The 96,248-nt window shown below is 59.9% G+C and carries 78 protein-coding genes, 4 tRNA genes and 1 pseudogene; 61 read left to right on the top strand and 22 right to left on the bottom strand.

Annotation, left to right across the window (positions count from 1 at the left end; all coding sequences use genetic code 11):
• Positions 1 to 273 precede the first annotated feature (273 nt).
• The 3 genes from bcsG to bcsE are packed head-to-tail and all read right to left on the bottom strand — an operon-like array spanning position 274 to position 3,667.
• Positions 274 to 1,941 (bottom strand): cellulose biosynthesis protein BcsG, encoded by a 1,668-nt coding sequence (gene bcsG, locus ACR6A7_RS18350; RefSeq protein WP_434126641.1) that lies wholly within the window; start codon positions 1,939 to 1,941, stop codon positions 274 to 276.
• Positions 1,941 to 2,129 (bottom strand): cellulose biosynthesis protein BcsF, encoded by a 189-nt coding sequence (gene bcsF / locus ACR6A7_RS18345; RefSeq protein ID WP_434126639.1) that lies wholly within the window; start codon positions 2,127 to 2,129, stop codon positions 1,941 to 1,943. The genes bcsG and bcsF overlap by 1 nt, the downstream gene beginning before the upstream one ends.
• Entirely contained in the window at positions 2,129 to 3,667 is a 1,539-nt protein-coding gene (gene bcsE / locus ACR6A7_RS18340; protein ID WP_434126637.1) for a cellulose biosynthesis protein BcsE, read from the bottom strand. The genes bcsF and bcsE overlap by 1 nt, the downstream gene beginning before the upstream one ends.
• A 197-nt stretch (positions 3,668 to 3,864) precedes the next feature.
• On the opposite strand from bcsE, the gene bcsR reads away from it, so the two are divergent.
• The 8 genes from bcsR to ACR6A7_RS18300 all read left to right on the top strand — a co-directional run bounded on the left by bcsR (position 3,865) and on the right by ACR6A7_RS18300 (position 18,586).
• Complete coding sequence (bcsR, locus tag ACR6A7_RS18335) at positions 3,865 to 4,062, top strand: cellulose biosynthesis protein BcsR (RefSeq protein WP_434126635.1); 198 nt, start codon at positions 3,865 to 3,867, stop codon at positions 4,060 to 4,062.
• Entirely contained in the window at positions 4,062 to 4,793 is a 732-nt protein-coding gene (gene bcsQ / locus ACR6A7_RS18330) for a cellulose biosynthesis protein BcsQ (RefSeq protein ID WP_434126633.1), read from the top strand. Before bcsR ends, bcsQ begins: the two co-directional genes overlap by 1 nt.
• Entirely contained in the window at positions 4,790 to 7,402 is a 2,613-nt protein-coding gene (bcsA, locus tag ACR6A7_RS18325) for a UDP-forming cellulose synthase catalytic subunit (RefSeq protein ID WP_434126632.1), read from the top strand. Before bcsQ ends, bcsA begins: the two co-directional genes overlap by 4 nt.
• A gap of 4 nt (positions 7,403 to 7,406) precedes the next feature.
• The gene (gene bcsB / locus ACR6A7_RS18320; protein ID WP_434126630.1) at positions 7,407 to 9,698 is read left to right on the top strand and encodes a cellulose biosynthesis cyclic di-GMP-binding regulatory protein BcsB; all 2,292 of its coding nucleotides are present in this window, start codon (positions 7,407 to 7,409) and stop codon (positions 9,696 to 9,698) included.
• Positions 9,691 to 13,161 (top strand): cellulose synthase complex outer membrane protein BcsC, encoded by a 3,471-nt coding sequence (gene bcsC / locus ACR6A7_RS18315; RefSeq protein ID WP_434126628.1) that lies wholly within the window; start codon positions 9,691 to 9,693, stop codon positions 13,159 to 13,161. Before bcsB ends, bcsC begins: the two co-directional genes overlap by 8 nt.
• A 115-nt stretch (positions 13,162 to 13,276) precedes the next feature.
• On the top strand, positions 13,277 to 15,304 hold the full coding sequence (gene hmsP, locus ACR6A7_RS18310) for a biofilm formation regulator HmsP (protein WP_434126627.1): 2,028 nt from the start codon (positions 13,277 to 13,279) through the stop codon (positions 15,302 to 15,304).
• 269 nt (positions 15,305 to 15,573) lie between these two features.
• Complete coding sequence (locus ACR6A7_RS18305) at positions 15,574 to 16,860, top strand: dicarboxylate/amino acid:cation symporter (RefSeq protein ID WP_434126625.1); 1,287 nt, start codon at positions 15,574 to 15,576, stop codon at positions 16,858 to 16,860.
• A gap of 241 nt (positions 16,861 to 17,101) precedes the next feature.
• On the top strand, positions 17,102 to 18,586 hold the full coding sequence (locus tag ACR6A7_RS18300; protein ID WP_434126624.1) for a M16 family metallopeptidase: 1,485 nt from the start codon (positions 17,102 to 17,104) through the stop codon (positions 18,584 to 18,586).
• 4 nt (positions 18,587 to 18,590) lie between these two features.
• Here ACR6A7_RS18300 and ACR6A7_RS18295 read toward each other — a convergent pair whose 3' ends face one another.
• Together ACR6A7_RS18295 and kdgK are read right to left on the bottom strand one after the other, a co-directional pair.
• Positions 18,591 to 19,463, bottom strand: a complete 873-nt coding sequence (locus tag ACR6A7_RS18295; protein ID WP_434126622.1) for an alpha/beta hydrolase — start codon at positions 19,461 to 19,463, stop codon at positions 18,591 to 18,593.
• Positions 19,464 to 19,797: 334 nt separating this feature from the next.
• The gene (gene kdgK / locus ACR6A7_RS18290; protein WP_434126620.1) at positions 19,798 to 20,730 is read right to left on the bottom strand and encodes a 2-dehydro-3-deoxygluconokinase; all 933 of its coding nucleotides are present in this window, start codon (positions 20,728 to 20,730) and stop codon (positions 19,798 to 19,800) included.
• 279 nt (positions 20,731 to 21,009) lie between these two features.
• On the opposite strand from kdgK, the gene pdeH reads away from it, so the two are divergent.
• Together pdeH and ACR6A7_RS18280 are read left to right on the top strand one after the other, a co-directional pair.
• Entirely contained in the window at positions 21,010 to 21,783 is a 774-nt protein-coding gene (gene pdeH / locus ACR6A7_RS18285) for a cyclic-guanylate-specific phosphodiesterase (protein WP_434126619.1), read from the top strand.
• A gap of 63 nt (positions 21,784 to 21,846) precedes the next feature.
• Positions 21,847 to 23,907 (top strand): AsmA family protein, encoded by a 2,061-nt coding sequence (locus tag ACR6A7_RS18280; protein WP_434126617.1) that lies wholly within the window; start codon positions 21,847 to 21,849, stop codon positions 23,905 to 23,907.
• Here ACR6A7_RS18280 and ppiC read toward each other — a convergent pair whose 3' ends face one another.
• A complete protein-coding gene (ppiC, locus tag ACR6A7_RS18275; RefSeq protein WP_434126615.1) occupies positions 23,908 to 24,189 on the bottom strand; it encodes a peptidylprolyl isomerase PpiC in 282 nt (93 codons plus the stop codon).
• 74 nt (positions 24,190 to 24,263) lie between these two features.
• On the opposite strand from ppiC, the gene rep reads away from it, so the two are divergent.
• Positions 24,264 to 26,285: a DNA helicase Rep gene (rep, locus tag ACR6A7_RS18270; RefSeq protein ID WP_434126613.1), complete on the top strand. Its 2,022-nt coding sequence runs from the start codon at positions 24,264 to 24,266 to the stop codon at positions 26,283 to 26,285.
• 195 nt (positions 26,286 to 26,480) lie between these two features.
• Here the strand turns inward: rep and gppA are convergent, their stop codons facing one another.
• Together gppA and rhlB are read right to left on the bottom strand one after the other, a co-directional pair.
• Positions 26,481 to 27,965 carry a guanosine-5'-triphosphate,3'-diphosphate diphosphatase gene (gppA, locus tag ACR6A7_RS18265; RefSeq protein WP_434126611.1) on the bottom strand — a complete coding sequence of 495 codons (1,485 nt, stop codon included), beginning with the start codon at positions 27,963 to 27,965 and terminating at the stop codon, positions 26,481 to 26,483.
• 8 nt (positions 27,966 to 27,973) lie between these two features.
• Positions 27,974 to 29,266 (bottom strand): ATP-dependent RNA helicase RhlB, encoded by a 1,293-nt coding sequence (gene rhlB, locus ACR6A7_RS18260; protein ID WP_434126609.1) that lies wholly within the window; start codon positions 29,264 to 29,266, stop codon positions 27,974 to 27,976.
• 117 nt (positions 29,267 to 29,383) lie between these two features.
• Between rhlB and trxA the strand changes: the two genes are divergently transcribed.
• The 18 genes from trxA (at position 29,384) to ACR6A7_RS18170 (ending at position 44,960) form a co-directional block, all read left to right on the top strand.
• A complete protein-coding gene (gene trxA / locus ACR6A7_RS18255; RefSeq protein WP_033754540.1) occupies positions 29,384 to 29,716 on the top strand; it encodes a thioredoxin TrxA in 333 nt (110 codons plus the stop codon).
• A 344-nt stretch (positions 29,717 to 30,060) separates the two neighbouring features.
• Entirely contained in the window at positions 30,061 to 31,320 is a 1,260-nt protein-coding gene (rho, locus tag ACR6A7_RS18250) for a transcription termination factor Rho (protein ID WP_033754542.1), read from the top strand.
• 280 nt (positions 31,321 to 31,600) lie between these two features.
• On the top strand, positions 31,601 to 32,686 hold the full coding sequence (gene wecA / locus ACR6A7_RS18245; protein WP_434126607.1) for a UDP-N-acetylglucosamine--undecaprenyl-phosphate N-acetylglucosaminephosphotransferase: 1,086 nt from the start codon (positions 31,601 to 31,603) through the stop codon (positions 32,684 to 32,686).
• A gap of 16 nt (positions 32,687 to 32,702) precedes the next feature.
• Positions 32,703 to 33,755, top strand: a complete 1,053-nt coding sequence (gene wzzE / locus ACR6A7_RS18240) for an ECA polysaccharide chain length modulation protein (protein WP_434126645.1) — start codon at positions 32,703 to 32,705, stop codon at positions 33,753 to 33,755.
• Positions 33,752 to 34,882, top strand: coding sequence for a non-hydrolyzing UDP-N-acetylglucosamine 2-epimerase (gene wecB, locus ACR6A7_RS18235; protein WP_434126605.1), 1,131 nt, complete (start codon positions 33,752 to 33,754; stop codon positions 34,880 to 34,882). The genes wzzE and wecB overlap by 4 nt, the downstream gene beginning before the upstream one ends.
• A complete protein-coding gene (wecC, locus tag ACR6A7_RS18230) occupies positions 34,879 to 36,138 on the top strand; it encodes a UDP-N-acetyl-D-mannosamine dehydrogenase (RefSeq protein ID WP_434126603.1) in 1,260 nt (419 codons plus the stop codon). Before wecB ends, wecC begins: the two co-directional genes overlap by 4 nt.
• A complete protein-coding gene (gene rfbB / locus ACR6A7_RS18225; RefSeq protein WP_434126601.1) occupies positions 36,135 to 37,214 on the top strand; it encodes a dTDP-glucose 4,6-dehydratase in 1,080 nt (359 codons plus the stop codon). Before wecC ends, rfbB begins: the two co-directional genes overlap by 4 nt.
• Positions 37,215 to 37,236: 22 nt before the next feature.
• Positions 37,237 to 38,118, top strand: coding sequence for a glucose-1-phosphate thymidylyltransferase RfbA (gene rfbA / locus ACR6A7_RS18220; protein WP_434126599.1), 882 nt, complete (start codon positions 37,237 to 37,239; stop codon positions 38,116 to 38,118).
• Entirely contained in the window at positions 38,096 to 38,803 is a 708-nt protein-coding gene (gene rffC / locus ACR6A7_RS18215; protein ID WP_434126598.1) for a dTDP-4-amino-4,6-dideoxy-D-galactose acyltransferase, read from the top strand. The genes rfbA and rffC overlap by 23 nt, the downstream gene beginning before the upstream one ends.
• Positions 38,790 to 39,920, top strand: a complete 1,131-nt coding sequence (gene rffA / locus ACR6A7_RS18210; protein WP_434126596.1) for a dTDP-4-amino-4,6-dideoxygalactose transaminase — start codon at positions 38,790 to 38,792, stop codon at positions 39,918 to 39,920. The genes rffC and rffA overlap by 14 nt, the downstream gene beginning before the upstream one ends.
• Positions 39,920 to 41,170 carry a lipid III flippase WzxE gene (wzxE, locus tag ACR6A7_RS18205; protein ID WP_434126594.1) on the top strand — a complete coding sequence of 417 codons (1,251 nt, stop codon included), beginning with the start codon at positions 39,920 to 39,922 and terminating at the stop codon, positions 41,168 to 41,170. The genes rffA and wzxE overlap by 1 nt, the downstream gene beginning before the upstream one ends.
• Complete coding sequence (gene wecF, locus ACR6A7_RS18200; protein WP_434126593.1) at positions 41,167 to 42,234, top strand: TDP-N-acetylfucosamine:lipid II N-acetylfucosaminyltransferase; 1,068 nt, start codon at positions 41,167 to 41,169, stop codon at positions 42,232 to 42,234. The genes wzxE and wecF overlap by 4 nt, the downstream gene beginning before the upstream one ends.
• Positions 42,231 to 43,574, top strand: a complete 1,344-nt coding sequence (gene wzyE, locus ACR6A7_RS18195; protein ID WP_434126591.1) for an ECA oligosaccharide polymerase — start codon at positions 42,231 to 42,233, stop codon at positions 43,572 to 43,574. The genes wecF and wzyE overlap by 4 nt, the downstream gene beginning before the upstream one ends.
• Before the next feature lie 34 nt (positions 43,575 to 43,608).
• A complete protein-coding gene (gene wecG / locus ACR6A7_RS18190) occupies positions 43,609 to 44,349 on the top strand; it encodes a lipopolysaccharide N-acetylmannosaminouronosyltransferase (protein ID WP_434126589.1) in 741 nt (246 codons plus the stop codon).
• A gap of 159 nt (positions 44,350 to 44,508) precedes the next feature.
• Positions 44,509 to 44,585: transfer RNA gene (locus tag ACR6A7_RS18185), tRNA-Arg, on the top strand.
• 94 nt (positions 44,586 to 44,679) lie between these two features.
• Positions 44,680 to 44,755: transfer RNA gene (locus ACR6A7_RS18180), tRNA-His, on the top strand.
• Positions 44,756 to 44,771: 16 nt separating this feature from the next.
• Positions 44,772 to 44,858, top strand: a tRNA-Leu gene (locus ACR6A7_RS18175).
• A 25-nt stretch (positions 44,859 to 44,883) separates the two neighbouring features.
• Positions 44,884 to 44,960, top strand: a tRNA-Pro gene (locus ACR6A7_RS18170).
• Positions 44,961 to 45,756: 796 nt separating this feature from the next.
• On the opposite strand, the gene hemY is transcribed toward ACR6A7_RS18170, so the two are convergent.
• Genes hemY through hemC form a run of 4 tightly spaced genes read right to left on the bottom strand, consistent with a single transcriptional unit; the run spans position 45,757 to position 49,794 of the window.
• Complete coding sequence (hemY, locus tag ACR6A7_RS18165; protein WP_434126587.1) at positions 45,757 to 46,953, bottom strand: protoheme IX biogenesis protein HemY; 1,197 nt, start codon at positions 46,951 to 46,953, stop codon at positions 45,757 to 45,759.
• A 4-nt stretch (positions 46,954 to 46,957) separates the two neighbouring features.
• Entirely contained in the window at positions 46,958 to 48,091 is a 1,134-nt protein-coding gene (gene hemX, locus ACR6A7_RS18160; RefSeq protein WP_434126585.1) for a uroporphyrinogen-III C-methyltransferase, read from the bottom strand.
• Positions 48,092 to 48,115: 24 nt separating this feature from the next.
• Positions 48,116 to 48,856, bottom strand: coding sequence for a uroporphyrinogen-III synthase (hemD, locus tag ACR6A7_RS18155; protein ID WP_434126584.1), 741 nt, complete (start codon positions 48,854 to 48,856; stop codon positions 48,116 to 48,118).
• Positions 48,853 to 49,794, bottom strand: coding sequence for a hydroxymethylbilane synthase (gene hemC / locus ACR6A7_RS18150; protein ID WP_434126582.1), 942 nt, complete (start codon positions 49,792 to 49,794; stop codon positions 48,853 to 48,855). The genes hemD and hemC overlap by 4 nt, the downstream gene beginning before the upstream one ends.
• A gap of 318 nt (positions 49,795 to 50,112) precedes the next feature.
• Between hemC and ACR6A7_RS18145 the strand changes: the two genes are divergently transcribed.
• The 8 genes from ACR6A7_RS18145 to corA all read left to right on the top strand — a co-directional run bounded on the left by ACR6A7_RS18145 (position 50,113) and on the right by corA (position 59,700).
• The gene (locus ACR6A7_RS18145; protein ID WP_434126580.1) at positions 50,113 to 52,671 is read left to right on the top strand and encodes a class I adenylate cyclase; all 2,559 of its coding nucleotides are present in this window, start codon (positions 50,113 to 50,115) and stop codon (positions 52,669 to 52,671) included.
• 131 nt (positions 52,672 to 52,802) lie between these two features.
• On the top strand, positions 52,803 to 53,021 hold the full coding sequence (gene lptM, locus ACR6A7_RS18140; RefSeq protein ID WP_434126643.1) for an LPS translocon maturation chaperone LptM: 219 nt from the start codon (positions 52,803 to 52,805) through the stop codon (positions 53,019 to 53,021).
• Between the two features lie 29 nt (positions 53,022 to 53,050).
• Complete coding sequence (gene dapF / locus ACR6A7_RS18135; RefSeq protein WP_434126578.1) at positions 53,051 to 53,875, top strand: diaminopimelate epimerase; 825 nt, start codon at positions 53,051 to 53,053, stop codon at positions 53,873 to 53,875.
• Entirely contained in the window at positions 53,872 to 54,576 is a 705-nt protein-coding gene (locus ACR6A7_RS18130; RefSeq protein ID WP_434126576.1) for a DUF484 domain-containing protein, read from the top strand. The genes dapF and ACR6A7_RS18130 overlap by 4 nt, the downstream gene beginning before the upstream one ends.
• Positions 54,573 to 55,475: a tyrosine recombinase XerC gene (gene xerC / locus ACR6A7_RS18125; RefSeq protein WP_434126575.1), complete on the top strand. Its 903-nt coding sequence runs from the start codon at positions 54,573 to 54,575 to the stop codon at positions 55,473 to 55,475. The genes ACR6A7_RS18130 and xerC overlap by 4 nt, the downstream gene beginning before the upstream one ends.
• Positions 55,472 to 56,188, top strand: coding sequence for a 5-amino-6-(5-phospho-D-ribitylamino)uracil phosphatase YigB (gene yigB, locus ACR6A7_RS18120; protein WP_434126574.1), 717 nt, complete (start codon positions 55,472 to 55,474; stop codon positions 56,186 to 56,188). The genes xerC and yigB overlap by 4 nt, the downstream gene beginning before the upstream one ends.
• A gap of 98 nt (positions 56,189 to 56,286) precedes the next feature.
• Complete coding sequence (uvrD, locus tag ACR6A7_RS18115) at positions 56,287 to 58,449, top strand: DNA helicase II (protein WP_434126572.1); 2,163 nt, start codon at positions 56,287 to 56,289, stop codon at positions 58,447 to 58,449.
• Between the two features lie 297 nt (positions 58,450 to 58,746).
• A complete protein-coding gene (gene corA, locus ACR6A7_RS18110) occupies positions 58,747 to 59,700 on the top strand; it encodes a magnesium/cobalt transporter CorA (protein WP_033754593.1) in 954 nt (317 codons plus the stop codon).
• A 174-nt stretch (positions 59,701 to 59,874) separates the two neighbouring features.
• Here corA and rarD read toward each other — a convergent pair whose 3' ends face one another.
• Positions 59,875 to 60,783 carry an EamA family transporter RarD gene (rarD, locus tag ACR6A7_RS18105; protein ID WP_434126571.1) on the bottom strand — a complete coding sequence of 303 codons (909 nt, stop codon included), beginning with the start codon at positions 60,781 to 60,783 and terminating at the stop codon, positions 59,875 to 59,877.
• 47 nt (positions 60,784 to 60,830) lie between these two features.
• The gene (locus ACR6A7_RS18100) at positions 60,831 to 61,301 is read right to left on the bottom strand and encodes a thioesterase family protein (protein WP_434126569.1); all 471 of its coding nucleotides are present in this window, start codon (positions 61,299 to 61,301) and stop codon (positions 60,831 to 60,833) included.
• A 186-nt stretch (positions 61,302 to 61,487) separates the two neighbouring features.
• On the opposite strand from ACR6A7_RS18100, the gene pldA reads away from it, so the two are divergent.
• From pldA to rhtC, 3 genes are read left to right on the top strand one after another with little or no spacing between them, the layout of a single operon-like run.
• Positions 61,488 to 62,360 (top strand): phospholipase A, encoded by an 873-nt coding sequence (gene pldA, locus ACR6A7_RS18095; RefSeq protein WP_434126567.1) that lies wholly within the window; start codon positions 61,488 to 61,490, stop codon positions 62,358 to 62,360.
• Positions 62,361 to 62,385: 25 nt separating this feature from the next.
• The gene (gene recQ / locus ACR6A7_RS18090) at positions 62,386 to 64,215 is read left to right on the top strand and encodes an ATP-dependent DNA helicase RecQ (protein WP_434126565.1); all 1,830 of its coding nucleotides are present in this window, start codon (positions 62,386 to 62,388) and stop codon (positions 64,213 to 64,215) included.
• Between the two features lie 12 nt (positions 64,216 to 64,227).
• Complete coding sequence (gene rhtC / locus ACR6A7_RS18085; protein WP_434126563.1) at positions 64,228 to 64,851, top strand: threonine export protein RhtC; 624 nt, start codon at positions 64,228 to 64,230, stop codon at positions 64,849 to 64,851.
• A gap of 136 nt (positions 64,852 to 64,987) precedes the next feature.
• On the opposite strand, the gene rhtB is transcribed toward rhtC, so the two are convergent.
• Positions 64,988 to 65,611 (bottom strand): homoserine/homoserine lactone efflux protein, encoded by a 624-nt coding sequence (rhtB, locus tag ACR6A7_RS18080; RefSeq protein WP_033754609.1) that lies wholly within the window; start codon positions 65,609 to 65,611, stop codon positions 64,988 to 64,990.
• Positions 65,612 to 65,726: 115 nt separating this feature from the next.
• Here rhtB and pldB point away from each other — a divergent pair, with 115 nt between their 5' ends.
• Positions 65,727 to 66,710: a lysophospholipase L2 gene (gene pldB, locus ACR6A7_RS18075; RefSeq protein WP_434126560.1), complete on the top strand. Its 984-nt coding sequence runs from the start codon at positions 65,727 to 65,729 to the stop codon at positions 66,708 to 66,710.
• 51 nt (positions 66,711 to 66,761) lie between these two features.
• Positions 66,762 to 67,562 (top strand): sugar/pyridoxal phosphate phosphatase YigL, encoded by an 801-nt coding sequence (gene yigL, locus ACR6A7_RS18070; RefSeq protein WP_434126558.1) that lies wholly within the window; start codon positions 66,762 to 66,764, stop codon positions 67,560 to 67,562.
• A 33-nt stretch (positions 67,563 to 67,595) separates the two neighbouring features.
• Here yigL and glpT read toward each other — a convergent pair whose 3' ends face one another.
• Entirely contained in the window at positions 67,596 to 68,939 is a 1,344-nt protein-coding gene (glpT, locus tag ACR6A7_RS18065) for a glycerol-3-phosphate transporter (RefSeq protein ID WP_434126556.1), read from the bottom strand.
• A 316-nt stretch (positions 68,940 to 69,255) separates the two neighbouring features.
• Between glpT and ACR6A7_RS18060 the strand changes: the two genes are divergently transcribed.
• Complete coding sequence (locus tag ACR6A7_RS18060; RefSeq protein ID WP_434126554.1) at positions 69,256 to 70,110, top strand: carboxylate/amino acid/amine transporter; 855 nt, start codon at positions 69,256 to 69,258, stop codon at positions 70,108 to 70,110.
• A 210-nt stretch (positions 70,111 to 70,320) separates the two neighbouring features.
• On the opposite strand, the pseudogene ACR6A7_RS18055 reads toward ACR6A7_RS18060, so the two are convergent.
• Positions 70,321 to 70,779, bottom strand: a pseudogene (locus tag ACR6A7_RS18055) (YehS family protein); the annotation flags it as partial.
• A gap of 56 nt (positions 70,780 to 70,835) precedes the next feature.
• Complete coding sequence (gene metR, locus ACR6A7_RS18050; RefSeq protein ID WP_434126552.1) at positions 70,836 to 71,762, bottom strand: HTH-type transcriptional regulator MetR; 927 nt, start codon at positions 71,760 to 71,762, stop codon at positions 70,836 to 70,838.
• Positions 71,763 to 71,904: 142 nt separating this feature from the next.
• On the opposite strand from metR, the gene metE reads away from it, so the two are divergent.
• Positions 71,905 to 74,181: a 5-methyltetrahydropteroyltriglutamate--homocysteine S-methyltransferase gene (gene metE, locus ACR6A7_RS18045; RefSeq protein ID WP_434126550.1), complete on the top strand. Its 2,277-nt coding sequence runs from the start codon at positions 71,905 to 71,907 to the stop codon at positions 74,179 to 74,181.
• 55 nt (positions 74,182 to 74,236) lie between these two features.
• Here metE and ACR6A7_RS18040 read toward each other — a convergent pair whose 3' ends face one another.
• The gene (locus ACR6A7_RS18040; RefSeq protein WP_434126548.1) at positions 74,237 to 75,064 is read right to left on the bottom strand and encodes a dienelactone hydrolase family protein; all 828 of its coding nucleotides are present in this window, start codon (positions 75,062 to 75,064) and stop codon (positions 74,237 to 74,239) included.
• A gap of 302 nt (positions 75,065 to 75,366) precedes the next feature.
• On the opposite strand from ACR6A7_RS18040, the gene udp reads away from it, so the two are divergent.
• The 10 genes from udp to tatD all read left to right on the top strand — a co-directional run bounded on the left by udp (position 75,367) and on the right by tatD (position 84,695).
• Positions 75,367 to 76,122, top strand: a complete 756-nt coding sequence (gene udp / locus ACR6A7_RS18035) for a uridine phosphorylase (protein ID WP_434126546.1) — start codon at positions 75,367 to 75,369, stop codon at positions 76,120 to 76,122.
• 63 nt (positions 76,123 to 76,185) lie between these two features.
• On the top strand, positions 76,186 to 77,454 hold the full coding sequence (locus tag ACR6A7_RS18030; protein WP_434126544.1) for a tetratricopeptide repeat protein: 1,269 nt from the start codon (positions 76,186 to 76,188) through the stop codon (positions 77,452 to 77,454).
• Between the two features lie 96 nt (positions 77,455 to 77,550).
• Positions 77,551 to 79,050, top strand: a complete 1,500-nt coding sequence (gene rmuC, locus ACR6A7_RS18025; protein ID WP_434126542.1) for a DNA recombination protein RmuC — start codon at positions 77,551 to 77,553, stop codon at positions 79,048 to 79,050.
• A 75-nt stretch (positions 79,051 to 79,125) separates the two neighbouring features.
• Positions 79,126 to 79,884 carry a bifunctional demethylmenaquinone methyltransferase/2-methoxy-6-polyprenyl-1,4-benzoquinol methylase UbiE gene (ubiE, locus tag ACR6A7_RS18020; RefSeq protein ID WP_103797471.1) on the top strand — a complete coding sequence of 253 codons (759 nt, stop codon included), beginning with the start codon at positions 79,126 to 79,128 and terminating at the stop codon, positions 79,882 to 79,884.
• A gap of 12 nt (positions 79,885 to 79,896) precedes the next feature.
• On the top strand, positions 79,897 to 80,502 hold the full coding sequence (gene ubiJ / locus ACR6A7_RS18015; RefSeq protein ID WP_434126539.1) for a ubiquinone biosynthesis protein UbiJ: 606 nt from the start codon (positions 79,897 to 79,899) through the stop codon (positions 80,500 to 80,502).
• Entirely contained in the window at positions 80,499 to 82,136 is a 1,638-nt protein-coding gene (gene ubiB, locus ACR6A7_RS18010; RefSeq protein ID WP_434126537.1) for a ubiquinone biosynthesis regulatory protein kinase UbiB, read from the top strand. The genes ubiJ and ubiB overlap by 4 nt, the downstream gene beginning before the upstream one ends.
• Before the next feature lie 113 nt (positions 82,137 to 82,249).
• Positions 82,250 to 82,504, top strand: coding sequence for a Sec-independent protein translocase subunit TatA (tatA, locus tag ACR6A7_RS18005; RefSeq protein ID WP_033754649.1), 255 nt, complete (start codon positions 82,250 to 82,252; stop codon positions 82,502 to 82,504).
• A gap of 3 nt (positions 82,505 to 82,507) precedes the next feature.
• Complete coding sequence (gene tatB, locus ACR6A7_RS18000) at positions 82,508 to 83,050, top strand: Sec-independent protein translocase protein TatB (RefSeq protein WP_434126535.1); 543 nt, start codon at positions 82,508 to 82,510, stop codon at positions 83,048 to 83,050.
• A gap of 2 nt (positions 83,051 to 83,052) precedes the next feature.
• The gene (gene tatC, locus ACR6A7_RS17995) at positions 83,053 to 83,817 is read left to right on the top strand and encodes a Sec-independent protein translocase subunit TatC (protein WP_434126533.1); all 765 of its coding nucleotides are present in this window, start codon (positions 83,053 to 83,055) and stop codon (positions 83,815 to 83,817) included.
• A 95-nt stretch (positions 83,818 to 83,912) separates the two neighbouring features.
• A complete protein-coding gene (gene tatD / locus ACR6A7_RS17990; RefSeq protein ID WP_434126531.1) occupies positions 83,913 to 84,695 on the top strand; it encodes a 3'-5' ssDNA/RNA exonuclease TatD in 783 nt (260 codons plus the stop codon).
• On the opposite strand, the gene rfaH is transcribed toward tatD, so the two are convergent.
• Positions 84,692 to 85,180 carry a transcription/translation regulatory transformer protein RfaH gene (gene rfaH / locus ACR6A7_RS17985; protein WP_033754660.1) on the bottom strand — a complete coding sequence of 163 codons (489 nt, stop codon included), beginning with the start codon at positions 85,178 to 85,180 and terminating at the stop codon, positions 84,692 to 84,694. The two genes, tatD and rfaH, sit on opposite strands and share 4 nt — an antisense overlap.
• 197 nt (positions 85,181 to 85,377) lie before the next feature.
• Between rfaH and pepE the strand changes: the two genes are divergently transcribed.
• From pepE to fre, 3 genes are all read left to right on the top strand, one after another.
• Positions 85,378 to 86,103: a dipeptidase PepE gene (gene pepE, locus ACR6A7_RS17980; RefSeq protein ID WP_434126529.1), complete on the top strand. Its 726-nt coding sequence runs from the start codon at positions 85,378 to 85,380 to the stop codon at positions 86,101 to 86,103.
• A gap of 79 nt (positions 86,104 to 86,182) precedes the next feature.
• The gene (gene ubiD / locus ACR6A7_RS17975; RefSeq protein ID WP_434126527.1) at positions 86,183 to 87,667 is read left to right on the top strand and encodes a 4-hydroxy-3-polyprenylbenzoate decarboxylase; all 1,485 of its coding nucleotides are present in this window, start codon (positions 86,183 to 86,185) and stop codon (positions 87,665 to 87,667) included.
• A gap of 41 nt (positions 87,668 to 87,708) precedes the next feature.
• The gene (gene fre / locus ACR6A7_RS17970; RefSeq protein WP_434126525.1) at positions 87,709 to 88,410 is read left to right on the top strand and encodes an NAD(P)H-flavin reductase; all 702 of its coding nucleotides are present in this window, start codon (positions 87,709 to 87,711) and stop codon (positions 88,408 to 88,410) included.
• Positions 88,411 to 88,473: 63 nt separating this feature from the next.
• Here the strand turns inward: fre and fadA are convergent, their stop codons facing one another.
• Positions 88,474 to 89,637 (bottom strand): acetyl-CoA C-acyltransferase FadA, encoded by a 1,164-nt coding sequence (gene fadA / locus ACR6A7_RS17965; protein WP_434126523.1) that lies wholly within the window; start codon positions 89,635 to 89,637, stop codon positions 88,474 to 88,476.
• 9 nt (positions 89,638 to 89,646) lie between these two features.
• The gene (gene fadB / locus ACR6A7_RS17960) at positions 89,647 to 91,830 is read right to left on the bottom strand and encodes a fatty acid oxidation complex subunit alpha FadB (RefSeq protein WP_434126521.1); all 2,184 of its coding nucleotides are present in this window, start codon (positions 91,828 to 91,830) and stop codon (positions 89,647 to 89,649) included.
• A 184-nt stretch (positions 91,831 to 92,014) separates the two neighbouring features.
• Between fadB and pepQ the strand changes: the two genes are divergently transcribed.
• The 4 genes from pepQ to hemG are packed head-to-tail and all read left to right on the top strand — an operon-like array spanning position 92,015 to position 95,995.
• Positions 92,015 to 93,346, top strand: a complete 1,332-nt coding sequence (gene pepQ, locus ACR6A7_RS17955; protein ID WP_434126519.1) for a Xaa-Pro dipeptidase — start codon at positions 92,015 to 92,017, stop codon at positions 93,344 to 93,346.
• On the top strand, positions 93,346 to 93,963 hold the full coding sequence (locus tag ACR6A7_RS17950; protein WP_434126517.1) for an IMPACT family protein: 618 nt from the start codon (positions 93,346 to 93,348) through the stop codon (positions 93,961 to 93,963). Before pepQ ends, ACR6A7_RS17950 begins: the two co-directional genes overlap by 1 nt.
• Positions 93,964 to 93,988: 25 nt before the next feature.
• On the top strand, positions 93,989 to 95,440 hold the full coding sequence (gene trkH / locus ACR6A7_RS17945; protein ID WP_434126515.1) for a Trk system potassium transporter TrkH: 1,452 nt from the start codon (positions 93,989 to 93,991) through the stop codon (positions 95,438 to 95,440).
• Between the two features lie 18 nt (positions 95,441 to 95,458).
• Complete coding sequence (gene hemG, locus ACR6A7_RS17940) at positions 95,459 to 95,995, top strand: menaquinone-dependent protoporphyrinogen IX dehydrogenase (protein ID WP_434126513.1); 537 nt, start codon at positions 95,459 to 95,461, stop codon at positions 95,993 to 95,995.
• The last annotated feature ends 253 nt before the right edge of the window (positions 95,996 to 96,248 follow it).

Genomic DNA, 96,248 nt, shown 5'->3' with positions numbered 1-96,248 from the left:
GGAAGCGGGGATTGTTAAGGGGCTGGCGAGCCCCTTAACACGCACGCCAGCAGCGGAGCGGCTGAAACTCCCTGCCGCCTGGCGGGCGGAACCCGCTCAGTGCCGCCTGCGCAGCAGGCTAACCCGTCTGGCGGGCGGAACGCGCTCAGAGCACGTTCGCGCAGCGAACCTGAGCCGTCGGGCGGAACCCGCTCAGAGCACGTTCGCGCAGCGAACCTGAGCCGTCTGGCGGGCGGAACCCCGCTCAGCGCCTGCCTGCGCAGCAGGCAAAACCTACTGCGGATAAGCAACCCAGTCGCCGCCGTTCAGCCGGATCCACGGCTTGCCCTGATACATCATCACCACCGCATTATCATTCTCCGACACCACCGGCGTCTGTGGCAGCTTGTCCGCCAGCACCGACATATTGACGTTCGGCGCGTTAAACACCTGCCCATCCACTACGCGAGAAACCAGCTCGGAAATCGCCAGCAGGCTGGTCGGCGTGTCAATGGCCAGCGGCTGGCCCTGATGCGGCGCTTTCATGCCGACAAACTTAATGCCGACTGGCACATGCGTAATGCTCGGGCTGGGAATATCGCGCAGGCCGGACATCTGCATCTTGTCGCCCTGCAGCGCCGCGCCATGTTCCGGCACCACCAGCACCATTACGCGCCGACCCGACTTCTCCAGATTGGTCAGGAAGGTATCGAGCTGGTCGAACAGCAGCTGCGCGCGCGGCTTCCACGGCGCGGTTTTGGTGCTGCCGAGATCGCGCGTGCCGTCGTGCAGCGGGATCAGGTTATAGAACGTGGCGCTGCGTGCGTCGCTGCTCTTGCTGCGGTCATCCAGCCAGCGCTGCATCAGCTGCGCATCGTTAAATACCGGCGAGCCGTCAAACGAGGTCAGCTCCGGCGCAATGCCCGCCTGCGACATCAGCGGCGCCTGGATATTGCCGTCGTCGCGCAGCTCCTTGAGATAGTTACCAAACACGCCGGTATGGTCCATCATCAGCTGCTCTTTAAAGCCCAGCTTCGCCAGATTCTGAAACAGATAGCAGCTTGCGTCGGTTGGCTTATAGAGATCGCTGTGCGACGTCTGGCCGCAGCTGGCGCGGAGCAGACGGATCCCCGCCGGGCCGCTGTAGCCGGTAGCGGAGTTGTAGTTATTCAGCACAATATCAAAGTGGCGCCACAGCGGATGGCTGCGCAGCTGGGAGACGTCGATGTCCGACCAGGCGAGCGAGCAGATATTTACCACCAGAATATCGAAAGGCTGCGAATCCGCAGGCAGGCTGTCGGGAAAATGGGTCACGCGCTTGCGTTCGCTGTCGTAAAAACGGTTGAGCCAGGCGGTCAGGTTAGCGCTGGTGGGCGGTGCCGACTGATCGAGGCCGTCGGGCGCATCGGCGGCCGGGCGCTGTCCGGCGGCTGGCGTCTGGTTAAGCACCACTTGCGGCGTAGCGGCTTTGGTCGGCAGCAGCGACAGCGCGGGACCGGCGATGGTCAGCACGTTAAGCCAGATCAGCATCAGCGACACCAGCACCGTTACGCGGATCCACTGCGAAATAAACAGATAGAGCACCAACAGCACAAAGGCGGCGCCGACCATCTGCCAGTTGATAAAGCGGTTAACCAGGTCGAGCAGATAGGCGCCGGAGAAACCCGCCACCTGGTCGCCCTGGCTAAGAATGCTTTCCAGGCCCGGCAGCCAGGTATCGTGCCAGAAGAGGCCGATACCGATGGGGATCGATATCCAGCTGCGCAGGCGGTGCAGACGCGGTGAGGGCAGCGGGAACAGCAGCCAGGCCAGAAACACCAGATTGCTCAGGGCGTGGAAATTGAGATAGCCGTACCACAACAGGCCGAACTTGAGCAGAAAGTAGAAATTCCAGCCGCCCAGCCCGCGCCAGTAAGACCACCAGCGGGGAGAAGAAGCGGAAGTCGGTTGATCGTTATTCATTAATGATTTGCATCCTTTTTCGAGGATTTACGCTGCCAGTAGCCTTCAGACTTTAGCGCACGCGCAGGCAGCAGGCGAGTCAACATTCCGTTCCAGCGGCGCGGCAGCCATTGCCGGTATAAAGGCTTTAAAAACAGTAAGATGACCAGCACCAGCAGCGCAATCTGCACCCAGTCCATCAGGTTCATCAGCTTTTCATCTCCGGCAGTAAAGTAATCGGCTGGGGCGTGCTGCGTTCGCGCGTTTCCGCCGGTTCGTCAGCGCGCTGCGTCAGCGGGATTGGTAGCGTCATATCCTGCAGCGCATTCGGCGTCAGGTTTTTTATGTTGTTGATTTCGGCAAGAATTTGGTTGTCCTCAAACCAGACCATTCGGTTGGCGAAAAGCTCGTCGTGCGGCAGCGAAAAGATAAATTTCAGCGCCTTATCAAGATCGTTATAGCGGCAGGAAGAGAGAAACAGGATGACGCGATCGTCCAGCACCGTCACCAGATCGCCGAAGCGGCGCGGCTTGCACAGCGTCAGGATCTGCTGCGGTGTGAGCTGCGGCACCGGGCGCAGCGCGACCAGCAGGCCTTTGTCGTTATCCGGCAGCAGGGTGTTGCCGATCAGCTGCCCCACCGCCTGACAGAAGGCGTCGAGGGGCAGGTAGCCTTTCTCCTGCAGCGGCTGTAGCGCGGCGGTCAGTGCGTCCAGGTTAGCCGGCACGTGGCGGTTGAAAACCTGACCCTGCAGGCCCTCCAGCGTGGTCAAAAAGCGTGACAGGGCGGCGCTGGCGGAGACGATGGCGCTGACGCCGCACGCCATCAGCAGGCGTTCGTCGCTGTAGCGCAGGCTGGTGCCCATCTCGCGCACCACAATTTTCAAGCCGTTGCCGCGCGCGCGGCGCAGGCTGTGCACCATTTTCGCCAGCTCGCCGATCAGGTCGCTGCGGCTCAGGCTGAAAATCACCGTCGCGGCGCTCGCCTGCTGAGCGCGCAAAAATACCTGTTCATTATCATCAAACAGCTGCCACTGACGCGAAAGAGGCGGCGCGCCCTCCAGCACTATTTTATCGGCAAGATAGTGCTGCTCGTCGTTTAAGCTAAGCGGCTCCTGCTTTTCATTTTCATTTACGGCGTAAAAGCGATCGTCTTTGCAGTCAAGATGAATAGCGCGGTCGGCGAGCAACCGATCGCCGGCATACCACCAGTTAATTCGATATTGCCAGCTATCCTGTTGAAAGGCTAAATGCGCCAGGCCATCAAGCTGGCGAAAATAACGCTGAAGATTATTACGCAGGTTAATTATTGTTGCGCCAGAGGTGACCATTAAAAGCGTCATCTGCTTTTTAATCAGCACCCGGCGCATGCGCTTTATCCACGAGGTTAACTCCACGTCGTCGAGTTTATCCCACTGCGCCGCGCTGCTGTTAAAAATGACCAGCCCATTTTTACTGCCGAGCTTGCGGGAAAAGTCGCTCTCCAGACGCAGCAGGCTGCTTTTGTTTTTAGGAAGAGAAAACAAGGGGATACGGTCAGGTCCGCCCAGTGGGTCAGGCGTCAGCAGATCGCGCGGCTTTTCGTCTGCGCTGATAAGAGTGACGGATTGCTGCGCCAGGACCGCCTGACGAATAAAAGCGCGCGCATCTTCCTGACGCGCGCAGGTTACCCAATAACAGCCGGGCGTTTGCAATACCGTTAATTCAGGCTGAACCTGCAACAGCCCCAGCGCAAAGGAATTTTTCATATTGAATTCGCGATTTGTTCAGTCCAGGCTAGCTTATTATAGACAGGGCAGGATGCAACCTGAGAAATTTAAAAATACGTTATGACAGACGGGTTCGCATTGATCTATCATCGCGCCGATTCAGGCTGCGTCGATTTAACGCCTGCGTGAATATAAACACCTTTTACCCGACGTTGTTTTATCCGTGGCGAAAAGTAATGAAAAATGAAACTGCTTATACTCTGGTCGCTTCTGACGGCCAACGTCAGGATGATATTAGCGCCTTGCGCGACGCTTTTTCCCTGCAGGCTTTTCGCTATATCGATATTGCCCGGGAAGAGCGGCTGGCGAACATTGTCACCCGCTGGCCGCTGCTAGCCGAAACCTCGGCGAAACAGCCGGGACGGTCGCGCTAATGCCGCTGATCGCGCTGCAGGGCGTACGCGGCGGGACGGGCGCGACTTCGATCGTCGCGGCGCTCGGCTGGGCGCTGACGGCGCTGGGCGAGAGCGTGCTGTTGATTGACGGCTCTCCGTCGAGCCAGCTTGGCGCCCACTTTAACCTGCCCGCGCTGCCGCAAAAAGGGTGGATGCAGGCGCTGCTCGGCGGCGACGCCTGGCAGAGCGCTGCGCTGCGCTACCCCGATGGCCCTGATCTGCTGCCTCATGGCGCGCTGACTCATCAGAAAGATTTTACATTGCTGCGTCAGGAGGCCGCGGTCGCTGCGCCGCTGCTCGACGCGCTGACGGATCTGCAGCGTCGCTATCGCTGGATAATTTTTGATCTGCCTGCGGATTCGTTGCCCTGGCATGAGGCTCTCTATCCGCGGCTCGACGGCGTGGTGCGCGTGCTGACGCCTGACGCCAACTGTCATCTCCGCCTGTATCAGCAGGCTTTTACGCCGCATACGCGCTTTCTGATCAATCAGTTCAACGCCAACAGCCGCCTGCAGCAGGATCTGCATCAGCTGTGGGTCGCGTCGCTGAATAACCTGATCCCGCTGCTTATCCACCGCGACGAAGCGCTGGCGGAAGCGCTGATGATGAAGCAGCCGGTAGGGGAGTACCGTCCCCATGCGCTGGTCAGCGAAGAGATCACCACGCTGGCCAACTGGCTGCTGCTCCATCTGAACGGAGAGCAGCCGTGAATCCGCTGCGCTGGCTGCTGATCGCGCCGGTCTGGCAGGCGCTGCGTTCGCGCCACGTTGCGGCGCGCGAGCGCGGCGCGTCCCGCTTCGCCAGCGGCCTGAATCTGTTCTGGTGCGCGCTGGGCTGGGCGCTGCTGCGTTTTGAGACGCCGGGCTGGCAGCGCATTATTCAGGATCGCCGCCGTCTCTATCCGCATATCTCGCCGGAGCGCCCGCGCCCGTTAGATATTCTGCGCTATCTGGTGCAGACGCTGTGGCTGATGGTTATCCTGCCGCAGGACAGCAGCGGCCGCAGCGAGCGTCAGCGTTTTAAAGGCTTCCTGCCGCTGTTTCGCTGGCGGCAGCGCGGCTATCAGTGGCTCGATACGCTCTCCGCGCGCGTTCAGAATGGCAACGTCGACGCGCGTCTCGAACAGCGGCTGCAGCGGCTCTCGCCGCTGGCGCGCCGCCTCGTTTTTATCGGCGCGGCGCTGTTCGCTTCGCTGCTGGCGCTGCTCTGCATCAGCCAGCCGTTCGGGCTAATGACGCAGTTTATTTTCGTGGTGCTGCTCTGGAGCCTGGCGATGCTGGTACGGCGCGTGCCGGGCCGCTTCCCGACCATGATGCTGATCGTGCTGTCGCTGACCGTCTCCTGTCGCTATCTGTGGTGGCGCTATACCTCGACGCTCAACTGGGACGATCCGCTTAGCCTGATATTCGGGCTGCTGCTGATCGCCGCGGAAACCTACGCCTGGGTGGTGCTGGTGCTGGGCTATTTTCAGACGCTGTGGCCGCTTAACCGTCAGCCGGTCTCGATGCCAGCCACGCTCGATCGGTGGCCGAGCGTCGATCTGCTGGTGCCGACCTACAACGAGCCGCTCAGCGTGGTGAAGCCGACGATTTACGCGGCAATGGGCATCGACTGGCCGAAAGACCGGCTCAATATCTATCTGCTCGACGACGGCGACCGCGAAGAGTTTCGCGCGTTCGCCGCCAGCGTCGGCGTGAACTACGTGGTGCGTCCGACGCACGAGCACGCCAAGGCGGGCAATATCAACCATGCGCTAAAAACGCGCTGCCGCAGCGAGTTTGTCTCGATTTTCGACTGCGACCACGTGCCGACGCGCGCCTTCCTGCAGATGACCATCGGCTGGTTTATCAAAGATCCGAAGCTGGCAATGCTGCAGACGCCGCATCACTTCTTCTCGCCCGATCCCTTTGAGCGCAATCTGGGCCGCTTCCGTCGCACGCCGAACGAAGGCTCGCTGTTTTACGGCCTGGTGCAGGACGGCAACGATACCTGGGACGCCACCTTCTTTTGCGGCTCCTGCGCCGTGCTGCGCCGCAGCGCGCTGGATGAGATCGGCGGCATCGCGGTGGAAACCGTGACCGAAGATGCGCACACTTCGCTGCGCCTGCATCGTCTCGGCTACGCCTCGGCCTATATCCGTATTCCGCAGGCGGCGGGGCTGGCGACCGAGAGCCTGTCGGCGCATATCGGCCAGCGTATCCGCTGGGCGCGCGGCATGGTGCAGATTTTCCGTCTCGATAACCCCCTGTTTGGCAAGGGCCTGAAGTGGGTACAGCGGCTCTGCTACGCCAACGCCATGCTGCATTTCCTCTCTGGCATTCCGCGCCTGATCTTCCTGCTGGCGCCGCTGGCGTTTCTGCTCTGCCACGCCTACATCATCTACGCGCCCGCGCTGGCCATCGCGATCTACGTGCTGCCGCATATGCTGCATACCAGCCTCACTAACTCCCGCATTCAGGGGCGCTGGCGTCACTCTTTCTGGAGCGAGGTGTATGAAACCGTGCTGGCCTGGTATATCGCCCGGCCGACCACCGTGGCGCTGTTCAACCCGCACAAAGGCAAGTTCAACGTGACGGCGAAAGGCGGCCTGGTGGAAGAGCACCATCTCGACTGGGTGATCACCAAACCCTATATGTTCCTGGTGCTGCTCAACCTGGCGGGCGTGGCGATGGCGTTCTGGCGCATGCACTACGGGCCGGCTAACGAGGTGCTGACGGTCTGGGTAAGCCTGGTGTGGGTCATCTACAACATGGTGATCCTCGGCGGCGCGGTCGCGGTTTCCGTCGAGGCGCGGCAGATCCGCGAGGCGCACCGCGTGGAGATCGCCATGCCCGCCGCCATCGCGCGCGAAGATGGCCATATGCTGCCCTGTACGCTGCGCGACTACTCCGACGGCGGCGTCGGCGTCGAACTGCGCGAGGCGAATGCGCTGAAGGAAGATGAGAAAGTCTGGCTGCTGCTGCGCCGCGGCCAGCAGGAGTTCAGCTTTCCGTGCCGCGTGCAGCGCGTCTTCGGCCTGCGCGCCGGTATTCGTCTGCATCAGCTGACAACCCAGCAGCATATCGAATTTATCCAGTGCACCTTCGCCCGCGCCGATACCTGGGCGCTGTGGCAGGACGGTTTCCCGGAGGATAAACCGGTGCAGAGCCTTGCCGATATCATGATCCTCGGTTTTAAAGGCTATCTGCGCCTGGCGGAATATGGTCCGCCGCAGTTACGTCGGCTGTTTAATCTGCTTACCACTGGGGTGGGCTGGCTGGCCTCGCTGCTGCCGCAGGGCACTGGACGGGCGCCGGCTTCAAAAAACGTATTGAGTTGATGATATGACGATGACGAGAGTAAACGGTTGGTTTACCGCCCTGCTGCTGGGCACCGCAACGCTAAGCTGTGCCGCTGCGCAGGACGCCGCCTCGGCGAATCCTGCCGAGGCGGTGCCGGTTCAGGCCGCGCCCCAGAATCCCGGCGCGCCGCTGCGCGACAGCCGGCTCGACTTTACCCAGCTGGCGCCGCCGCCGGGCAGCATGACGCTGCGCGGCTCGCAGCCGAGCGGCCAGATTGAGTTCGGCGTGCGCAGCGACGAGGTGGTGACGCGCGCGCTGCTTAATCTCAGCTATCGTCCCTCGCCCGCGCTGCTGCCGACGCTGTCACAGCTCAAGGTCTACCTCAATGATGAGCTGATCGGCCTGATCACCGTTACGCCGGAGCAGCTCGGCAAAGCGATCCAGACCCAGCTGGCGATCGATCCCCGCTTTATCAGCGACTTCAACCGCGTGCGCTTTGAGCTGGTGGGCCACTACGCCAACGTGTGCGAAAACCCGGCTAACAGCACCATCTGGCTCGATATTGGCAAAGAGAGCGGCCTCGACTTAACGCTGCAGAAGCTGCCGCTGAAAAACGATCTGTCGCACTTTCCTGAGCCCTTCTTCGACGCGCGCGACACCCGCCCGCTGACGCTGCCGGTGGTCTTCGCCGCGCAGCCGGACGTGGCACAGCAGCGCGCAGCCGCGATGCTCGCCTCCTGGTTCGGCAGCAAAGCGGCGTGGCGCGGCCAGAACTTCCCGGTGCTCTACAACCAGCTGCCGCCGCAGCAGCATGCGGTGGTGTTCGCCACCAACGACGCGCGTCCGGACTTTCTGAAAGATCTGCCGCCGGTGAACAAACCCACGGTGGAAATCGTCAGCCAGCCCGACAATCCTTATGAAAAAATGCTGCTGATTCTGGGACGCAACGATGAGGATCTGCTGACGGCGGTGCAGGGCATCGCCCAGGGCGAGCTGCTGCTGCGCGGCGATACCTCTACCATCGACAGCGTCAATCTGCAGGCGCCGCGTAAAGCCTACGACGCGCCGAACTGGGTGCGAACCGACCGGCGCACCACATTCGCCGAGCTGACGCAGTATGAGAATCAGCTGCAGTCCGACGGCATGCAGCTCAACCCCATCAGCCTGACGCTCAACCTGCCGCCCGATCTCTTCATGGTGCGCGCGCGCGGCATCGATATGGATCTGAGCTATCGCTACACCGCCCCGTTCCAGGCGGACGGCTCGCGGCTGGCGGTCCATCTGAACAACCAGTTTATTCAGGATTATCCGCTGCCGCCGAAAAACACCGCCGGTCAGCAGCTGCTGCATATTCCGCTCATTCAGGGGCTGCAGGACAATAACCGCCAGCTGACCATTCCAGCGCTGCGCCTCGGCGTGGTCAACCAGCTGCGTTTCGACTTCGACTACGCCAGCACCACGATCGGCGGCACGGCCGACGGGCGCTGCGAAACCGTGACGCCGGTCAGCCATCACGCAGTGGTGGACGGCAGCTCCAGCGTCGATTTCTCCGGCTACCGTCACTATATCGAAATGCCTTCGCTGCGCGCGTTCGCGGGCGCGGGGTTCCCCTTCACGCGCTACGCCGATCTGGCGCAAACGCTGGTGCTGGTGCAGCCGAAGCCTGACGCGCAGCAGGTCGGCACGCTGCTCAACGCGCTGGGCAATATTGGCGCGCAGACCGGCTATCCGGCGCTGCGGGTGCAGTTCAGCGACGACTGGAGCAAGGCGAAGTCGCAGGACGCCGATCTGCTGATGATCGGCGACATCCCGAAAGATCTGCAGGATGACCGCCGGATCGCGGCGCTGGTCGACGCCGCGGGCAGCTGGATAAAAACCCCAGCGCGTCAGGCGGCCATGGATGCCGGCAGCGTCAGCGACGCCGATCGCACGGCAGAAAGCACCACCGCTATCGGCTCACGCGGCCCGCTGGCGACGGTGATCGGCTTCCAGTCGCCGTTCAACGATCAGCGCAGCGTGGTGGCGCTTCTGGCCGACGGCAGCCCACGCAGCTGGCAGCTGCTGAACGATGCGCTGACCGACAGCGGCAAGCGCGCCGCGATCTTCGGCTCCGCCGCTATTATTCGCGAGTCGGGCGTTAACAGCCTGCGCGTCGGCGACAACTATTTCGTCGGCCATCTTCCCTGGTGGGAACGCCTGTGGTCGATGCTGGCGACCCATCCGTTCTGGCTGGCGCTCTGCGCGGTGATTGTCGTGGTGCTGTTTGCGCTGATGACCTGGCGCCTGATGCGCATCATTACGCGCCGCCGTCTGCTTGACGATGAAGATGAATAAATCGAGCGCGCTGCGGGCGAGCCTGTTGCTGAGCGGCGTGCTGGGCGCGCTGCCGGGTCTGGCCGCGCCCGGCGCCGGGCCGGAAGTCTCGCCGGTGGCGTGGCTGCTGTCGCAGGTGCGCACTGGCGAATCGACCAACAAATACGATCTGGTGCAGCAGGCGCTCTACCGGCTGGAGAAGATCGATCCCGATAATCCGCAGGTGCTGGCGGCGCGTCTGCGTCTGGCGCTGCATCAGGGCGATGTTGCCGCCGCGCAGACGCTGCTGGCGCAGTTGAAAAAGGTCGCGCCTGACTCGGCGGCGACGCGCGAGTCCGCCGTCGGCCTGGCGCTCATCTCCTCTGATGGGCGCCAGAAGCTGCAGGAGGCGCGCCTGTTCGCCACGTCCGGTCGCCTCGCGGAAGCGAAAAGCGCCTACGACGCGCTGTTCAACGGCGTCTTTCCCGACGCGAATATTGCGCTGGAGTACTGGCGACTGCTGGCGCGTATACCAGGCCAGGAGGGTGTGGCGTATCAGCAACTCCAGGCGCTGGAACAGCGCTATCCCGGTAATGTCGGCGTTGAGCTGCAGCTTGCCCGCATGGCGTTCGACCGCCAGCAGTCGGCCCAGGCGGTCGAGCAGCTGAAGCAGCTGGCGAAAAGCAGCGCCGGACGCGACGCCGCAGCAGATCTCTGGCTACAGCAGATCAACAATCAGCCGGTGAGCGACAGCAGCGTGGCGCAGCTGAAAGCCTATCTTGAGGTCTTCACCGACGGCGACGCGCAGAAGCAGGGCCAGGAGGCGCTGGCGAAGCAGCAGGCGCTGCTCGCCGATCCCGCCTACCGCGAGCGTATGCGCGGCCTGGCGCTGGTGGACGCGGGCGGCGGCGCTGAGGCTATCGCCGCCCTGAACGCTGCGCTCAAGGCGAACCCCAACGATGCCGACCTGATGGGCGCGATGGGCCAGGCGCAGGCGCGCGCGAATAACCGTGCCGCCGCCGTTCTGTGGCTGGAGCGTGCGATTCAGGCGGGTCAGCAGAGCACGCAGGTGGGCAAGTGGCAGTCGCTGCTGCAGACCAACCGCTACTGGCAGGCGATCGACGAGGGCGACAAGGCGCTGGCGCAGCACGACCTCGACGGCGCGGAGCAACACTATCGCGAGGCGCAGGCGCTCGACAGCCGCGACAGCTACGCCCTGATTGGCCTTGGCGATGTGGCGCTGGCGCGCAGCAATGCGCAGAGCGCCGAGCAGCTCTGGCAGCGCGCGCTGCGGCTCGACGCCAGCAACACCACCGCGGTTCGGCGCCTGGCAGGGCTTTATCAGACCCAGTCACCGGCGCGCGCTATGGCCTTTATTAACGGTCTGCCCGCCGCGCAGCAGCGCGCGCTGGCCGACACGCTGCGATCTTTACGCAGCGACAGCCTGCGCGCCGAAGCTGACGCGCTGGCGCAGCAGAGCCGCTGGCAAGAGGCGGCGGAGAAATATCGCCAGGCACAGGCGCTGTCGCCGGACGACGTCTGGCTCAGCTACCGTCTGGCTGGTGCGCTGCGCAACGGCGGCGCAGCGCAGCAGGCGGACGCGGTTATGGCGGCGCTGCAGCAGCAGCATCCGCAGGACGCGACCGCGCTCTACGCGTCGGCGCTCTATCTCTCCGGCAATGATAACGACGAGGCGGCGCTGGCCACCCTGCGCCGCCTGCCGCAGGCGCAGTGGAGCAGCAATATGCGCGAGCTGGCGGATCGCCTGACGCAGAACAGGCTGTTCGCACGCGCCGAGGCGCTACGCGCGGCAGGGCAGGAGAGCGACGCCATCACGCTGCTGCGTCAGCAACCCGCCTCCAGCCGCCGCGATTTGACGCTGGCCGACTGGGCGCTGGCGCGCGGCGACGCGCAGCAGGCGCTTGAGGCCTATCAGCAGGTGCTGGAGCGGGACGCCAACAACGGCGACGCGTCGCTCGGGCGTATCGACGCGCTGGTGGCGCTGAAGCGCAACCGCGAGGCGCGCACGGCGCTGAAGGCGCTGCCGCCCGCGCAGGCGAGCCTGAACGGCGATCGCCGCGTGGCGCTGGCGTGGCAGGCGGTCGGCGATGTCACCCAGGCCGCGGCGCTGTTCGCGGGCCTGAAGCCGCGCGCTGCGGCGCAGCCGCCTTCGCAGGAGAAAGCGCTGGTGTTTCGCGATGCGGCGCGGCTGGAACGCATGCAGCGGCAGCCTGACGCCGCGCTGGCCGATTATCAGCAGGCGATGGTCGCCAGCGGCATCGGCGACAGCAAAAATGTCAGCCGCTTAACGCGCAATAACCCGCAGGATGACTGGCTGAAGCGCAGCATCCGCAGCGACACTGCCGATCTCTATCGCCAGCAGGAGACCACGCTGATGCTGGAGCAGGATTATTCGCGCAACAAGGGCACCGCCGGCGTCTCCGATTTTACCGCCCATACCACTATGCTGCAGGCGGAAACACCGCTTGCCGACGGGCGTGGCTTCTTCCGGCTCGATCGCGTTCAGCTCTCGGCGGGCACCTTCTCTACCAATAACGGCGCCTTTGACCAAACCTTCGGCAGCTGCGACGACGCCAACTCAGGCGGCTGTAGCCGCTACGCCAGTCAGCGCGACGAAGGCACCGCGCTGGGCGTCGGCTGGGGCAATGACGTCTGGTCGGCGGACCTCGGCACCACGCCGCTCGGCTTTGAGGTCACCAACTGGGTCGGCGGCCTCAGCTGGAAAACCGACGTCAACGCGCTCGGGGTGACGCTCACCGCCTCGCGGCGGCCCATTTCCAGCTCGCTGCTCGCCTGGGCGGGCGCGCGCGATCCGGCGGCCAACGGCGGCAAAACCTGGGGCGGCGTGGTGGCGACCGGCGGCAGCGTCGGGCTGAGCTACGATCGCGGCGGCGCGCACGGCGTCTGGGCCGATATCAGCGCGCATCAGATCACCGGCGAGAACGTGGCGGACAACAGCCGCGAGCGGCTGATGGCGGGCTATTACTACAAGGTAATCAATAGCGATAATCGCCGCGCCACGGTGGGTCTCAACACCATGCTCTGGCATTATCAGAAGGATCTCAGCGACTACACTTTCGGTCAGGGCGGCTACTACAGCCCGCAGTCGTATCTCTCGCTTTCCGTGCCCGTGACCTGGCGGCAGCGCACCGAGAACTGGTCGTTCAATCTGGGCGGCTCGGTCTCCTGGTCGCACTCGAAAACCGACGCGCAGCAGCGCTATCCGGTTAATCCCGGCTTCACGCTGGCGAGCAATCCGACCTCGGCGAGCAGCAGCGGAGGCGGCGTCGGCTATACGTTACAGGCTGTGGTCGAGCGCCGCGTAACGCCGCACTGGTTTATCGGCGCAGGCGTCGATATTCAGCAGGCGAAGGACTATACGCCAAGCCATGGGCTGCTCTATGTGCGTTACTCCGCCGCCGGCTGGGATGGCGATCTCGATATGCCGCCGGAGCCGTTAATTCCTTACGCCGATTTCAAATAATCGTCGTCCCGCGCAAAACTCGGACTCTGACCGACAGTAAAAAAAGCGAGTTTCAGGATATACTTGCTGCGCATTTTCCTGTCTGATAGCTGTGCTTTTTAGCCTGGAGAAGATTTTGCGCGTCAGCCGTTCACTTACGATAAAGCAAATGGCGACGGTATCCGCGGTGGCGCTGATTACCGTTTCTATCTTTATCGTCATTCAACTGTTTCATTTTGTGCAGCAGCGCAGGATTGACTATGCCCAGCAGATGGAGAATATCGCCCATACGGTGCGCCAGCCGCTCTCCGAAGCGGTCTTAAAAGCGGACATCGCGCAGGCCGAGCGGATTCTGCAAACCCTGAAGCCTGCGGGCGTCCTGTCGCGTGCTGACGTGGTGCTGCCCAACGCCTTTCAGGCGCTGCACGCCAGTTTCGAAAACGAAAAGCCCATCCCGCTGTTTATCGCCCGCCTGTTCGAACTGCCGGTGCAGATTACCCTGCCGCTCTATTCGGTGGAGAGCAGCGGCTCGCCCAAGCCGCTCGCCTATCTGGTGCTGCAGGCGAATTCAACGCGCGTTTACCAGTTTATCCTCAGTACCGTCTCCACCATGGTCACCACCTATCTGCTGCTGGCGCTGATCCTGTCGGTGGCGATCAGCTGGTGTATCAACCGGCTGGTGGTGCATCCGCTGCGCCGCATCTCGCGCGAGCTGCAGGAGCTGCCGCCGCAGGCGATCCTGACCCACAAGCTGGCGCTGCCCGCCAGCCATCGCGACGATGAGATTGGCATGCTGATCCGCAGCTATAACCGCAACCAGCAGGTGCTGGAGTCGGTACATGATGAGATGAGCCGGCTGACCACCCATTATGCCGTTACCGATCTGCCCAATCGCGCGCTCTTTCTGGCGCTGCTCGACCAGCATATCCGCAGCCACAGCAAAGGGTTCGGGCTGATGGTGATCCGCATCGAAACGCTGCAGGAAGCCAACGGTGTGCTGAGCGACGAGCAGCGCGATACCCTGATGCTGACGCTGGTCGAGAAGATCCGCAGCACCGTCGATGACCATACGCTGCTGGCGCAGACCGGGCCGAGCGACTTCGCGCTGCTGATGAAGCGCGCCGGTACGCCGTTTCGCGCCATGCGCCTGGCGCGCAATCTGATGATCCGTCTGAACCAGCCGGTGACGCTGCACCAGCTGCAGCTTCGTCCCAACGCCAGCATCGGCCTGGCGCTTTCTGACGAAGAGCCGCTCACCGCCAACGAGCAGCTCGACCGCGCCACTTCGGCAATGATGTCGGCGCGCCATCTGGGCAAGAACCAGGTCCTCTTTTTTGACGCGGCGCTGACCGAGCGCGCGCAGAAGCGCCTGACGCAGGAGCATGACATTCTGCAGGGGCTGCAGGACGAGCAGTTCAGGCTATTTTTACAGCCGCAAATCAACATGCAGACCGGGGAGCTGGCCGGCGCCGAGGCGCTGCTGCGCATGCGTATGCCGGACGGCAGCTACGGCCTGACGGAAGAGTTTATCGCCAGCGCCGAGGAGATCGGCGTTATCAGCGCCATCGGACGCTGGGTGTTCGAAGAGGCGTGCCGCATTCTCGCCGGCTGGCAGAAGCGCGGTGTAGTTATCCCGCTCAGCGTTAACATCTCTGCCGTGCAGCTGCGCGACGTCAGCATGGTGCATCATCTGCAAAGCCTGCTGCAGCGCCATCAGATCGCGCCAGGCAGCTTTGTGCTGGAGATTACCGAAACCGCGCAGATGGGCGATGCTGAAATGGCGATGGCGCTGCTGCGTTCGCTACAAACGGTGGGCGTCGCGGTGGCGCTGGACGATTTCGGTATGGGCTACTCCAATCTCAACTATCTGCATCAGTTCAAATCGCTGCCGGTCAGCAAGTTAAAGATGGATCGCAGCTTTGTCGCCGCGCTGCCAGATGATGACACCATGGTGCGCATCGTCGCGGCCATCGCCGAAATTATCGATCTCGACGTGATTGCCGAAGGGGTGGAGACCGCCGAGCAGCGCGACTGGCTGCTGGCGCGCGGCATTCATATCGGTCAGGGCTATCTTTACGCCGAGGCGCTGCCGCTGGAACGCTTTACCGAGACCTGGCTACCGGCGTCTGTCGACAGCGAAGATACCTCTGCCGCTGAGGAGTAGGCGATCGGTCGATCGCTTCCTGACTCTTTTCTCGCGGACGCCAGTCGTCGCCTGATTCGTTGATTTTTCGCATTTTTTAGTTACAAAAGGTCCGGCTGAAGCGTTTCAGTTCATAGTTGCGTTTCCAGAAATCCCCCCGCCTTTGTAAGCCTGTATTAATCCCGTTAACAGGGTGTTATTTTTTGCCAACCGCCAGCGCCGGGGCGCGCGCTGCCTGCGGGGGACAATAAAACGACAACCTCACAACCCTGTTGTAGTGGACACCTGCTATGAAAACCTCACTGTTTAAAAGCCTCTATTTTCAGGTGCTGTTAGCCATCGGCATCGGCGTTCTGTTAGGCCATTTCTATCCGGAGTTAGGCGCGCAAATGAAGCCGCTTGGCGATGGCTTCGTCAAGCTGATCAAGATGATCATCGCGCCCGTGATTTTCTGTACGGTCGTGACCGGGATTGCCGGCATGGAGAGCATGAAAGCGGTGGGGCGTACCGGTGCGGTCGCGCTGCTCTATTTTGAAATCGTCAGCACCATCGCCCTGATTATCGGTCTGGTGGTAGTCAACGTCCTGCAGCCAGGCGTCGGCATGAACGTCGATCCGGCGACGCTGGATGCGAAAGCGGTCGCGGTCTATGCCCAGCAGGCGGAACAGCAGGGCGTCATCGCCTTCCTGCTGGACGTCATTCCAGGCAGCGTTATTGGCGCCTTCGCCAGCGGCAATATCCTGCAGGTGCTGCTGTTTGCGATTCTGTTCGGCTTCGCGCTGCATCGCCTCGGCAGCGCCGGCACGGTGATCTTTAACGTGATTGAGAGCTTTTCGAAGGTCATCTTCGGCATCATCAATATGATTATGCGCCTCGCCCCTATCGGCGCATTCGGCGCCATGGCTTTCACCATTGGTAAATATGGCGTCGGATCACTGGTGCAGCTCGGTCAGCTTATCATCTGCTTCTATATCACCTGCGTGCTGTTCGTGGTGGTAGTACTGGGGCTTATCGCACGCGTCGCCGGTTTCAATATTTTCCGCTTCGTTGCCTATATCAAAGAAGAGCTGCTGATCGTGCTCGGCACCTCCTCCTCTGAGTCGGCGCTGCCGCGCATGCTGGATAAGATGGAGAAGCTGGGCTGTAAGAAATCGGTGGTGGGGCTGGTGATCCCGACCGGCTACTCATTTAATCTCGACGGCACCTCGATTTATCTGACCATGGCGGCGGTGTTTATTGCCCAGGCGACCAACGCACACATGGACATCTTCCATCAGATTACCCTGCTGGTGGTGCTGCTGCTCTCGTCGAAGGGCGCGGCGGGCGTGACCGGCAGCGGCTTTATCGTGCTGGCGGCGACGCTGTCGGCGGTGGGCCATCTGCCGGTGGCGGGCCTGGCGCTAATCCTCGGCATCGACCGCTTTATGTCCGAAGCGCGCGCGCTGACTAACCTGGTCGGCAACGGCGTGGCGACGGTGGTCGTGGCGAAGTGGGTGGGCCAGCTGGATGAAAGCCAGCTGAAAGCAACGCTTGCCCGCAAGGCGAACGCGAAAAACGTACCGGAAACCTCTGCTTAAGTACGGCTTTACAGCAAAATCCCTCTAAATGCCCGCTGTCGCTTGCCCTGACAGCGGGCATTTGCATAATAATGCCCACCTGTTTTTTTTATGATTTTTCACTTCGTTGCGCGACTTCCTGGCCTTCACGTGGTCAAAGACTCTGTTGTCGAAAAACGACGCGGCTAAAACGAGAAAAACTCACCGCGTATTACAACGGCGAAACGTGCCAGTGATAACGACTTTTAGATTAGAGGTTCACATGCAGGGCACCAGAATTCGGCTTTTGGTTGGGGGGATAGCGTGGGTGGCCGCCAGTTTTGGCGCCTGTGCCGAAACGCTGCAGCCCGATCCAGCCTGGCAAGAAGGGAAACTGGATAACGGATTAAGCTGGCAGCTGCTGACAACGCCGCAGCGTCCCAGCGATCGCATTGAGCTGCGTATGGTAGTCAATACCGGCTCGCTGGTAGAGACCACCCAGCAGACCGGCTTTAGCCACCTGCTGCCGCGCCTGGCGATGGTGCACAACGCCGCGCTCGACACTAACCAGCAGCGCGCACTGTGGCAGCAGGCGATGGACCCGCAGCATCCGCTGCCCCCGGCCATCGTCTCCTACGACTTCACTCAGTACAACCTTAGCCTGCCCAACAACCGCCCGGAGCTGCTGAAAGAGGCGCTTAACTGGCTGGCGGCGACGGCGGGCAAAATGTCGATTAACGAGCAGGTGGTCAGCACCGCGCTGAGCGCTTCCGATCCTGCTGCAACCTGGCCTGCTAATACCCAGGATGTGCTGTGGCGCTATCGCCTGAAGGGGTCGACGCTGCTGGCGCACGATCCGGCCGAACAGCCGCGCGCCCCGATCGACCCTAACGCGCTGAACGCCTTTTATCAGCAGTGGTATACGCCGGACGCCATGACGCTTTATGTGGTGGGCAACGTGGAGAGCCGTAGTCTGGCGGAGCAGATCAATAAAGCCTTCTCTTCGCTGACCGGCAAGCGCAGCAACCCCGCGCCGTTGCCGACGCTGTCGCCGCTGCCGCATCAGCCGATTAATCTGGTCAACGGCGCGATGAGTCAGGATCGCCTGGCGCTGATTTGGGATACGCCCTGGCAGCCAATTCGCGATTCGCAGAACCTGCAGCGTTACTGGCAGAGCGATCTGGCGCGCGAGGCGCTGTTCTGGCATCTGCAGCGCACGCTGGGCGACAGCAAAGCGCAGAACCTGCAGATTGGTTTCGACTGCCGCGTGCTTTACCAGCGCGCCCAGTGCTCGGTGAATCTTGACGCGCGCAACGACGCGCTGGAATCGGGCCTGAACCTGGTGTCGCGCGAGCTGGCAGTGGTGCGCGACAAAGGACTGCCGCAGGAGGAGTTCGACGCGCTGATGGCGCAGAAGCTGCTGGAGCTGAACAAACTGTTTGCCACCTATGCGCGCACCGATACCGACGTGCTGATGAGCCAGCGCCTGCGTTCGCAGCAGAATGCGGTGGTGGATATCGCGCCTGAGCAATATCAGAAGCTGCGTCAGGCGTTTCTGAGTGAACTGACGCGCGATCGGCTGAATCAGGAGCTGCGTCAGCAACTGTCGCAGGAGGTTACGCTGGTGTTGATGCAGCCGGAAGGCGAAGCGGAGACCAACGCGAAAAGCCTGCAGGCGATCTGGGATAAAGTGATGGCGCCGCCAGCGGCCGCCGACGCCGCTCCGCAGGAGAACAGCGCCAGCGACAGCGCGCCGCCATCTTCCTGATCCGTCAGGTTTTCGCCCTGAGCCACTCGGTCACCAGCATCGGCCAGCTGGCAAGGGGCAGATCCGCCACGCCGCGGATGCCAAATCCGTGGCCGCCTTTCTGATAAAAATGCAGCTCTGCGGGCACTTTGTGTTCGCGGAGCGCGCTGAAAAACGCCATGCTGTGGTTTACCGAGACCGTTTCATCATCCGCCGCGTGAATAAGCAGCGTCGGTGGCGTCTGCGCGTGCACGCGCGTCTCCAGCGAATAGGCTTCGATGGTTTTCGCGTCGGGCCAGGCGCCGAGCAGGCGCGTGCGTGAGCCCTCATGCGCCACGCCGTCGCGCATGCTGATCACCGGATAGACCAGCACCATCGCATCGGGACGCGGCGAGAAGCTGTCCGCGGCGTCCTGCACCGGATAGATTTTTTCGGCGAAGCGCGTCCCCAGGCTGGCGGCAACGTGCCCACCCGCCGAGAAGCCCGTCATCACAATATATTTGCCGTTCAGGCCGCGCTGGGCGCGATCGCGCAGCACGCGTACCGCACGCTGTGCGTCGGCCAGCGGCGCGTCGGCGCCTTCGTGATGGCCGTCGTAGGGCAGGCGATAGGTCATCACCGCCAGGGTGTAACCCATCGCGGTGAAGAAGGTTGCCAGCGCGCTGCCTTCGCGGTCGATCAAAACGCGCTGGTAGCCACCGCCCGGCGCCACCAGCAGCGTGATGCCGTTGGACTCTTCGGGATGCCAGATAGCGATCTCCGGGCAGCGCACGCCGGTCGCCGCGCGATCGTAGGGCTCATACTCTTTCGCCAGATCGACGATTTGCGGCTGCGCGCGCGAATCGCTGGCGCCTGGCGCGTCGCCATTGGGCCAGATGTTGATAATTTCTGTGTGCATAAAACGGTCCTGGTGCGAGGAGTGTTGTGATTTTTTTATCGCGGCCGACGAAACAGCGTCCTGCTGTTGTTGAGGAAAAGATGGTCTTTTTTGCGGCGGTCGTCCATCCGAAAACGACCTTGAGCGGCGGATTCAGACTATGCCTGGAGTCAGGAGCAAGCGGGGTTTCAGGCGTAAAAAGCGGCCTGTCGCGCGGGTGGAAATCAGTGCCAGAATTAATTTTTATCTTAACGGCAACAGGCCGTCAGCTCTCTGTCGCTAAGGCAAATTTAAGGCGGTTTCATCCGGGCATTCGCCGGGCAGGGATCGCTCGCCCCGCAAAGCGGGGCGGACGTTATGCCGGCATCGCCGCCAGCGGAATAATCGCGCCGCGATGCTGGATCACCGTGCTGGCGGTCAGGTGGCCGCGCTCGGCGGCGGCCTGCGGCGAGCCGCCCGTCAGGCGCTGCGACAGATAGCCCGCGCTGAAAGAGTCGCCTGCCGCAGTGGTGTCGATGATGCGCGACGCATCAAGACGCACTGCTGGCACGTCAATCAGCGCGTCGTCGCCGATCGCCACCAGACAGGAGTCTGCGCCGCGTTTAATCACGATTTCGCTGGCGCCTGCGGCGCGCGTGCGCTCAATCACTGCGCTTAGGGGATGCTCGCCCCACAGCAGATCTTCGTCATCCAGCGTTAAAAAAGCGATATCGGTACGCTGCAGCATGGCGCTATAGGCCTGCTGCGCGCTCGCTTTGTCCGCCCACAGGCGCGGACGATAATTATTGTCGAAAATCACCTGGCCGCCGTTGGCGCGGCAGCGATCCAGCAGCGCCATCAGCTTTTCGCGACTGTTGTCCGACAGGATCGCCAGCGAAATGCCGCTCAGGTAGAGGTAGTCGTAATGCGTCAGCTCGTCGACGATAGCGGCGGATTGTGGAGCGTCAAGCCAGTAACGCGCGGCGGCGTCGCTGCGCCAGTACCAGAAGGTGCGCTCGCCTTTGTCGTCGGTTTCGATGACATACAGGCCGGGCATTTTATTCTCCAGGCGCTGGATCAGACGGGTTTCGACCTTCTCCTGCTGCCAGGCGGCGATCATCTGATCGCTGAAGGAGTCAATGCCGAGCGCCGTCACATAGTCGACGCTGAGCTGCGCTTGATCGACCTGGCGCGCCAGATAGACTGCCGTGTTCAGCGTATCGCCGCCGAAGCCGCGTTTAATGCTCTCACCCTTCTCGGACAGCTCAATCATGCACTCACCGATAATGGCTATTTTTTTATGCGTCATGGTCTTTGGCCTGTAGTGAAATAGTGCCTTAGTCTCGCGTCTGGTATGGCAGACGTCAATGGTTTTTAAAACGGCGTTTTAATTCCACTTAAGGTAAGAAAAGCCTGTCTTCGCGGCGATTTAACGGCCAAAGTCAGGCTTTTTTTCACGATTGCGTCCGACTGGGGTTGGTACACTCTTTAGTCTTATGTGGCCAGCAGGCAGACAGATAAAGGCGGGCACAGCTGAGACTCGCCGCCGCGCTGGCACATGGCACTTGCCACCAACCAGGAAAAAACCATGGTGATGAAGAATATTAGTCATCGGCTACCTTCTTCAACTGACATCAACCCACGACAGGAAGCGCGTCTCTTCTGGCAGCAATGCCAACGATTCTACACTTTCCAGCCGATATACCAGGTATCGGGCCGGTTGCTGGCAATTGAAATCCTGACCGCGGTCACGCACCCGACCGCGCCGGAAAAGAGGCTCTCGCCGGAGGCCTACTTTGAAGCACTGGCGATTAATCAGCGTCTGCACGTTGTTCATGAGCAGCTGACGCTGCTGAAAGAGTGGCAGCCTTTTTTTTGCGACAACCAGATCGTGGCGTCGGTGAATATCGACGGGCCGACGCTGATGGCGATTCAGCAGCATCCGCCGATCCGACGCCTGATTACCAGACTGCCGTGGGTGCGCTTCGAACTCACCGAACATCACGCGCTGCCGCAGGAAGAGATGATTGCGCAGATGCCGGAGCTGGGCCCGCTGTGGCTGGACGATTTCGGTTCCGGCATGGCCAACTTCTCTGCCCTGACGGAGCTGAAGTATGACTATATCAAGCTGTCGCGCGAGCTCTTTATCCTGCTGCGCCGCACTGAAGAGGGGCGGGCGCTCTTTTCAATGTTGCTGGCGTTGATTAACCGTTACTGCAATGGCGTGATCGTTGAAGGCGTTGAGACCGAAGAGGAGTGGCGTCAGGTCTGCTGCTCGCCCGCAATGGCGGCGCAGGGCTACTTTTTTTCAAGGCCGGTCCCTTTTTCGCAACTTAATCATCTGCCGCTTCAGCTTGCCTGATGCCGTTCCACAACCTCTCGACTATCTTTAACGGAGACTGTGGACAGGCAAGGAGGAAGCGAGATGTCGCGCACGGGAAAAGTTGTTAGCTGGATAGTCGGGATTTTTTTGTTGCTGATCGTGGCAGTGGTCATCATTATCGCAACCTTTGACTGGAATCGTCTCAAGCCCACCATCAACCAGAAAGTCTCGACGGAACTCAATCGCCAGTTCGCCATTCGCGGCGATCTGGGCGTTGCCTGGGAACGCAACCGCGATGAGCCGGGCTGGCGAAGCTGGATACCCTGGCCACATGTGCATGCGCAGGACATCATATTAGGCAATCCGCCGGAGATGGCGGAAGTGACGATGGTGCATCTGGCGCGTGTCGACGCTACCCTGTCGCCGCTGGCGCTGCTGCATAAAGAAGTTTATCTGCCGTGGATCAAGCTGCAGCAGCCCGATGCGCGGCTGATTCAGACCGCCGACAAGAAGAACAACTGGACCTTCAATCTCGCCGACAGCAAAAATCCTGATGCCAGTGCGGCGCCATCCGCCTGGTCATTTCGCCTCGACAATATTCTGTTCGACCAGGGCCAGCTACGCTACCGCGATGCGGTCAACAAAGCTGACGTGACGGTAAAAATCAATCCGCTCGGCAAGCCGGTGCCTTATGGGCAGATTGCCGGCGGCAGCGACGCGCAGAAAGGCGCAGGCGACTTTGTTTTCGGCTGGGAGGCGCGCGGCACCTATAACAATGAGCAGCTGGAAGGGGAAGGCAAAACCGGCGGCATGCTCTCGCTGCGCAGCAAAAACACGCCGTTCCCGATTCAGGCCGATATACGCAACGGCTCAACGCGCGTGCAGGTTACAGGCGGCATTCAGGATCCGATGAATCCTGGTGGTGTGAACGTGCGGCTACGTTTCTCCGGCGATACCCTTGCCAACCTTTATGGCCTGACCGGCGTGCTCTTGCCCGATACGCCGCCTTATGAAACCGACGGCCATTTGACCGCCCGCTTCACCGGCAAAAAAGGGCCGGAGTACCATTACGAAAACTTCAACGGTCATATCGGCGACAGCGATATTCACGGCACGCTCACCTACACCCAGGGCAAACCCAGACCGGCGCTGGTGGGCGAGCTGAGCTCGAAACAGCTGCGTATGGCGGATCTGGGTCCGCTTATCGGCGTCGATTCCGGCAAGGGCAGTGCGAAAACCGCGCAGGCGAAGGCGAAGCGCGGCGAGAAAACGACACAGCCTGCCGATCGCGTTCTGCCGCATGACACCTTCGACACCAGGAGCTGGGATGTTATGGACGCCGACGTGAAGTTTACCGGCAAGCGCATCGAACATGGCAATTCGCTGCCGCTAAGCGATCTCTACACGCATCTGCAGCTGAAAGGTGGCGATCTGCTGCTCGATCCCCTGCGCTTCGGTATGGCAGGCGGTACGCTGAACAGCACGATTCGCCTCGAAGGAGATAAGTCGCCGATGCGCGGCCGCGCCGACATTCACGCGCGTCGTCTGCATCTGCGCCAGCTCTTTCCTGACGTCGAAGCGATGCAGCGCAGCCTGGGCCAGTTAAACGGCGATGCCAGCTTTACCGGCAGCGGCAACTCGGTGGCGGATCTGCTCGCGACCAGTAATGGCCAGCTGAAGCTGTTAATGAACAATGGCTTAATCAGCCGCAGCCTGATGGAGATCGCTGGGCTGAACGTGGGTAACTATGTGGTCGGCAAGCTGTTTGGCGACGATGAGGTGCGTATCAACTGCGCCGCGACGGATGTGAAGCTGCAAAATGGCGTCGCAACGCCTAACCTGTTCGTGTTTGACACTGAAAATGCGGTCATCAACGTCACCGGCAACGCCAACTTCGCCAGCGAGCGCCTGGATCTCTCGATCAATCCAGAAAGCAAAGGCATCCGTATCGTGACGCTGCGTTCGCCGCTTTACGTTCGCGGCACCTTCAAAAATCCTGACGCTGGCGTTAAAGCCGGGCCGCTGCTGGCGCGCGGCGCAGCTGCCGTGGCACTTGGCACCGTGGTCGGCCCTGCCGCCGCGCTGCTGGCGTTGATCAGCCCAAGCGACAACGAGGATAACCAGTGCAGCAATGTGCTGCAGCAGATGAAAAGCAAAAAGTGATCAGCTGCGATAGAGCACTTTGATGATGTGATAGCCAAATGCGGTTTTCACCGGCCCGTACGGTTTTATCAGCGGGCAGGTGAAGACCGCTTTATCGAAGGCCGGCACCATCTGACCCTGTCGAAACTCGCCTAAATCGCCGCCATTGCGTCCGGAAGGGCAGGTAGAGTGTTTCTTTGCCAGCTGCTGAAAACTGGCGCCCTTTTCCAGCTTCGCCAGCAGCGCGTTAGCCAGCGCTTCCTCTTTCACCAGGATGTGTAAAGCCGCCGCGGTTTTCGCCATGATAGTCCTCTGATTGTGTATACTGGCCGCCCATTATTTCATCCTCCTCTCTTTTTACTGAGCGATTTTTTACTATGCGTTTAAACCCCAGCCAACAACGCGCCGTCGAGTTTGTTACCGGCCCCTGTCTGGTGCTGGCGGGAGCGGGATCGGGCAAAACCCGCGTCATCACCAATAAGATTGCCCATCTGATCCGCGAGTGCGGCTATCAGGCGCGCCATATCGCGGCGGTTACCTTTACCAATAAAGCCTCGCGCGAGATGAAAGAGCGCGTCGCCCAGACGCTGGGGAAAAAAGAGGCGCGCGGTCTGATGATCTCCACTTTCCATACGCTGGGGCTGGAGATCATCAAGCGCGAATACGCCGCGCTGGGCATGAAGTCCAATTTCTCGCTGTTCGATGATACCGACCAGCTGGCGCTGCTGAAAGATTTGACGCAGCCGTGGCTGGAAGAGGACAAGACGCTGCTGCAGCAGCTGATCTCCACCATTTCCAACTGCAAGAACGATTTGATCGATCCGCCGCGCGCCGCCGCGCTGGCGCGCAGCGAGCGCGATAATATCTTCGCCCACTGCTACAGCCTCTACGATCAGCATCTGAAATCGTGCAACGTGCTCGACTTCGACGATTTGATCCTGCTGCCGACGCTGCTGCTGCAGCGCAATCAGGAGGTGCGGGAACGCTGGCAGCAGCGCATTCGCTATCTGCTGGTGGATGAGTACCAGGATACTAACACCAGCCAGTATGAGCTGGTGAAGCTGCTGGTGGGCGCGCGGGCGCGCTTTACCGTGGTCGGCGACGACGACCAGTCGATCTACTCCTGGCGCGGCGCGCGGCCGCAGAATCTGGTGCTGCTGAAAGAGGATTTTCCAGCGCTGGAAGTGATCAAGCTGGAGCAGAATTACCGCTCGTCGCAGCGCATCCTGAAAGCAGCGAATATCCTGATCGCCAATAACCCGCACGTGTTCGAGAAGCGGCTTTTCTCCGAGCTCGGTCTCGGCAGCGAACTCAAAGTGCTGACCGCGAACCATGAGGATCATGAAGCGGAGCGCGTAACGGGCGAGCTGATTGCACACCATTTCATCAATAAAACGCAGTATAAAGATTACGCGATTCTCTATCGCGGCAATCATCAGTCGCGCGTGTTTGAAAAGATGCTGATGCAGAACCGCATTCCCTATCGCATCTCTGGCGGCACCTCATTCTTTTCGCGGCCGGAGATTAAGGATCTCCTTGCCTATCTGCGCGTGCTGACCAATCCGGACGACGACAGCGCCTTTTTGCGCATCGTCAACACGCCACGTCGCGAGATTGGCCCGGCCACGCTGCAAAAGCTGGGCGAGTGGGCGAACCTGCGCAACAAAAGCCTGTTCAACGCCAGCTTCGACGTCGGCCTCGGGCAGACGCTAAGCGGGCGCGGCCTGGAACATCTGCAGCGCTTTACCCACTGGCTGCAGGAGATTGTACAGATGACCGAACGCGAGCCGGTCAATGCGGTGCGCGATCTGATCCGCGGCATCGACTATGAAAGCTGGCTGTTCGAAACCTCGGGCAGTCCGAAAGCGGCCGAAATGCGCATGAAGAACGTCAATACGCTGTTTCAGTGGATGACGGAGATGCTTGAGGGCAGCGATATCGATGAGCCGATGACGCTGACGCAGGTGGTCACGCGCTTTACGCTGCGCGACATGATGGAGCGCGGCGAGAGCGATGAAGAGCTCGATCAGGTGCAGCTAATGACGCTGCACGCCTCGAAAGGGCTGGAATTCCCCTACGTTTTCCTGGTCGGCATGGAAGAGGGGCTGCTGCCGCATCAGAGCAGCATCGATGAGAACAACATCGAAGAGGAGCGCCGCCTGGCCTACGTAGGCATTACTCGCGCGCAGAAAGAGCTCACCTTTACGCTCTGCCGCGAGCGTCGCCAGTACGGCGAGCTGGTGCGCCCGGAGCCGAGCCGTTTTCTGCTTGAGCTGCCGCAGGATGATGTCGTCTGGGAAACCGAGCGCAAGGTCGTCAGCGCCGAAGAGCGGATGAAAACCGGGCAAACGCGGGTCGCTGGACTGCGGGCGATGCTGGAGAAGGCGAAAAAGGGCTAAAGGCCCTTTTTCTTTGCGCTGATGCCGATCGGCTTATCAATACTGATGAGGTTGATTTTACCGCGTGCCAGGCGAATAGCTAACGGGCTGGTTGCCTGCGGTAAACGCAATCGCTGCCCTACGAGAGATACGCGCAAAGATTGCGTAGCGACTCGAAAGCAGAGATGGAGAGAAGGCGTTAACGTCCGTTTGCTGTCAGGCGATAGTCAGCAGCCAGTGCACATAGGACTGGTAATGGCTCTCCTGCTCCAGCAGCTCGGCGCGCAGCGGATGCGCTTCCAGCCAGCCTGCTGGCAGCGTGAGATGCAGCGTATCGTCGTCGGCCTGTAAGCGCACCGCAGGCAGCGTATCGTCGCGACGACGGCTGGAAAAGATGATCGCCAGCCGCAGCAGGCGGCACAGACGTTCGGCAAGACGCGGCGGAAGGGCGTTTTGCTGGGTCAACAGCGCTAAGTCGATGCTGCCGCTCTGGTTCTGCAGCAGGCAGGCCAGCAGTTTTTTCTGTGCGGGCGTAAAGCCGGGGAGATCGAGATGGCGCACCAGATAGGCGGCATGCTGCGGTGCCTGGCGGAAATCGACACTAAGGCCAATTTCATGTATCGCGCTGGCGCTGAGCAGCAGCTCGCGGCAGCGCTGATCCAGTTTCCATACCGCGCTCACCTGGCGGAAAAAGACGTCGGCCAGCTGACGCACTCGCGCCGCCTGTTCCACATCGATAGAGAAACGACGCTGGACGTTCTGCAGCGTGCGGCTGCGGATATCGCGATCGACCGGCAGATGCAGCATGCCGTAAACCAGCCCCTCGCGCAGTGCGCCGCCCGCCAGCGTCATGCTCTCAATGCCGAGCTCCTGGAATACCGCAATCAGAATGGAAAGACCGCTGGGGAAAACCAGCGCGCGCTCCAGCGTTAAGCCTTCAATCTCCAGCTCTTCCAGCTTGCCGCACTGAATGGCGCGCTGTTTGAGCTGCTGCAGCTTACTCAGGGTGATGCGCTCATCCATGCCCTGCGCCACCATAATCTCCTGCAGCGCCTGTACGGTGCCGGAGGCGCCGACACAGGCTTTCCAGCCGTGAGCGCGCAGCGGCGAGGCGATAGGACGGATCATGTCGATAGCGGCCTGCTCGGCAGCGTCGAAATTTTCTTTCGCCAGATGACGGTCGCTAAAGAAGCGTTCAAGCCAGGTTACGCAGCCCATAGGCAGGCTATACAGCAGGGAGGCATGCGAGCCGTCGCCGGTGGCCAGCTCGGTGCTGCCGCCGCCGATATCGACCACCAGCCGCTTGTCCGAGCCGCCGGTGGTGTGTGCGACGCCCTGATAAATCAGGCGCGCTTCCTCTTCGCCGCTGATCACGTTAATCGTACAGCCCAGGAGTTGCTGTGCGGTAAACAGGAATTCGCTGGCGTTGGCCGCCAGGCGCAGCGTGGCGGTTGCAACCACGCGGATCTGCTCGGAAGGAATATCCTGCAGCTGTTCGGAGAAGAGCTTCAGACACTCCCAGCCGCGCGTCATCGCCTCGACGGAAAGATGGTTATTTTTGTCCAGGCCAGCAGCCAGACGCACCTTGCGCTTAATGCGCGCAACGGTCTGAATGCTTCCAGAAACTTCGCGCACCACCAGCATATGAAAGCTGTTGGATCCCAGATCAATCGCAGCATAAAGTGACGATGCGCTTAGCATAGTGTGGATTAACCTGAACGTTTACGGTTGTTATTACGCGGCGCTCCACGACGATTCGCGTTATTGCCGCTGCGGCGCGGACCATTGCCCGTGCGAGCGCGTGCCAGGCGCTTCGGCGGCGGCAGGTTATCCATCAGCGCGTCGCTGTTGTACTTGCTCACCGGAATGCTGTGGCCGATGTACTCTTCAATCGCTGGCAGATTCAGCGCGTACTCTTCACAGGCCAGGCTGATAGAGTGTCCGCTGGCACCGGCGCGGCCGGTACGGCCGATGCGGTGAACATAATCTTCGCGATCGTCAGGCAGGTCGTAGTTAAAGACGTGCGTGACCGCAGGAATATGCAGGCCGCGTGCCGCAACGTCGGTTGCCACCAGAATATCAACGTCGCCTTTGGTGAAGTCGTCCAGAATGCGCAGGCGTTTCTTCTGCGGCACGTCGCCGGTCAGCAGGCCGACGCGATGGCCGTCCGCCGCCAGATGGCCCCAGATATCTTCGCAGCGATGCTTGGTGTTGGCGAAGACGATAGCGCGATCCGGCCACTCTTCTTCCAGCAGCGTCTGCAGCAGGCGCATTTTTTCTTCGTTCGACGGATAGAAAAGCTCTTCTTTAATACGGTGACCCGTTTTCTGCTCTGGCTCGACCTCAACGTACTCAGCGTTGTTCATGTGTTCGAAAGCCAGTTCGCGCACGCGCCAGGAGAGCGTGGCGGAGAACAGCATGCTCAGGCGCTGCGGCGCAGGCGGCATGCGGCGGAACAGCCAGCGAATATCTTTAATAAAGCCGAGATCGAACATGCGGTCGGCTTCGTCCAGCACCAGTACCTGAATCGCGCCAAGGTTAATGTGGTTCTGCTTCGCGTAATCGATCAGACGGCCGGTGGTGCCAACCAGGATGTCAACGCCGTCGGCCAGCACTTTCAGCTGCTTGTCGTAACCGTCGCCGCCGTAAGCCAAACCCAGCTTCAGCCCGGTGGCCTGCGCCAGCGGTTCGGCGTCGGCATGGATCTGCACCGCCAGTTCGCGCGTCGGCGCCATAATCAACGCGCGCGGCTGATTGATCTGACGGCCTTCCTGGGCAGGGTGAGTGAGAAGATGATGAAACGTTGACGTCAGAAACGCCATCGTTTTGCCGGTACCGGTTTGCGCCTGGCCTGCGACATCACGTCCTGAGAGCGTAAAGGGCAGAGCTAACGCCTGAATAGGCGTGCAGTTATGAAAGCCTTTCTTTTCAAGGGCTTCCACGACCAGAGGGTGCAGGGCGAAGTCGGAAAACTTCTGTTCTGTTAAGTGTGTTTTGCTCATAGTGTGGTAGAATATCAGCTTACTATCGCTTTACGAAAGCGTATCCGATGAAATAAAGTCAACCTTCGTTGGTAAACTTTACGCCAATTCGCCAGGCATAATCTTGTGGAGTAATACATGAGCAGCGATAAAATCGTTCACCTCACCGATGACAGTTTCGATGCAGACGTGCTGAAAGCAGAAGGTGTCACACTGGTAGATTTCTGGGCTGAATGGTGTGGTCCTTGCAAAATGATCGCCCCGATTCTCGATGAAGTTGCCGAAGAGTACGACGGTAAGCTCACCATCGCCAAGCTGAACATTGACGATAACCCGGGCACCGCGCCGAAGTACGGCATCCGCGGCATCCCGACGCTGCTGCTGTTCAAAAACGGTGAAGTCGCCGCGACCAAAGTCGGCGCGCTGTCTAAAAGCCAGCTGAAAGAGTTCCTGAACGCCAACCTGGCATAAGGACGAGAACGTTCGGCGGTGGCGAATTTTCTTCCACTGCTGGACGTTCGCATTTTAGCGTGCTAAGTTACTTTCACTGCATTACGCACTTACCTTGTAGTTTGCATCTTAAAGATTTCCTTTGTTAAACCCTGAAGCACGTTCCGTATACAGCGGTTTAGCAATTCTGACGGTTAGCACCAACTTTGGCATTGCATTTCAACCGTCTCTCTCGCTTCCAGTCGCCATCCCTGACGATGATCGTCGAGAAGAGTTGAAAGCGCCATTAACAGGCATGGAATATTAAGCCATACCATTCACGACCAACATTTCGAGAATTACCCCGAGTTTAAGAACCCATCACTATGAATCTTACCGAATTAAAGAACACGCCGGTTTCTGAGCTGATAACCCTCGGCGAAAATATGGGGCTGGAAAACCTGGCGCGCATGCGCAAACAGGATATTATTTTCGCCATCCTCAAACAGCACGCGAAAAGCGGCGAGGACATCTTCGGTGATGGTGTGCTGGAGATATTGCAGGACGGATTCGGTTTCCTCCGCTCCGCAGACAGCTCTTACCTCGCCGGCCCCGACGACATCTACGTTTCTCCCAGCCAAATTCGCCGTTTCAACCTTCGCACTGGTGACACCATCTCCGGCAAAATCCGTCCGCCGAAAGAGGGCGAGCGCTACTTTGCGCTGCTGAAGGTTAACGAGGTTAACTACGATAAGCCTGAAAACGCGCGTAATAAGATTCTGTTCGAAAACCTGACGCCCCTGCACGCCAACAGCCGTCTGCGCATGGAGCGCGGCAATGGTTCAACGGAAGACCTTACCGCACGCGTGCTGGATCTGGCTTCGCCGATCGGCCGTGGCCAGCGTGGTCTGATCGTTGCGCCGCCGAAAGCGGGTAAAACCATGCTGCTGCAGAATATTGCGCAGAGCATCGCCTACAACCATCCAGACTGCGTGCTGATGGTGCTGCTGATCGACGAACGCCCGGAAGAAGTGACCGAGATGCAGCGTCTGGTCAAAGGCGAAGTTATCGCCTCTACCTTCGACGAACCGGCTTCACGCCACGTTCAGGTGGCTGAAATGGTGATCGAGAAGGCGAAGCGTTTGGTTGAACACAAGAAAGACGTGATCATTCTGCTCGACTCCATCACCCGTCTGGCGCGCGCCTATAACACCGTGGTGCCGGCATCAGGTAAAGTGCTGACCGGTGGTGTTGACGCCAACGCCCTGCATCGTCCGAAGCGCTTCTTTGGCGCCGCGCGTAACGTGGAGGAGGGCGGCAGCCTGACCATCATCGCGACCGCGCTGGTTGATACCGGCTCGAAGATGGATGAAGTGATTTACGAAGAGTTTAAAGGCACCGGTAACATGGAGCTGCACCTCGCACGTAAAATCGCTGAAAAACGTGTCTTCCCGGCGATTGACTACAACCGCTCCGGTACGCGTAAAGAAGAGCTGCTCACTTCTCAGGAAGAGCTGCAGAAGATGTGGATCCTGCGCAAGATTATTCACCCGATGGGCGAAATCGACGCGATGGAATTCCTTATCAACAAGCTGGCGATGACCAAAACCAACGACGAATTCTTCGATATGATGAAGCGCTCGTAATCCCGCGCGGGCTAATCGAGAGGGCTATACCGACTTTTTTAGCCTAAATGCGCAGGAAATCGCCCTGACGCCACGTCTTAACGTGGCGTTTTTTATTTGTGCGCATTAGGATTACCGCTGGCAGGAGCATTTATAATGACTGCGGCGGCAGTGCGCAAAAAATAACCATGCGCGCGTGGTCGGAAGCAGAATTCGGACTCGGGATGAAAGGCAAAAACATGCAGTTTGTTTATCCTGTCCCTGATTTTAGCTGAGAGCGTTAAACGTGAATTTACTCACTATGAGTACTGAGCTGGGCCTTACTTTTCTATTTTCTTTAGTCTTTATCTTTTTTGCGCGCAAAGCGGCTAAAAAAATAGGTCTGGTTGACACGCCTAATTCCCGTAAACGTCATCACGGTGCCATTCCACTGGTCGGCGGCATTTCCGTTTACGCCGGCATCTGCTTTATGTTTCTCATTACTCACTTCTATCTGCCGCACGCCACGCTTTATCTTATTTGCGCTGGCCTGCTGGTGCTGGTCGGCGCACTCGACGATCGTTTCGATATCAGCGTAAAAATCCGCGCCGTAGTGCAGGCCGCAGTAGCGGTGGCGATGATGGTAGGGGCCAAGCTCTATCTGCTCAGCCTCGGCTTTATTATTGGTCCGGTAGAGCTGGTTGTGGGGCCGTTTGGCTACGTGCTGACGCTGTTCGCCGTCTGGGCGGCAATTAACGCCTTTAATATGGTGGACGGCATCGACGGCCTGCTGGGTGGCCTTTCATCGGTCACCTTTGCCGCAATGGGCATTATTCTCTGCTTCGATGGCCAGTACAGTCTGGCCGTCTGGTGCTTCGCCATGATTGCCGCCACCCTGCCTTATATCTTGTTGAATCTTGGTTTTCTCGGCCGCCGCTATAAAGTTTTTATGGGTGATGCCGGCAGCACCATGATTGGCTTCACTATTATCTGGATCCTGCTGGAAACCACGCAGGGATTGAGTCATCCCATTACGCCCGTGACCGCGCTCTGGCTTATCGCCATTCCGCTGATGGATATGGTGGCGATTATGTATCGTCGCCTGCGCAAAGGCATGAGTCCTTTTTCCGCCGACCGGCAGCATATTCACCATTTGATCATGCGCGCCGGCTTCACCTCGCGCCAGGCATTTGTCTTGATCACCGTGGCGGCCGCGATTCTCGCCGGCATCGGCGTGCTTGGCGAGTACCTCGCCTTTATCCCCGAGTGGGTGATGCTGGTGCTGTTTATGATGGCGTTTATGTTTTACGGCTACTGCCTGAAACACGCCTGGCGCGTGGCGCGCCTGATCCGTCGTATAAAGCGTCGTCTGAACGCTCACCGCGACGCTAAGAAAAAATTACCCTGATAAGGATTGCCTTGTGATGACCTCTGAGGTTGCAGATAACGAACTGGATATTCGCGGCTTGGGCTGCGCGTTATGGCGCGGCAAGCGCTGGATTATCGGGCTGGCGCTGCTTTTCGCGCTGGTCGCCTGGCTGGCTTCACTGCTGATGAAGCAGGCGTGGAGCACCACGGCGATCACCGATCGTCCTACGGTGAATATGCTCGGCGATTACTACGCGCAGGAGCAGTTTCTGAATAACCTCGACGTGCGCAACAATACGCTCAGTCTGGCGGCGCCTTCGCCGACCATCATGGATGAGGTCTATCAGGAATTTATTATGCAGCTGGGCGCCTGGGATACGCGCCGCGACTTCTGGCAGCAGACGGAATATTACAAGAGCCGCCGCTCAGGCAACGCCCATAACGACGCCGCGCTGCTTGACGATATGGTCGCCAATATCCAGTTTCTGCCCGCCGACGCGGCGCGCAATACGCGCGACAGCGTTAAGCTTATCGCGGAAACCGCAGGGGACGCCAACAACCTGCTGCGTCAGTATATCGCCTTCGCCAGCGAGCGCGCGGCGCGCCACCTTAACGGCGAGCTGAAGGGGGCCTGGCAGGCGCGCAGCGAGCAGCTGCAGGCGCAGGTAAAGCGTCAGGAAGATGTAGCGAACGCCGTTTTCCAGCGCCAGCAGCATCGCCTGCAGCAGGCGTTAAAGGTCGCCAGCCAGCAGGGCATTCATGAAAACCGCTCGCGCGACGCGCGCGAACCCATCGCCGACAGCGACCTCTTCCTGCTGGGCGAGCCGCAGCTGCAGGCGCAGCTGGAAACCCTGCAGGCGACCGGACCGAGTTACGATATCAGCTATGATCAAAACAGGGCGATGCTCACCACGCTGAGCGCCGGCCCGACGTTGAACCGCACCTTCCAGACCTATCGCTATCTGCGTACCCCGGAAGAGCCGGTTTCGCGCGACAGCCCGCGTCGCCTCTTTATGATGATTATGTGGGGCGCGTTGGGCGCATTGACGGGCGCAGGCGTGGCGCTGGCGCGTCGTTCCACCGTCAGAGCTGCGAGAGAAACCGCGTGAAAGTGCTAACAGTATTCGGGACTCGCCCAGAGGCGATAAAAATGGCGCCGCTGGTGCAGGCGCTGGCGCACGACCCTGCGTTTGACGCTCGCCTGTGCGTTACCGCGCAGCACCGCGAAATGCTCGACCAGGTGCTGCGCCTCTTTGCGCTGCAGCCAGATTATGACCTGAACGTAATGCGTCCTGAGCAGGGATTAACGGAGATTACCTGCCGCATTTTGCAGGGCATGAAAACCGTGCTGCTCGACTTCAAACCCGACGTGGTGCTGGTGCATGGCGACACGACCACTACGCTCGCCGCCAGCCTGGCGGCATTTTATCAGCAGATCCCGGTCGGACACGTCGAGGCGGGACTGCGCACCGGCGATTTGACGTCGCCATGGCCGGAAGAGGGCAACCGCAAGCTGACCGGCCATCTTGCCCGGTTGCACTTTACCCCGACCGAACGCTCGCGCCAGAATCTGCTGGCGGAGAATTTGCCCGACGCGCGCATCTTTGTCACTGGCAATACGGTGATCGACGCGCTGCTCTGGGTGCGCGATCGCGTTATCGCCGATCCTGGCCTTAACGCGCAGCTCGCCGGCTGTTATCCCTTTCTCGACAGCGAGAAGAAGCTGGTACTGGTCACCGGCCATCGTCGCGAAAGCTTCGGCGAAGGCTTTGAGCGTATCTGCAGCGCGCTGGCGCGTATTGCCCGTCAGCACCCCGACGCGCAAATCGTCTATCCGGTGCACCTTAACCCCAACGTCAGCGAGCCGGTTAACCGCATCCTCAGCGGCATCGACAATATCGTGCTGATCGAGCCGCAGGAGTATCTGCCTTTCGTCTGGCTGATGAACCGGGCCTGGCTTATCCTCACCGACTCCGGCGGCATTCAGGAAGAAGCGCCTTCGCTGGGCAAACCGGTGCTGGTGATGCGCGATGCGACGGAACGGCCTGAAGCGGTCGACGCTGGCACCGTGAAGCTGGTTGGCACCGACGTAGAGAAAATCGTGGCCGAAGTCGGCCTGCTGTTGACCGACGAATCGGCCTGGCAAACCATGAGCCGCGCGCACAACCCTTATGGCGACGGCAACGCCTGTCAGCGCATTCTGCAAGCCTTAAAAGATATCCGAGTTGACCTATGAGTTTTGACACCATTTCCGTGATTGGACTGGGCTACATTGGGCTGCCGACCGCAGCCGTTTTCGCATCGCAAAAGAAAAAGGTCGTGGGGGTCGATATCAACGCCCACGCGGTAGAGACCATCAATCGCGGGGCGATCCATATCGTCGAGCCTGCGCTGGACAAAGTGGTCCACGACGCCGTGACCCAGGGCTTTCTGCGCGCCACCACGCAGCCCGAAGCGGCCGACGCCTTCCTGATCGCCGTGCCAACGCCCTTTATGGCGGATCATCAGCCCGATTTGCGCTTTGTAAAGGCGGCGGCGGAATCGATCGCGCCGGTATTGAAAAAGGGCGACCTGGTGATCCTGGAATCCACCTCGCCGGTCGGCACCACGGAGCAGATGGCGGAGTGGCTGGCGGTGACGCGCCCGGATCTGCGTTTCCCGCAGCACGGCGGCACGCCCGATATCTTTATTGCCTACTGTCCGGAGCGGGTATTGCCGGGCAAAATCATGCAGGAGCTGATTCACAACGACCGCGTGATTGGCGGCATGACGCCCGCCTGCTCGGCGCAGGCCAGCGCGCTCTACCGGATTTTTCTGCAGGGCGAATGCGTGGAGACCAACGCGCGCACGGCAGAGCTCTGCAAGCTGACGGAAAACAGCTTCCGCGACGTTAATATCGCTTTCGCCAATGAGCTGTCGCTGATTTGCGCCGATCAGGGGATTAACGTCTGGGAACTGATTGCGCTGGCGAACCGCCATCCGCGCGTCAATATTTTACAGCCGGGGCCTGGCGTCGGCGGGCACTGCATTGCGGTCGATCCCTGGTTTATCGTGGCGCAAAATCCGTCGCTGGCGCGGCTGATCCGCACCGCGCGCGAAGTAAACGACAGCAAGCCGCACTGGGTGCTGAACCAGGTCAAGGCGGCGCTGGCGGACTGTCTGACCCAGAGCGGCAGGCGCGCCGATGAGCTTGTCATCGCCTGCTTCGGGCTGGCGTTTAAGCCCAACATTGACGATCTGCGCGAAAGCCCGGCGATGCAGGTGGCGCAGATGATCGCCGAATGGCATCGCGGCCAGAGCTGGGTGGTAGAGCCGCATATCGCTGCGCTGCCCGCCGCGCTCGCCGACAAGGCTACGCTGGTTTCACGCGAGCAGGCGCTGGCAGAGGCCGACGTGCTGGTGATGCTGGTGGATCACGATCACTTCCGCGCCGTTGAGGCGTCGCAGGTCACGCAAAGCTGGATTGTGGATACGCGGGGAGTCTGGCGGTGAAACAGTTCTTAATCACCGGCGGCGCAGGTTTTATCGGCTCGGCGCTGGTACGTTTTCTTATCGAAGAGACGGATCACCGCATCGTTGTGGTCGACAAGCTCAGCTATGCAGGCAATCTCGCCTCGCTGGCGAGCGTGATGCAGGATGCGCGCTTCGCCTTCGAACAGGTGGATATTTGCGATCGCCCGGCGCTGGACGCCGTTTTTGCGCGCTATCAGCCCGACTGCGTTATGCACCTGGCGGCCGAAAGCCACGTTGACCGCTCTATCGACGGCCCGATAGCCTTCGTCGAAACCAATATTGTCGGCACCTATCAACTGCTGGAGGCGGCGCGCAGCTACTGGAGCAAACTTGAAGCAGCGCGGCGCGAAGCGTTTATCTTCCACCATATCTCCACCGACGAAGTGTTTGGCGATCTGCAGGATCCGCAGGCGTTTTTTACCGAAACCACGCCCTATGCGCCGAGCAGCCCTTATTCAGCGACCAAGGCCAGCAGCGATCATCTGGTGCGCGCCTGGCTGCGTACCTACGGCCTGCCTGTTATCGTCACCAATTGCTCGAACAATTATGGCCCCTGCCATTTCCCGGAAAAGCTTATCCCGCTCACCATCATCAATGCGCTGGCGGGCAAGCCGCTGCCGGTTTACGGCAATGGCGAGCAGATCCGCGACTGGCTCTATGTCGAGGATCATGCGCGCGCGCTCTATCGCGTGGTGAGCAGCGGTAAGGTCGGCGAAACCTACAATATCGGCGGGCATAATGAGCAGCGCAATATTGAGGTGGTCAACACCATCTGCGATTTGCTGGAGCAAATGGCGCCGGAGCGTAAGGCCGCTGGCCTGGCGCACTACCGCGATTTGATTACGTTTGTGGCGGATCGTCCCGGCCACGATCAGCGCTATGCTATCGACGCCAGCAAAATTGCGCGCGAGCTGGGCTGGACGCCACAGGAAACGTTCGACAGCGGCATGCGCAAAACCGTGCGCTGGTATCTGGAAAATCAGGCATGGTGGCAGGCTATTCTGGATGGCCGCTATCGCGGCGAGCGGCTAGGCCTGGCTGCGTCGCGTTCATGACGGCGTCAGAGGAGCGGAAGCGATGAAAGGTATTATTCTGGCAGGCGGCTCAGGCACGCGTCTTCATCCCATTACGCGGGCGATTTCTAAACAGCTGCTGCCCGTGTACGACAAGCCGATGATCTACTATCCGCTATCGGTGCTGATGCTGGCGGGCATTCGCGATATTCTGCTCATCACCACGCCCGAGGATCGCGATCATTTTGTGCGCCTGCTGGGCGACGGCAGCGAATTCGGCATCCATCTCAGCTATGCGGTGCAGCCAAGCCCGGACGGTCTGGCTCAGGCGTTTATTATCGGCGAACGCTTTATCGACGGCGATCGCTGCTGTCTGGTATTGGGTGATAATCTCTATTTCGGTCAGGGCTTTAGCCCGAAGCTAAAAAAAGTCGCCGCCCGCGATCAGGGCGCGACGGTATTTGGCTATCAGGTGATGGATCCTGAACGTTTTGGCGTCGTGGAGTTCGACGATGCCTTTAACGCGCTCTCTATCGAAGAGAAACCCAGCGCGCCAAAATCGCGCTGGGCAGTAACGGGCCTCTATTTCTACGATAATCAGGTGGTCGAATTTGCAAAGCAGGTGAAACCTTCCGCGCGCGGCGAGCTGGAAATTACCGCCATCAATCAGATGTATCTGGCGCGCGGCCAGCTCTCCGTCGAGCTGCTAGGCCGCGGGTTCGCCTGGCTCGACACCGGCACGCACGACAGCCTGATCGAGGCCAGCACCTTTGTGCAGACGGTGGAAAAACGACAGGGTTTCAAAGTCGCCTGTCTGGAGGAGATCGCCTGGCGCAACGGCTGGCTGAGCGACGAGCAGCTGCGCGCCGCTGGCGAGGCGCTGGCGAAAACCGGCTACGGCCAGTATCTGCTGGATCTACTCTATGCCCGTCCGCGTCAGTATTAATCCGCTGGCGTGGGAAAGCGCCTTTTTCGGCTGTGCGACGGCGCGGCTCGATCTGGACGGTGACCTGCCGCTGGCCGAGGCGCTGCGCCATCCGGCCGATCTATGGCAGGTTAAAGTGCCCGCCGACCGGCTTGAGGCGATAGACGCTCTCTGTCAGCAGGGGTTTCAGCTGGCGGAAGGCGAAGCCGATCTGGCCATCAACATTAAACGCACCGAACGGCAGAGCGGCATCCGCATCGCCCGCGAGTCGCAAATCAGCGCGCTGCGCGCCGCCGCTGCGCAGATCTTCGTGCAGAGCCGCTTCCGGGCACCCTGGTTCGAGGCGGACGCCAGCGCGCGTTTTTACGCCCAGTGGATTGAAAACGCGGTGCGCGGCACCTTTGATCATCAGTGTCTGATCGCCAGCGATGAGGCGGGCGCGCTGCTCGGCTTTATCTCGCTGCGCGAGACGGAAGGCGAGGTGCGCGTTGGACTGCTGGGCGTACTGCCGCATGCGCAGGGCAATGGTGTCGGGCAGCGGCTGCTGCTGGCAGGCGCCGACTGGGGACGCGTCCGCCAGCTCGGCCGTCTGCGCGTCGCGACGCAGCTCAGCAACCTGTCGGCGATGCGACTCTATTTACGCAGCGGTGCCCGGCTGGAAAGCACCGCTTACTGGTTCTACAGGAAAGGTCATGATCCCATTTAACGCGCCGCCGGTTGTCGGCAGCGAACTTGAATATATGCAGTCGGCGATGGCCAGCGGCAAGCTGTGCGGCGACGGCGGCTTTACCCGACGCTGTCAGCAGTGGATGGAGCAGCGCTTCGGCAGCAAGAAAGTGCTGCTGACGCCGTCGTGCACCGCTTCGCTGGAGATGGCAGCGCTGCTGATTGATCTGCAGCCGGGTGATGAAGTGATTATGCCAAGCTATACCTTCGTCTCCACCGCCAACGCCTTCGTGCTGCGCGGCGCAACGATCGTCTTCGTGGATATTCGTCCGGATACGCTTAACATTGACGAAAGCAAAATCGAAGCGGCGATCACCGAGAAAACGCGCGCCATCGTGCCGGTACACTATGCGGGCGTGGCCTGCGAAATGGACGCCATTATGGCGCTGGCGGCGAAACATCAGCTCTGGGTCATTGAGGATGCGGCGCAGGGCGTGATGTCGCGCTACAAGGGGCGCGCGCTGGGCACTATCGGCCATGTCGGCTGCTTCAGCTTTCATGAAACCAAGAACTACACGGCGGGCGGTGAAGGCGGCGCGACCCTGATAAACGATGCGGCGCTGGTGGAGCGTGCCGAAATCATCCGCGAGAAGGGCACCAACCGCAGCCAGTTTTTCCGCGGCCAGGTGGATAAGTACACCTGGCGCGATATCGGCTCGAGCTATCTGATGGCGGATCTGCAGGCGGCCTATTTGTGGGCGCAGCTTGAAGCGGCCGACCGCATCAATCAGCAGCGTTTGCGCCTGTGGCAGCGCTATTACGACGCGCTGCAGCCGCTGGCGGCGCAAGGGCGTATTCAGCTGCCATCGCTGCCCACCGACTGCGAGCACAATGCGCATATGTTCTATATCAAACTGCGCGACAGCAGCGACCGTCAGGCGCTGATTAGCTGGATGAAAGAGGCGGAGATCCTGACGGTTTTCCACTATATCCCGCTGCACAGCTCGCCCGCCGGCCAACAGTTTGGCCGCTTTCACGGCGAAGAGCGTTTCACCACCGCCGAGAGTGAGCGTCTGCTGCGCCTGCCGCTGTTTTATAACCTGACGGACAATAACCAGAATACGGTTATCAGTTCCCTGCTGAGCTTCTTCGCCTGATGTCGCTGGCAAAAGCGTCGGTGTGGACGGCATCGTCCACGCTGGTGAAAATCGCTGCTGGCCTGCTGGTGGTGAAGCTGCTGGCGGTAAGTTTTGGCCCGGAAGGGGTAGGGCAGGCGGGCAACTTTCGCCAGCTGATCACCGTGCTCGGCGTGCTGGCGGGCGCAGGCATTTTTAATGGCGTTACCACCTACGTTGCGAAGTATCAGCATCAGCCGGAGCCGCTGCGCGCGCTGCTGGGCACCGCATCGGCGATGGTGCTGGGCTTTTCTACGCTGCTGGCGCTGGTTTTCCTGCTGGCGGCCGGGCCCATCAGCCAGGCGCTGTTTGGCCATACGCGCTTTGCGAATGTGGTGCGCATCGTCGCTTTCCTGCAGTTCGGCATCGCCTGGGCCAACCTGGCGCTGGCGCTGCTGAAAGGCTATCGCGACGCGCGCGGCAACGCGCTGGCGCTAATCGTCGGCAGCCTTATCGGCGTCGCGGCCTATGTGCTCTGCTGGTGGACAGGCGGCTATGCGGGCGCGCTGGCGGGCTTTGCGCTGGTGCCTGCGCTGGTGGCTGTTCCGGCCTTCATTTTGCTGAAGACGCGCGTGCCAGCGCCGCTCGGGTGGCTGAAGCCGCAGTGGCAGCCAGCACTGGCGCGCAGCCTGGCGAAATTCACCCTGATGGCGCTGATTACCTCGGTGACGCTGCCGGTCGCGTGGATAATGATGCGCAATCTGCTGGCGCAGCAGGACGGCTGGGCGCAGGTCGGCCTGTGGCAGGGCGTCACCAGCATCTCCGACGCCTGGCTGCAGTTTATCACCGCCACCTTCAGCGTCTGGCTGCTGCCGACGCTGGCGCGGCTGGAGCAGAAGCGCGATATCGCGCGTGAAATAGTGCGTGCGCTGCGCTTTGTCTTACCTGCCGTGGCGGCGATCGGCTTTTGCGTCTGGCTACTGCGCGACGTCGCGATCTGGCTGCTCTTTTCACCCGCGTTTCACGCCATGCGCGATCTCTTCGTCTGGCAACTGTGCGGCGACGTGTTCAAGGTCGGCGCTTATGTTTTCGGTTATCTGGTGATTGCTAAGGCGTCGCTGCGCTTCTATATTCTGGCCGAAATGAGCCAGTTCGCGCTGCTGACGCTCTTTTCACGCTGGCTTATTCCGCTGTCGGGCGTAACCGGCGCGGCGCAGGCCTATATGGCGACCTATCTCGTTTATTTCGCGCTCTGCTGCGGCGCTTTTATGATTTATTACCGAAGAAAATGACGTTAATCCACGTTCTGGGATCGGACATCCCCCATCACAATCAGACGGTGCTGCGCTTTTTCAACGAGGTGTTGAGCGTTGAGCTGCCTGCCGATCGGCCGCGCCGTTTTATGGTGGTGACGCAGCAGCCTGCCGCGCTCGCCGCTTTCCGCCATCTCGACATTGAAACCTTCGCGTCGAAAAAGGCGCTGGCGCAGGCGCTGACGGCGCGGGCGAAAACGCGCGAGCAGCGTTTTTTCTGCCACGGGCAGTTTAATCCTGGCATCTGGCTGGCGCTGCTGAGCGGTAAGATCCGCCCCAGCCAGATCTACTGGCACGTCTGGGGCGCCGATCTTTACGAAGCGTCGCGCAGCCTGAAGTTCCGTCTGTTCTATCTGCTGCGGCGCATCGCGCAGGGTCGCGTCGCCGGGGTGTTCGCCACCCGCGGCGATTTACACTACTATCAGCAGCGCCACCCGCGCGTACCGTCCCGGCTGCTCTATTTTCCGACGAAGATGCCTGCCGTCGCGCCGCAAAGCGCGCCGGATGCGCGCTTTACCGTGCTGCTGGGCAACTCCGGCGATGCCAGCAATCGCCATATCGACGGCCTCAAAGCGATTCGCGCGCAGTTTGGTGAAGAGACGCGCGTCGTGGTGCCGCTGGGCTATCCGCCTGACAATGACGCCTACATCAGCGAAGTGGCGAAAGCCGCCGCGACGCTGTTCCCCGATGGGCAGGTCGAGCTGTTGCGCAGCAATCTCGCCTTTGATGACTATTTAGCGCTGCTCGCCCGCTGCCATTTAGGCTATTTTATGTTCGAACGCCAGCAGGGCATCGGCACGCTCTGCCTGCTGATTCAGGCCAACGTGCCTTTCGTGCTGAACCGGCGCAATCCGTTCTGGCGCGATATCAGCGAGCAAGGGCTGCCGGTGCTGTTTAGCGGCGATGCGCTGGATCGCGCGAGCGTCGCGGAAGCGCGCCGACAGCTGGCGAGCTGCGATAAACAGGCCATTGCCTTTTTCGCCCCAGGCTATGTGGCGGGCTGGTGCGAGGCGCTGCGCCAATGTGAAAGGGAGTCTTTATGAACCTCATGCAGTTCAGCGGTCTGCTGGTGGTTTATCTGCTGTCGCTGGGTTTTATTTTGACCCTGACCTGGCGGGAGTTCAGGCGCGTGCGCTTTAATTTCCACCTCTTTTTTACGCTGCTGTTTTTACTGACGTTCTATTTCGGTTTTCCGCTAACCAGCGTGCTGGCGTTCCGCTTTGACGTTGAGGTGGTGCCCTCGGAGTATCTGCTGCAAGCGCTGCTGTCGGCGACGGCGTTCTACGCCGTTTATTACGTCAGCTATAAGGTACGTCTGCGTCCTGCGGCAGTGCCGCGCGCCCGACCGTGGCTGCAGATGAACCGCGTCGAAACGCACCTGACCTGCATGCTGCTGGCGCTGGTCGCGATCGGCACGGTGACGGTCTTTTTCCTGCACAACGGTTTTCTGCTGTTCCGTCTGACCGCCTATAACCAGATTTTCTCCAGCGAAGTCTCTGGCGTGGCGCTGAAGCGCTTTTTCTATTTCTTTATCCCGGCGATGCTGATCCTCTATTTTCTGCGGCCGACGCAGCGCAACTGGCTGCTGTTTCTGGTGGTCACGGTCGCATTCGGCCTGCTGACCTACGCGCTGGTGGGCGGCACGCGCGCCAATATTATTATCGCGTTCGCCCTCTTCCTGTTTATCGGCATTACGCGCGGCTGGATCAGTTTGTGGATGCTGGCGGCGGCGGGCGTGCTGGCGATAGGCGGCATGTTCTGGCTGGCGCTGCGGCGCTATAACCTCAACGTGTTCGGCGAAGAGGCGGTTTACACTTTTCTCTATCTGACGCGCGACACCTTTTCGCCGTGGGAGAATCTGGCCCTGCTGCTGGAGAATTACTCAAAGATTGAGTTTCAGGGGCTGGCGCCCATCTGGCGCGACTTTTATGTCTATATTCCCGGCTGGCTGTGGCCGGGCAGGCCGCCGATGGTGCTTAACAGCGCTAACTACTTTACCTGGGAAGTGCTGAATAACCATTCCGGCCTGGCGATTTCGCCTACGCTGCTGGGTTCGCTGGTGGTGATGGGCGGCATCGGGTTTATCCTGCCGGGCGCGGTGGCGGTCGGGTTGATTATCAAAGGTTTCGATACGCTCTATTTGCGCGGGCGCGACGCCGACAATCGCTATAGCGGCGCGATTATGCAAAGTTTCTGCTTTGGCGCGGTGTTTAATATGATTGTGCTGGCGCGCGAAGGGCTGGACGCGTTCGGCTCGCGCGTGGTTTTTTTCGCGTTGATTTTTCTGGCCTGCCTCGGCGTGGCGAAGATGCTTTACTGGCTGCTGGATCGCGCCGGGCTGATTCGACGTCGCGGCAGCCAGGCGGTACACAGCCTCACTTAACGCCTCTGGCATAACAGGAAGATAGAACTCAACCATGACAAGGTTACCGGAAGCGCCGCAGTATGAGATTCGCGGCGTGTCGCTGTATGGTTTCGACAGTATGTCCGCCTTTGTGGATTTTCTGCTGCCGGGCGAGACGGCGCGCAGCGGAACGCTAGTGGCGCTCAATGCCGAGAAGATGCTGACGGCGGAGCACGACGAGGCGCTGCGCGCGCTGTTGCAGGAGGCGGAATTCAAATATCCCGACGGCATTAGCATCGTGCGCTCCATTCGTAAAAAGTATCCCCAGGCCGAGGTGCAGCGTATTGCGGGCGCCGACTTATGGGAGGCGTTAATGGAGCGCGCCGGACGGCAGGGCACGCCGGTATTTTTAATCGGCGGACGTCAGACGGTGCTGGATGAAACCTGCGATAAGCTGCGTCGGCAGTGGAATGTGAATATCGTCGGCGCGCAGGACGGCTATTTCGCGCCTGCCGACCGCGATGCGCTTTTTACCCGCGTCGCCGCCAGCGGGGCGCGTATCGTGACCGTTGCGCTGGGCTCGCCGCGCCAGGAGCTGTTAATGCGCGACTGTCGCGCGCGCTGGCCGCACGCGCTCTATATGGGCGTAGGCGGCACCTACGACGTGTTTACCGGCCACGTGAAGCGCGCGCCGAAGATTTGGCAGCGTCTGGGGCTGGAATGGCTCTATCGTTTGATTCGACAGCCCAGCCGGCTGCGTCGCCAGCTAAAGTTGCTTAAATATTTGCGCTATCACTGGCGCGGCGATCTCTGATATTACTGATTACTGCGGCCTTTTTTCGCTGCATAAACAGCCATAGTGCTGCATTACTCGACGAAATGCACAAAGCGTAATCAAACGCGTTTTTTTATTAAAAAAGCACTGGACAGCATCACCCCAAGTCCGTAGTATGCCCATCCGCAACGGCGCTACGCGCCCGTAGCTCAGCTGGATAGAGCGCTGCCCTCCGGAGGCAGAGGTCTCAGGTTCGAATCCTGTCGGGCGCGCCATTTAGTTTGTGCGCAGGAGCTGCGGTGGTTACATTACCGCGTTAGTAAAGAGTTACATGGTGCAGGTCGGTGGCTTGCAACATAACGAATTGTGGTGGCTATAGCTCAGTTGGTAGAGCCCTGGATTGTGATTCCAGTTGTCGTGGGTTCGAGTCCCATTAGCCACCCCAGATTTTGCTGGGATACGCGAAGGTGGCGGAATTGGTAGACGCGCTAGCTTCAGGTGTTAGTGTCTTAACGGACGTGAGGGTTCAAGTCCCTCTCTTCGCACCAGGCAAAACAAAACAATAAAAATTATCGGCGAGTAGCGCAGCTTGGTAGCGCAACTGGTTTGGGACCAGTGGGTCGGAGGTTCGAATCCTCTCTCGCCGACCATTTTATAAACCTGCTTGAAAAAGCAGGTTTTTTTTCGTCTGCAGGAAATAAGCACCGTTATAAAAACCGGCGCTGTGGATTTGGGGGCTCACGCGAATGACATGGACGGATCGCAAAGTCGCTGTACGCATCCCTGCGCGCTCGGCCCGCGACGTCCTTGTCGCGGGACGCTTTGCTCTTCCATCCATGCCATCCGCGTTTTAACTGAAGAGCTGCCTGTTTAAATGACAGCGCTGGAGAGGCGTTCTTTAGTTTTGTCGCGGGACGCTTTGCGTTACCCACTTTTAAACATCATCGCTTTTGTGGAATAGACACAAAAGCGGATTGTCTCTATCTGGAGACTATTAATCCCTTGATTTTACGTGAATTATTACTGGGGAGCTTCCGTCGTCTCTAAAAAGAGACAGCAAGCGGGCCGGTTGTCGTCTAAGGCAGACAAGACCGGCGCGCCAGAGGATGGCGTAATAATCTATCCTTATGAAAATAAAGAATTTAATCTATTTTCTGCAGCCTGGCACGCTCTGTGCAATACTTAGCGCGTAGATGCTCATTCCACCTCTTATGTCTGCTGATGCTGCATAAACCTGGGAATGACGCAGAGCCACTTTTGGGTATCCGTTGTCTGCCTGCCTGTATCGCTCACGCCTTACAGGATTAACAGACACACCGTTGAGTCGGATACCTCAGGGTTGTCTTACCGACCTGATCTTATACCTGCCTCTGGCAGGTATTTTTTTGTCCTGAAAACAGGTAAAAAAAAGCCGGGCAAGCCCGGCGTAAACAAGTAACAACAACATTAAGCATTCGGGTTGTTTTTCAGCGTCAGCAGTAAGCCCTCACGGCGCATTTTCGCTGCCTCTTCCGGACGATGCATACGGTCGTAAGCATCCGCCAGCCACGCATAGTCGAATGCATCGGAACGCTGCGCCAGCGCCTGCTGGAACGCTTCGACGGCCTGCTGCCATTCGCCATGGCGCATCAGCAACTGCCCCAGCGTGCTGTGCAGCAGTGGCGTCGCGCCATGCTGCTTGATCTGCTGGCGCAGCGCTTTCTCCAGCGCTTCCGGGTTGCTGCTTTTGATGCGCGGCATCAGCAGCACCAGACGATCGTCATAGTGGCGTTTCAGCCCTTCCAGCACGATATCCTGCGCGGTCTGATGATCGTCGCACTCAATCAGGTGGTCTGCCATCGCGACCTGCAGCGCCGTTTGCTGACGCGTTTTACGGCTCAGGTTTGACCACCAGCGCTTCAGGCCGTCGCTGCCCTGATCGGCCATCGCCTGATTCATCAGGCCCAGCCACGCCTGCTGCTGCAGACGGGCGCGATGCTCTTCATCGCCTACCTGCGATTTTTCCATTGCTGGCAGAATATCAATCAGCGAACTCCAGGCGCCGGTGCGCACGTAAGCCTGCTCCGCCAGGCGCAGCACTTCCGGATGGCGCGGCGCAACCTCCAGCAAGCGGTCAATGCCGTGACGCGCGGCATGATCTTCATTGCGCGCCAGCAGAATGCGCGTGCGGGTGATCTCAACCGGAATCACGTCGTTGTCGGAGAGTTCGGCGGCGCGCTCCAGATGCTGGTTGGCGCGGATCTCATCGCCGCGCTGCTGCGCCGCTTCGGCGGCCAGCAGATAGTTGGCCACCGGCACGTCAGCGTGATCGGCATCTTTCGACAGCAGCTTCTCTACCTGGCGGTGATCGCCTTCAGCCAGCTTCATCAGCGCAGTCTGGGTGTGACGCTGCGCGCGACGGCGTTTACGGCCGGTAAACCAGCCGCGGGTACGGGCGCCGGTGCGAAACAGACGACGCAGCAGCCATTCGACGCCGAGAATAATCAGCAGGCTAACGATCAGAATGATCGCCAGACCGGTGACGCTGGTTTCGATATTCCAGTTATCGGTCTGAATCAGCACGTAGCCCTGATGGCCGGCAATCATCGGACCGACCACAATACCGGCGATCAGCAGGATAAACAGGATAAATACCTTAAGCATGCGCTTAGCCCCCTTGCTGGTCAGCGGCAACGGAAGGCTGCGCAATCAGGTTGCGCACGCGCGTCTGCATCAGCTTATCGATAAGCGGCTGGCTTTCCAGGCTGTCCGGCAGATTCATATTGATGCTCTGCTGGCTCAGTTCATCCAGCTGCGCCAGGAAGGCTTTGGTTGCAGGATCGTTGGTGTCATACCAGGCGCGCACCCAGCTGGACACGGTGTCGATAGACTGCTTATAAATTTCGTCCTGATGACGCGGCACCGCCTGCGCGGCGATCAGCAGACGCGAGCGGATGTTCTCGCGCAGGTAAACGTCCTGGTTGGGTGCCAGCAGCGGCTGCGCCGTATTGTCGCGGCGGCGGATGGTAATGAAGTCATCCATAAAGTTATGCCAGCTTTTCACCAGGTTCTGACGCCATTCGCGCAGCGAAGAGGTCAGCTCGCCACCGTCACTGTCCATCGGCGCGTCGTCGCTGTCGTTATCCGCCAGACGCAGGTTATCGACGCCGTTAGAGAGCTGGTTGAGCTTCAGAATAATGCCGTCGTAATCAATTTGATTGATGGACGAAAGGGTGCTGATATCCTGCGTGAGCGCGCGACGCACGCTGGTGACGCTGGGATCGTTCATATCCGCCAGGCTGGCGTCGGCGCTTTTCAGCAGCGCTGCCGCCGTGGTGACGTTCTGATCGCTCCAGAGCTTGCGGCCCGCCAGTTTCACCAGGTAGTCAGCCTGCGATACCAGCCAGGCATTTACGTCATTGCTGGAAATGGTCGCGACTTTTTCACGCAGGGCTTCCAGCTCTTTCGCCGTGGCGGCCTGCTGGGTACGCGCGTCATTCAGGGCGCTTTGCGCGCTGCTGAGCTGCTGAGTCAGCTGCTGTTTGTCGCTGCCCGCTTGCTGCTGCAAGGCGTTCAGCTTGTCGCTCAGGCTCTGATTCGCCTGCGCCTGAAGTTCAGCCTGATGTTTCCCGTTAAGGTATAAACCCGCGCCGGTCGCAAGGGCGATGACAATTGCCACCGCGCCCAGCACCATGCCGCCGCTCTTTTTGTCGCGCGGCGGTTGCGGATGAGAAGAGGGCGAAGTGTCTGCCGCTGGCGTAGTCTCTTCAACCGTGGCGGAGGTCGCTTTTTGTTCCGTCATCTGTGGCACATCCCATGATTAAGTTCAGCGTAACGCGCGCAGCAGCGCGTCGTTATCGGCACCATCAGCTACCTGAATATCCTGCCAGCCCAGTTCTCCGGCAAGCGTAGCCAAACGTTCACTGACGACAACCAGTCGACAGCGCAATAACCATTCCTCGCGATCGATCGCGGGGAACAGAGAAAACAGCTGTTGTAACATTTCACCGCTGCTGACCACCAGCGTTGTGATGCCGCGGTTGCGCCAGCGTCGACCTTCAACTGGGCCGTCGTAGCGCTTCTGGCAGCGCTGATAGCACTGACTAAATGAGACTTCCGCCCCGCGAGCGGTCAGCGTTTCCGCCAGCAGTTCCCGTCCCGGATTTCCACGTAAAATCAGCGCTTTCTTACCGGATACGCGCTGAAGCGCCGCCAGGCTTATCAGCGCTTCACTGGTCTCCTGCGCGTGCGGATAATCGACGTGGCGACCGCTGGCGGTATGAAACGCCAGCGCGGTGCTGCGACCAATTGCATAATAGTCTACGTCCGCAGGCCACGCTGTGTGATGACGGGCTAGCGCAGGCTGCGCGAAGTGGATCACCTGCTGAGAAAGCAGAAAAACCAGGTCGCCCGCGCGTAGTGTGGCAAGCTGCTGCGGCAGACGATCGAGGTCGCTGCCCGGCGCAAACTCAATCAGCGGCAGGCTCCAGGCCTGACGGCCAAGGCCGCGCAGGCGAGTCACCAGCGCGCTGGCGGCAGGTTCCGGGCGAGTGACCAGGATAGTCATACCGGCGGCTGCCCCTGGTAGACCTCACGCAGAATGTCGCGCGCGCCCTTGCCGAGTAGCTCTTCGGCGAGAGAAATGCCCATCGCTTCCGCCTCGGCGCGCGGGCCGCGACGTTCGCCGCGCACCATCACGCTGCCGTCCGGCGCGCCGACCAGGCCACGCAGCCACAGTTGGTCGCCTTCCAGCAGCGCGAAGCTGCCGATTGGCACCTGGCAGCCGCCTTCCAGCCGGGTGTTCATCGCGCGCTCGGCTTTAACGCAGATGGCGGTATCGTCGTGATTAAGCGCCTGGAGAAGATGAATCAGTTCGCTGTCGTCGAGGCGGCATTCGATGCCAACCGCACCCTGGCCGACGGCGGGCAGCGAGATTTCCGCCGGCAGCGGCTGACGAATGCGCGACTCCAGCTCCAGACGCTTCAGCCCGGCGGTCGCCAGAATAATAGCGTCATACTCGCCGGCATCGAGTTTCGACAGACGCGTGCCGACGTTGCCGCGCAGCGAGCGGATCACCAGATCCGGACGGCGTTCGCTAATCTGGCTCTGACGGCGCAGGCTGGAGGTGCCAACTACCGCGCCCTGCGGCAGCGCGTCAAGCGAGTCGTAGTGGTTTGAGACAAAGGCGTCGCGCGGATCTTCGCGCTCGCAAATCGTGACCAGCCCTAATCCTTCGGGGAAGGCGACCGGTACATCTTTCATTGAATGGACCGCGAGATCGGCGCGATCTTCCAGCATCGCCAGCTCAAGCTCTTTGACAAAGAGTCCTTTACCGCCGACTTTCGCCAGCGGCGTGTCGAGGATGACGTCGCCTTTGGTAACCATAGGCACCAGCTCTACACGCAGGCCCGGATGCGCGGCCATCAGGCGTTGCTGGACATAATGTGCCTGCCAGAGTGCGAGAGGACTTTGTCTTGTAGCAATTCTGAAAATTTTGTCTAACATGCTGTTAACCATTTTGATCGTTCACTGAATATCCTATCATTGTCGGCTGATGGCTGACAGTTTCAACGGATTATTTGACCGGGCTGGCGGTGAGACTGGTCGGTAAAAAGGAGACAGAGCGGGCACCGATGTCCGAAAGCGCAGGAAGCGAACAGGAACGTGCTAAACTGTTAAGTAGCGCAACTTTCTTTACGGTCAATCTGCCAGGTGTTAGATTGATCACGTTTCCAGCAATAATTCGTCCAACTTTTTTTGATTATAAAGCGGCGGATTGAGGAAACAGGTTGCTTAATCACTGGAACAATCAGGCGAAACGTCTTGTACCTCTACATTGAGACACTGAAACAGAGACTGGATGCCATTAATCAGCTGCGTGTCGATCGCGCGCTGGCTGCGATGGGACCTGCTTTCCAGCACGTATACAGTCTGCTGCCGACCTTATTACATTATCATCATCCGCTGATGCCGGGTTACTTCGACGGTAACGTTCCCCGCGGCATCAGTTTCTTCACGCCTGAAGAAAACCAGCTTCTGCTGATGCGTGAACTGGCGGGCAGCCGCGAGCTGACGCTGGACGTATCGCCCACTGGCGAAATGCCGATTACCGGCATCTACTCCATGGGCAGCACCTCATCGGTTGGGCAGAACAGCGTCTCCGACCTGGACATCTGGGTCTGCCATCAGTCCTGGCTGGATAACGAAGAGCGCCTCAATCTGCAGCGCAAATGCACGCTGTTGCAGAAGTGGTGCGTATCGATGGGCGTAGAGGTCAGCTTCTTCCTGATTGATGAAAACCGCTTCCGCCATAACGAAAGCGGCAGTCTCGGCGGAGAAGACTGCGGCTCGACGCAGCATATTTTGCTGCTGGACGAATTCTACCGTACCGCCGTGCGCATGGCGGGCAAACGCATCCTGTGGAATATGGTGCCGTGCGAGGAAGAACATCACTACGACGACTATGTGATGTCGCTCTACGCGCAGGGCGTACTGACGCCTAACGAGTGGCTCGATCTCGGCGGACTAGGCACGCTGTCGGCGGAAGAGTATTTCGGCGCCAGCCTGTGGCAGCTCTATAAAAGTATCGACTCGCCCTATAAAGCGGTGCTGAAAACCCTGCTGCTGGAAGCCTACAGCTGGGAGTATCCCAATACCCAACTGCTGGCGATGGATATCAAACAGCGCCTGCACGATGGCGAAATCGTCAGCTTTGGCCTCGATCCCTACTGCATGATGCTGGAGCGCGTGACGCACTACCTGATCAGCGTGGACGATCGGGCGCGCCTCGACCTGGTGCGCCGCTGCTTCTACCTGAAAGTGTGCGAAAAGCTGAGCGCAGACGAAACCAGCAGCCGCTCGGGCTGGCGACGCGAAATCCTGTCGCAGCTGGTGAAAGAGTGGGGCTGGGACGAGGAAAAACTGGCGATTCTTGACAACCGCAGCGGCTGGAAAATCGAGCGCGTACGCGAGGCGCATAACGAACTGCTGGATGCGATGATGCAGAGCTATCGCAACCTGATCCGCTTTGCCCGCCGCAACAATTTAAGCGTCAGCGCGAGTCCGCAGGATATCGGCGTGCTGACGCGTAAACTGTACGCTGCGTTTGAAGCGCTGCCGGGCAAGGTCACGCTGGTCAACCCGCAGATTTCGCCCGACCTTTCGGAAGAGAATCTGACCTTTATTCATGTGCCGGCGGGACGCGCCAACCGTTCAGGCTGGTATCTCTATAACCAGGCGCCGGATATGAGCTCGATCATCAGCCATCAGCCGCTGGAATATAACCGCTATCTGAATAAGCTGGTGGCCTGGGCCTGGTTCAACGGCCTGTTGACCAGCAGAACGCGCCTGCATATCAAAGGCAATGAGATCTGCGATCTGGCGCGCCTGCAGGAGCTGGTAAACGACGTTTCGTCGCACTTTCCGCTGCGTCTGCCTGCGCCGACGCCGAAAGCGCTCTACAGCCCGTGCGAAATCCGTCATCTGGCAATTATCGTCAACCTCGAGCACGACCCGACCTCCGCTTTCCGCAATCAGGTGGTGCACTTCGATTTCCGCAAGCTTGACGTTTTTAGCTTCGGCCAGCAGCAGCAGTGCCTGATCGGCAGCATTGATCTGCTCTACCGCAACTCGTGGAACGAAGTGCGCACGCTGCACTTCAGCGGTGAGCAGGCGATGATCGAGGCGTTGAAAACCATTCTGGGCAAAATGCATCAGGACGCTTCGCCGCCGGACACGGTGGAAGTCTTCTGTTACAGCCAGCATCTGCGCGGACTGATCCGCACGCGCGTTCAGCAGCTGGTCTCCGAATGCATTGAGCTGCGCCTCTCCAGCACGCGTCAGGAGCCGGGCCGTTTTAAAGCGCTGCGCATGGCGGGCCAGACGTGGGGACTTTTCTTCGAGCGCATGAGCGTGTCGGTGCAGAAGCTGGAAAACGCGGTGGAGTTCTACGGCGCGATCTCCAACAACAAGCTGCATGGCCTGTCGATCAAAGTAGAATCGAACCAGACGCCGCTGCCGCCGGTAGTGAATGGCTACGCCAGCGAAGGGATCATTCAGTTCTTCTTCGAAGACACCACCGACGAGCAGGGTTTCAACATCTATATCCTGGATGAAACTAACCGCGTCGAGGTCTATCACCACTGCGAAGGCAGCAAAGAGGAGCTGGTGCGCGACGTCAGCCGCTTTTACTCCTCTTCACACGATCGCTTTACCTACGGCTCCAGCTTTATCAACTTCAACCTGCCGCAGTTCTACCAGATCGTCAATACCGGCGACCGCTTCCAGGTGATCCCGTTCCGCAGCCAGACGCTGGCCCAGCTTTGCGCCACGCAGCCGGATAACGACAACGGCGACTACCAGCCGCGCTACCAGGCGCACTGACGCCGCGCTCCCCGCGCGGCCCTTTCCTTAGAACGCCGCCGCGCGCACGCGAATTGCGGGGATTTCCTGTTGCTTTTCCATCTTCAACTGCGATGATAAGCAACCAGGTTAAGGACAAAAGAGCAGAAGAGATGAAGAGAGTAAAAAGCCTGTTGGCAATGGCGCTGGCGCTGACGAGCCTGGCAGGCTGTGGACTAAAAGGACCGCTTTACTTCCCGCCCGCTGACCAGCCAAAAACGCAAACTCCCCAGCAAGCTGAGCAGCAGAAAAAGCAGCAGCAACAGCGTGCGGCTCAGGCAGACACGAATGGACTGGTGAGCGGCGGCAACGCCAGCATGTCAGCAGAATAATTGTAATGGCGCACCCGGCGGAGCAAAAAATGCAGTTCTCCAAAATGCACGGACTCGGCAACGATTTCATGGTTGTGGATGCCGTGACGCAAAACGTCTTTTTCTCGCCGGAGCTGATTCGCCGGCTGGCGGATCGCCATCTGGGGATCGGTTTCGATCAGCTGCTGATCGTCGAGCCGCCTTACGATCCCGATCTCGATTTCCACTATCGTATCTTCAATGCCGACGGCAGCGAAGTGGCGCAGTGCGGCAACGGCGCGCGCTGCTTCGCCCGCTTCGTCAGGCTGAAAGGACTGACCAACAAAAGCGAAATCCGCGTCAGCACGCAAACCGGACGCATGGTATTGAGCGTGACGCCGGACGAACTGGTGCGCGTCAATATGGGCGAGCCCAGTTTCGAGCCGCAGCAGGTGCCGTTCCGCGCGAATAAAGCGGAAAATCTCTATCTGCTGCGCGTCGCCGAACAGACCGTCATGTTTGGCGCGGTGTCGATGGGCAACCCGCACTGCGTGATCCAGGTCGACAGCGTGCAGACCGCCGCAGTCGAGACCCTCGGCCCGGCGCTGGAAAGCCATGAGCGCTTTCCTGAACGCGTCAACGTCGGTTTTATGGAAGTGGTATCGACGGAGCACATTCGCCTGCGCGTCTACGAGCGTGGCGCGGGCGAAACCCAGGCGTGCGGCAGCGGCGCATGCGCCGCCGTAGCCTGCGGCGTTCAGCAGGGTATCCTGGCGCCAAAGGTGCGCGTCGATCTGCCGGGCGGCACGCTGCACATCGCCTGGAAAGGAGCCGGTCAGCCGCTGTTTATGACCGGACCCGCCACACACGTTTACGATGGGTTTATTCATCTATGAAAAATATCGAAGAGCAGGCTGACAGCACGATCCTGCTGGACGATCAGGCCGTTAACGATTATCTACAGCAAAATCCTGATTTCTTTATTCGCAACGCCCGTCAGGTCGAACAGATGGCGGTGCCGCATCCGGTGCGCGGCAGCGTGTCGCTGGTGGAGTGGCATATGGCGCGTCAGCGCAACCACATCCAGCGGCTGGAAGAGGAGATCACCCTGCTGATGGAGCAGGCCAGCGCCAACCATGAGCTGTTCGATCGGCTGCTGGCGCTGCAGGGGCATCTGGCGGCGGCCGATTCGCTGCAGGAGATGCTCAACCGCCTGCACCGCTGGGCGCGCGATCTGGGGCTGGCGGGCGCCAATCTGCGCCTTTTTGCCGACAAATGGCGGCTGGGCGCGCCCTCAGAATTTGTGCAGCTCAGCCTGGCGCGCCAGGCGTTTGAGCCGCTGCGCATCCAGCGCTTCGGCCAGCAGCACCATTTTCTTGGCAGCCTGAACGGCCCTGAACTGCTGTTGCTGCTGCCGCAGGCTAAAGCGATCGGCTCGGTCGCGATGTCGCTGATGGGCGAGCGCGGCGAGCTGGGTGTGCTGATTTTTAGCAGCCGTGACAGCCAGCACTATCAGGCCGGCATGGGCACGCTGCTGTTGCAGCACCTGGCGCAGATGATGCCGGGGCTGCTGTCGCGGTGGGTGGAACGCGCATGAGCGCGCTGCAGGCCGCCGTTGATGAATTCCTGCGCTACCTTAAGGTCGAGCGTCAGCTCAGCCCGCTGACGCAGAAAAACTATGCGCGCCAGCTGGCGACGCTGAGCGAGATGGCCGAAGAGATGAAGCTGGAGAGCTGGGCGCAGCTGGAGCCGGCGCAGGTGCGCAGCATGGCGTCGCGCAGCCGTCGCGCCGGATTAGGCGCCAGCAGCCTCGCGCTGCGTCTGTCAGCGCTGCGCAGCTTTCTCGACTGGCAGGTCAGCCAGTGCAAACTCTCCGCCAATCCCGCCAAAGGGATCACCACGCCGCGTAACGCGCGTCATCTGCCAAAGAATATCGACGTCGACGAAGTGAATCAGCTGCTGGAGATCGACCTTAACGATCCGCTGGCGGTGCGCGACCGCGCAATGCTGGAGGTGATGTACGGCGGCGGACTGCGCCTGTCGGAGCTGGTAAATATGGACTGCCGCCACGTCGACCTCGACGCGGGCGAGGTCTGGGTCGTGGGCAAAGGCAGCAAAGAGCGCCGCGTGCCGATTGGGCGCACCGCCGTCACCTGGCTGGAACAGTGGCTACCGCTGCGCGCCGCCTTTGGCAGCGAGGATGACGCGCTGTTTCTCTCCAGCCGTGGACGCCGCATTTCAACGCGCAACGTGCAAAAGCGCTTCGCCGAATGGGGCGTGAAGCAGGGCGTCGCCAGCCATATTCATCCGCACAAGCTGCGCCACTCTTTCGCCACGCATCTGCTGGAGTCGAGCGGCGATCTGCGCGCGGTGCAGGAGCTGCTGGGCCACGCCAATCTCTCGACCACCCAGATCTATACCCATCTCGACTTCCAGCATCTGGCAACGGTGTATGACGCTGCGCATCCCCGCGCCAAACGAGGAAAGAACGAATGAAGTTTTACCGTCCGCTACGCGCCGTGAAGGCGATGACTTTCGATCTTGACGATACGCTTTACGACAACTATCCGGTGATCCGCAAAACCACCGCCGAATCGCATGCGGCGCTGCAGGCTTATCATCCGTCGCTGCGCGAATTTACGCCGCTCGATTACCAACGGCTGCGCGACGAGCTGCTGGCGCGCGAGCCTGATATTTATCACGACGTGTCGGAGTGGCGTCGTCGCTCGGTCGAGCTGGCGCTGCTGAACGCCGGGCTCTCCGCGCAGGAAGCAGCGGCGGGTGCAGACGACATCATGGGCGTCTTTCACCACTGGCGCAGTCAGGTAGAGATGCCGGAAGAGACGCATCAGACGCTGAAGGCGCTGGGCGAAAAAGTGCCGCTGGTGGCGATCACCAACGGCAACGCGCGCCCGGAGCAGCTCGGCATCGCCGACTATTTCCAGTTCGCGCTGCGCGCCGGGCCGGATGGCCGCGCGAAGCCTTATCAGGATATGTATCATCTCGCCGCGCAGCGGCTCGGCATCGCGCCGGAGCACATTCTGCACGTGGGCGATGACCTCACCACCGACGTGGCTGGCGCGCTGCGCTGCGGCATGCAGGCGTGCTGGATCAACCTGCGCGGCGGCAACCTGATGCAGGTGGCCGATGCGCGTCTGGTGCCGCACGTGGAAATTTCGCGATTGGCATCCCTGACCTCACTGTTATAATGGCTGTGGATTTATCCAGTCGTACCCTGAGTCATGCCGCTTGCTGCAAGCCGAATGATTCAGGGTTCGCTTTTTGTTTTCTTTAGTGAACGGTGCCTATGGACGTTTCTGATCTGCTCAACGGTTTGAATGACAAACAGCGCGAAGCCGTGGCGGCGCCGCGCAGCAACCTGCTGGTGCTCGCAGGCGCAGGCAGCGGAAAAACGCGCGTCCTGGTGCACCGTATCGCCTGGCTGCTCTCGGTAGAGAACTGCTCGCCCTATTCAATTATGGCGGTGACCTTTACCAATAAAGCGGCGGCGGAGATGCGTCACCGTATCGAGCAGCTGATCGGCACCAGCCAGGGCGGCATGTGGATCGGCACCTTTCACGGCCTCGCCCACCGCCTGCTGCGCGCGCACCATCTTGATGCCGGCCTGCCGCAGGATTTTCAGATCCTCGACAGCGAAGATCAGCTGCGTCTGCTGAAGCGCCTGATCAAGGCGATGAATCTGGATGAGAAGCAGTGGCCCGCGCGTCAGGGCATGTGGTACATCAACGGCAAAAAAGATGAAGGGCTGCGCCCGAAACATATCGAAAGCTACGGCAATCCGGTGGAGCAGACCTGGCTGCGCATCTATCAGGCGTATCAGGAAGCGTGCGACCGCGCTGGACTGGTCGATTTCGCCGAGCTGCTGCTGCGCGCCCATGAGCTGTGGCTGCATAAGCCGCATATTCTCAACCACTATCGCGAGCGCTTCAGCAATATTCTGGTGGATGAGTTTCAGGACACCAACAACATTCAGTACGCCTGGATCCGCATGCTGGCGGGCGACAGCGGCCGGGTGATTATCGTCGGCGACGACGACCAGTCGATCTACGGCTGGCGCGGCGCGCAGGTCGAGAACATCCAGCGCTTCCTGCAGGATTTCCCGGCGGCGGAAACCATTCGCCTTGAGCAGAACTATCGCTCCACCAACAATATTCTGAAGTCGGCCAACGCCCTGATCGCCAACAACAATGGCCGTCTCGGCAAAGAGCTGTGGACCGACGGCAGCGACGGCGATCCTATCTCCATCTATTGCGCCTTTAACGAGCTGGACGAAGCGCGCTTTGTGGTCAACCGCATCAAAACCTGGCAGGAGAACGGCAACGCCCTGCAGGACTGCGCCATTCTCTACCGCAGCAACGCCCAGTCGCGCGTGCTGGAAGAGGCGCTGCTGCAGAGCAGCATGCCCTATCGCATCTACGGCGGCATGCGCTTCTTCGAACGTCAGGAGATCAAAGACGCGCTCGCCTATATGCGCCTGATCGCCAACCGCAACGACGATGCCGCCTTCGAACGCGTGGTAAATACCCCGACGCGCGGCGTGGGCGATCGTACCCTCGACGTGGTGCGTCAGACCGCTCGCGAACGCCAGATGACGCTGTGGCAGGCGACGCGCGAACTGCTGCAAACCAAAGCGCTGGCGGGGCGCGCGGCCTCTGCGCTGCAGCGCTTCTGCGAACTGGTTGATTCACTGGCGAGCGAAACCGCCGAGATGCCGCTGCACGTGCAGACCGACCGCGTCATTAAAGATTCCGGCCTGTGGGTGATGTATGAGCAGGAGAAAGGCGAAAAAGGCCAGGCGCGCATCGAAAACCTGGAGGAACTGGTGACGGCGACGCGCCAGTTCAGCTATCAGGACGAAGACGAAGATCTGATGCCGCTGCAGGCGTTCCTGTCACATGCCGCGCTGGAAGCGGGCGAAGGCCAGGCCGATAAGTGGCAGGATGCGGTGCAGCTGATGACGCTGCACTCGGCGAAGGGTCTGGAGTTTAGCCAGGTCTTTATCGTCGGCATGGAAGAGGGGATGTTCCCAAGCCAGATGTCGATTGATGAAGGCGGCCGTCTGGAAGAGGAGCGGCGTCTTGCCTACGTCGGCGTGACGCGCGCCATGCTGAAGCTGACGCTGACCTACGCCGAGTCGCGGCGGCTTTATGGCAAAGAGGTTTATCACCGGCCGTCGCGCTTTATTGGCGAACTGCCGGAAGAGTGCATCGAAGAGGTGCGCCTGCGCGCCAGCGTCAGCCGGCCGGTCAGCCATCAGCGCATGGGCGCGCCGATCGCGAAAAGCGACAGCGGCTTCTCGCTGGGTCAGCGCGTGAAGCATGCGAAATTCGGCGAAGGCACCATCATCAATCTGGAAGGCAGCGGCGAGCACAGCCGCGTGCAGGTGGCGTTCCAGGGCCAGGGCATCAAGTGGCTGGTGGCCGCCTATGCGAAGCTGGAAACCGCTTAGTCACCGGTTGACGACTTTTTCGTCTCAGCGTAACATGCGCGCACTATTATCAAGAGAGGACAACGCCTTGGATACGCCCAGTCGATGCTGGCTCAGTCACCTGGTTACCAGGAATAACATCTAAGGCTTCCTCTTTTAGCGGGTAGCCTTAGCGGTTATCAGCGACCTCCCTTTTTTATCCCGTCGCACGAGTCAGCACTGATTCACCTTTTGAACGAGCGTTTCCGTGTTCAGGCGTTGCCGTGGCCGATCGGCCAACGGCCTTGTCCCATTAAGTCTGCAATGGGGAGTATTGCTATGCTGAGCGCATTTAAACTGGATCGCAGCCGCCTGACGCGTCTGGAGCTGGAAGACGAAAACGACAAACTGACCACGTCGGTGTGGGTTGATCTGATCGAGCCGGAAGAGGGCGAGCGCGACCGCGTGCAGAGCGAACTGGGGCAAAGCCTGGCAACGCGTCCCGAGCTGGAGGATATCGAAGCCTCAGCGCGTTTTTTCGAAGATGAAGACGGGCTGCATATTCACTCTTTCTTCTTTTATGAAGATGCGGAAGATCACGCCGGCAACTCCACCGTGGCCTTCACCATTCGCGAAGGACGGCTCTATACCCTGCGCGAGCGCGAGCTGCCTGCATTTCGCCTTTACCGTATGCGCGCCCGCAATCAGACGCTGATCGACGGCAACGCCTTTGAGCTGCTGCTGGATCTGTTCGAAACCAAAATCGAGCAGCTGGCGGATGAGATCGAGAATATCTATAGCGCGCTGGAGAAGCTCAGCCGCGTGATTATGGAGGGGCAGCAGGGCGAGGAGTATGACCAGGCGCTGTCGCGTCTCGCCGAGCTGGAGGATATCGGCTGGAAGGTGCGTCTCTGCCTGATGGATACTCAGCGCGCGCTTAATTTCCTGGTGCGCAAAGCGCGTTTGCCCAACAATCAGCTGGAGCAGGCGCGCGAGATCCTGCGCGATATCGAGTCGCTGCTGCCGCATAACGAATCGCTGTTCCAGAAGGTTAACTTCCTGATGCAGGCGGCGATGGGCTTTATCAACATCGAGCAGAACCGCATTATCAAGATCTTCTCGGTGGTGTCGGTGGTGTTTTTGCCGCCAACGCTGGTGGCCTCGAGCTATGGGATGAACTTCGAGTTTATGCCGGAGCTGAAGTGGAGCTTTGGCTATCCAGCGGCGATTGGCCTGATGATCCTCGCCGGCCTGGCGCCTTATCTCTATTTCAAACGCAAGAACTGGCTGTAACGTCTCAAACCGCACGGCCTAATCTTACAGGCCGCAGAGACGTTAACTAGCGAATGGCCTGGCCCGAAGAGCAAAGCGTCCCGCGACAAGGATGTCGCGGGCCGAGCGAGCAGGGATGCGTAAAGCGACTTTGCGATCGGGCCAGGCCATGCGCGCAGGCACCAAACTAACAGACTAAGCAGTCCGCTTTATCGCGCGTCGGCTACGCAGCGTCGCCACCACCGCATCAAAAATAAATACCGCCAGCGCCAGCCAGATAAAGGCGAACGTCACCATCTTGTCGGGCGTAATGGTTTCGCCGTAAAACAGCACCGCCAGCAGGAACATCAGCGTCGGGCCGAGATACTGAAAAAAGCCGACGGTGGAGAGGCGCAGCCGCGTGCAGGCGGCGGCAAACAGCATCAGCGGAATCGTCGTCACGATGCCCGCCGCCACCAGCTTCAGGTTAAGGCTCAGCGGGTTGGCGCTCAGATGGCTGGTCGGCGTATCAGCGACGCCAAAAAGATAGATCGCCGCCAGCGGAAACAGCCACAGCGTCTCAATCAGCATGCCGCTCTGCGCATCGACCTGAATCTTTTTGCGCACCAGCCCGTAAAAGGCGAAGCTCAGCGCCAGGCCGAGGGCGATCAGCGGCACCGAGCCGAACTGCCACAGCTGCACCAGCACGCCAATGGCCGCCAGCAGCACCGCCAGCCACTGCAGCCGTCGAAAGCGCTCGCGCAGAAACAGCATGCCGAGCACCACGTTAATCAGCGGGTTAATAAAGTAGCCGAGGCTCGCTTCCAGCATATGCTGGTTATTCACCGCCCAGATAAACAGCAGCCAGTTGCCGCCGATCGTCACGGCGGTCAGCGCCAGCAGCAGCACCTTCTTCGGCTGCGCCAGCACGCTGCGCACCTGCGCCCAGCTACGGCTCAGGCTAATCAGCACCAGCATAAAAAGTGCAGACCAGATGACGCGGTGCGTCATGATCTCCGTCGGCGGCACGGCTTTTACCAGCTTGAAGTAAGCCGGGGCGATGCCCCAGATAAAGTAGGCGCCGAGCGCGAAGCCAATGCCCTGGCGGGTTTGTTGCGTATCCATAGAGAGAAAGCGTCCGGAAAAAGTCGATTTTCGCACGGCGTGCGCGATTAACCAATCAAATAGGTCGCCGTCGCCGTGGCGATATAGTCGCCCTGCTGGTTATGCAACTCAACGCGCGCTACCGCCACTTTGTTACCGGCGCGCAGCAGGCTGCTGGTGGCGGTAAAGCGCTCGCCGCGGCCGGGCCGCAGGTAATCGACGCGCATATCGATGGTGCCCATGCGCGACAGGCGCTGACGCAGCTCCTCCTCGCTGATGCTCTCTGCGCGCGTCAGGGCGTTGCTGACGCAGACCATTCCGGCGGCGACGTCCAGCACCGAGGCGATAACACCGCCGTGCAGGATCTGCTGTGCCGCGTTGCCGACCAGCATGGTTTTATTGGCGAAGCTGATTTCGGCATAGTCGCTCTCCAGCCGATCCAGCTCCAGGCCGAGTGCCTGATTGAAGGGCATATGGTAAACAAAAATTTCGCCCACCCTCTGGCGGGCTTCCTGCTGAGACAGCAGCAGTGATGACATAGCGGCAATCCTGCGAATACGCCCTGGACGGCGTGAAATGTTAACGAGTTGTGTATTCTATGCCGCGCGCGAGAGGGTTTCCAGTTTCGGAAATCAGCGCTCATCTTCACCGCCTTTTGCGTGTAGAATGGCCTCCTTTTTATGACTCCCCATTCATTTGACACGCAGCCTTCATCGGAGAAAGTTATGCGCAAGCATCGCGCCTTGTTAGCAGCCGCCCTGTTACTCCCTGCTCTCGCGCAGGCAGAGGAAGCCACCGTAAAAGAGGTCCATGATACCCCTCAGGTGCGCGGCAGCATTATCGCCAACCTGCTGGAGAAGCACGACAATCCGTTTGTGCTCTATCCGTATGAGAGCAACTATCTGCTCTATACCTACACCAGCGACATCAATAAAGAGGCGATCTCCTCCTATAACTGGGCGGACAACGCGCGCAAAGATGAAGTGAAATTTCAGCTCAGTCTGGCATTTCCGCTGTGGCGCGGTATTCTGGGTGACAACTCCGTGCTGGCCGCCTCCTATACGCAGCGTTCCTGGTGGCAGCTGTCGAACCGCGGCGAGTCGTCGCCGTTTCGCGAGACCAACTACGAGCCGCAGATTTTCCTCGGCTGGGCCACGGATTACGACTTCGCCGGCTGGACGCTGCGCGATGTGGAAATGGGCTTTAATCACCAGTCCAACGGCCGCAGCGACCCGACTTCACGCAGCTGGAACCGCGTTTACGCGCGCCTGATGGCGCAGAACGGCAACTTCCTCGCCGAAGTCAAACCCTGGTACCGCATACCGGACAGCGAAGACGATAACCCGGATATCACCAAATATATGGGCTATTACCGTCTGAAGCTGGGCTATGTTGCCGGCGAGAATATCTTCAGCGTGGAAGGCAACTACAACTGGAATACCGGTTTTGGCGGCGCGACGCTGGGCTGGAGCTATCCCATCAGCGAACACGTTCGTTTCTATACCCAGGTGTTTAGCGGTTATGGCGAGTCGCTTATCGACTATAACCATCGTCAGACGCGTCTCGGCGTCGGCGTCATGCTGAACGATCTGTTCTGACTCTCCGGAAAACAACAGGAATACAGTGGCAATCTCGGTAGTACATAATCAGGAGGCGCTGGCGCAGCAGGTATTGCAGGATACCTTCGGCTATCAGCATTTTCGTCCCGGTCAGCAAACCATCATCAATGCGGCGCTGAGCGGGCGGGATTGTCTGGTCGTAATGCCTACCGGCGGCGGCAAATCGCTCTGTTATCAGATTCCCGCGCTGGTGCAGGAAGGCCTGACGCTGGTGGTGTCGCCGCTGATTTCGCTGATGAAAGATCAGGTAGATCAGCTGCTGGCGAACGGCGTCGCGGCGGCGTGCCTCAACTCCACCATGACGCGCGAGCAGCAGCAGCAGGTGATGGCGGATTGCCGCACTGGCCGCGTCAGGCTGCTCTATATCGCGCCAGAACGTCTGATGATGGATAACTTTCTTGAGAGCCTGGCGCACTGGCAGCCTGCGATGCTGGCGATCGACGAGGCGCACTGTATCTCGCAGTGGGGCCACGACTTCCGGCCGGAGTATGGCGCGCTGGGGCAGCTGCGTCAGCGTTTCCCGCAGCTGCCGGTTATGGCACTGACCGCCACCGCCGACGAAACCACGCGCAACGACATCGTTCACCTGCTCAATATGCAGGACCCGCTGATTCAGATCAGCAGCTTTGACCGCCCTAACATTCGCTATACGCTGGTAGAGAAGTTCAAGCCCACCGAGCAGCTGCTGCGCTACGTTCAAGATCAGCGCGGCAAAAGCGGCATTATTTACTGCAACAGCCGCGCGAAGGTGGAAGACACCGCCGCGCGTCTGCAGAGCCGCGGGCTGAGCGTCGGCGCCTATCATGCCGGTATCGACAGCGCACAGCGTGCCCGGGTGCAGGAGGCGTTTCAGCGCGATGACCTGCAGATTGTGGTGGCGACGGTGGCGTTCGGCATGGGCATCAACAAGCCCAACGTGCGCTTTGTGGTGCACTTCGACATCCCGCGCAATATTGAATCCTACTACCAGGAAACCGGCCGCGCCGGACGTGACGGGCTGCCGGCCGAAGCGATGATGCTCTACGACCCGGCGGATATGGCGTGGCTGCGCAAATGTCTGGAAGAGAAAGCGCCCGGCCCGCTACAGGATATTGAACGTCATAAGCTCAACGCTATGGGCGCCTTCGCCGAAGCGCAAACCTGCCGACGTCTGGTGCTGCTGAACTACTTCGGCGAAGGGCGTCAGCAGCCGTGCGACAACTGCGACATCTGTCTCGATCCGCCGAAGCGTTATGATGGCCTGGTGGAGGCGCAGAAAGCGCTCTCCTGCATCTATCGCGTCGGGCAGCGTTTCGGTATGGGCTATGTGGTCGAGGTGCTGCGCGGCGCCAATAACCAGCGCATCCGCGACCAGGGTCATGACAAACTGCCGGTTTACGGCATCGGCCGCGAGCAGAGCCACGAACACTGGGTCAGCGTGCTGCGTCAGCTTATCCACCTTGGGCTGGTGACGCAGAATATCGCCATGCACTCCGCCCTGCAGCTGACGGAAGCGGCGCGTCCGGTGCTGCGTGGTGAAGTGCCGCTGATGCTGGCGGTGCCGCGCCTTAACGCGGCGAAGCCGAAAAGCAGCAGCGCGCCGAAAATTTACGGCGGCAATTACGATCGCAAGCTGTTCGCCAAGCTGCGTAAGCTGCGTAAAGCGATTGCCGACGAAGAGAATATCCCGCCTTACGTGGTGTTTAACGACGCCACGCTGATTGAGATGGCGGAGCAGATGCCGGTAACGGCGTCGGAGATGCTGAGCGTCAACGGCGTCGGCCATCGTAAACTGGAGCGCTTTGGCAAACCCTTCCTGGTGATGATCAAAGAGCATCTTGATGATGAAGAGTAAAGGACACTACCTATGCTGATGTTATTTGCCACGGTTGCGCTGGTGCATCTGGTCGCGCTGATGAGTCCCGGGCCGGACTTCTTTTTTGTTTCGCAAACCGCGGCCAGCCGCTCGCGCAAAGAGGCGATGATGGGCGTGCTCGGCATTACGCTGGGGATCGTTATCTGGGCGGGCGTCGCGCTGATGGGGCTTCACCTGATCCTGGAGAAGATGGCGTGGCTGCATCAGATCATCATGGTTGGCGGCGGTCTTTATCTGCTGTGGATGGGCTGGCAGCTGCTCAGCTCGGCGCGTCAGCGTCATAAGCAGCCGGAGCAGGATGCGCCGGTGATGGAGCTGCCGAAAAAGGGCAGAAGCTTTCTGAAAGGCTTTCTCACCAATCTGTCGAACCCGAAAGCAATTATCTATTTCGGCAGCGTTTTCTCGCTCTTTGTCGGCAACGACGTCGGCGCGCTGGAGCGCTGGGGCCTGTTTCTGCTGATTGTCGGCGAGACCTTTGCGTGGTTCACGCTGGTCGCCGCGATTTTCGCGCTGCCGTGGATGCGTGATAAGTATCAGCGCGCGGCCAAGTGGGTCGATGGCGTAGCGGGTGTATTATTCGCCGGTTTCGGCATCCACCTCATCCTTACTCGTTAGGCCTGGTTTACTTGCCATTTCGGCACCGGGCAGTGCTCGTCATCCTCACGTACTGTAGTACGCTCCGGTGACTGCGCGCTGTCCGCCCGCAATCTGGCTGCGCCGCCGACGGCCTTAAGCATCGGCGCTTACTGCCTTAAGCGATTCTTCTGGCGCTGGCCAGTAGCGCGCCTACCGCCATAAACAGTCCGCCAAAGATCCGGTTCAGCAGCTTCATCTGCTTCGGTCCCTTGATCCAGGCCGCAATGCGCGTCGCCAGCGTGGCGTAGCCAATCATCACGATGATATCGACGACAATCGTGGTGGCGCCGAGCACCAGGTACTGCATCGCCTGCGGCTGGTGCGGCAAAATAAACTGCGGAAACAGCGCGGCAAGGAACACGATGCTTTTCGGGTTGGTCAGGTTCACCAGCACCGCGCGCTTGAACAGGCGGCGGCGCGGCGTCGCTTTCGCCACCGCATCAAGATCGATCGCGCCCGCAGAGCGCCACTGCTGTATGCCGAGCCAGACCAGATAGGCCGCGCCCGCCCACTTCAGTACTTCAAACGCCAGCAGCGACTGGGAAAAGAGCGCGCCCAGCCCGATCCCCACCAGCACAATATGAATCGCCAGGCCAAGCTGCAGGCCGCTGATTGAGGCCGCCGCGCCGCGATAGCCGTGGCTGATGCCGGTGCTCATGGTATTAATCGCGCCGGAACCGGGCGAGAGGCTGAGGATAGTGGTGGTGAGAAGGTAGGTCAGCCACCATTCAGTGGTCATGGGTTGCGCTCCCTGTCTGGGCGGAAATATGACACAATACGCCAGAAACAAGCGTGACGCTACGGGCCGCATGCGCGGCTCGCAACAGGCTTATCGCGCGTCTGCAGGGGGAGAGATGGAACGACATAAAGCGAGCTGGCTCAATCGGGAAAAAGCCTTTGCTGCCTTTGCGCACGGTCCGCTGCTCGACTTCTGGCACCGGCGCGAAGAGCGTGAATTCGTCGGCGTGGAAAACGTCACTCTGCGCTATGTGCGCTTCACCGCGCCGCAACATAAGCGCGTTATTCTTATCGTGCCCGGGCGCATTGAAAGCTACGTCAAATACCCGGAACTGGCGTACGACCTGTTTCACTGCGGCTTTGACGTCGTGATCCTTGACCATCGCGGGCAAGGACGGTCCGATCGGCTGCTGCAGGATACCCACCGCGGCCATGTGGTAGAGTTCACGCACTACGTCGACGACTTAGAGACGCTCTATCTGAAAGAGATTGTCGGCGGCCACTACCAGCACCGCTACGCGCTGGCGCATTCGATGGGCGGCGCCATCCTGACGCTGTTTCTGGCGCGCCAGCCGCAGGCGTTTCATGCCGTGACGCTGGTGGCGCCGATGTTCGGCATCGCGCTGCCGATGCCCTCTTTCCTGGCGGACCGTATTCTTGACTGGGCGGAGAAGCGCCCGGCGATCCGCGATGGCTATGCGCTCGGCACCGGACGCTGGCGCGCGCATCCGTTCGGCATCAACCGTCTGACGCACAGCGCGGAGCGCTATCGGCGCAGCCTGCGTTTTTACGCTGACGATCCCGCCATCCGCGTCGGCGGCCCCACCTATCACTGGGTGCGCGAAGGCATTCACGCCGGGCGCAATATTCTGAGCCTGGCCAGTACCATTACCACGCCGCTTTTGCTGCTGCAGGCGGGCGAGGATCGCGTGGTGGACAACCGTTCGCAGGATCTTTTTTGCGCGGCGATGGCGCAGGCGGGCCATCCCTGCGAAACGCGCGTCATCAAAGAGGCGCGCCACGAAATTCTGTTTGAAAAAGATGCCATGCGCGCCGAAGCGCTGAATGCGCTGGTCGATTTCTTCGAGGCGCATCCCTGATTCGAAAAGTTATCTTACCGGCTACGGCCTATAACAATACCTGAGGTTTTCATGTTTCAAATCGTCGCATCCGATCTGGATGGCACGCTGCTCTCTCCTGAACATCGGTTAACGCCTTACGCCCACGATATTCTGCAACAGCTGGTGGCGCGCGATATCCACTTTGTTTTCGCCACTGGCCGTCATTACATCGACGTGGGGCAGATGCGCGACAAGCTGGGCATTCCCGCCTATATGATCACCTCCAACGGCGCGCGCGTGCACAACGCCGAGGGTGAGCTGGTGTTCAGCCACAACCTCGACGAAGATATCGCGCTGGAGCTTTATGAGCTGCACTACGCCAATCCCGCCATCCTGACGCACGTCTATCGCGACGATGAATGGTTTATGAGCCGCACCCATCCGGCGGAGCAGGACTATTTCCGCGAGTCGGTATTTACTTATCAGGTGTATGAGCCAGGCATGCTGCCGGGCGACAATATCAGCAAGGTTTTTTTCACCAGCGACGATCCCGAGGCGCTGATCCCGCTGGAACTGGCGCTGCAGGCGCGCTGGGGCGATCGCGTTAACGTCAGCTTTTCGCTGCCGACCTGTCTGGAGGTGATGGCGGGCGGCGTGTCGAAGGGGCACGCGCTGGAAGCGGTGGCGAAACAGCTGGGGCACTCGCTCAAGGCGTGCATCGCCTTCGGCGACGGCATGAATGACGTAGAGATGCTGAGCATGGCGGGCAAGGGCTGCATTATGCGTAACGCCCACCAGCGGTTGAAGGATACGCTGCCGGACCTGGAAGTGATCGGCAGCAATGCGGATGATGCCGTGCCGCATACGCTGCGCACGCTGTTTTTATCCTGACGCAAGAGGCCGGCGCGATGCCGGCCTCTTTCTTTATGACGCCAGCTGCTGCTTGTGCTTGCGTTCGTTAATCATGGTCAACAGCAGCAGGATCACCGCCAGCACGCAACCCACCACCATTACCAGGAAACCGCCGTTCCAGCCGAAGAAATCGACGGTATAGCCGACGATGGCGCTGGCCGCGACCGAGCCACCAAGATAGCCGAACAGGCCGGTAAAGCCTGCGGCGGTGCCCGCCGCTTTTTTCGGCGCCAGCTCCAGCGCGTGCAGGCCGATCAGCATCACCGGACCATAAATCAGAAAGCCGATGATAATCATACAGGCCATATCCACGCCGGGATTGCCGGCCGGATTAAACCAGTAGATTACCGTAGCGATGGTTACCAGCGTCATAAAGAAGACGCCGGTCGCGCCGCGATTCCCCTTGAACACCTTGTCCGACATCCAGCCGCACAGCAGCGTGCCGGGGATGCCAGCATATTCGTACAGGAAGTAGGCCCAGGAGGATTTATCCAGCGTAAAGTGCTTCACCTCTTTCAGGTAGGTGGGCGACCAGTCGAGAATGCCGTAGCGCAGCAGGTAGACGAAGACGTTCGCCAGCGCGATATACCACAGCAGCTTGTTGGGCAGCACATACTGGGTGAAGATCTGTTTCGCCGTCAGCTCCTCTTCATGCGTGGCGCTGTAGTCTGGCGGATAATCATTTTTGTACGCCTCGATGGGCGGCAATCCGCAGGACTGCGGCGTATCGCGCATCAGCGCGAAGGCGATCAGCGCCACGGCGATGGCGGCGAAAGCGGGCATATAGAGCGCCGCTTTCCAGTCGTTGAACCAGGCCATGCCGAGCAGGAAGAGCAGCGGCGGCAGGCCGCCGCCGACGTTATGCGCGCAGTTCCATACCGAAACGATGCCGCCGCGCTCTTTCTGCGACCACCAGTGCACCATGGTGCGCCCGCAGGGCGGCCAGCCCATGCCCTGGAACCAGCCGCAGGCAAACAGCAGCGCGAACATCACCATAATGCTGGAGGTCGCCCAGGGGACGAAGCCCATAAACAGCATCACCGCGGCGGCGAGGATCAGTCCGGCAGGCAGAAACACGCGCGGATTCGAGCGGTCCGAAACCGAACCCATAATAAATTTTGAGAAGCCGTACGCAATCGAGATACCGGAAAGCGCAAAACCGAGGTCGCCGCGCGAAAAGCCCTGCTCGACCAGATAGGGCATCGCCAGCGCGAAGTTTTTGCGTACCAGATAGTAGGCGGCGTAGCCGAAAAAGATCCCGAAGAAGATCTGCCAGCGCAGGCGGCGGTATAAAGGATCAACCTGATCTTCCGCCACCTGTGGCCGATGCGGCGCGGGTTTAAAGATGCTCAGCATAATTGCCCTCCAAGGCACGTTGTCATTATGGAAAGGGACGACGCATCCCAGAGGTCGCCGCCATGTTCCTTTTCGCGTTTATCATGGTGCTTTTCGCGCATGCTGGCTGTGATAGTTGACACATTTGTTACACTTTTATGACAGTCACGTAGGGTGAAATTCACAAAATAGAGATAATCGCGCATAGATCGGAAATTGCGCAGCGGCGAAATGCGTCAATCGGTGTTTTTATGCTCGCTTGTCAACCAGAAAGGGCCGCGCAGGAAAAGTACATTGATTACACTAGCGGCCTCTCTCTTTTTGCAGGATCGAAGCTGTGCTGTTACTGATCGTTACCACTATTCTTTGGGCGTTTTCCTTCAGCCTGATTGGAGAATATCTGGCGGGGCAGGTGGATTCCTGGTTCTCGGTATTGATGCGTCTGGCGCTGGCGGCGCTGGTGTTTTTGCCTTTTCTGCGCTGGCGTGGCTATCGCCCGTCGACGCTGCTGCTCTATATGCTGGTGGGGATGCTGCAGCTCGGCATCATGTACCTGATTAGCTTCGAGGCCTATCTCTACCTTAGCGTTTCCGAGTTCCTGCTGTTTACCGTCATGACGCCGCTCTACGTTACCCTGATTTATGATCTGATCAGCAAGCGTCCGCTGCGTATCGGCTACGCCTTCAGCGCGCTGCTGGCAGTCGCGGGCGCGGCCATTATTCGCTACGACAAGGTTAGCGATCATTTCTGGTTCGGCCTGCTGCTGGTGCAGCTGGCAAATATCTGTTTTGCCATAGGCATGGTGGGCTATAAACGGCTGCAGGAAACCCGGCCGATGCCGCAGCACACCGCTTTTTCCTGGTTTTACCTTGGTGCAGTGCTGATTGCGATTATCGCCTGGTGCCTGTGGGGCAACCCCGCGAAACTGCCGACCACCTCGCTGCAATGGGGCATTCTGGTCTGGCTGGGCGTGGCGGCGTCGGGGCTGGGCTACTTTATGTGGAACTACGGCGCCACGCAGGTGGATGCGGGCACGCTGGGCATTATGAACAATATGCATGTTCCGGCGGGGCTGCTGGTGAACCTGGCAATCTGGCAGCAGAAGCCGCACTGGCCCAGCTTTATCGCTGGCGCGCTGGTAATTTTCGCCTCGCTATATGTGCATAAGCGCTGGGTAATACGCCGTCGCTGAGGCGTCCCATCCGTCAGGGCAGTGACGATCGCCCTGACAATCATTGCGCGCGAAACGGCGGAGCTATTTTCCTGCTTTTGGCGGCTGGGTCGGGCGCGGTTTCGCCGTTTTCGAGGGGGAGGATTTTACCGGCTGCGTCGGACGGGGTTTAGTGGCCTGAGACGGCGCGCTTTTCACCGCCTGCGTCGGACTGGTTTTTACCGGCTGTGTCGGGCGCAGCGTCAGGGTCAGGCCCTTTAAGAAGTTACGCATAATCTGATCGCCGCATTCGCGATAGTTTTTATGATCCGGCTTGCGGAAAATGGCGCCAATTTCCGCCTGAGAAACCGTAAAGTTCGCCTTTTCCAGCACGGCCGGAATATCGGTGGTTTTCAGATCGAACGCGATACGCAGTTTTTTCATAAAAATGTTATTGTTCATGCGGCGTTCGATTGAGGGCGCTGGCATCTCTTCGCTTTTGCCGCGACGGAAGAAAATCAGGCCGTTGAGAAAATAGCCCATCAGCACGTCCGGCAGCGGTTTAAACGCGGCGTCATCCTCTTTTTTCAGCCAGGCCTGCACGTCGCTCAGCGCAACTTCACAGTCGGTGAGTGCGAAAATCTCTACCACTTTGGCATCGCTTAAATTCAGCATAAAGCGCACGCTGCGCAAAATATCGTTATTGGTCATGGTGAGATTTTCTCATGGTCGTTTAACAGGCTGCGCATTATAGGGGAATTTGCGGCTCAGCGTTGCAAAATCGCGCCAGGAATCGCCGCATCGCGCACGAACGGCAGGTGTTCGCAGGCGTGCTGCCGCGCAAAGCGGGTAAAGGCTTCCAGCACCGGCTGACGCTGCTCGCCATCGCGCACGGCGGCATAAAGGCGGCTCCACAGCCCTTCGCCCAGAGTTTTCGTCACGATTAATCCCTGCTTTTCAAAACTCTCTACGACCCAGTGTGGCAGCGCGGCGATGCCCATGCGCGCCGCCACCATCTGAATCAGCAGCAGCGTATTGTCGACGCTCTTCAGGGCCGGGCTGACGCCTGCCGGCTGAAGAAAGTGCCGCCAGATATCGAGCCGCTGGCGCTGCACCGGATAGATCATCAACACCTCCTGCGCCAGGTCCTCGGGGGTAATGTGCTCGACCTGCGCCAGCGGATGATCGGGCGCCAGCACCAGGCGCACTTCGAAGTCGAACATCGGCGTGTAGTGCAGGCCGCTGCGCGGCAGGATATCGGAGGTCAGCACCACGTCCAGTTCGCCCTGCTGCAGCGCAGGCTGCGGATCGAAGGTCACGCCCGATTTAAAATCCATGACTACCTGCGGCCAGCTCTGGCGAAAGTTGTCCAGCGCCGGCGTCAGCCATTGAATGCAGCTGTGGCACTCAATGGCGATGCGCAGCGTCGCCTGATAAGGCTCGTGGCACGCCTGTAGCGCCTGCTGAATTTGCGGCAGCACCTGCTCCGCCAGCTGCAGCAGAATTTCACCCTGCGGCGTGAAGCGCAGCGGCTGGCTTTTGCGCACGAACAGGCGGAATCCCAGCCGCTGCTCGAGATCGCTGAACTGATGCGACAACGCCGATTGCGTTTGATGAAGCTGCGCGGCAGCGGCGGCCAGCGAGCCAGTATTACGCAGAGCCTGAAGCGTCCGCAGGTGCTTAAGTTCGATCATGAGCGTCCTTCACATGGAGATTGAACAATTTGCGCTTGAGCAACATACACTACCCGCAGAATATAGCGGTGTAAACATCTGGACGGCTAAACATCTTTGGCTGCCAGACTGAGCCAAAGAGAAACTATCGGGAGAACAGCGTATGACCATTCTGAACCACAGCCTTGGCTTTCCCCGCGTCGGCCTGCGTCGCGAACTGAAAAAAGCGCAGGAGAGCTACTGGGCGGGCAAGGCGACCCAGCAAGAGCTGCTGGCGACCGGACGCGAACTGCGCGCGCGCCACTGGCTGCAGCAGAAAGAGGCGGGCGTGGATCTGCTGCCGGTAGGCGATTTCGCCTGGTACGATCATGTGCTGACCACCAGCCTGATGCTGGGCAACGTTCCGGCGCGCCATCAGAATAAAGACGGGTCCATTGACCTCGATACGCTGTTTCGCATTGCGCGCGGCCGGGCGCCCACCGGCGAACCTGCCGCCGCCGCCGAGATGACCAAATGGTTTAACACCAACTATCACTATATCGTGCCGGAGTTCACAAAAGGCCAGTCGTTCAGGCTCGCCTGGACCCAGCTGCTGGACGAAGTGGACGAGGCGCTGGCGCTGGGCCACAAGGTGAAGCCGGTGCTGCTCGGCCCGGTGACCTATATCTGGCTCGGCAAAGTTAAAGGCGAGCCGTTTGATCGCCTGTCGCTGCTGAATGATCTTCTGCCGGTTTACCAGCAGCTGCTGGCCGAGCTGAAAAAGCGCGACGTCGAGTGGGTGCAGATTGACGAGCCGGCGCTGTCGCTGGAGCTGCCGCAGGCGTGGCGCGAAGCGTTCAGGCCCGCTTACCAGGCGCTGCAGGGCAACGTGAAGCTGCTGCTGACCACCTATTTCGACAGCATCGGGCAGAACCTTGAGGTCATTCGCGCGCTGCCGGTGCAGGGGCTGCATGTCGATCTGGTGCACGGTCGCGACGACCTTGCGCAGCTAAACCAGCTGCTGCCGGCGACGTGGCTGCTGTCGCTGGGCGTTATCAACGGCCGCAACGTCTGGCGCGCCGACCTGAGCCGCTGGTTCGAACGCCTACAGCCGCTGGTCGGCCAGCGTGAACGGCTGTGGATCGGCACCTCATGTTCGCTGCTGCACAGCCCGATCGATCTGAATGCAGAGACCCGCCTCGACGATGAAGTCAAAAGCTGGTTCGCCTTCGCGCTGCAGAAATGCAGCGAACTAAAGCTGCTGAGCGACGCGCTCAACCATAACGACGCGGCCTCGCTGGAGGCCTGGAGTGCGCCCATTCGCCATCGCGCCCACTCCAGCCGCGTCCACAACGCGGCGGTCGGCAGGCGTCTGGCGGCGATCTCCGCGCAGGATACCGAACGCGCCAGCGCTTACGCCGTCCGCGCCCGTGCCCAGCGCAGCCGCTTTAATCTGCCCGCCTGGCCGACCACTACCATCGGCTCCTTTCCCCAGACCACTGAGATCCGCGGGCTACGCCTCGACTTCAAAAAAGGCAATATCGACGGCAGCAGCTACCGCACCGGCATCGCGCAGCATATCAAACAGGCGATCGCCGAACAGGAGCGTCTGGGCCTCGACGTGCTGGTGCACGGTGAAGCGGAGCGTAACGATATGGTGGAGTATTTCGGCGAGAACCTGGAGGGGTTCGTCTTCACCCAGAACGGCTGGGTACAGAGTTACGGCTCGCGCTGCGTCAAGCCGCCGGTGATTATCGGCGACGTCAGCCGTCCGCGGCCGATTACCGTGGAGTGGGCGACCTATGCGCAGTCGCTGACCAGCAAGCCGGTGAAAGGAATGCTGACCGGCCCGGTAACCATTCTCTGCTGGTCCTTCCCGCGCGAAGACGTGTCGCGTGAAACCATTGCGAAGCAAATCGCGCTGGCGCTGCGCGACGAGGTCGCCGATCTCGAAGCGGCGGGCATCGGCATTATCCAGATTGACGAGCCGGCGCTGCGCGAAGGCCTGCCGCTGCACCAGTCTGACTGGGCCGCCTACCTGACATGGGCGGTAGACGCCTTCCGCCTTAACGCCGCGGTGGCGAAAGACGACACCCAGATCCACACCCATATGTGTTATTGCGAATTCAACGACATCATGGCGTCCATCGCGGCGCTGGATGCCGACGTCATCACTATCGAAACCTCGCGTTCCGATATGGATCTGCTGGAAGCCTTTAAAGTATTTGAGTATCCGAACGAAATCGGCCCCGGCGTTTACGATATTCATTCGCCGAACGTGCCGAGCGTCGAGTGGATGGAGAATCTGCTGCGTAAAGCCGCGCAGTGCATCCCGGAAGCGCGTCTGTGGGTCAACCCAGATTGCGGCCTGAAAACGCGCGGCTGGACGGAAACCCGTCAGGCGCTGGCGAACATGGTCGAGGCGGCGAAGAGACTGCGCGGCGAAAACGCCGGAGTGTAAGGTGTTGCTGCTGAGGATGGGGCGCTGCGGCGCCCCTTTTTTATTGCGTGCGTCATCAGGCGACGCCGAACTGCTTAAACCACGTCAGCATGCGCGCCCAGCCATCCTGCGCCGATTCGGCGTGATAGCTCGGACGATAGTCGGCGTTGAAGGCGTGGCCCGCATCGGGATAGACGACGATCTCCGCTTTGGCGTTAGCGGCGTGCAGCGCCTGACGCATCTGCTCCACGCTCTCGAGCGGAATGCCATCGTCCTGGCCGCCGTAGAGGCCCAGCACCGGCGCGCCGAGATCCACGGCGATATCGATCGGATGCTTCTGCTGCTTCATGGTTTTCTCGCCGATGAGGCGACCATACCAGGCGACGGCAGCGCGCAGCTGCGGATTGTGCGCGGCATAAAGCCAGCTGATGCGACCGCCCCAGCAGAAGCCGGTAATGCCCATGCGGCGAATATCGCCGCCGTTGCGGCCGGCCCAGTTGGCGGCATGGTCGAGATCGGAGAGCACCTGGCTGTCCGGCACTTTGCTGACCAGCTCGCTGAACAGGGTGGGGATATCGTTATAATCGTTCGGATCGCCTTCGCGGAAATAGAGTTCCGGCGCCACGGCCAGATAGCCCTCCAGCGCCAGCCGACGGCAGATATCACGGATATGCTCGTGCACGCCAAAGATCTCCTGCACCACCAGCACTACCGGCAGCGGACCGTTCGCCTCTTTCGGTCTGGCGTAGTAAGCGGGCATATTTTCGCCCTGGCTCGGCACTGAGGTTTCGCCTGCCTGGATATCCGGGCTGTCGGTGTGAATCGTGGTTGAGGCGGTCGGCTGGACTGCAGGTGCAAAGCCGCCCGTCGATGATTTTTGTGCCATATTGTCTTCGGTTTTCATTTTTTTCTCCGTGCTGGCAGTAGCGCAATCACGTAACTATAGCCTGGCCAGATGACGCCTGGACCAGAGACCGGGTACAGAGTAGGGAGCAAGCAAAAACACTCTCCTCTTTAACATTGCTGCGAAGCCCGACGCACACAGCTTGTAGCAATGGCGTTCTGAATGGCTTGGTTATGTGACTCAGATCTCATTGCTTTCTATGTAAAATGTAACTTTCATTTTTGATAGTGACTGTTATCACACAAATTTGCGCTGCGCTGACGTAGAGTGGCGCGCTTCACTTCCCTGTTCAGGAGTTTGCTATGTCTGACGTTTTCCACCTTGGCCTGACCAAAGCCGATCTGCAGGGCGCGACCCTGGCAATCGTTCCCGGCGATCCGGAGCGCGTAAAGAAAATTGCCGGACTGATGGCGGATGCCCAGCCGCTGGCGTCGCACCGGGAGTTCACTTCCTGGCTGGCGAAGCTGGACGGTAAGCCAGTGGTAGTCTGCTCCACCGGTATCGGCGGCCCGTCAACCTCTATCGCAGTAGAGGAGCTGGCGCAGCTTGGCGTGCGCACCTTCCTGCGCGTCGGCACCACCGGTGCTATTCAGCCGCACATTAACGTCGGCGACGTGCTGGTGACTACCGGCGCGGTGCGCCTCGACGGTGCCAGCCAGCACTTCGCGCCGCTGGAATTTCCCGCCGTAGCGGATTTTGCCTGCACCACCGCGCTGGTCGCGGCGGCAGAAGCGAGCGGCGCGACCACCCATATCGGCGTAACCGCATCGTCTGACACCTTCTATCCAGGCCAGGAGCGTTACGACACCTTCTCCGGCCGCGTGGTCAGCCGCTTCCAGAACTCAATGAAGGAGTGGCAGCAGATGGGCGTGCTTAACTATGAGATGGAATCTGCGACGCTGCTGACGATGTGCGCCAGCCAGGGGCTGCGCGCGGGCATGGTGGCGGGCGTCATCGTCAACCGTACCCAGAAAGAGATCCCGGATGCGGCCGCCATGAAGCAAACCGAGAGCGATGCGGTAAAAATTGTGGTCGAAGCGGCGCGCCGTTTGTTATAACGCTTTCAGGCAGCGCTTCTGCGCGCTGCCGTTGCTCTTTACAGCAAAAGCGAGGATTGCCCGATGCGCCACACGCCGCCACGACACAAATCCGCCTTAACTGCTTCTCCCGCCGCCATGCAGGCGCGCCTTGAAAATGCCGCCGCCCGCTTTCGCCAGCATATGGCGCAGCAGGATTACGCCGCCGCCGCCAGCTGCTGCGAAGAGGTACTGCGCATCATGCCAAATCAGATGCAGGTACTGAGCGACTATGCGCTCTGCTTGATGCGGCTTGGCCACTACAGCAAATCTTACCGCGTCTATCAGAAAATCTATCAGGCGCCGCCTGCGGTGCGCGCCACCGCTTCGGAAACCTGGCTGGACGGGCTGGCGGAGCTGTGCGGCTGGATGGGCAAGCGAGAGGCGCTGGCGAAATATGGCCTGGAAGCGCTGAACGGCGCAGACGCGCGTTTTCGCCAGGGGCAGCGTTATCCCTTCCCGGCGGCGCGGCCGGAACCGATCGATCTGACGAAACCCGAACAGAACGCGATCGCCTTCAGCCTCTATGGCGGTCAGCCGCGCTACTGCGAAACGCTGATTAAAAACGTTGAGGTCGCGCAGCAACTCTATCCCGGCTGGCGCTGCCGCATTTATCTCGATCAGAGCGTGCCGCAGCATGTGTGGCAGCGTCTCAATCAGCCGCACGTGGACCTGGTCGATATGTCGCAGGAAAAGGCGATCTACCCGACGCTGTGGCGTTTTCTGGTGATGGACGATCCCGGCGTCAAACGCTTTATTATCCGTGACGCCGACTCGCTGCTGTCGGAGCGCGAAGCGGCGGCGGTCGACGCCTGGCTCGCCTCGCCGTACTGGTTCCACCATATGCGCGACTACTTTTCCCATACCGAGCTGCTGCTGGCGGGCATGTGGGGCGGCTGTAACGGCGTCTTCAGCAAGATGGCACAGGCGATGCGCGACTTTATCGCCCGCTACAGCGGCAGCGCGCGCTTTACCGATCAATATTTCCTGAAGGCGGCGCTGTGGCCGACGGTGCGCGAAAGCCTGCTGAGCCACGATGAGATTTTCCGTTTTCATCAGGCTCAGCCCTGGCCGCCGCACGCGCCGGTGCGCTGGCGCATGGAGAAATTCCACGTTGGCAGCAACGCCGGCTTTGCCAGCATGGCGGGCAAGGCGACGGTGAAAGAGGGAGAGACGCAGTCCGTGGCGTTCACCTGGGGCGGCAACGTCTTTGTCTATCCGGCGCGGGTAAAAGGGGATGAATGGCTGATGCCGATGCCCTTTTTCCTTACCGACGCATGGAAAGCGGGCGAGCTGCAGGTCAAAGCGCTATAGCGCCTGCCGTGGGGGTGAAAACCGCCCGAAAATAGTCTGGACATTCATACAGGCCGACTTTACCTTTTCCCGAGCAATGCGCGTCGCGAGGGAACCATGGATCAGCAGATTATTATTAGCGCCTGTCTGGCGCTCGCCGGACTGGGTATCGGCTGGATGCTGGCGCAGCTGCGCGCTGGCCATCAGGCCGCCAGCTTTGCCACCGAGCGGCGTTTGCAGCAGGAGGCGCAGCAGCGTCAGCAGCAGCAGCTTGAACAGCTCCAGCAACAGCTGCAGCAGCGTGAACAGGAGCTGCGCCAGCTGCACGGCGCGCTGAGCGGCGCGCAGGAGCGGCTGCAACAGCTCGACTACTGGCGCGGCGAATGCGAACAGCTTAACCGCGAGCTGCGTAACCAGCTAGAGGTCAACAGCGCGCAGGAGGCCGAGCTGCGCGAGGTAACCATCCGCCTTGAAGAGACGCGCTTCGCCGCCGAAGAGAAGCAGCGCCTGCTCACCAGCAGCGAGCAGCGCCTCAGCGCGCAGTTCGAAAATCTTGCCAACCGCATCTTCGAAAACAGCGGCCGCCGCGTCGACGAGCAGAACCGCCAGAGCCTGAACAGCCTGATCGGCCCGCTGCGCGAACAGCTGGACGGGTTTCGCCGCCAGGTGCATGACAGCTTCGGCCAGGAGGCGCGTGAGCGTCACACGCTGGCGCACGAAATCCGCCAGCTGCAGCAGCTGAATGCGCAGATGGCGCAGGAGGCGATCAACCTCACCAGGGCGCTGAAAGGCGACAACAAGATTCAGGGCAACTGGGGCGAAGTGGTGCTGAGCCGCGTGCTGGAAGCGTCAGGCCTGCGCGAAGGCCATGAGTATCAGACGCAGGTCAGTTTGCAGTCGGAACAGCAGGGCAGAATGCAACCGGATGTGATCGTGCGGCTGCCGCAGGGCAAAGATGTGGTGGTTGACGCCAAGATGACGCTGGTGGCCTATGAGCGCTACTTCAACGCGGAAGATGAAGTGACGCGCGAGCAGGCGCTTCAGGAGCATGTCGCCGCTGTGCGCAGTCATATTCGGCTGCTGGGCCGTAAAGATTATCAACAACTGGCCGGTTTACGCTCGCTCGATTATGTGTTGATGTTCATTCCGGTCGAGCCAGCCTTTCTACTGGCGATCGATCGTCAGCCAGAGCTGATCAGCGAGGCGCTGCAGCAGAACATTATGCTGGTGAGCCCGACAACGCTGCTGGTGGCGCTGCGCACCATTAACAACCTGTGGCGCTATGAGCATCAGAGCCGCAACGCGCAGCGCATCGCCGATCGCGCGGCGCGGCTTTACGACAAGATGCGGCTGTTCGTCGATGATATGAGCGGCATCGGCCATAATCTGGATAAGGCGCACAACAGCTACCGCGAGGCGATGAAAAAGCTGGCGGAAGGGCGCGGCAACCTGATCGCGCAGAGCGAGGCGTTTAAATCCCTGGGCGTTGAAGTTAAACGCTCAATCAATCCGCAGTTAGTCGAGCAGGCGATGCCGGAAAAGGCATGGGATGACCATGAGGCGCCAGACGACGTTGCTGAAAGCCTGGAGACGCGTGTGAGGCGGCTCCACGAATAAGCGGGTCGTTGCGTGCCTGACTACCCTGACTCTGATACACTTCGGGAAGTATTGTTTGTGGAACAGGTAAAACCGATGGCAGATGAATCACAGCAGGAAACTACCCATTTTGGCTTTCAGACGGTCGCCAAAAGCGAAAAAGCTGACAAAGTCGCGGACGTGTTTCACTCCGTAGCGGCGAAATATGACCTGATGAACGATCTGATGTCCTTTGGCATCCATCGCATCTGGAAGCGTTTTACCATCGACAGCAGCGGCGTGCGTCGCGGTCAGCGCGTGCTCGATCTGGCAGGCGGCACCGGCGATTTGACGGCGAAGTTTTCCCGTCTGGTCGGCGACACCGGCCAGGTGGTGCTGGCGGACATCAACAGCTCCATGCTGAAAATGGGCCGCGACAAGCTGCGCAATCTCGGCGTAGTCGGCAACGTCAGCTATGTGCAGGCCAATGCCGAAGCGCTGCCCTTCCCGGATAACTATTTCGACTGCATCACCATCTCTTTCGGCCTGCGCAACGTGACCGACAAAGAGAAGGCGCTGGCGTCAATGTTCCGCGTGCTTAAGCCAGGCGGACGCCTGCTGGTGCTGGAGTTCTCTAAACCAGTGCTCGATCCTCTCAGCAAAGCCTACGACGCCTATTCGTTCCATATTCTGCCGCGCGTCGGTCAGCTGGTGGCGCAGGACGCCGAAAGCTACCGCTATCTGGCAGAGTCGATCCGCATGCATCCCGATCAGGAGACCCTGAAGGCGATGATGAACGACGCCGGATTCGAGAACACCACTTATTCCAACATGACCGGCGGCATCGTCGCGCTGCATCGTGGATTTAAGTTTTAACCGGATATGGTGATGCGCTTGACGCCCTTGATTACCGCCGGTCTTGAGACCGCGCTAAACCGCATGCTCTATCGCGATCGCGGCCTGAAAGCCGCACGTCAGCGCCTGGCAGGACAGGTGCTGACGCTACGTCTCGAGGAGCTCTCCCATCCGCTGGTGCTGGTCTTCAGCGAACAGCAGCTTGACGTGCTGAGCGACTGGCAGGACAGCAGCGACTGCATTGTGATTACGCAGCTGAAAACCCTGCCGAAGCTGCGCGATCGACAGCAGCTGACCAGCCTGATCCGCAGCGGCGAGCTGCAGGTCGAAGGCGATCTGCAGGTGGTGCAGCGCTTTTCCGCCCTCATCGATCTGGCGGAGCTGGACCCGGCCGAATATCTCGCGCCCTGGATTGGCGATATCGCCGCGCAGGGCGTCAGCCAGGCGGCGCAGCGCGCCCTGCGGCTGTTACGCGGCGAGGTCGCGCGCCGTCAGGATTATCTGGGACAGGCGTTAACCGAAGAGTGGCGCGTCGCGCCGGGCGCGCTGGAACTGGCGTGGTTTTCTGAGGAGGTAGACGCGATGGAACGTTCGCTTGATGCGCTCACGGCGCGTTTAGCGCAGCTGGAGGCGAAATGACGTTTGGAGAGATTCGCCGTTTATATTTCATTATCAGGATCTTTTTGACCTACGGTCTTGATGAACTGATCCCCCGCATGCGCCTTACCATTCCGCTGCGCCTGTGGCGCCGCACGATTTTCTGGCTGCCTAACCGTCATAAAGATGAAGAGATCGGCGTGCGTATGCGCCTGGCGATGGAGCAGCTCGGTCCGGTCTGGATTAAGTTCGGCCAGATGCTCTCCACGCGTCGCGACCTTTTTCCGCCCGTGATCGCCGATCAGCTCGCTATCCTGCAGGATCGCGTGGCACCCTTCGACGGGGTTAAGGCCAAAGAGCAGATTGAAAAATCGATCGGCGGCCCGGTAGAAACCTGGTTCGATGATTTCGATATCAAACCGCTGGCCTCGGCATCCATTGCGCAGGTGCACACCGCCACGCTGAAATCCACCGGCAAGAAGGTCGTGATCAAGGTGATTCGCCCGGACATCCTGCCGGTGATCCGCGCGGACATGAAGCTGATCTATCGTCTGGCGCGCCTGGTGGCGCGGCTGCTGCCGGACGGACGTCGTTTGCGTCCCATGGAAGTGGTGCGCGACTACGAGAAGACCCTGATCGACGAGTTGAATCTGCTGCGCGAAGCGGCCAACGCCATTCAGCTGCGCCGTAACTTCGAAGATAGCCCCATGCTCTACGTGCCGGAAGTCTATTCGGACTACTGCAGCGAAACCATGCTGGTGATGGAGCGCATTTACGGCATTCCCATCTCTGACGTGGCCACGCTGGAGCAGCACGGCGTCAACATGAAGCTGCTGGCCGAGCGCGGCGTGCAGGTCTTCTTTACGCAGGTGTTCCGTGACAGCTTCTTCCATGCCGATATGCATCCCGGCAATATCTTCGTCAGCTACGACCATCCGGAAGATCCGCAATATATCGGTATCGACTGCGGCATCGTCGGCTCGCTGAACAAAGAGGATAAGCGCTATCTGGCGGAAAACTTTATCGCCTTCTTCAACCGGGACTACCGCAAAGTGGCGGAGCTGCACGTCGATTCAGGCTGGGTGCCGCCCGATACCAACGTCGAAGATTTTGAGTTCGCTATCCGCACCGTGTGCGAACCCATTTTCGAAAAGCCGCTGGCGGAGATCTCTTTCGGCCACGTGCTGCTTAACCTCTTCAGTACCGCGCGCCGCTTCAATATGGAAGTGCAGCCGCAGCTGGTGCTGCTGCAAAAAACGCTGCTCTATGTCGAAGGCATCGGCCGCCAGCTCTATCCGCAGCTCGACCTGTGGAAAACCGCCAAGCCATTCCTGGAAGAGTGGATTAAGGACCAGATTGGTCTGCCGGCAATCCTGCGCGCAGTAAAAGAAAAAGCGCCTTTCTGGGCGGAGAAGCTGCCGGAACTGCCAGAACTGTTTTATGAAAGCATGCGGCATCATAAACTTTTGCAGCACAGCGTCGATAAGCTGAGCAAGGATATGCACGCCCAGCGGACGCAACATCATAAAGCGCGCTATCTGTTCGGCGTCGGCGCCACCCTGCTGCTCAGCGGTACGGCCGTATTACTGAGCCGCCCGGACTGGGATTTTTTTCCGGCTTTGTTAATGGCGGCGGGTTTCGTTGCCTGGCTAATCGGCTGGCGCAAGACAAACTAATTGTCAGCCACGCCTGAATCGCGGTAATGTCGCAGCCTTAAGCCCGGCGTCATCAGGGCTTTTGGCTGACATTACTCTTCTTAATTTTCTCGCAACATCAGAGGCACTATCTCATGGGCGGTATCAGTATCTGGCAATTATTAATTATTGCCGTCATCGTTGTACTCCTGTTTGGCACCAATAAGTTAAAAAATCTGGGTTCCGATATCGGTTCCTCTATCAAGGGCTTTAAAAAAGCCATGAGCGATGAGGATGAGAAAAAGGATCATCCAAACCAGCAGGACGCTGATTTCAATGCCAAAACGCTGGCAGACAAACAGCAAACTTCGGCTAACAAAGAAGACGTCAAAAACGACAAGCAGGTGTAAACCGTGTTCGACATTGGTTTTAGTGAACTGGTACTGGTGTTCGTGATCGGGCTAATTGTTCTCGGCCCGCAGCGACTGCCGGTTGCGGTAAAAACCGTAGTAGGCTGGATTCGTGCGATGCGCTCGCTGGCCGCCAACGTGCAGCACGAGCTGGCGCAGGAGCTGAAACTGCAGGAGCTGCAGGACAGCCTGAAAAAGGTGGAAGAGGCGAGCCGCGGCACCCTGTCGCCGGAGCTGAAAGAGTCGATGGAAGAGCTGCGCAAAACGGCTGATTCCATGAAGCGTTCGGTGCAGCAGAGCATCGATACCGAAAAAGCCGAGGATGAAGCCAATACCATCCATGCCCCTCAGCAGCGCGCGGCAGAATCCGTAACGCCAGCGACGGCCCATACTCAGGCCAGCGCGCCGGCACAGACGCCGGAAGCGGCAACGGAGGCCGCTGAAGCCGCTAAAACCGATGTGAACCCGCAGGCGGCGGTTGTTAATTCGACGCCGGCCGCGCCGCGCAGTCCGACAACAACCTCTTCTGCAAGTGATGAACGATAACCATGGCCGTTGAAGATACCCAACCGCTTATCAGCCACTTAATTGAGCTACGTAAGCGTCTGCTGTACTGCATCGTCGCGGTGTTTGCGATTTTCATGGCGCTGATCTATTTCGCCAACGACATCTATCACCTGGTCGCTTCGCCGCTGATCAGCCAGATGCCGGCCGGCGCCAGCATGATCGCGACCGACGTTGCCTCTCCGTTTTTCACGCCGATTAAGCTCACCATCATCGTGTCGGTGTTTCTCGCGGTGCCGGTGATCCTCTATCAGGTATGGGCTTTTGTTGCGCCAGCGCTCTACCGGCATGAACGCAGGCTGGTGATGCCGCTGCTCTTCTCCAGCACCCTGCTGTTTTACGTCGGCGTCGCCTTCGCTTACTTCATCGTCTTTCCGCTGGCGTTCGGCTTCTTCGCCAAAACCGCGCCGCAGGGCGTGACCATCGCGACCGACATCACCAACTACCTCGATTTCGTCATGACGCTGTTTATGGCATTCGGCGTGGCGTTCGAGGTGCCGGTGGCGATTGTGCTGCTCTGCTGGACCGGTATCACTACGCCGGAAGATTTGAAAAAGAAACGCCCCTATATTCTGGTCGGCGCGTTCGTTGTTGGGATGCTGCTCACACCGCCGGACGTTTTCTCGCAAACTTTGCTCGCTATTCCGATGTACTGCCTGTTTGAAGTCGGCGTATTCTTTTCCCGTTACTACGTCGGGAAGGGACGGCGGGCGCAGGAAGAGGAACAGGAACAGCATACCGATTCCTGACCCGTTATCAGTATCTTTCCCGCGCCTGGCGGGTAGACCCTGTTACCGAACCGCCCATCTGGGCGGTTTTTGTTTAATAAGCTATGGGAAAGATTATGTTTGATATCGGTGTAAACCTGACCAGCACGCAATTCGCCGCCGACCGCGACAAGGTGGTAAAGCGTGCGCGCGAAGCGGGCGTCACCGGCATGTTAATCACCGGGACCAATGCGCTGGAGAGCCAGCAGGCGCAGCGGCTGGCCGAGCGTCAGCCCGACTTCTGCTGGTCGACGGCGGGTGTGCATCCGCATCACGCCAGCGAATGGTCGAATGAGACGGCCAATACGCTGCGGCGCCTGGCAGAGCGGCCGCAGGTGGTGGCGATTGGCGAATGCGGCCTCGATTTCAACCGCAACCTTGCTGCGCACGAGCAGCAGGAGTATGCCTTCGACGCGCAGCTGGCGCTGGCCGCCGAGCTGAATATGCCGGTTTTCCTGCACTGTCGCGAGGCGCATGATCGCTTTGCGGCGGTGCTGGCACCCTGGCTGCCGAAGCTGCCGGGCGCGGTGGTACACTGCTTTACCGGCACGCGCGACGAGCTGGAGGCCTGTCTGGCGATGGGTCTGTCGGTAGGCATTACTGGCTGGGTCTGTGATGAGCGTCGCGGTATGGCGCTGCGGGAGATGCTGCCGCTGATCCCGGCAGAGCGACTGCTGCTGGAGACGGACGCGCCCTGGCTGCTGCCGCGCGATATGCATCCGCGGCCGACGTCGCGTCGTAATGAACCCTGTTTTTTGCCGCATATCGTGCAGCAGGTGGCGAAGTGGCGCGGAGAAGAGCAGGAGGCGCTGGCGCAGCAGGTAGATCGTAACGCGCGCGCGCTGTTCCGTCTGCCCTAAAGCTTGCGGAACTGCTTGTTGTCGACGCTGCGCATTACCTGTTTATTTAGCAGGTTAAGCAGCAGCATAGAGCGCGTTTCGCCATCGGGCTCGGCGAAAATGGCGCGCAGGCCTTCAAAGGTCCCCTCGGTGATGATGACCTCATCGCCGACCTGCGGCGTCTCCGGATCGATCAGCGTTTGCGGCACATCGGTTTGCAGCGCTTCAATAACAGCGGAAGGCACCGTTGCAGGTAGCGTGCCGAAGCGCACGAAGTGGCTGACACCGCGCGTGCTGCTGATGGTCGTGGTATGAATCGCTTCCGGATCGAACTCGATAAAGAGGTAGTTAGGAAACAGGGGCTCACTCACGGTGGTCCGTTTGCCGCGCACCACTTTTTCCAGAGCGATCATCGGGCTGAGGCAATGCACCTCCTGCCGCTCAAGATGCTCTTTCGCGCGCAACAGCTGTCCACGTTTGCAATAGAGTAAGTACCAGGATTCCATAAATGCTCCCATTGGATGGACGCTAAGAATAGCAAACCTGCTGCCAGAGTTATAGCGCATCGCAGCCTGGAAAGATGCCGAAGCGGGTAAAGTGGCCGGGGTTTCTGCAAACAGCCCGACACAGGCGGGAAAATTGACGAGCGGCGGTGCGCTGGTTCAGACTCGTGGCTCATAACGTTTGCGACAAGGATCTGCTGATGGAACTGTTTTTATTAAGCAACGGCAGGCTGGCCGACGATGCGCCGCTGCTTGGCTACGCGCAGCCGCAGCTGCATGCGATGATCGCTCAGCGCGGCATCCGTTCGGCGGTGCTGGTGCCTTACGCCATTATTCGCGGCGACCATCAACAGCGCGCGGCCGAGCTGAGCGCGTCGCTGGGCGTTACCGTGCGCTGCGTGCAGGATTTCGCGACGCCAGTGGCCGCCATTGAGCAGGCAGAGCTGATTCTGGTCAGCGGCGGCAATACCTGGCTGCTGAATCAGATGCTACACGAGAACGGTCTGATTGTGGCGATCCAGCGCGCCGTGCGTGAACGGGCGGTGCCTTACGTCGGATGGAGCGCGGGCTGCAACGTAGCGACGCCCTCGATTCGCACCACCAACGATATGCCGGTGCGCAGCAGTGTGGTGTTGCCTGCGCTGGGCCTGTTTCCGGTTCAGATTAACCCGCACTACCTTGACGCGCACGCCAGCGGACATATGGGCGAAACGCGCGACGAACGTCTGGCGGAGTTTTGCGCCGTCAATCCCGAGGAGTCGGTGATTGCGCTGCGCGAAGGCAGTTTTCTGCATGTGCATGAAAACCAGCTCGCTTATTTCAGCGTGCGCGGCGAGGATTTTAAAATTTTTCGCCATCATCAGCCGATTCAGAGCTGCCGCGACGCCACGGCGCTGCAGGCGCTGGTTCCCTTCCGCTGCGACTGAGGTTGCTGCATAAAATCCAACACGCCTTAAGAATCGGCCCTATAATGGCCGATTCACTTTGGCTGGAAGCGAAGGCCGCATGAAATATCACGATTTACGAGACTTCCTTACGCTGCTGGAACAGCGCGGCGAGTTAAAGCGCATTAGCCACGCTATCGATCCTGAGCTGGAAATGACGGAAATTGCCGACCGCACGCTGCGCGCGGGCGGACCGGCGCTGCTGTTTGAAAATCCCAAAGGCTATGACATGCCGGTGCTGTGCAACCTGTTCGGCACGCCGAAACGCGTGGCGATGGGCATGGGCCAGGAAGAGGTCAGCGCGCTGCGCGAAGTCGGCAAGCTGCTGGCGTTTCTCAAAGAGCCGGAGCCGCCGAAAGGCTTTCGCGATCTGTTCGACAAGATGCCGCAGTTCAAACAGGTGCTGAACATGCCAACCAAACGGCTACGCAACGCCCCCTGCCAGGAGGTGGTGTTCAGCGGCGATGAGGTCGACCTGTCGCGCATTCCGGTGATGAAATGCTGGCCGGACGACGCCGCGCCGCTGATCACCTGGGGGCTGACCGTCACGCGCGGGCCGCATAAAGAGCGGCAAAATCTGGGCATCTATCGGCAGCAGGTGATTGGTAAAAACCGACTGATCATGCGCTGGCTCTCCCATCGCGGCGGCGCGCTCGATTATCAGGAGTGGTGCCAGACTCATCCTGGCGAACGTTTTCCCGTTTCCGTCGCTCTCGGCGCCGATCCCGCCACCATTCTTGGCGCGGTCACGCCGGTGCCAGATACGCTGTCGGAGTACGCCTTCGCCGGTCTGCTGCGCGGTAATAAAACGGAAGTGGTGAAGTGCCTCTCCAACGATCTGGAAGTGCCCGCCAGCGCGGAGATCGTGCTGGAAGGTTACATTGAGCCGGGCGATATGGCGCCTGAAGGGCCTTATGGCGACCATACGGGCTACTACAATGAAGTGGATAGCTTTCCGGTTTTCACCGTCACGCACGTTACGCAACGGCAGAACGCCATCTATCACTCCACCTATACTGGCCGTCCGCCCGATGAGCCAGCGGTGCTGGGTGTCGCGCTGAACGAAGTGCTGGTGCCGATCCTGATTAAGCAGTTCCCGGAGATTGTGGATTTCTATCTGCCGCCGGAGGGCTGCTCTTATCGCCTGGCGGTCGTGACGATGAAAAAACAGTACGCAGGCCACGCAAAGCGCGTGATGTTCGGCGTCTGGTCATTCCTGCGGCAGTTCATGTACACCAAATTTGTTATTGTGTGTGACGATGATGTTAACGCACGCGACTGGAACGATGTGATCTGGGCCATTACCACCCGTATGGATCCGGCACGCGACACGGTGCTGGTGGAAAACACGCCTATCGACTATCTGGACTTCGCCTCGCCGGTTTCCGGCCTGGGCTCCAAGATGGGCCTGGACGCCACCAATAAATGGCCGGGCGAGACCCAGCGCGAGTGGGGACGACCGATCGTGAAAGATCCCGCCGTCACGGCGCGCATCGACGCGATCTGGGATGACTTAGGCATCTTTACTCAGCCGCCGCAGCGCTGACGGCGCGCACAACCCTAATGACGACCCGACAGAGGGAACGCATGACGATTTTAAGCTGTAAAGTAACTTCAGTTGAAGCGATTACCGAGACCGTGTATCGCGTCCGCCTGATACCCGAAGCGGATTTTACCTTCCGCGCCGGGCAGTATTTGATGGTGGTGATGGACGAGCGCGACAAGCGTCCGTTCTCGCTCGCCTCGACGCCGATGGAAAAAGAGATTATTGAGCTGCATATCGGCGCCTCCGATCTCAATCTCTACGCCATGGCGGTGATGGATCGCATCCGCGACGACCGGCAGATCACCGTGGATATTCCGCACGGCGACGCCTGGCTGCGGGAAGAGAGCACGCGTCCGATTATCCTGATCGCTGGCGGTACCGGCTTCTCCTATGCGCGCTCTATCCTGCTGACCGCGCTGGCGCAGCAGCCGGATCGCGAAATCGCTATTTACTGGGGCGGTCGCGAACTACAGCACCTCTACGATCTCGACGAGCTCAATGCGCTGGCGGTGAAGCACCCTAATCTGCGCGTAGTGCCGGTGGTCGAACAGCCCGAAGAGGGCTGGCAGGGACGTTCCGGCACGGTGCTGACGGCGGTAATGCAGGATTTCGCCACCCTGGCGGAGCATGATATCTATATCGCTGGCCGCTTTGAGATGGCGAAGATCGCTCGCGACCGCTTCTGCGCCGAGCGTGGCGCAAAAGAAGCGCAGATGTTCGGTGACGCCTTCGCCTTTATTTAGACGTCAGGCAGAAAAAACCCGCCTCTGACGGGCGGGAACTGACTTCCAACGTGATCCAACGTATTACAGACGCTCAAATACGGTGGCGATGCCCTGGCCTAAGCCGATGCACATGCTGGCCAGGCCGAACTGGGCATCGCGTCGTTCCATAATGTTCAGCAGCGTGGCGCTGATGCGCGCGCCGGAGCAGCCGAGCGGATGACCGAGCGCGATGGCGCCGCCGTTCAGGTTCACCTTATCGTCCAGCCGATCCAGCAAACCCAGATCTTTAATGCAGGGCAAAGTCTGCGCGGCGAACGCCTCGTTCAGCTCGAATATGTCGATATCCTCTACGCTTAGTCCGGCGCGCCTCAGCGCCAGCTTGCTGGCGGGCACCGGACCGTAGCCCATAATCGACGGATCGCAGCCAATGACCGCCATGCTTCTGACGCGCGCACGCGGCGTCATCCCCAGTTCGCGCGCGCGGCTTTCGCTCATCACCAGCAGCGCGGCGGCGCCGTCGGAGAGCGCCGACGAGCTGCCCGCCGTGACCGTGCCGTTCACCGGATCGAACGCCGGCTTCAGCGCCGCCAGCCCTTCGAGGCTGGTCTCCTCGCGGATCACCTCGTCAACATCGTAGCGCTTCAGCACGCCGTCGGCGTCGTGTCCGTAGGTCGGCACGATCTCCCGGCGAAAATCGCCGCGCTGCGTCGCGGCCCAGGCGCGCTGATGAGAGCGCAGCGCAAAGGCGTCCTGCTGTTCGCGGCCGATATGGTGCATATGCGCCAGCATCTCGGCGGTCAGACCCATCATGCCCGCCGCTTTCGCGACCGTGCGGCCCAGTCCGGGATGAAAATCGACGCCGTGGCTCATCGGCACGTGACCCATATGTTCGACGCCGCCGACCAGGCAGGCGTGCGCGTCGCCGACCATAATGGCGCGCGCCGCATCGTGCAGCGCCTGCATCGACGATCCGCACAGGCGATTGACGGTGGTCGCCGGCACGCGATGGGGAATTTCCGCCAGCAGCGCGGCGTTGCGCGCGATATTAAAGCCCTGCTCCAGCGTCTGCTGCACGCAGCCCCACACGATGTCGTCCAGCGTGGCGGGATTAAGCGCCGGATGGCGGCTTAACAGCTCGCGCATCAGATGCGCGGAGAGATCCTCCGCGCGCACCTGACGAAAGGCGCCGCCTTTGGAACGGCCCATCGGCGTGCGGACCGCGTCAATAATCACCACATTTTCCATCTTCTGTCCTCAGGCGCTTTGCAGCGCCGCTTCGTCGATAGGTTGAACCGCCGGGTACCAGCTTTCGCGCTGATGCGCCTTCTGCAGCAGCAGGTCAGGCAGCTGGTAGAGCGCGCCCAGATCGCCGTAGCGTCTGGCCTGATCCACCACGTTGCCGTTGCCGAGCGTGTCGAGATAGCGCAGCGCGCCGCCGCGGAACGGCGGAAAGCCGAGGCCGTAGACCAGCGCCATATCGGCTTCGGCCGGCGAGGCGACGATCTTCTCCTCCAGGCAGCGCACCACTTCGTTCAGCATCGGGATCATCATGCGATTAAGGATCTCTTCGTCGCTGAAGACGCGCGTAGCGGCGCAAACAGGGTTAAGCAGCGCGTCCACCTCGGGATCGACCGCTTTTTTCGCTTTGCCTTTGCGATCCGTCTCCCAGCGGTAAAAGCCTTTGCCGTTCTTCTGGCCATAGCGTCCCGCATCGAACAGAACGTCGATAGCGTCGCGGTACTCTTTCTGCATGCGCGTCGGAAAACCTTCCGCCATCACGCGCTGCGCGTGATGCGCGGTATCGATGCCGACCACGTCCAGCAGCCACGCCGGGCCCATCGGCCAGCCGAACTGCTTTTCCATCACCTTATCGATCTGACGGAAGTCCGCGCCGTCGCGCAGCAGCAGGCCGAAGGCGGCGAAGTAGGGGAAAAGCACGCGGTTGACGAAGAAACCGGGACAGTCATTGACGACAATCGGCGTCTTGCCCATTTTGCTCGCCCAGGCCACCACTTTGCCGATGGTGGCGTCGCTGCTCTTCTCGCCGCGCACCACCTCTACCAGCGGCATGCGTGGTACCGGATTAAAGAAGTGCATGCCGCAGAAATTTTCCGGACGCTGCAGCGCCTGGGCCAGCTGGCTGATGGGAATCGTCGAGGTATTGGAGGCGAGTACCGCATCCGCGCGCAGATGCTGTTCGGTTTCCGCCAGTACTTTCGCTTTGACCTGCGGATTCTCGACCACCGCTTCGACCACGATATCGGCGCGCTCGAAACCGGCATAGTCGAGCGTAGGCTGGATCATGGCGATGGTGCTGGCCAGCTTGCCGCCGTCGATCTTGCCGCGCTCCAGCTGTCTATTCAGCAGCTTGCTCGCCTCGTTCATGCCCAGCGTCAGCGCCTGCGGCTGAATATCCTTCATCTTCACCGGCACGCCTTTCCATGCCGACTGATAGCTGATGCCGCCGCCCATAATACCCGCCCCCAGCACCGCCGCCTGTTCCGGCGCGCTGCTGGCGCTGGCGTACTTTTTCGCCAGCCCTTTGACATACTGATCGTTAAGGAAAATGCCGACCAGCGCCCGCGCTTCATCGCTCTGCGCCAGCGGCACGAAGGCGGCGGTTTCCAGCTTCAGCGCATCGTCGCGCCCCAGCGCGGCGGCAGCCTCAATGGTTTTGACCGCGGTGAGCGGCGCAGGATAGTGTTTGCCTGCGGTCTGCAGCACGACGTTTTTAGCCACGGTAAAGCTCATGGCCGCTTCAATTGGGCTGAGGCGCAGCGGCGCCAGCTTCGGCGCGCGGCGCGCCTGCCAGTCGCCCTGGGTGATAGCCTCTTTCAACATAGCGAGCGCGGCAGCATGCAGCTTATCGCTGCTGACTACCGCATCAACCAGGCCAAGTTTCAACGCGCTGGCGCCGTCGACATCTTTTCCGGCGGCGATAATCTCCAGCGCGGCATCGGCACCCAGCAGACGCGGCAGGCGCACGCTGCCGCCGAAGCCCGGCATAATGCCCAGCCGCGTTTCCGGCAGGCCGATGCGCGCGCCAGGCGTGGCGACGCGCAGATCGGTCGCCAGAATGCATTCGCACCCGCCGCCCAGCGCATAGCCGTCTATCGCGGCGATGGTCGGCACCGGCAGATCTTCCAGCCGGTTAAAGATGCTGTTGGCGAAAGCAAGCCACTGGCTGAGCTTTTCCGCCGGCGCGTCGAACAGCGAGAGAAATTCAGTAATATCGGCGCCGACGATAAAGGCGGGCTTAGCCGAGCTCAGCAGTACGCCGCGCAGTGAGGTCTGCTGCTCCAGTACGCCAATCGCTTCGCCGAGGCTGGCAACGGTGCGGGTGTCGAGTTTATTGACTGAGCCGGGGGCGTCGAACCGCAGCTCAGCGACGCCGTCCTCGAGCCAGCGCAGGGAAAGGGTATCGCCTTGGTAGAGCATGTGCGTCTCCTGATCGCGAAAGGGGATCTGGTCATACCAGATGATCAGGAGTGTGGGATTCGTGTTAATTTTTTGCAAACCAAAGTTTGCTTATTTGCTAACAGGATCACAGCGTCGGGAACGCGGCGTTCAGGCGGCGGCTGTGCTACACTGCGGCGATTTTCGCGACACGGGAGAGCGAGCAATGGATTCACTGAAAACGCTGTATCAGACGCATATCACCACGCTGCAACAGCGGGCGCAGCAGGTGCTGGCGCGCAATAAACTGGATGCGATGTTGATTCATTCCGGCGAACTGCTGACGGTTTTTCTCGACGATCATGACTATCCCTTTAAGGTGAATCCTCAGTTCAAAGCCTGGGTGCCGGTGACGCAGGTGCCGAACTGCTGGCTCCTGATCGACGGCGTCAATAAGCCGAAACTCTGGTTCTACTCGCCGGTTGATTACTGGCATAACGTCGAGCCGCTGCCGAACAGTTTCTGGACCGACGCTATTGACGTAGTCGGGCTGAAAAGCGCCGACGAGATTGGGCAACTGCTGCCCGCGCAGCGCGACAATATCGCCTATATCGGGCCGGTGGTGCAGCGCGCCGCACAGCTTGGCATCAGCGCTGATAACACCAATCCGAAAGCGGTGATCGATTTTCTTCACTACCACCGCAGCATCAAAACAGATTACGAGCTGGCCTGCATGCGCGAGGCGCAAAAGCTCGCTGTCGCTGGACACCGCGCCGCGAAAGAGGCCTTTTTCTCTGGCCTCAGCGAGTTCGATATCAATCAGGCCTACCTGACGGCGACTGGCCATCGCGATATCGACGTGCCCTACGGCAATATCGTCGCCCTTAACGAACATGCCGCCGTGCTGCATTACACCCGGCTTGATCACCTGCCGCCAGCGAAGCGTCACAGCTTTCTTCTTGACGCAGGTGCGGAATACCTTGGCTACGCTGCCGATTTAACGCGCAGCTACGCAGCGCAGAAGGATTCGCTTTACGCCAGCCTGGTCGCGGCGATGAACAGCGAAGAGCTGGCGCTGATCGGCACGCTGAAAGCGGGCGTACGCTACACCGACTATCATCTGCAGATGCATCAGCGCATTGCGAAGCTGCTGCTGAAGTTCGACCTGGCACAAGGCATCAGCGAAGAGGCGCTGGTGGCGGAGAACATCACCGGCCCCTTTATGCCGCACGGGCTGGGTCATCCGCTCGGATTGCAGGTTCATGACGTCGCAGGCTTTATGCAGGATGAAGCGGGTACCCATCTCGCGGCGCCGGCGCAGTATCCTTATCTGCGCTGCACGCGCGTGCTGGAGCCGGGCATGGTGCTGACCATCGAGCCAGGCTTCTATATCATCGAGTCGCTGCTGGCGCCGCTTCGTGAAGGTCGATTCAGCCAGTATCTTTACTGGCAGGCGATTGACGCGCTGAAGCCTTACGGCGGCATCCGCATTGAAGACAACGTGGTGGTGCATGCCAACCGCATTGAGAACATGACGCGCGATCTGCACCTTGCCTGATGGACGCTTACGATATTCCCGCTGATGCTGTCAGCATCAGCGAGGAGACGATTAAGAAAAGCCGCTTTATTACGCTGCTGGCCCATACCGACGGCGTAGAAGCGGCGCGCGCCTTTGTTCAGCAGGTGAAAAGCGAACATCCGGACGCGCGCCACCACTGCTGGGCCTGGGTCGCGGGCGCGCCGCACGATTCACAGCAGCTGGGCTTCTCCGATGACGGCGAACCCTCCGGCACGGCGGGAAAACCGATGCTGGCACAGCTGATGGGCGCGAATATCGGCGAGATCGCTGCGGTGGTGGTGCGTTACTACGGCGGCATTATGCTCGGCACCGGCGGTCTGGTAAAAGCCTACGGCGGCGGTGTACAGCAGGGGCTCAGGCAGCTGGCGCGCACGCGCAAAGTACCGATGAAGCGCTATGCGCTAAAGTGCGACTATGCTCAGCTCGGTGATATTGAACGGCTGCTGGGCAGGTTTGACGGCCGCATTGATGAGATTGCCTACCTTGACCGCATCGCGCTGACGCTGGCATTGCCCTATGCGCACATCGAGGCGTTCAGACAAACGCTTTCTGACTTTAGCCGGGGCGCGCTGAGCCTCGACCCGTTAACACCCTGACAACTCTTTTCTAAGGAACGGCTGAATGCATTTTCGCGCCATTACTCGCATTGTCGGTCTGCTGGTGATCCTCTTTTCCGTCACCATGATTGTGCCGGGACTGGTGGCTTTAATTTATCGCGACGGTGCCGGGCGCGCGTTTAGCCAGACTTTTTTGATGGCGCTGGCGATCGGCTCGCTGCTGTGGTGGCCGAACCGCAAACAGCGCACCGAGCTGAAGCCGCGCGAAGGCTTCCTGATCGTCGTGCTGTTCTGGACGGTGCTCGGCAGCGTGGGGGCGATGCCTTTTATCTTCGCCGAGCAGCCGCATCTCTCCGTAACCGACGCGTTCTTCGAATCTTTTTCCGGCCTGACCACTACCGGCGCAACTACGCTGGTGGGGCTCGACAGCATGCCGAAAGCCATTCTCTTTTATCGGCAAATGCTGCAATGGCTGGGGGGAATGGGGATCATTGTGCTGGCGGTGGCGATTCTCCCTATTCTGGGCGTCGGCGGCATGCAGCTCTACCGTGCGGAAATGCCGGGGCCGCTAAAAGATAATAAGATGCGCCCGCGAATTGCGGAAACGGCCAAAACGCTGTGGCTGATCTATGTGTTGCTGACGGTCGCCTGCGCGGTGGCGCTCTGGCTGGCCGGCATGCCGCTGTTTGACGCGATAGGGCACAGTTTCTCCACCATCGCTATCGGCGGTTTTTCCACGCACGACGCCAGCATCGGCTATTTCAACAGCGGCACCATCAATACCATTGTCGCTGTCTTTCTGCTGATCTCCGGCTGTAACTACGGCCTGCACTTCTCGTTGCTCAGTAATCGCAACCTGCGTGTCTACTGGCGCGACCCAGAATTTCGCACCTTTATTGGCGTGCAGCTGACGCTGGTGGTCATCTGTACGCTGGTGCTCTGGTTTCATAACGTATACGCCAGCGGCTGGCAAACGCTTAATCAGGCCTTCTTCCAGGTCGTTTCGATGGCGACTACGGCAGGATTCACTACCGACAGCATTGCGCGCTGGCCGCTGTTCCTGCCTGTGCTGCTGCTCTGTTCTGCTTTTATCGGCGGCATGGCGGGATCGACCGGCGGGGGGCTGAAGGTGATCCGCATTCTGCTGCTGTGCAAGCAGGGCTCGCGCGAGCTGAAGCGTCTGGTGCACCCGAATGCGGTTTATACCATTAAGCTTGGCAATCGCGCGCTGCCGGAACGCATTCTGGAAGCGGTGTGGGGATTCTTCTCGGCCTATGCGCTGGTGTTTCTGGTCAGCATGCTGGCGATTATCGCCACCGGCGTCGATGACTTTTCCGCCTTTGCGGCGGTTGCGGCGACCCTGAACAACCTGGGACCCGGCCTGGGGGTAGTGGCGGATAACTTTACGTCAATGAATGATGTGGCGAAATGGATCCTGATCTCGACCATGCTGTTCGGGCGTCTTGAAGTCTTTACCTTATTAGTCCTCTTTACGCCGACCTTCTGGCGTGAATAAGCAAAACAGGAAGTCACGATGAAAGCGTTAATTCTCTTTTCCAGCCGCGACGGGCAAGCGCGCGAAATTGCCTCTTATATTGCTAATGAAATGAAAGCGCGGCAGGCGTGCGACGTCCTCAATATTTTGCATGCCGATTCGATTGACTGGGCGCAATACGATCGCGTGCTGATTGGTGCCTCAATTCGCTACGGCAATTTCCATCCGGCAGTGGCGAAATTCGTTAAAACACATCTGCGTGAATTGGAGATGCGCGTAAGCGGCTTTTTTTGCGTGAATCTGACCGCGCGCAAACCGGAGAAGCGCTCACCGCAGACCAACGCCTATACGCGTAAGTTCTTACAGCAGTCGCCGTGGCAGCCAGACTGCTGCGCAGTGTTCGCCGGCGCGCTGCGCTATCCGCGCTACCGCTGGTTCGACCGGGTGATGATCCAGCTGATTATGCGCATGACCGGCGGAGAAACGGATAAAACAAAAGAGGTGGAGTATACCGACTGGCATCAGGTAGGGCGTTTTGCACAGGAATTTGCTCAATTGCCCGCCAAATCGGCGTGATTAACAGCGATCTGCTGAAAATTAATGCGAACGAGAATTTTTTTTAAATTAGCACTTGTCAGCCCGGCAGAACTCCCTATAATGCGCCTCCACTGACACGGCGCAACGGCTTACGGAAGGCGGTGTTCAGGAGGCTCAGGAAGCTGAGCCGCCGGATAAACTTCCTGAAAAAAGGAGTTGACTCCGAAGGAGAGTAGCGTAATATACGCCACCTCGCAGCAGCAGGCACAGCCGCTGACTGCACCGCTCTTTA

The sequence above is a fragment of the Pantoea phyllosphaerae genome (genome assembly GCF_051025595.1).
Lineage (GTDB): Bacteria > Pseudomonadota > Gammaproteobacteria > Enterobacterales > Enterobacteriaceae > Pantoea.
This window is presented reverse-complemented; position numbering and strand designations above follow the sequence as displayed.

Excerpts from the sequence above, each read along its gene's own strand:
- hemD (WP_434126584.1), bottom strand. The coding sequence starts at position 48,856 with ATGACTATCCTGGTCACTCGCCCGGAACCTGCCGCCAGCGCGCTGGTG.
- ACR6A7_RS18030 (WP_434126544.1), top strand. The coding sequence starts at position 76,186 with ATGCGCCACACGCCGCCACGACACAAATCCGCCTTAACTGCTTCTCCC.
- tatC (WP_434126533.1), top strand. The coding sequence starts at position 83,053 with ATGGCCGTTGAAGATACCCAACCGCTTATCAGCCACTTAATTGAGCTA.
- wecC (WP_434126603.1), top strand. The coding sequence starts at position 34,879 with ATGAGTTTTGACACCATTTCCGTGATTGGACTGGGCTACATTGGGCTG.
- hemG (WP_434126513.1), top strand. The coding sequence starts at position 95,459 with ATGAAAGCGTTAATTCTCTTTTCCAGCCGCGACGGGCAAGCGCGCGAA.
- rarD (WP_434126571.1), bottom strand. The coding sequence starts at position 60,783 with ATGGATACGCAACAAACCCGCCAGGGCATTGGCTTCGCGCTCGGCGCC.
- bcsR (WP_434126635.1), top strand. The coding sequence starts at position 3,865 with ATGAAAAATGAAACTGCTTATACTCTGGTCGCTTCTGACGGCCAACGT.
- wzyE (WP_434126591.1), top strand. The coding sequence starts at position 42,231 with ATGAACCTCATGCAGTTCAGCGGTCTGCTGGTGGTTTATCTGCTGTCG.
- tatA (WP_033754649.1), top strand. The coding sequence starts at position 82,250 with ATGGGCGGTATCAGTATCTGGCAATTATTAATTATTGCCGTCATCGTT.
- metR (WP_434126552.1), bottom strand. The coding sequence starts at position 71,762 with ATGATCGAACTTAAGCACCTGCGGACGCTTCAGGCTCTGCGTAATACT.
- tatD (WP_434126531.1), top strand. The coding sequence starts at position 83,913 with ATGTTTGATATCGGTGTAAACCTGACCAGCACGCAATTCGCCGCCGAC.
- pepE (WP_434126529.1), top strand. The coding sequence starts at position 85,378 with ATGGAACTGTTTTTATTAAGCAACGGCAGGCTGGCCGACGATGCGCCG.
- ACR6A7_RS18130 (WP_434126576.1), top strand. The coding sequence starts at position 53,872 with ATGAAAAATATCGAAGAGCAGGCTGACAGCACGATCCTGCTGGACGAT.
- yigL (WP_434126558.1), top strand. The coding sequence starts at position 66,762 with ATGTTTCAAATCGTCGCATCCGATCTGGATGGCACGCTGCTCTCTCCT.
- ubiE (WP_103797471.1), top strand. The coding sequence starts at position 79,126 with ATGGCAGATGAATCACAGCAGGAAACTACCCATTTTGGCTTTCAGACG.
- rhlB (WP_434126609.1), bottom strand. The coding sequence starts at position 29,266 with ATGAGCAAAACACACTTAACAGAACAGAAGTTTTCCGACTTCGCCCTG.
- bcsB (WP_434126630.1), top strand. The coding sequence starts at position 7,407 with ATGACGATGACGAGAGTAAACGGTTGGTTTACCGCCCTGCTGCTGGGC.
- ubiD (WP_434126527.1), top strand. The coding sequence starts at position 86,183 with ATGAAATATCACGATTTACGAGACTTCCTTACGCTGCTGGAACAGCGC.
- pldA (WP_434126567.1), top strand. The coding sequence starts at position 61,488 with ATGCGCAAGCATCGCGCCTTGTTAGCAGCCGCCCTGTTACTCCCTGCT.
- corA (WP_033754593.1), top strand. The coding sequence starts at position 58,747 with ATGCTGAGCGCATTTAAACTGGATCGCAGCCGCCTGACGCGTCTGGAG.
- fadB (WP_434126521.1), bottom strand. The coding sequence starts at position 91,830 with ATGCTCTACCAAGGCGATACCCTTTCCCTGCGCTGGCTCGAGGACGGC.
- rffA (WP_434126596.1), top strand. The coding sequence starts at position 38,790 with ATGATCCCATTTAACGCGCCGCCGGTTGTCGGCAGCGAACTTGAATAT.
- glpT (WP_434126556.1), bottom strand. The coding sequence starts at position 68,939 with ATGCTGAGCATCTTTAAACCCGCGCCGCATCGGCCACAGGTGGCGGAA.
- gppA (WP_434126611.1), bottom strand. The coding sequence starts at position 27,965 with ATGCTAAGCGCATCGTCACTTTATGCTGCGATTGATCTGGGATCCAAC.
- trxA (WP_033754540.1), top strand. The coding sequence starts at position 29,384 with ATGAGCAGCGATAAAATCGTTCACCTCACCGATGACAGTTTCGATGCA.
- ACR6A7_RS17950 (WP_434126517.1), top strand. The coding sequence starts at position 93,346 with ATGGACGCTTACGATATTCCCGCTGATGCTGTCAGCATCAGCGAGGAG.
- pepQ (WP_434126519.1), top strand. The coding sequence starts at position 92,015 with ATGGATTCACTGAAAACGCTGTATCAGACGCATATCACCACGCTGCAA.
- lptM (WP_434126643.1), top strand. The coding sequence starts at position 52,803 with ATGAAGAGAGTAAAAAGCCTGTTGGCAATGGCGCTGGCGCTGACGAGC.
- ACR6A7_RS18280 (WP_434126617.1), top strand. The coding sequence starts at position 21,847 with ATGTCGCGCACGGGAAAAGTTGTTAGCTGGATAGTCGGGATTTTTTTG.
- fre (WP_434126525.1), top strand. The coding sequence starts at position 87,709 with ATGACGATTTTAAGCTGTAAAGTAACTTCAGTTGAAGCGATTACCGAG.
- bcsQ (WP_434126633.1), top strand. The coding sequence starts at position 4,062 with ATGCCGCTGATCGCGCTGCAGGGCGTACGCGGCGGGACGGGCGCGACT.
- wzxE (WP_434126594.1), top strand. The coding sequence starts at position 39,920 with ATGTCGCTGGCAAAAGCGTCGGTGTGGACGGCATCGTCCACGCTGGTG.
- ACR6A7_RS18040 (WP_434126548.1), bottom strand. The coding sequence starts at position 75,064 with ATGAAAACCGAAGACAATATGGCACAAAAATCATCGACGGGCGGCTTT.
- wecF (WP_434126593.1), top strand. The coding sequence starts at position 41,167 with ATGACGTTAATCCACGTTCTGGGATCGGACATCCCCCATCACAATCAG.
- ubiB (WP_434126537.1), top strand. The coding sequence starts at position 80,499 with ATGACGTTTGGAGAGATTCGCCGTTTATATTTCATTATCAGGATCTTT.
- rho (WP_033754542.1), top strand. The coding sequence starts at position 30,061 with ATGAATCTTACCGAATTAAAGAACACGCCGGTTTCTGAGCTGATAACC.
- rfaH (WP_033754660.1), bottom strand. The coding sequence starts at position 85,180 with ATGGAATCCTGGTACTTACTCTATTGCAAACGTGGACAGCTGTTGCGC.
- rfbA (WP_434126599.1), top strand. The coding sequence starts at position 37,237 with ATGAAAGGTATTATTCTGGCAGGCGGCTCAGGCACGCGTCTTCATCCC.
- bcsC (WP_434126628.1), top strand. The coding sequence starts at position 9,691 with ATGAATAAATCGAGCGCGCTGCGGGCGAGCCTGTTGCTGAGCGGCGTG.
- xerC (WP_434126575.1), top strand. The coding sequence starts at position 54,573 with ATGAGCGCGCTGCAGGCCGCCGTTGATGAATTCCTGCGCTACCTTAAG.
- bcsE (WP_434126637.1), bottom strand. The coding sequence starts at position 3,667 with ATGAAAAATTCCTTTGCGCTGGGGCTGTTGCAGGTTCAGCCTGAATTA.
- rep (WP_434126613.1), top strand. The coding sequence starts at position 24,264 with ATGCGTTTAAACCCCAGCCAACAACGCGCCGTCGAGTTTGTTACCGGC.
- trkH (WP_434126515.1), top strand. The coding sequence starts at position 93,989 with ATGCATTTTCGCGCCATTACTCGCATTGTCGGTCTGCTGGTGATCCTC.
- ACR6A7_RS18100 (WP_434126569.1), bottom strand. The coding sequence starts at position 61,301 with ATGTCATCACTGCTGCTGTCTCAGCAGGAAGCCCGCCAGAGGGTGGGC.
- bcsG (WP_434126641.1), bottom strand. The coding sequence starts at position 1,941 with ATGAATAACGATCAACCGACTTCCGCTTCTTCTCCCCGCTGGTGGTCT.
- metE (WP_434126550.1), top strand. The coding sequence starts at position 71,905 with ATGACCATTCTGAACCACAGCCTTGGCTTTCCCCGCGTCGGCCTGCGT.
- kdgK (WP_434126620.1), bottom strand. The coding sequence starts at position 20,730 with ATGACGCATAAAAAAATAGCCATTATCGGTGAGTGCATGATTGAGCTG.
- ubiJ (WP_434126539.1), top strand. The coding sequence starts at position 79,897 with ATGCGCTTGACGCCCTTGATTACCGCCGGTCTTGAGACCGCGCTAAAC.
- ACR6A7_RS18300 (WP_434126624.1), top strand. The coding sequence starts at position 17,102 with ATGCAGGGCACCAGAATTCGGCTTTTGGTTGGGGGGATAGCGTGGGTG.
- rffC (WP_434126598.1), top strand. The coding sequence starts at position 38,096 with ATGCCCGTCCGCGTCAGTATTAATCCGCTGGCGTGGGAAAGCGCCTTT.
- dapF (WP_434126578.1), top strand. The coding sequence starts at position 53,051 with ATGCAGTTCTCCAAAATGCACGGACTCGGCAACGATTTCATGGTTGTG.
- ACR6A7_RS18305 (WP_434126625.1), top strand. The coding sequence starts at position 15,574 with ATGAAAACCTCACTGTTTAAAAGCCTCTATTTTCAGGTGCTGTTAGCC.
- wzzE (WP_434126645.1), top strand. The coding sequence starts at position 32,703 with ATGACCTCTGAGGTTGCAGATAACGAACTGGATATTCGCGGCTTGGGC.
- bcsF (WP_434126639.1), bottom strand. The coding sequence starts at position 2,129 with ATGAACCTGATGGACTGGGTGCAGATTGCGCTGCTGGTGCTGGTCATC.
- ACR6A7_RS18295 (WP_434126622.1), bottom strand. The coding sequence starts at position 19,463 with ATGCACACAGAAATTATCAACATCTGGCCCAATGGCGACGCGCCAGGC.
- fadA (WP_434126523.1), bottom strand. The coding sequence starts at position 89,637 with ATGGAAAATGTGGTGATTATTGACGCGGTCCGCACGCCGATGGGCCGT.
- udp (WP_434126546.1), top strand. The coding sequence starts at position 75,367 with ATGTCTGACGTTTTCCACCTTGGCCTGACCAAAGCCGATCTGCAGGGC.
- hemX (WP_434126585.1), bottom strand. The coding sequence starts at position 48,091 with ATGACGGAACAAAAAGCGACCTCCGCCACGGTTGAAGAGACTACGCCA.
- wecA (WP_434126607.1), top strand. The coding sequence starts at position 31,601 with ATGAGTACTGAGCTGGGCCTTACTTTTCTATTTTCTTTAGTCTTTATC.
- pldB (WP_434126560.1), top strand. The coding sequence starts at position 65,727 with ATGGAACGACATAAAGCGAGCTGGCTCAATCGGGAAAAAGCCTTTGCT.
- rhtB (WP_033754609.1), bottom strand. The coding sequence starts at position 65,611 with ATGACCACTGAATGGTGGCTGACCTACCTTCTCACCACCACTATCCTC.
- hemC (WP_434126582.1), bottom strand. The coding sequence starts at position 49,794 with ATGTTAGACAAAATTTTCAGAATTGCTACAAGACAAAGTCCTCTCGCA.
- pdeH (WP_434126619.1), top strand. The coding sequence starts at position 21,010 with ATGGTGATGAAGAATATTAGTCATCGGCTACCTTCTTCAACTGACATC.
- rmuC (WP_434126542.1), top strand. The coding sequence starts at position 77,551 with ATGGATCAGCAGATTATTATTAGCGCCTGTCTGGCGCTCGCCGGACTG.
- wecG (WP_434126589.1), top strand. The coding sequence starts at position 43,609 with ATGACAAGGTTACCGGAAGCGCCGCAGTATGAGATTCGCGGCGTGTCG.
- uvrD (WP_434126572.1), top strand. The coding sequence starts at position 56,287 with ATGGACGTTTCTGATCTGCTCAACGGTTTGAATGACAAACAGCGCGAA.
- rhtC (WP_434126563.1), top strand. The coding sequence starts at position 64,228 with ATGCTGATGTTATTTGCCACGGTTGCGCTGGTGCATCTGGTCGCGCTG.
- ppiC (WP_434126615.1), bottom strand. The coding sequence starts at position 24,189 with ATGGCGAAAACCGCGGCGGCTTTACACATCCTGGTGAAAGAGGAAGCG.
- hemY (WP_434126587.1), bottom strand. The coding sequence starts at position 46,953 with ATGCTTAAGGTATTTATCCTGTTTATCCTGCTGATCGCCGGTATTGTG.
- yigB (WP_434126574.1), top strand. The coding sequence starts at position 55,472 with ATGAAGTTTTACCGTCCGCTACGCGCCGTGAAGGCGATGACTTTCGAT.